Consider the following 112,726-nt stretch of genomic DNA (forward strand, 5'->3'; position numbering starts at 1 on the left):
GTTGAGCGATGGCGTCAAGGCCTGCATCGACGCCGACACCGACCTTGTCGCGCTCCGGCGCCAGGCGTGCAGGGAAGGCATGCGCAGCCTGCGCCTGAGCGGTGCACGGCAGATCGCCGCCGGCCTGACCACGCTCGAGGAGGTGCTGCGCGTCACCCCGCGCAGCGAGTCGATGTGACGCCACGGCGATAGCCAAGCCGTTGGCCTTGGGGAACTTGGACGTGGTTGGCCGTATCCAACGTGCGAACGACAACTGCCCCGGATTACATTCGTACCGGATCACACTGTGGAGTCTCGATCATGCGCCTCAAAACCGCCGTTGCTACCCTCGCGTTGCTGTCCCTGCCCGTAAGCTCGGCAATGGCCGACCCCTTCTGGCGCAACGTGCTCTCTTCCGGCGCCACCACCGGCTCCTCCTACCTGACCTTCAAGGATCACAAGCTGATCATTGCCGCCCAAGACGATGCCGGCAGCTTCGTCGCCAGCGAAGGCGGTATCCGTGGTCCGTATCTGGAAGCCGCGATCCACAAGGTGCGCGCCGAGAATCCTGGCCTGCAGGCTTCCGACATGGATCTGGCCAACGCCATCCTGGCCAGGAACGCCGTCGCCGACAACTGATAGCTCAGCCATGAAAAAACCCTCGCACCCAGGTGCGAGGGTTTTTTTGTGTGCAGGTTTTTTGCACAGGTGCAGGCGAGGGGCCGTGGGCCCCCTGCCGCTGTCAGCGCACCAGGTGCAGGAACTGCATGTGCCGTTCGTACTGGTCGAGGATATCGTTGATGATCTGCTCCTTGCTGTAGCCGACCAGGTCGTAGTCCTGGCTGCCTTCGGCCAGATGCACCTCGGCGCGGTAGTAGCGTCGGTTCTTCAGTTCCTGGTTGCCCATGCCGCCACGGGCGAAGGAGGGCGTGAAGTAACCGCGCATCTGCACCTGATAGATGAACGGACGTTCTTCACCATGACCGATCTCGAAGATCACGTTGTCGTGAGGGGTGTCCTCTTGCGCAACGGCATCCAGGCCCTTCTCGGCGAACGATGCGGTGACTTCGGCCACGGCCGGCCGTACGTGGGTGTCCATGAACCGGTACACCTCGTCACGCGAAGGGAAGCTCACAGCCTGGCTCAACCGCTGTCGCCAGCCACCTCGCCCTGGCCGCGAGCTGGCAACCGGCGCCAGCGAATACAGCTGGGCAATCTTGCGCTGGCTTTCCATGTGGAACGCCTTATGCAGCCCCCACATCATCGCCAGCAGAATGATCGAGAACGGCAGCGAGGTCAGCACCACCGCCGATTTCAGCGAGTCGATGCTGCCGGCGAACAGCAGGCCACTGGTGACCAGCGCGGTCATTGCGCCCCAGAACACCCGCAGCCATTTCGGTCCATCTTCGTCAGGGTTGCCGCCACGTGCCGACAGGGTGGAGAGCACGACGGTGCCCGAGTCGGCCGAGGTGACGAAGAACACGAAACTGATGAACACCGTAACGGCGATCACCGTCCTCGCCCATGGGTAGGTTTCGAGCAGCAGGTAGAGGGTCATCGACGGGTCATCGATGGCCGACTGGCCGATGGCAGCCATGCCATGGTTGATCACCTGGTCGATGGCGCTGTTGCCGAAGATCGACATCCAGGCCAGGGTGAAGCCCAGTGGAATCAGCAGCACGCCGAAGACGAACTCGCGAATGGTGCGTCCGCGCGAGATGCGCGCAATGAACAGCCCCACGAAAGGCGACCAGGCAATCCACCAGGCCCAATAGAACACCGTCCAGTTACCCAGCCAGTCGCTGGGTTTGTCGTAGGCGTAGACGTCGAAGCTCTTGCTGGGCAGTGCACCCAGATAATCGCCGACGTTCTGCACCAGAGTGCTGAGCAAGTGCTGGGTCGGCCCGGCGAACAGCACGAAGAGCAACAGCGCACAGGCCAGCAGCATGTTGATGTCGGACATCACCCGCACGCCCTTGTCGACACCAGAGACCGCCACCAGAATGGCTGCACCCATCATCAGGGTGATCAGGATCACCTGCACCCACTGGGTGTGGGCCACCCCGAACAGGTAGTCCAGGCCGGAATTGAGGTGCAGCACGCCGAACCCCATGTCGGCACCCAGGCCGAAGATGGTGGCGATGATGCCGAAGCCGTCCACCGCGTAGCCGATCGGCCCGTTGATGCGTTTGCCGATCAGCGGGTAGAGCGCCGAACGCAGCGCCAGTGGCAGGTTGTGGCGATAGGCGAAATAGGCCAGGGCCATGCCGACGAAGGCGAACACGCCCCACCCGTGCAGGCCCCAGTGCAGGAACAGCAACTGCATGGCTTGGCGCGCAGCTTCCTGGGTGCCCGGCTCGCCCTGCGGCGGTTGCAGCATATGGGTCAGCGGTTCGGAGACGCAGAAGAAGAACAGCGTGATGCTGATGCCGGCGGCAAACAACATGCCGGCCCAGGACAAATAGCTGAACTCGGGCTCGTCGTGATCGGCCCCCAGCTTGATCTTGCCGTAGCCCGACAATGCCGTGACCACGACGAATACCAGGTACAGGGTCATGGCCAGCATGTAGTACCAGCCCACCGTATTGGCGGCCCAGCTTTGCGCTGCCATCAGCCACTGACCAGCGGCCTGCGGAAAGGAAATGACGACGATGCCGAAAATCAGGATGAAGCTGGCGGCGAAGTAGAACACCGGAGGGTTCATGCGCACGTTGCCGCTTGGCGCTGATGAAGATGCACTCATGCGCGGTGCACTCCACACGTTCGTAAATGGAAGAAACTGGGCGTTTTCAGCAAGGGATGGCCTCCTGTTGAACGCGAATCGCGATCCATGGTTTTATTGAACGAGCGTTCAATTAAAACACGACTGATGGGTAGATGGCCAATTGATAGGCCGAACGGTCCTGCCTGGCAGGCCGTTCGCGGCGTCCTGCGCGGCCTATTTCTGACTGCCGTCGTCGTGCACCAGGTTGGCTTGGGTGAGGTTGCTGCCCGCCGGCACGGTGCGCGTGAGCCAGACGTTGCCGCCGATGGTCGAGCCCTGGCCGATGGTGATGCGACCCAGGATGGTCGCGCCAGCGTAGATGACCACATCGTCCTCGACGATCGGGTGGCGCGGATGACCTTTCTGCAGTTGCCCGGACTCGTCCGCCGGAAAACGCTTGGCGCCCAGGGTGACCTGCTGGTAGATACGCACCCGCTCGCCGATGACGGCGGTTTCGCCGATCACTACGCCCGTGCCATGGTCGATGAAGAAGCTTGGGCCGATCCGCGCGCCGGGGTGGATGTCGATGCCGGTCGCCGAATGCGCCAGTTCCGAGCTGATACGCGCCAGCAACGGTAGGCCGGCGAGATACAGATGGTGAGCGAGGCGATGATGGATCACCGCGAGCACGCCTGGATAGCACAGCAATACCTCATCGACACTGCGCGCCGCGGGATCGCCGTGATAGGCGGCCAGCACGTCGGTGTCGAGCAGGCGCCGCAGGCCCGGCAGCGCCGCCGCGAAATCCTGGATCAGTTCCAGGGCCCTGGCGTCGACGGCGGGCAAGTCGCAGTCGCCATTGCGCGCGGCGTAGCGCAGTTCCAGGCGGGCCTGGGTCAAGAGTTCGTTGAGCGCGGCGTCCAAGGTATGGCCTACATAGAAGTCTTCGCTTTCTTCGCGCAGGTCCACCGGCCCCAGGCGCATCGGGAACAACGCGCCGCACAACTGCTCGAGCACCTTGGCCATGGCCTCGCGCGACGGCAGCTCGCGGCCTCCCTGCATGCCGCAACTGCGTCCGTTCTGCCGGCGCCAATCGGAGCGCGCCTCATGCAACTGGCCGACGATGGACTGCAACTGCCAGTGGCCTTTGCGTGCCTGAGGGATGTCGTTCACGGTTATACCCTGCCTTGTGTGGAAACAGCGATGGCCGCCAATTGGCGCCCACCATACGGGAAAAATCCAGGCGGCAAAAAGAACGCTTTGGACGTGTCGTGGAGCATCTGAACATAAGCCGTGGTCATACGTTCCGTGGGCGCCGAGGGGGCTTGTGGGCCAGCGTGGCGGTGCCTATAGTCCTGCTTTCCAATTGCGCCTTCGCGTCGACGGCCGGTAACCGCACAGGTGGCCGCCAGCGCTGCGAAACCCTCCCTCATCTCAAGGATTCGCCATGAATTTTCCCGCGTTGCGCAAACACCTGCTGATCGCCGGCCTGGTTCTGGGCAGCTCGCTGCTGGGCCAGGCAGTGGCTGGCGAACAGCTGCAGAAAATCAAGGACGCTGGCGTCATCAATATCGGCCTGGAGGGTACCTACCCGCCGTTCAGCTTCGTCGATGAAAACGGCAAGCTGACCGGTTTCGAAGTGCAACTCTCCGAAGCGCTGGCCAAGGAACTGGGCGTCAAGGTCAAGCTGCAACCGACCCCGTGGGCCGGTATCCTGGCAGCGCTGGAGTCCAAGCGCCTCGACGTCGTGGTCAATCAGGTGACCATCTCCGAGGAGCGCAGGAAGAAGTACGACTTCTCCAAGCCCTACACCGTGTCCGGTATCCAGGCCGTGGTCGCGAAGAAGAATGCCGACAGCATCAAACAGCCGTCGGACCTGGCCGGCAAGAAAGTCGGCATGGGCCTGGGCACCAACTACGAGCAGTGGCTCAAGGACAACGTGCCGAGCGCCGTGGTGAAAACCTATGACGACGATCCGACCAAGTACCAGGACCTTCGCGTAGGCCGCATCGATGCGATTCTGGTTGACCGTCTGGCCGCATTCGACCTGATCAACAAGACCAACGAAACCCTCGCCCTGGCAGGCGACGCGTTCTCGCGCCAGGAAGCCGGGATCGCCGTGCGCAAGGGCGAACCGGAACTGCTCAAGGCGCTCGACGACGCCCTCGACAAGCTGCGCGCCGATGGCACCCTGGCCAAGCTGTCCAAGCAATGGTTCAGCGCTGACGTCACGCAATGATCGAGAGCAGCCTGCAGCTGATGCTCGATTCGGCACCCTTTCTGCTCAAGGGTGCCTACTACACGGTCTTCCTCAGCCTGGGCGGCATGTTCTTCGGCCTGCTGCTGGGGTTTGGCCTGGCGCTGATGCGGTTGTCCAGAAGCCGCCTGCTGAGCTGGCCGGCCAGGGTCTACGTGTCGTTCTTTCGCGGCACGCCGTTGCTGGTGCAGCTGTTCGTCATCTACTACGGCCTGCCGCAGATCGGTATCGAACTGGACCCGTTGCCGGCTGCCCTCATCGGTTTTTCGCTGAACATGGCCGCCTACGCGTGTGAAATCCTGCGGGCGGCGATCGCGTCCATCGAGCGCGGCCAGTGGGAGGCAGCTGCCAGCATCGGCATGACCCGCGCGCAGATCCTGCGTCGGGCCATCCTGCCGCAGGCCATGCGCACCGCCCTGCCGCCACTGGGCAACAGTTTCATTTCGCTGGTCAAGGACACGGCGCTGGCAGCGACCATTCAGGTACCGGAACTGTTCCGCCAGGCGCAGTTGATCACCGCGCGCACGTTCGAGATCTTCACCATGTACCTGGCGGCCGCATTGATCTACTGGCTGTTGGCAAGCGTTCTGGCGCACCTGCAGAATCATCTGGAACGGCGGGTCAACCGCCACGACCAAGAGGCATGAAGCAATGATCGTGGTAAAGGGCCTGACCAAGCAGTTCAATGGCCACAGCGTGCTCAAGGGCATCGACCTGGAGATCGCCGCCGGTGAAGTGGTGGCCATCATCGGCCCCAGTGGCTCGGGCAAGACGACCTTCCTGCGCTGCCTGAACCTGCTGGAAACGCCTACCAGTGGCCAGATCCGCGTGGGCGACATCGAAATCGACGGCGCCCGCGTAGCGCAGCAACAAGGCCTGATTCGCGAATTACGCCAGCAGGTGGGTTTCGTTTTTCAGAACTTCAACCTGTTTCCCCACCGCACGGCGTTGGCGAACGTCATCGAAGGGCCGCTGGTGGTCAAGAAGATGGCCATTGCCGAAGCGACCGAACTGGGCCGCAAGCTGTTGGCCAAGGTGGGCCTGGCCGGCAAGGAAGAGGCCTACCCCAGGCGGCTCTCGGGCGGTCAGCAGCAGCGCGTGGCGATTGCTCGTGCGCTGGCCATGCAGCCGCAAGTGATCCTCTTCGACGAGCCGACCTCGGCGCTGGACCCGGAGCTGGTGGGCGAAGTGCTGGCGACCATCCGGGGGCTGGCGCAGGAAAAGCGCACCATGGTCATCGTCACCCACGAAATGCAGTTCGCTCGTGACGTGGCCAATCGCGTGGTGTTCTTCGACCAGGGGGTGATCGTGGAACAGGGACCGGCCCGCGAGCTGTTCGCCAACCCGCAGCAGGCACGGACCCGGCAGTTTCTCGACAAGTTCCTGCACCCCGAGGGCTAGCGCCGCTCAGCGCTTGCGGAACACGTAGAACAGGTTGGGTTCGCTGACCATGTACAGGTTGCCATCGTCGTCCATGGCAATGCCTTCGGGCTGCGGCACGCTCTTGCTGAGGCCCTGGCGACCCTTGCGCAGCGACATGGTGCTCAGGGGGCGGCCCTGCACGTCCAGTTCCAGTACCAGCAGCGATTCGTCCGAGAGTGCCAGCAGATGGCCGCTGCGCTCGTCGTACTGCAGGCTGGAAAGATCACGCACGAACAGTCCGGCATCGCGTCGGCGGTCCTGGGTGACCTGCACGTCCAGCGGTTTGTCGCTGACCCCGCGCGGGAAGCCCTGCACCTCGTAGATCAGCATGGGATCGCGCTCACGCGCCACGAACAGGCGCTTGCCGGTCGAGTCGTAGGCCAACCCCTCGAAACCCTTGTTGCTGCGGCCACCGAAGTTGAGGCTCAACTGCTCGGCCTGCTGGGCGTCGATGATCTGCGTGTCGTCGGTGACGTTGACCTTGATCAGACGCTGCTGGCGCTCGTCGGTGATCACGTAGACGCCGGGGCTGATGTACTCGACCGCCTCCGGGTCGCCGAACCCGACCAGCGCGATACGTCGCAGGATGGTGCCCTGCAGCGACAGCTCGATCAGTTCGGAACGCTGGTTGGTAACGGTGAACAGGGTCTTGCGCGATGGATCGAAGGTCAGTGCCGAAATATCGTCGTCCAGGCCTTCGACCACCTGCGCCTCGATATCCACCTGATAGCTGTCCAGGTCGATCGCGCCTGGCAGCGGTCCGCCGAGCCAGCGCTCGACGTTGAAACTGGCCCGCTCGATCCAGCGAAAGTGATGCAGTGCGGCGAAAGCGCAGATCAGTGCGAGCAGCGCCGCGATCAACAGCAGGTGAATCGGTCGAACGAAGAAACGCATCGCGTCGGGCTCTGAAATGAAGTGTGCGCATCAAACCATTAAATGATGAAGCCAAGCTTAAGTTTATACGGATTGATTTGTAGGAAATGTCCAAGAAATTACAGCGCCAAATGACACTGCCGAGCGGTTCAGCGCTTGCGCAATACGTAGAACAGATTCGGCTCGCTGACCAGGTAGATCGTGCCCTCGTCATCCATGGTCACACCTTCGGCGCGGGGAATCGTGTCCTTGAGGCCGTTCATGCCGCCCAGCAGGGTCATGAAGCTCCACTGCTTGCCGGTTTCGTCGTATTCCATGAGCAGGTGAGAGTCGGCCGACAGCAGCAGGCGGTGACCGGTGCGCGGATCCACTGCCAGCGCCGAGAGGTTGCGCATGTCCAGGTCGGGCGCATCGAGGCGTTGCTTCTCGCCACTGGGCTGGCCATCGCTGCCCAGCTTCAGCGAGAACAGCGCCGGTGGTCTTTCTTCGCCGAGCAGCAGGCGCTGGTTGCGCGGATCCCAGGCCAGCGCTTCGAAGGCCTTGTTCTGGTCCGCCGAAGGGCCGAGGTCGAACGGCGTGAAGTCGGCGATGTTCAGCTCGCGGGTGTCGGCGTCGACCTTGACCACGGTCAGTTGATGCTGGCGCTCGTCGATGATCGCCAGGCGCCCGTCGGCCAGTGTGGTGACGGCCTCCGGATTGCTCCAGCCGGTCAGGGGCATCTTGCGCAGCACGTCGCCCTGCAGGCTCAGCTCGACCAGATAGGGATTCTTGCCCATGACCGCGAACAAGGTCCGGGTGCCGGGGTGATAGGTGATGTCAGAGGCTTCGTCGCCTTCCATCCCCGGCAGGGCCTTGGCGTCGATCACTGCTGCATAGTCGGGCAACCAGACGCTGGCCTTGCGCTCGGTGCTGTTGTGCGTCCACTCCTGCACCCACAGCTCGGCGCGGTCGTCCCAGTGCAAGATCACCGCGACGATGTAGCCGAGCAGCAGCACCAGCAAGGTCCACAGGTACCAACGTTTGTGCAGGGGGCGGGATGAATGCAGCGCGGCGCGGACCATGAAGTACCCTTGCTGGAGACGGATTCATACGGGCACATCCGAACAATGCACCCACTTGGGTGGGGGCATTATCCAGATCGAATGTAAAAAAAAGGTGAGGCGCGGGGCGACTACTGGACGCGGCTGGTGAAGCTGCAGACACCTGGCAGTTCCAGCACGATCTCGCCGCCGATTTCGAGCGGGCCTACCCCGGCCGGCGTGCCGGTGAGGATGACATCGCCAGCCTGCAGCGAAAAACACCCGGCCATGTACTGGATCATCGGCACGATGGGGTTGAGCATCAGGTTGCTGTTGCCGTCCTGGCGCACGTTGCCGTCGATGGTCAGACGTATCGGGATGTCGGTGAGGTCGGGAAAGCTGTCGGCCGACACGAACGGTGCGATCACCGCCGCGCCGTCGAACGACTTGGCGATTTCCCACGGCAGGCCTTTCTCGCGCAGGCGCGCCTGGACGTCGCGCAGGGTCAGGTCCAGCGCCGGGGCGAAGCCGGAGATGGCATCGATGACCTCTTCGGCACTGGGCCGGGTGCTCAGGGATTTGCCCAGCAGCACTGCGATTTCGGCCTCATAGTGCACCGCACCGCGATCGGTCGGAATGGTGAAGGTTTCCTGCAACGGCACCACGCAGCTGCTCGGCTTGATGAACAACAGCGGCTCGGTCGGAATCGGGTTGTCCAGCTCCTTGGCATGCTCGGCGTAGTTGCGGCCGATGCACACCACTTTGCCCAGCGGGAAGTGGATACGGGTACCGTCGATGTACTGGTGCTGGTAGCTCATTGCTCGAACCTCTGCTCAGATGAACGTATCAAATGGAAAAGATCTTGCCCGGGTTCATGACCCCATTGGGGTCGAACACGGCCTTCATGGCTTTCATGTACTGGATTTCGACCGGCGAGCGGCTGTACTGCAGATAATCGCGCTTGACCATGCCCACCCCATGTTCGGCGGAGATGGAGCCGTTGTACCTGCGCACGGTTTCGAAGACTTCGGTATTGACCAGCGCGCACTCGGCGAAGAATGCATCCTTGTCCATGTGCTCGGGCTTGAGGATGTTCAGGTGCAGATTGCCGTCGCCGATGTGGCCGTACCAGAGTACGTCGAATGCCGGATAGCGTTCGCTGACGATGGCGTCGATCTCGCGCAGGAATGCCGGCACCTTGGAAATGGTCACCGAGATGTCGTTCTTGTACGGCACCCAATGGGAGATGGTTTCGGAGATGTACTCGCGCAGCTTCCACAGGTTGCGCAGTTGCTGTTCGCTCTGGCTCATCACGCCATCGAGTACCCAGCCCTGCTCCACGCAGTGTTCGAAGGTGGCCAGCGCGGTGTCGGCGATGTCGTCGGTGGTGGCTTCGAATTCCAGCAGGGCGTAGAACGGGCAGGCCGTTTCGAACGGCGCCGGCACGTCGCCGCGACCCAGCACCTTGGCCAGCGCCTTGTCGGAGAAGAACTCGAACGCCGTGAGGTCGAGCTTGCCCTGGAACGCATGCAGCACCGGCATGATCGCATCGAAGTCGGCGGTGCCGAGCACCATCGCGGTGAGGTTCTTCGGCGCACGGTCCAGGCGCATGGTGGCCTCGACGATGAAGCCGAGGGTACCTTCGGCGCCGATGAACAACTGACGCAGGTCGTAGCCGGTGGCGTTCTTGACCAGGTCCTTGTTGAGCTCCAGTACATCGCCCTGGCCGGTAACCACTTTGAGGCCCGCTACCCAGTTGCGCGTCATGCCGTAGCGGATGACCTTGATGCCACCAGCATTGGTGCCGATGTTGCCGCCGATCTGGCTGGAACCCGAAGAGGCGAAATCCACCGGGTAGTACAGGCCGTTTTCCTCGGCCAGATTCTGCAGTTGCTTGGTGATGACGCCTGGCTGGCACACCACGGTGCGGTCGGTCGCGTTGAACTCGAGCACCTTGTTCATGTAGTCGAACGACACCACCACCTCGCCGTTGGCCGCTACCGCCGCAGCGGACAGCCCGGTGCGCCCGCCCGAAGGGACCAGCGCCACCTTGCGCTCATTGGCCCAGCGCACGATGGCCTGAACCTGCTCGGTGGTCTTGGGAAAGGCGATGGCGCTGGGTGCCGGGGCGTACTGTTTGGTCCAGTCCCGGCCGTAGGTGTCGAGGGAAGCGGCATCGGTGAGGACCTTGCCAGGCTCGAGCAGGGTCTTGAGTTCATCGATCAGGGCATGGCTGTTCATGGACGCGACTCTGCAAGTGAAGGATTCACGAATCGAGCGATTCGCGGCCCGTTGAACCTCGAACCATTCATAGTCACCCTGAGAACGGCTCATGACCCAGGATGGGCGTACGACAGGGAGGCTATGCTAGCATACGCACCCCGCCAATCGAGCCCTGGCCCGGTGCGCGCCGCTTCACTTCCTGCCATTTTTTTCGGGACACAGGTTTACGCAGATGAGCAAGACTTCCCTCGACAAGAGCAAGATCAAGTTCCTTCTTCTCGAAGGCGTCCACCAATCCGCTGTGGACGTCCTCAAGGCTGCCGGCTACACCAGCATCGAGTACCACACCAAGTCGCTGCCCGAAGCCGAGCTCAAGGAAAAGATCGCCGACGCCCACTTCATCGGCATTCGCTCGCGCACCCAGCTGACCGAAGAGCTGTTCGACTGCGCGAAGAAACTGGTCGCCGTGGGCTGCTTCTGCATCGGCACCAACCAGGTCGACTTGGCCGCTGCGCGCGAACGCGGTATCGCGGTGTTCAACGCCCCGTATTCCAACACCCGCTCGGTGGCCGAACTGGTGCTGGCCGAAGCCATTCTGCTGTTGCGCGGCATCCCCGAGAAGAATGCTTCCTGCCACCGTGGCGGCTGGATCAAGAGCGCGGCGAACTCCTTCGAGATCCGTGGCAAGAAACTGGGCATCGTCGGCTATGGCTCGATCGGCACCCAGCTCTCGGTCCTGGCCGAAGGCCTGGGCATGCAGGTGTATTTCTACGACACCGTGACCAAGCTGCCACTGGGCAACGCCACTCAGGTCGGCAGCCTGACCGACCTGCTGGGCATGAGCGACATTGTCACCCTGCACGTGCCTGAAACCGCTGCCACCCAGTGGATGATCGGCGAGAAGGAAATCCGCGCCATCAAGAAGGGCGGCATCCTCATCAACGCCGCGCGCGGCACCGTGGTCGAGCTCGACGCACTGGCCCAGGCGATCAAGGACAAGCACCTGATCGGCGCGGCCATCGACGTGTTCCCGGTCGAGCCACGCTCCAACGACGACATCTTCGAAAGCCCGCTGCGTGGCCTGGACAACGTCATCCTGACCCCGCACATCGGTGGCTCCACTGCCGAGGCGCAGGCCAACATCGGCCTGGAAGTGGCCGAGAAACTGGTCAAGTACAGCGACAACGGTACGTCGGTGTCGTCGGTCAACTTCCCGGAAGTGGCTTTGCCGGCGCACCCTGGCAAGCACCGTCTGCTGCACATCCACGAGAACGTGCCGGGCGTGATGATGGAGATCAACAAGGTCTTTGCCGAGAACGCCATCAACATCTCCGGCCAGTTCCTGCAGACCAACGAAAAGGTCGGCTATGTGGTGATCGACGTCGACGCCGAATACTCGGATCTGGCGCAGGAAAAGCTGCAACAGGTCACCGGAACCATTCGCTGCCGCGTATTGTTCTGATAGCGGCCGGATTGCGGTGTGCCTGGCACACCGCGTCGCCTGGTTCGCGGCTGCTAGCCGCTCCTACAGTCAACCCAGATCCCCTGTAGGAGCGGCTAGTAGCCGCGAACCAGGCGACGCGGTGTATCAGAACGGCTCGTTGCCCCGACGGCGGAACCAGCCGGTCAGCGACAGCCGATTGCGCTGCGCCGGCATCACTTCGTGCGGCACCTCTCCGGAAAGAAACACCACCAGCGTGCCACCGATCGGCTGCACGTCCAACGCCGTGTCGCGGCGCAGGTACATGCGCAGCTGCCCCCCATCCTCTTCGCTCCAGTCGGCATCGTTCAGATACAGCACCGCCGACACCATGCGCCGGTCATCGTCGCGAAAGCGGTCCAGGTGACGCAGGTACACACTCCCCGGCGGGTACAGGGCAAAGTGGCACTCGAAGTCTTCCAGGCCCAGAAACAGACCTCTATTAAGCGCCTCGCGCAGGCTGTCCATGATCTGCATGTAGGCGTCGCACGGCACGGCTTCGCCCGGCTCGATCCACTGGATGCGGTCACCGCGAATGCCTTCGCGGATCTCCTGGGATGGACCACGGCCGACAGCCGCCGGCGCCAGTTCGCCTTGGGCATGGCGGGTACGGCACTCGGCCGCCAGCGCCACGGTCAAAGACTGGGGTACGAAGAGTTCCTGCTGCGACCAGCCGTGTTCGGCCAGGTCGTCGACGATGCGCAGCAACAGCGGGTGATCAGAAGGTATTTGCATGCCCGGCATAGTATCCATACGCCTGCAAAACCGACAGGGGCTTGCACGGCGTCGATGCACACAGACGCAGCGTGCATGGCACTTCTCGACAAAGCCAGGCAATGCCACGGACAATGCCCCCTTGCCGACAGGAGTCCCTATGCGCCGCGTCCTTGTGTTCTTGATGATGTTCAGTACGACGCCCGCCTGGGCCGACGACCACGACCTGCTGTACAAGGCCGCTGGCTGGCCTGAACAAAGGGCGCATTTCAGCGACGCCCTCAAGGCGGCCCAGCAGCGCTACCAGAGCAGCTTGCCTCCGGCGGTTTTCCGGGCGCTGGTGAGCAACAGCGACCAACGCTTCGCGGCGCAGGCCATGGACCAGCGCGCCGAAGCGCGACTGCGCCAGGGGTTGGCCGATCCCAAACCTGCCCTCGCCTTCTTCGAGTCGGCCCTGGGCCGCAAGATCGTCGCCGCCGAGCTGCTGGCCACCCGCAGCGATCAGCTGGCCAAGAACGCCCAGGGCCTGCCGAAACTGCAGGTCGAGTCCACCCGTGCGCTGTTGATCGGCCATCTGGCGCAGGCACTGCCGGCGCGCCAGGCTGGCGCAGAGGTGAGCCTGGCCATCGCCGGGGTGGCCGCCGACAGTCTCAGCTCGATGATTCCCGGTCTGTTGGGGGGCGGCCAGGCTGCGGGGCTGCTCGATGGCCAGCGTGAGCGGCTGCAGCAGCAGATCGCCATCGACCTGAACAATACGCTGCTGTACGTGTACCGCGAATTGTCCGATCCGGAACTGGAGGAGTTCGTCGGCTTCGCCGAGTCTGCCGCGGGCCAGGCTTATTATCAGGCGGCTCTGCAAGCCGTACGCGCTGGCCTGGCGGTTGGGCAGACACCGGGCAAGCCAGGAAACTGAGGGGCGCCGTTCGCGGCCGCTGACCGCTCCCACAGAGGCCTGCACCATCCCGTAGCAGCGGCCAGCGGCCGCGAAAAGAACACCGCAACCCATCTGACCCACCGCAACATCACCCCTCTCCCGTAGGAGCGGTCAGCGGCCGCGAAGCAGACGACCCGGTTACAGATTCTGCTCGAAAAACCCGAAACACTTCGCCCGAATCGCTGGCAGCTCATTGACCAGATGATGCCGGGCCCCCGCCACCTGCAATACCCGCACTTCGGCGAACTTTGCGCGCAGTACCTTGAGGTTGTGCCGCCAATCCACGGTGTCGTCATCCTCGCCCTGCACGACCACCACCGTCCGCGGACTGCACGGCGCGGCCTCGATGTGCTGTACCCACTGCACCAACGCCCCCACCCACGCTGTCGGCAGACGCAAGGGCTGCAGCGGATCCGCCTGCAGGAACGGCATGAAGTCCGGGTCGTTGGTATTGGCGCTGAAACGCCTGGCAATGCCGTTGACGAACGGCTTGAGCACGCGGTAGCTGAGTTTGGACAACCCCCATGCGCTGGGTCGTACCAGCGGCGCCATCAGCAGCACCTGCCCCTGGGCCGCAGACTGCGCGCCCTGGTGCAGCAGATGGTCGACGATGATCGCGCCACCGGTGCTCTGCCCCAGCAGGTGCCAGGGCTGCGGTAGCTGCAGGGTGCGTGCCTCGGCGAACAGGCCATCGAGCGTGGCCTGATAATCGGCAAAGCTGTGAATGCTGGCTCGCTCGCCGCTGGACAGGCCATGGCCCGGCAGGTCGCAGGAAATGACCGCGAAACCACGCGCCAAGGCCCACTGCACAGCGTGCCGGTACAACCCCATGTGATCGTAGAAACCGTGCATGACGAAGAGCGTGGCAACAGGCCGTTGCGGTATCCACACCTGAGCGACGAGGTCGAAGCCTGCTGCCTTGAAACGACCCAGCCAGCTTTGTACCGGCAGGTCTAGCTTATAGAAGCGCTGGTAGGCCTGAGCCTCATTGGACAGCGGCTGTCGGGTGCTCAAGGGTGGCAGGGAATTACGCAGGGAGTCGGGATGGAATGCAGAGGGCATGGATGATTGTTCCAAGGCAATACGTGTGTTGACCAGGCCGGCCTCTTCGCGGGCAGAGACCCGCAAGGGCGCTGGAGATCCAGCGCCCTGCCCTCATCAAACCGACACTGCCGGCCGCTGAGTCTTGGGCTGTTGCCAGGAGTTTGCGGCGCTTTCCTCGATAGCTTGTTGGATCGCCTTGCGACGACGCTCTTCGGCCCGACGGCCGAAATACCACACCAGAAACGTCACCAACGAAACAGCCAGCAGAATCAGGCTGGCCACGGCGTTGATCTCAGGCTTCACGCCCAGGCGAACCGCCGAAAACACTTCCATCGGCAGGGTCGTGGAACCCGGCCCGGAGACGAAGCTGGCCAGCACCAGATCATCCAGCGACAGCGCGAAGGACATCATCCCACCGGCCGCCAGCGATGGCGCGATCATGGGAATGGTGATCAGGAAGAACACCTTCCAGGGCCGCGCGCCCAAATCCATGGCGGCTTCTTCGATCGACAGGTCCAGCTCGCGCAATCGCGATGACACCACCACCGCCACGTACGAGGCGCAGAAGGTGGTGTGGGCGATCCAGATCGTGGCGATGCCACGCTCCTGCGGCCAGCCGATCACCTGGGCCATGGCCACGAACAGCAGCAGCAGCGACAGGCCGGTGATCACTTCGGGCATCACCAGTGGCGCTGTCACCAGGCCGCCGAACATGGTGCGCCCCTTGAAGCGACTGATGCGCGTCAGCACGAACGCCGCCATGGTCCCCAGGGCTACGGCCGTCACTGCCGTGTAGCAGGCGATTTCCAGCGAGCGCATCACCGCGCCCATCAGCTGGGAGTTGTCCAGCAGGCCCACGTACCACTGCACCGACCAGCCGCCCCACACCGTCACCAGCCGCGAAGCATTGAAGGAGTAGATCACCAGGATCAGCATCGGCGCGTAGATGAACACCAGCCCCAGCACCAGGATCAGTTTGGAGAACCCGAAACGCTTCATGCCTTGCCCTCCAGTTCTTTGGCCTGGCTGCGGTTGAACAGCACGATGGGCACGATCAGAATCGCCAGCATCAACACGGCCAATGCCGAGGCAACGGGCCAGTCACGGTTGTTGAAGAATTCCTGCCACAACACGCGGCCGATCATCAGGGTTTCCGGGCCACCCAGCAGCTCGGGAATCACGAACTCGCCGACCACTGGAATGAACACCAGCATGCAGCCGGCGATGATGCCGTTCTTCGACAGCGGCACGGTGATCTTCCAGAAACTGTTGAAGGTGCTCGAGCCCAGGTCGGAGGCGGCCTCCAGCAAGCTGTTGTCATGCTTCACCAGATTGGCGAACAGCGGCAGGATCATGAACGGCAGGTACGCATAGACCACGCCGATGTACACCGCCAGGTTGGTGTTGAGAATCTGCAGCGGTTGGTCGATCAGCCCCAGCCACATCAGGAAGGCATTGAGCAGGCCGTTGTTGCTCAGGATGCCCATCCAGGCATACACGCGGATCAGGATCGCCGTCCAGGTCGGCATCATGATCAGCAGCAGGAGCACGGTCTGCAGGTCCTTGCGTGCCTTGCTGATGGCATAGGCCATGGGATAGCCGAGCAGCAGGCAGATCAGGGTGCTGAAGAAGGCCATCTTCAACGAGCCCAGGTAGGCAGAGATGTACAGGTCGTCTTCGGTGAGCAGCGCGTAGTTGGCGAAATTGAGGATCAACTCGAACTTCTGTTCGGCGTAGCTCCAGATTTCGGTGTACGGCGGGATCGCCACGTCGGCTTCTGCGAAGCTGATCTTGAGCACGATGAAGAACGGCAGCATGAAGAACAGGAACAGCCAGAGGAACGGTACGCCGATGACCATCTGGCGACCGTTGGGGATGATCCTCTTGAGCTTGCGTTTGATCTTGCGCAGCTTCATGAGCGCAGTACCACGCCGCTGTCGTCTTCCCACCAGACGAACACTTCGTCGTCCCAGGTCGGTCGGGCACCACGGCGCTCGGCGTTGGCCACAAACGACTGCACCAGCTTGCCGCACGGCAACTGCACGTGGAACACCGAATGGCCGCCCAGGTAGGCGATGTCATGGACCTTGCCGCGCGACCAGTTGTGTTCGCTGTCGGGCTGCTGGGTGGTCACCAGCATCTTTTCCGGGCGAATGGCGTAGGTCACGTTCTTGTCTTCGGCGGCGGTACTCACGCCATGCCCGACGTAGATGCTGCGCTCCAGCTCCGGGCTGCTGATCAGTGCGTAGCCTTCCATGTCCTCGACCACCTGGCCTTCGAACAGGTTGACGTTGCCGATGAACTCGCACACCAGGCGGCTGGTGGGGGTTTCATAGATGTCGATCGGGCTGCCGATCTGCGCGATCCAGCCCAGGTGCATGATGGCGATGCGCTGGGCCATGGTCATGGCCTCTTCCTGGTCGTGGGTCACCATCACGCAGGTCACGCCGACCCGCTCGATGATCTCCACCAGTTCCAGTTGCATCTGCGAGCGCAGCTTCTTGTCCAGCGCGCCCATCGGCTCGTCGAGCAGCAACAGCTTGGGCTTTTTCGCCAACGAGCGTGCGAGCGCGACGCGCTGACGCTGGCCACCGGACAACTGGTGCGGCTTGCGCTTGCCGTACTGGGTCATCTGCACCAGCTTGAGCATTTCCGCCACCCGCGCGTCGATCTCGGCCGCCGGCAGTTTGTCCTGCTTGAGGCCGAAGGCGATGTTCTGCGCCACCGTCATGTGCGGAAACAACGCGTAGGACTGGAACATCATGTTGATCGGCCGCTCGTAGGGCGGCATATCGGTGATGTCCACGCCGTCGAGAAAGATGCGTCCCTCGGTCGGCCGTTCGAAGCCGGCCAGCATGCGCAGCAGGGTGGACTTGCCGGAACCGGACCCGCCCAGCAGGGCGAAGATCTCACCCTGGTTGATTTCCAGCGACACGTCGTCCACGGCCACCGTTTCGTCGAATTTCTTCGTTACCTTTTCGATCCGGACCAGCACCTTTTTCGGTTGCTGGCTGCCTTCGAGGGCTTTTTTGTAGGCGCTGGAGGCAACAGCCATTCACGAAACTCCCAAACTTGAGTGGGGGCGGCTCTGGATCGGGCCGCCCCGAGTATTTATTTGCCCGACTTGACCTTGGTCCAGCTGCGGGTCATCAAACGCTGTACCTTGGGCGGCAGCTCGACGTTGACGTAGAGCTTGTCCTGGATGGCCTGTGGCGGATAGACCGCCTCGTCGTTGCGTACGTCCTGATCCATGAAGTCGCCGGACTTGAGATTGGGGTTGGCATAGCCGACATAGTCGCTGACCTTGGCAATCACTTCAGGTTTCAACAGGTAGTCGATGAATGCCAGGCCCTGCTTGGCATCCGGCGCATCGGCGGGGATGGCCAGCATGTCGAACCACAGGTTGCCGCCTTCCTTGGGAATCGAGTAGGCCAGCTTGATGCCCTTGCCGGCTTCCTCGGCGCGTGCCTTGGCCTGGAATATGTCGCCGGAATAACCCACGGCCACACAGATGTTGCCATTGGCCAGGTCGCTGATGTACTTGGAGGAATGGAAGTAGGTCACGTACGGCCGGACCTTGAGCAGCTTGGCCTCGGCCTGCTTGTAGAGCTTCTCGTCGGTGGTGTTGGGGTCCAGGCCCATGTAGTTGAGCACGGCCGGGAACATCTCGTCGGGCGAGTCGAGGAAGGCGACGCCGCACTTGGACAGTTTCTTGATGTTTTCGGGCTCGAACACCATGGCCCAGGAGTCGATCTTGTCGACGCCCAGCACGGCCTTGATCTTTTCCACGTTGTAACCGATGCCGTTGGTGCCCCACAGATAGGGCACGGCGTACTGGTTACCCGGATCGTTCTTTTCCAGGCGCTTGAGCAGCACCGGATCGAGGTTGGAATAGTTGCTCAGCTGGGCCTTGTCCAGTTTCTGGAAAGCCCCGGCCTTGATCTGTTTGCCCAGGAAGTGGTTTGACGGCACCACCACGTCATAGCCGGTATGGCCGGCCAGCAACTTGCCTTCCAGGGTTTCATTGGAGTCGAAGACGTCGTAGATCGGCTTGATCCCGGTGGCGGCTTCGAAATCCGCCAGAGTGCTTTCGCCGATGTAGTCGGACCAGTTGTAGATGTGCACGGTGCCTGCCGCATGGGCGTTGAGCGCCAGGGTCAGACCCGCACCGATCAGCATGGCCTTGCGAAACAAAGAGTGTGACAAGTGGAGGTCCTCTCAAGCGTTTGTTCTATAAGACAAACCGGCGCGCAACTTACAGCCCATGCGCGCGCGCCGCAATTGCTGATTCACCTGGCCCGAGATCGCGGTGCGCCCTTCGCGGCCACGGACCGCTCCCACGGGGTATTTGTGGGAGCGGTCATCGGCCGCGAAGGACGCATCGCAGTCCACCGCCTGGCTTACTTGCCCGACTTAATCTTGGTCCAGCTGCGCGTCATGATGCGCTGCGTCGCCGCCGGCAGGTCGGCAATGGCATACAGCTTGGCCTGCACGTCGGCCGGCGGGTAGATGCCCGGATCGCCGCTGATGGCTTTATCCACCAATGCTGTTGCAGCCTGGTTACCGTTGGGGAACTGCACGCTGTTGGTGATCTCGGCCATGACTTCCGGTTTCATCAGGAAGGTCATGAACTTGTACGCACCCTCGACGTTCTCGGCATCCTTGGGAATGGCGACCATGTCGAAGAAGCTGCCAGCGCCTTCCTTGGGAATGTTGTAGCTGACCTTGACCTTGCCACCGGCCTCTTCGGCGCGCGACTTGGCCTGGTAGATGTCACCCGAATAACCCACGGCTACGCAGATGTTGCCGTTGGCCAGGTCGGAGATGTACTTGGAGGAATGGAAGTAACCGATCGATGGACGCACCTTGAGGAACAGCGCTTCGGCCTCGGCCAGCTGCTTCTTGTCCTGGGAATCGGTAGGGTAGCCCAGGTAATGCAGCGCGATCGGCAGCATTTCGGTTGGCGAGTCGAGGAAGCTGATACCGCACGACTTCAGCTTGGCCGCGTTTTCCGGCTTGAACAGCAGGTCCCAGCTGTTGGTCGGTGCGTCGGCGCCCAGCGCAGCCTTGACCTTGTCGGCGTTGAAGCCGATGCCGATCGAGCCCCACATGTACGGGAAAGCATGCTTGTTGTCAGGGTCGCTCACCGAGACCGCCTTGAGCAGCGATTCGTTGAGGTTGTTCCAGTTCGGCAGTTTCGAGCGGTCCAGTTCCTGGTACACGCCGGCCTTGATCTGCTTCGCCAGGAAGTTGTTGGAAGGCACGACGATATCGTAGCCGGACTTGCCGGCCAGCAGTTTGGCTTCCAGGGTTTCGTTGCTGTCGAATACGTCGTAGACGACCTTGATCCCCGACTCCGCCTCGAATTGCTTGATCGTGTCAGGCGCGATGTAGTCCGACCAGTTGTACACGTGCAGAACCTTGTCGTCCGCCTGCGCAGCACCGGCCATCGCCCCCATCAGGGCCACGGCGAGGAGGGTCTTGCCAAATATCTTCATGCGTTGTGCTCCTAAATGTTCTTGGTCTTAACCTGATGCCAATATGGGTCGTGCGCCGCTTCTTGCGGGTTCGTGGGAGCGGTCATCGGCCGCGAAGAAATCACTGCGGTATCGGTTTGAACCGCGTCGCGGCTTTCGCGGCCGATGACTGCTCCCACAGGGCCCATGAGTCGGCCCGTAAAGCCTAGCATCTAGCCCCCGAGTGCTTCGAGTGTCAGGTCCAGGCAAAGCCGTGCCTTGCTCACCAGCTCGTCGATCTCGGCGTGGCTGATGACCAGCGGCGGTGCAATGATCATGGTGTCACCGACGGCCCGCATGATCAGCCCATTGTCGAAGCAGAATTGCCGACAGATCATACCGGCGCCACGCCCTTCGTGACGGCTGCGGGTGGCCTTGTCCTTGACCAGCTCGATCGCGCCGAGCATGCCCAGACCACGGACCTCACCCACCAGCGGATGGTCCTGCAGTTCGCGCAGACGCTTTTGCAAATACGGTGCCGCATCGCTCCGGACCGTGTCGACGATGTGCTCGTCGCGCAGGATGCGCAGGTTTTCCAGTGCCACCGCCGCGGCAACCGGATGCCCGGAATAGGTGAAGCCGTGGTTGAAGTCGCCACCCTGGTTGATCACCTGCACCACCTCGTCGCGCACGATCACGCCGCCCATGGGGATGTAGCCGCTGGTGAGGCCCTTGGCGATGGTCATCAGGTCGGGCGCCAGATCATAGTAGTCGCTGCCGAACCAGTGGCCGGTACGGCCGAAGCCGCAGATCACTTCATCGGCCACGAACAGGATGTCGTAGCGCGCCAGCACTTGCTTGATCTTCGGCCAGTAAGTCTCGGGCGGAATGATCACACCGCCGGCGCCCTGGATCGGCTCGGCGATGAACGCCGCGACGTTGTCTTCGCCCACTTCCAGAATCTTCTTTTCCAACTGCTCGGCTGCCCAGATGCCGAACTCGTCCGGGGTCATGTCACCGCCCTCGCCGAACCAGTACGGCTGGGCGATGTGCACGATGCCCGGGATCGGCAGATCGCCCTGCTCGTGCATGCCCGCCATGCCGCCCAGGCTGGCGCCGGCGACTGTGGAGCCGTGGTAGCCATTGATGCGGCTGATGATCACCTTCTTCTCGGGCTTGCCCTTGAGCGCCCAGTAATGGCGCACCAGACGCATCACGGTGTCGTTGCCCTCGGAACCGGAACCGGTGAAGAACACATGGTTCATGCCCTCGGGCGCCAGGTCGGCGATGGCCTTGGCCAGCTCGAGTGCGGGCGGGTGGGCGGTCTGGAAAAACAGGTTGTAGTACGGCAGCTCGCGCATCTGCTTGCTGGCGGCCTGCACCAGTTCCTCGCGGCCGTAACCGATCGCCACGCACCACAGGCCCGCCATGCCGTCGAGGATCTTGTGCCCTTCGCTGTCCCACAGGTAAACGCCGTCGGCTTTGGTGATGATCCGCGGCCCCTTCTGCGCCAGCTGTGTGTAGTCGCTGAACGGCGCCAGGTGGTGGGCGCTGCTCAGGTCTTGCCAATGCTGGGTCTGGGGGTTGTTGTTGCTCATCTGTCGCTCCTTTTTCTCACACCGCGAACAGCAGGAACTCACGTTCCCACGAGCTGATCACGCGCTTGAAGTTTTCGTGTTCGGCGCGCTTGACCGCGACATAGCCAACGACGAATTTCTTGCCCAGGTACTTCTCTACCGTCTTGCAGTTTTCCATGCGCTCCAGCGCATCTTCGATGGTCAACGGCAGGCGCAGGTTGCGCCGCTCGTAACCGCGGCCCTGCACCGGCGCGCTCGGGTTCAGGCCCTCGACCATGCCGATGTAGCCGCACAACAGGCTGGCGGCGATGGCCAGGTAGGGGTTGGCATCGGCGCCCGGCAAGCGGTTCTCGACCCGCCGGTTCTGCGGCGTGGCGTCGGGCACGCGCAGGCCCACGGTGCGGTTTTCCTCGCCCCATTCGACGTTGACCGGCGCCGAGGTGTCGGGCAGGAAGCGACGGAACGAATTGACGTTGGGCGCGAACAGCGGCAGCAGTTCGGGAATGAATTTCTGCAAGCCGCCGACGTGGTGCAGGAACAGCTGGCTCATCGAGCCGTCTTCGTTGGCGAAGATATTCTTGCCGGTGGCCGAATCGACGATGCTCTGGTGCAGGTGCATGGCACTGCCCGGCTCGCCGGTCATGGGCTTGGCCATGAAAGTGGCGGCCACGTTGTGCTTGAGCGCAGCCTCGCGCATGGTGCGCTTGAACACCAGGATCTGGTCGGCCAGGTGCAGGGCATTGCCGTGACGGAAGTTGATTTCCATCTGCGCGGTGCCGTCTTCGTGGATCAGGGTGTCGAGGTCAAGGTTCTGCGCCTCGCACCAGTCGTAGACGTCTTCGAACAATGGGTCGAACTCGTTCGCCGCTTCGATGGAAAACGATTGCCGACCGGTTTCCGGACGTCCCGAGCGGCCGATCGGCGGCTGCAGCGGGAAGTCCGGGTCTTCGCAGCGCTTGGTCAGGTAGAACTCCATTTCCGGCGCCACGATCGGCTGCCAGTTTCGATCCGCATACAGCTTCAAGACCTTCTTGAGCACGTTGCGCGGCGACAGCTCGATGGGGTTGCCCTGCTTGTCGTACGTGTCGTGGATGACCTGCGCCGTGGGCTCTATGGCCCAGGGAACGAGAAACACCGCGTTCTCGTCGGGGCGGCAGATCATGTCGATGTCGGCGGGGTCGAGCAACTCGTAGTAGATGTCGTCTTCTACATAGTCGCCGGTCACGGTTTGCAATAAAACACTTTCCGGCAAGCGCATGCCTTTTTCGGCGATGAACTTGTTGGTCGGGGAAATCTTGCCGCGGGTGATCCCGGTGAGGTCGGCGATCAGGCATTCGACTTCGGTGATCTTGTGATCTTTCAACCAATCGGTGAGCTGGTCGAGGTTGGGACTCATAAATACCTCAGGAGGCCATTGACCTGGCTCGCGGCGAGCCGGGCACGTGTTGACGCGTGGGCGTCGTTGGGAAAGCGGTCAAGCGAGGGCTGCACACTGCCCACCCGGCCTCTCGATACCCGGCCGGAACGTGAAGCTCAGGGTAGCGGTTTCGGGGCTCAGGCAGTACAGGAGGGACAAAAAAACAGAGACGCAACGCCGTGGGCTGTCAATTATTCTGGTCGCTGGCAATCGGTGGCTGCAGCGATCTCCATCAGAGAATGGCGGGCGTGCCATGACTCACCCTCGGTATTGTTGAAATGGCGGGTTGAAAACGAGCTTAGCCTTGTTCATTTTTTTCCACAACTATCACGCTGCAAACTTCGGCAGGCACTTTTCAAGCAGTTGCAAGGCACTGTAATTGCCGCTTGCAGGCGCCCCGATATGCAGCAAAAGAGGCTCAACAGCGCTCTTTCAGGGCAAAACCCGGCTCGCTTGACTTAGTGTTGGCTTTCGGATTGACTGAAACCTGCTCGACCCAATGATTGATATTTTTAACAACAAAGGTGTTGCATCATGTCGGTACCCCCGCGTGCCGTTCAGCTTAACGAAGCGAACGCATTCCTTAAGGAACATCCTGAGGTTCTGTACGTCGACCTTCTGATTGCAGATATGAATGGTGTGGTGCGTGGCAAGCGCATCGAGCGCACCAGCCTCCACAAGGTTTACGAGAAAGGCATCAACCTGCCCGCCTCGCTGTTTGCCCTGGACATCAACGGTTCCACCGTGGAAAGCACTGGCCTTGGCCTGGACATCGGCGATGCCGATCGTATCTGCTACCCCATCCCCGACACCCTGTGCAACGAGCCTTGGCAGAAGCGCCCTACCGCGCAATTGCTGATGACCATGCACGAACTCGAAGGCGAGCCGTTCTTCGCCGACCCGCGTGAAGTGCTGCGCCAGGTCGTCGAGAAGTTCGACGCCATGGGCCTGACCATCTGCGCTGCCTTCGAGCTGGAGTTCTACCTGATCGACCAGGAAAACGTGAACGGTCGACCGCAACCGCCGCGCTCGCCGATCTCCGGCAAGCGGCCGCACTCGACCCAGGTGTATCTGATCGACGACCTGGACGAGTACGTGGACTGCCTGCAGGACATCCTCGAAGGGGCGAAGGAACAGGGCATCCCGGCCGACGCCATCGTCAAGGAAAGTGCGCCGGCGCAGTTCGAGGTCAACCTGCACCACGTCCCGGATGCCATGAAGGCCTGCGACTATGCAGTGCTGCTCAAGCGCCTGATCAAGAACATCGCCTACGACCACGAGATGGACACCACGTTCATGGCCAAGCCCTATCCGGGCCAGGCGGGCAACGGTCTGCACGTGCATATCTCGATCCTGGACAAGGACGGCAAGAACATCTTCACCAGTGAGGATCCCGAGCAGAACGCCGCATTGCGTCACGCGATCGGCGGTGTGCTCGAGACCCTGCCCGCGTCGATGGCGTTCCTGTGCCCGAACGTCAATTCGTACCGCCGCTTCGGTGCTCAGTTCTACGTGCCCAACTCGCCGTGCTGGGGCCTGGACAACCGTACCGTTGCCTTGCGCGTGCCTACCGGAACACCGGATGCCGTGCGCCTGGAACACCGGGTTGCCGGCGCCGATGCCAACCCCTACCTGCTGATGGCGGCGGTATTGGCCGGCGTGCATCACGGCCTGACCAATCAGGTCGAGCCCAACGAGCCGGTGACGGGCAACTCCTACGAGCAGAACGAGCAGAGCCTGCCGACCAACCTGCGCGATGCACTGCGCCTGCTGGACGACAGCGAGGTGCTGGCGAAGTACATCGATCCCAAGTACATCGACATCTTCGTGGCCTGCAAGGAAAGCGAGCTGGAAGAATTCGAGCACTCCATCTCGGACCTCGAATACAACTGGTACCTGCATACCGTGTGACCGCCCGGACGCGGCTCGCGCCGCTGCTACAGGGTTGCATCGTGTCATCTGAATGCGATGTGTCTTGTGGCTTGCGGTGTGGCGGGTACACCGCACCGCACCCGGACGCGTCTTCTGGCCTGCGGTGCGAACGACATGACGCGGCTGGCACAATCCCTGTAGCAGCGGCGCGAGCCGCGTCGGCGGTACGTGCGGTTTACCTGACGTACTGCATCCGGATCAACGTGCCCAGCGCAGTTGGGTCGGCAACGGTGAAGGCGGTTCGGGCTCCGGTGGATTGCCCGGCAGCGCCAATACTCGATTAAGCACTTCGGTTTCCAGCGCCGCCAGGCGATGCGAACCGCGAGCCCGTGGCCGCGGCAACTCGACGGCCAAATCCAGACCGATACGCCCCTCTTCGATCAGAATCACCCGGTCGGCAATCGCCACCGCCTCGGCCACATCGTGGGTTACCAGCAACACGGTGAAACCGTGCTTGCGCCATAGGCTCTCGATCAACTGCTGCATCTCGATGCGCGTGAGCGCATCCAGCGCCCCCAACGGTTCATCCAGCAGCAACAGCCTCGGTTTGTGGATCAGAGCCCGCGCCAGCGCCACGCGCTGTTTCTGCCCCCCGGACAATCCCGCTGGCCACTCGTCGGCGCGCTCGGCCAGGCCCACCGCTTCGAGCGCCTGCAAGGCCTGTTCACGCCAGTTGCCGGACAGCCCCAGCCCGACGTTGTCGATGACCCGTTTCCAAGGCAGCAGGCGGGCTTCCTGGAACATCAGCCGGGTATCGTTGCGCGCATCGGCGAGCGGGCCGGAACCTGCCAGCAGTTGTCCGCTGGTGGGCTGGTCGAGTGCTGCCAGCAGGCGCAGCAAGGTGCTCTTGCCGCACCCGCTGCGGCCGACGATGGCCACGAACTGTCCTGCCGGAATGTTCAGGTCGATCTCGCGCAGTACCTCGCGCTCGCCAAAGGTCTTGCGCAGCTGGCGAACCGCCAGGGGAATCCCGCGCCGCAGGTTCTGTGGCTGCTCCTTGAAGACGGTCATGCTGCACCTCCCTTGGTTTGATAGGCCGGGTGCCAGCGCAGCCACATCCGTTCCAGCCCACGTGCCGCCAAGTCGGCCAGCTTGCCGAGAATCGCATACAACACGATGGCCAGGACCACCACGTCGGTCTGCAGGAATTCGCGCGCGTTCATGGCCAGGTAGCCGATGCCGGAGCTGGCGGAAATGGTCTCCGCGACGATCAGCGTCAGCCACATCAGGCCGAGGGCGAAACGCACGCCGACCAGAATGGAAGGCAATGCCCCAGGCAGGATCACCTGCCAGAACAAACGGAATCCGGACAGGCCATAGCTGCGTGCCATTTCCACCAACGCGGGGTCGGCGTTCTTGATGCCGTGGTAGGTGTTCAGGTAGATCGGGAACAATGTGCCCAGAGCGACCAGAAAGATCTTCGCCGACTCATCGATACCGAACCACAGGATCACCAGCGGAATCAGCGCCAGGTGCGGGACGTTGCGGATCATCTGCACCGAGGTATCGAGCAAGCGCTCGCCCCAGCGCGACAGACCGCTGATCAGCCCCAGTACCAGACCGATGCCGCCACCGATGGCGAAGCCGATGCCCGCGCGCCATCCGCTGATGGCCAGGTGCGTCCAGATCTCTCCGGACTTGAACAGCGCAACCCCGGCCGCGAGCACCGCGCTGGGCGCTGGCAGGATCCGCGTCGACAGCCAGCCGACGCTGACCGCCAGCTGCCAGATCAACAGCAGGCCCACCGGCAGCGCCCAGGGCGCCAGCCGGTGGATGATTTTGCTCGTTGTACTCATGGCAGTTTCTCAGCGCTGGGCGGCGGCCTTGGGCAAAATGTCGTTGGCCACCATCTCACCGAACGGGCTGACGTAATTGGCGCCGGTCGGCGCCTCGGGGCGCTGCACGTCCAGGTGCGGGAACAGCAACTCGGCCACGCGGTACGACTCTTCCAGATGCGGATAGCCAGAGAAGATAAAGGTATCGATGCCCAGCGCAGCGTATTCCTTGACCCGCTCGGCCACGGTCGGGCCATCACCGACCAGCGCGGTACCGGCGCCACCGCGGACCAGGCCAACGCCGGCCCACAGGTTGGGGCTCACCTCCAGCTTGTCCTTGCTGCCGCCGTGCAACGCGGCCATGCGCTGCTGGCCCACCGAATCGAAACGGGCCAGCGAAGCCTGGGCGCGGGCAATGGTATCGTCGTCGACATGGGCGATCAGCCGCTCGGCCGCCTGCCAGGCTTCTTCGTTGGTTTCCCGCACGATCACATGCAGGCGAATCCCGAAGCGCACGGTGCGGCCGAGCTTGGCGGCCTTCTCGCGCACCTGGGCGATCTTCTCGGCCACGGCCGCTGGCGGCTCGCCCCAAGTGAGGTACATCTCCACCTGTTCGGCGGCAAGGTCTTGAGCAGCATCGGAAGACCCGCCGAAGTACAGCGGCGGACGTGGCTGCTGCACCGGCGGATAGAGCAGCTTGGCGCCTTTGACGGTGAGGTGCTTGCCATCGTAGTCGACCGTCTCGCCTTCCAGCACGCGGCGCCAGATGCGGGTGAATTCCACCGACGCCTCGTAGCGCTCCTCGTGGGTGAGGAACAGCCCGTCGCCCGACAACTCGTCAGGGTCGCCGCCGGTGACCAGGTTGAACAGCGCGCGGCCGTTGGACAAGCGGTCCAGGGTGGCTGCCTGACGGGCCGCCACGGTGGGTGAAATGATGCCCGGGCGCAGGGCAACCAGGAACTTCAGGCGCTGGGTGACCGGAATCAACGAGGCCGCCACCAGCCAGGAGTCTTCGCAGGAGCGTCCGGTAGGGATCAGTACACCGCCGTAGCCCAGGCGATCGGCCGCCTGCGCGATCTGTTGCAGGTAACCGTGGTCGACCGCCCGCGCACCTTCGGAAGTGCCCAGGTAATGGCCGTCGCCGTGGGTGGGAAGAAACCAGAAAATATTGAGGCTCATGGAGTTGTCTCCTGACGTGGCTCGGAACCGATGCGGGGGCACCGGTGCAGTTGTGCGGTGGCGGGGGCGCAGCGGTTCACGGTGCCTTGGCAACGTTGGCCGGCGGTGTCCAGATCACATCCTGGATGCGCAGCGGCTTGGGAATCAGCTTGAGCTGGTGAAAGCTGTCGGCGATCTTCTGCTGCGCGGCAACGGTCTGCGGGTCGAGAAATTGCGCGCCGTAGCCCTGGCGTTTCACCGAGGTCAAGGTGATGTCTGCCGGCAGGCCGAGCAACGGTGCGACCTGGGCGGTCACTTCTTCGGGGTGCGCCTTGGACCACTCGCCCACGGCGCGCACCTCCTCGACCAGCGCGGTGATCACCTCGGGGTGCTGCGTGGCATAGGGTTTGGTGGCCAGGTAGAACTGCAGATTGTCGACGATGCCCTGGCCGTCACGCAGGGTGCGCGCCTGCAGCTGCTTTTCGGCAGCGGCCTGGTACGGATCCCAGATCACCCACGCATCGACGCTGCCGCGCTCGAAGGCGGCGCGTGCATCGGACGGCGGCAGGTAGACGGTCTGGATGTCGGAGTACTTCAGCCCCGCCTCTTCCAGCGCCCGCACCAGCAGGTAGTGCACGTTGGAACCCTTGTTCAGCGCGACCTTCTTGCCCTTGAGTTCAGCGACCGAGCGGATCGTCGAGTCCTTGGGTACCAGAATCGCTTCGCTGGTCGGTGCGGGCGGCTCATAGGCCACGTACAGCAGATCGGCCCCGGCAGCCTGGGCGAACACCGGCGGGGTTTCACCGGTCACGCCGAAATCGATCGAGCCGACGTTGAGCCCTTCGAGCAACTGCGGGCCGCCGGGAAACTCGGTCCATTTGACGTCCACGCCCTGGGCCGCCAGGCGTTTCTCCAGCGTGCCCTTGGCCTTGAGCAGCACCAGCGTGCCGTATTTCTGGTAACCGATGCGCAGGGTTTCAGCCTGGGCCTGGGTGATGGCGCCGAACGACACAGCCGCAGCAAACAGTGCGACCACGCCACGACGCAAGAACAGGGTGCGCATGGCACTCTCCTTCTGCAGGGGGAATTGGGTTGCACCTGCTTGCCCGTTGGCGGGCCAGTAAGGTGGGTACAGCGAAAAGTGTCGCGGCCGCGTGCGGCGGTTGGAATCAGATGCTCCAGCGGGCACTGCGCAGGCTTTGCGTGAGCAAGGCCGGGTCATGGGTCTGCGGTTTGCGCAGCAGGAAGGCATGAAACTCCTGCAGCGCATTTTCCAGGCGCTGCTCGAGCGCCGGCGCCAACTGGGCTGCATGACTGCCTTCGCCATAGGCGATCTGGCTGTCGTCGGCGAAGATGCCCTGGAGCATTTCCTGAGCCTTGAGCGAGGCCAGCACCGGTTTGAGCGCGTAGTCCACCGCCAGCATGTGGGCGATGCTGCCACCGGTGGCAATGGGCAGCACCACCTTGTTGCTCAGGGCCCGCTCGGGCAGCAGGTCCAGTAGCGTCTTCAGCGCGCCGGAGAACGAGGCCTTGTACACCGGCGTGGCAACCACCAGGCCATCGGCCTTGCCGACCAGTTCGTTGAAATGCTTTACGTGCGGGCTGTCGAAACGAGCGTGCAGCAAGTCTTCGGCCGGGAAGTCCCGTACCTGGAAGGTCACCACTTCGACGCCTTGCCGTTGCAGCCACTGCTTGCTGCGATCCAGCAGTACACCGGAGCGCGAGCGCAGGCTGGGGCTGCCGCCCAGGGATACGACCAGCATGGGGTAAATCCTTGAATAGCGAAATCGGAGCGCTTCTGGAGAAGTCGCCGGAATGGAAGGAACAGTAGCAGGCGGGATTTATATCTTTAAATCATATTTATTCATTTGGTTATTCGATAAAAACATATACCCATGTTTCCCTATCCCTGCTGCGCACACCGCATGGATATCACCGCGATCCCTGTAGCAGCGGCGCAGGCCGCGTCGGCGGGCCATGCGGTGCATTTGATACACCGCGACGTCCGGACGCGGCTTGCGCCGCTGCTACACGAGGGCGAGTTGCATCAGGTTCAGATCAGCGGTTGGGCTGCGGGGTCAGGCGCAGGTACGGCTTCACGGCCGTGTAGCCCTTGGGGAAGCGCTGTTTGATTTCCTCTTCGTCCTTGAGCGAAGGCACAATCACCACATCATCACCGTCCTGCCAGTTGGCCGGGGTGGCGACCTTGTGGCTGTCGGTCAACTGCAGCGAATCGATCACCCGCAGGATCTCGTGGAAATTGCGCCCGGTACTGGCCGGGTACGTGATGGTCAGGCGCACCTTCTTGTTCGGGTCGATGACGAACAGCGAACGCACCGTAAGGGTGTCACTGGCGTTCGGGTGAATCAGATCGTAGAGCTGGGACACCTTGCGGTCGGCATCGGCCAGGATCGGAAAATTCACTGTCGTGCCCTGGGTCTCGTCGATGTCGCCGATCCAGCGCTGATGGGATTCCACCGGGTCCACCGACAGCGCGATGGCCTTGACGTTGCGCCTGGCGAACTCATCGGCGAGCTTGGCGGTAAAACCCAGCTCGGTGGTGCACACCGGCGTGAAGTCGGCCGGGTGCGAGAACAGCACCCCCCATTGGTCGCCCAGCCACTGATGGAAGCTGATGGTGCCCTGGCTCGAGTCCTGCTGGAAATCGGGGGCGATGTCGCCGAGTCGAATGGTCATGGTGTTGCTCCTGGGCTGTTGTGCGCATGACTGTGCACTGACCGGCCAGGAAACAAAAAGAATGGATCGTGCTGGGGCTAGGCGAATCGGGAATAACGCCAGCGCAGAAAAGCAAAAAGCCCGCACAAGGCGGGCTTTTTCCAACGGCACGTATTACTTGAAGGCGTACGTGTAGTTGAAGATCAGACGGGTCTGATCGGTGTTGGTGCCAACGTCGCTGCGGTAGGTACCGTTACGCAGGGTGGCGCCGAAGTTCTTCAGCAGACCGCTCTGGATCACGTAGTCGACGCGCATGTCGCGTTCCCACTCGGAGTTGTTCGAGTCGCCGGTACCGGCCGCGCGGATGTCGTCGCCATGCAGGTAGGCAACCGAGGCTTTCAGGCCAGGAACGCCGATGCGGCTGAAGTCATAGGAGTACTGGGCGAACGTGGTGTTTTCGCCAGCGCGGGTGAACGAGTTGACCATGCTGTCGGTGAACAGATAGACGCTGGAACCGCCGTTACCTTCGTTGCGGTTGTTGCCATCGACAACGCTGCCGTTGTTGATGAACGGCATGCCGCCGTCATCGCCCACTTGCTGGTAACCGGCAAGGAATGCGTGACCGGCGATGCTGTAGGTGAAGATGGCACTCCAGGTCTTGTTGTCGACTTCGCCTGGGTTCTTGGCGTAGCCGCTGTTGTTGTTGAAGCGGTAGCCCACGTCGCCGTTCTTGCCGTCGGAGCTGCTGTCGAAGTAGCGCAGGTCGGTCTTGAACGACTGGTCTTCACCCAGTGGCAGTACGTGCACGGCGCCGAGGAAGGTCTGTTTGTAATAGTCTTCCAGCTGCGCGTGGTAGACCTGCAGGGTCAGGTCCTTGGTGGCTTTCCAGTCGACACCGGCGAACTGGAAGTTGTTCGAGTCCTGAGTACCGCCGTTCAGGCCCAGGCCCGAGTAGTTGCTGGTTGCACGGCCCGCAGACTTGTTCAGTCGGCCAACGGTGAAGGTGAAGTTGTCCAGGTCCTTGGAGGTCAGGATACCGCCCTGGTAAACGGCAGGCAGCAAGCGACCATCGTTGGACACCAGAATCGGCAGGTTGGGCTGCAGCGCGCTACCCACCTTGAGTTCGGTCTTGGCGAACTTGACCTTGCCGTTGGCGCCTACACGCGACCACGACTTCTCGGCCGAGCCGTCGGTGTCGCTTGGGAAGAAGCTGTTGTTGTTCGGGTGGTGACCACGGCCGCCGTCCAGGTGGATGCCGGTCATGCCCTGCACGTCCAGACCGAAGCCGACGGTGCCGGGGGTGTAGCCAGAGATGAAGTTGAAGAGGAAGCCTTGAGCCGATTCTTCCTGGTCGTTCGCCGTGCCTTCACGGGTATCGTTGCGGAAATACATGGTCCGCGAGCTCAGCGTTGCTTTGCTGGCTTCAAGGAAACCCGAGGGTGCCGGATCGGCGGCGTAGACACTGGTGGAGATGCTGGCGAGCGCGATGGCTGCGGCGAGCGACTGCTTGTACATGTGATGCTCCTCTGGTTTCTAATTTTTGTGGTGTCTTTGGTCGGGGGTCTGGCGCCCCTTGTCCGCCGATGCGCGATTAGCGCCAAAGCGTGACCGGTTAGTCAATGTTTACAAGCCGATTCGAGACCTTGGTCTAAGCCAAACTCTGGGTGCCGAGGTTAACGAAATTTTCACAAAACCAAAAAGAATTGTTTCAAGTTTTTTTAGAATTTAAACGCATAACAACCCATATCATCCAAACAAAAAAGTTCAATCCAGTTGCAAAACATAAGCTAATTCCCAAACGGTATTTCAAAGCCATTTCTTATATCGTTTAGATTCGCCCTCATTCGCCCTTCCGACACCAGACGTTTCGTGCTTCGACAGCCCGGTTTCGAAGAGCCTCAGCCACCCGACCCTCGCAAAAGGCAGCCACCATGGCCAAGCAGCATTTCGCACGAAAACTGGTCAGCACCCTGGCCCTGGCCAGCTTGGCCATGGGCATCCAGGCCGCCACGCTGACCGTCGGCTACCAGACCGGCATCGACCCCAGCAAGGTCGCTCAGGCCGATGGCACCTATGAAAAGGCCATTGGCGAGAAGATCGACTGGCGGCGCTTCAATAGTGGCCCGGAAGTGGTCACGGCGATCGCCTCGGGCGATGTACAGATCGGCAACCTCGGGTCGAGTCCGCTGGCTGCCGCCACTTCACGCAAGTTGCCCATCGTCGCCTTCATCGTTTCGGCGCAGATCAATTCCGCCGAAGCCTTGGTGGTGCGCAACGGCAGCGGCATCGACAACCCGCAGCAGTTGGTCGGCAAGACCATTGCCACACCGTTCGTGTCCACTTCCCACTACAGCCTGCTCGGCGCGTTGAAGCATTGGGGTCTGGAAGGCAAGGTCAAGGTGGTCAACCTGCAGCCGGCCGAAATTGCCGCAGCCTGGAAGCGTGGCGACATCGACGGCGCCTTCGTCTGGTCGCCGGCCCTGGGCGAGATCCGCAAGAGCGGCAAGACCCTCACCGATGCCGCACAGGTCGGCGAGTGGGGCGCACCGACTTTCGAGGTCTGGGTTGCGCGCAAGGATTACGCCGAGAAGCACCCCGAGGTGATCGCCCGGTTCGCCAAGGTCACGCTGGATTCGTTCGCCGACTACGCGAAGAACCAGGCGCAGTGGACCGCCGATTCGGAGCCGGTACGCAAGATCGCCAAATTGACGGGAGCCAACGCCGCCGACGTCCCCGACCTGCTCGCCGGCTCCACCTACCCCGATGCCCAGGCCCAGGCCTCCGCCGCGCTGCTGGGTGGCGGCACCGTGCAGGCGGTGGCCAAGACGGCCGAGTTCCTCAAGGAGCAAGGCAAACTGGAAGCGCTGCTGCCTGACTACACGCCTTACGTCAGCGCCCAGTTCGTTCAGTGATCGCGCGCACGCCAACCGGAGTTCGACCGTGGCCCAATTGACTCTCGACCGTATCGGCGCCCACTACCCGGGCGCCGCGCAGCCGGTGCTGCAGGACATCTCCCTGAGCCTGGGGCCACAGCAGCTGTGCGTCGCGCTGGGCCCATCGGGCAGCGGCAAGACTTCGCTGCTCAACCTGATCGCCGGTTTCGTGCCTCCCAGCAGTGGCCGCATCACGCTGGACGGCGTCGCGGTGAACGGCCCGGGGGCCGACCGTGGTGTAGTCTTTCAGGATGACGCCCTGCTGCCCTGGCAGGACGTATTGGCCAATGTCGCCTTCGGCCTGCAACTGGCGGGCATTGGCCGCGCACAGCGTGAAAAGCGCGCGCGTGAAATGCTCGCGCTGGTCGACCTGGCAGGTTTCGCCGAGCGGCAGGTATGGCAACTCTCCGGTGGCCAGCGTCAACGCGTGGGCCTGGCTCGAGCGCTGGCGGCCGACCCGCAGGTGCTGTTGATGGACGAGCCGTTCGGTGCGCTGGATGCGTTCACCCGGGAACAGATGCAGGAGCTGCTGTTGCAGGTCTGGCAACGTACCGCCAAGCCGGTGTTCCTGATTACCCACGACATCGAAGAAGCGGTGTTTCTGGCCACCGACCTGATTCTGCTGGCGCCCGACCCCGGCCACGTCGAGGAGCGCCTGAGCTTGGACTTCGGCCAGCGCTATGCCGCTGGCGAAAGCGCTCGGGCGATCAAGTCCGACCGCCTGTTCATCGAGACCCGCGAGCACGTCCTCGCCCAGGTTTTCGCACAGCGAGTTGCCACCCAGGGCGCCATTGCGCGCAAGGAAACGGCATGAGCCACTACCCGACCCAAGCCTTTGACAGCACTCGCGCACCTGCCACACATCGGCCCTGGCGCCTGAGTACGCGTGCCATCAGCACACTGACCCTGGCAGGCGTGCTGGCACTGTGGTGGGCGGTGACTGCCGCCGAATTGATAGAACCCTTGTTCCTGCCCTCACCCGGCGCGGTGCTGGACAAAGCCTGGCTGCTGGCAACCCAGGGCTATATGGACGCCACCTTGTGGCAGCACCTGGGTGCCAGCCTGAAACGCATCGGCCTGGCCCTGGCCTTCGCCGTGCTGTTCGCCATTCCAGTGGGCATCGCCATCGGCCACAACCGCATAGCGCAAGGCATTCTCGACCCGCTGATCGAGTTCTACCGACCCATTCCACCGCTGGCCTACCTACCGCTCATCGTGATCTGGTGCGGCATCGGCGAGACCTCCAAGGTATTGCTGATCTACCTGGCCATCTTCGCCCCGATCGCCATCGCCACGGCCACCGGGGTGCGCAACGTCGATCCCGCCCGTTTGCGTGCCGCGCAATCGCTGGGCGCCACCCGGGCGCAACTGATCCGCCACGTGATAATACCCAGTGCGCTGCCGGACATCCTCACCGGTGTCCGCATCGGCCTGGGCGTCGGCTGGTCGACCCTGGTCGCCGCCGAGTTGATCGCCGCGACCAGCGGCCTGGGCTTCATGGTGCAGTCGGCCGCGCAATTCCTGGTCACCGATGTAGTGGTGCTGGGCATCCTGGTGATCGCGTTGATCGCCTTCGCTCTGGAAATGGGCCTGCGCGCCCTGCAACGGCGGCTGGTGCCCTGGCACGGCCAAAGCCACTGAAACACCCACTTCGCCAACAGAGCTGACCAACATGACTCTGCACATCACCCCCTTGAGCCCGACTATCGGTGCGGTCATCGAAGGCGTCGATCTCAGTCGGGAACTGACCCCGGCACTGCAACGCGAGATCGATGCCGCGCTACTCGCCCATCTGGTGCTGTTCTGGCGCGACCAGCCGCTGACCCCTTTTCAGCAGGCACGGCTGGCGCAGCAGTTCGGTGACCTGCACGTTCATCCGATCTATCCCAGTGTGCCGGGGCAACCCGACGTGCTGGTGCTCGACACCGCCGTGACCGACGTACGCGACAACGCCATCTGGCACACCGACGTGACCTTTCTGGCAGAGCCTGCGATGGGCGCCATACTGACGGCCCAGCAGGTACCGCCCTTTGGCGGGGACACTTGCTGGGCCAGCGCCATCGCGGCGTTCGAGGCGTTGTCCAGGCCGTTGCAGACCCTGCTCGACGGTTTGACCGCCACGCACGATTTTGCCAAGTCTTTCCCGCTGGAGCGCTTTGGCAGCGATGCCCAGGCACTGGCGCGCTGGGAGCAGACCCGCCGGCAACATCCTCCGCTGTCACACCCGGTGGTGCGGACCCATCCGGTCAGCGGGCGCAAGGCGTTGTTCGTCAGCGATGGTTTCACCACCCACATCAACGAGCTTTCGTCAGCTGAAAGTCGGGCGCTGCTCGACCTGCTGTTCGCCCACGGCACTCGTCCGGAGTTCTGCGTGCGTTGGCAATGGCGTCAAGGGGATGTGGCCTTCTGGGACAACCGCGTGACCCAGCATTACGCCATAGACGACTACCGCCCGCAGCGTCGCGTGATGCATCGAGCGACGATAATGGGGGATCGACCGTATTGAACGCACGGGGGGCGGCGATCGCCGCCCCCGCTGCACATCATTCGCCGATGGCAGCCTTGTAGCCGGCAGCGTCGAGCAGCGTGTCCAGCTCACTGGCAGCGCTTGGCTTGAGCTTGAAGAACCAGGCGCCATAAGGTTCGCCGTTGACACTTTCCGGGCCATCGGCCAACGCTTCGTTGATCTCGATCACCTCGCCCCCCACTGGGGAGTAGATGTCCGAAGCGGCCTTGACCGATTCGACCACACCCGCCTGATCACCGGCGGCGAAGACCTTGCCGACTTCCGGCAGCTCGATGAACACCACGTCACCCAAGGCTTCCTGGGCGTGATCGCTGATGCCCACGGTCACCGTGCCATCAGCTTCCAGGCGTGCCCACTCGTGGCTTTCGGCAAAACGGAGTTCAGCAGGGATATCGCTCATAACATTGTCCTCAACAAGGGTCAGCGGCCAGCCCGCCATACGATTCAGATCAGGGTTCTACCATGCCGGACGAAGGTCGGCTTGACCACCCGTACCGGGTACCATTTGCCACGTATCTCGACTTCCGCACGGTCCGCGGTCGCCATCGGTACACGCGCCAATGCAATCGACTTGCTCAGCGTAGGGGAGAAACTACCACTGGTGATCTCTCCTTCGCCAACTCCAGCGATGCGGACCACCTGATGCGCGCGCAGCACCCCGCGTTCTTCGAGCACCAGACCGACCAGTTTCAGCGCCGGTCCGGCGGCCTGTTCACGCTCCAGCGCCTCACGCCCGATGAAGGCGCGCGCGGTCGGTTGCCACGCCACACTGCCGGCCATGTTGGACACCAGCGGTGAATGCGCCTCGTCCATGTCCTGGCCATACAGATTCATGCCGGCTTCCAGACGCAGCGTATCGCGCGCCCCCAGGCCGATGGGCGAAATGCCCGCACCGATCAACTCGTTGAAGAAATCGACTGCCTGCGCTGCGGGCAAGACGATCTCGATACCGTCCTCGCCGGTATAACCGGTGCGGGCGATGAACCAGTCGCGATGGTGACGGCCTTCGAAAGGGTTCAGCTGCAAAAGCACCTCGCGGCGTTGGCTGCCCAGCAGGTCGGCGACCTTGCGCCGTGCCTGCGGCCCCTGCACGGCCAGCAATGCCAACTCGGGGCGCTCGCGCCATTGCACATCGAAGGTGCCTGCCTGGGCGCTCAGCCAGGCCAGATCCTTGTCACGGGTCGCCGCATTGACCACCAGGCGATAGCCTTCCTCGGTGCGGTAGGCGATCAGATCGTCCACGATCCCGCCCTCGGCGTTGAGCATGGCGCTGTACAAGGCCTGACCTGCGCCAGTCAGGGTGGCCACATCATTGGCCAGCAGGTATTGCAGGAACGCCCGGGCGTCCGGCCCTTGGACATCGATCACGGTCACATGCGACACGTCGAAGACGCCGCAATCGCGACGTACCTGATGATGCTCTTCGACCTGCGAGCCGTAATGCAGGGGCATGTCCCAACCGCCAAAATCGACCAGCTTTGCGCCTAGGGCAAGATGCAAGTCATACAGAGGCGTACGCTGTCCCATGGGTTTCTCCTTCCGGGCGTGGCGAAAGCGCAGGCGAATTGTCCTTGGTGCCTGCGCCGGATGCGGCGCATTGTAGCGACAAGGTCGCGGTGGTGATATCTACAGCGACAAGGTCGCGGTGGTGATATCTGCAGCGACAAGGTCGCGGGGTTGATATCCGCAGCGACAAGCTCGCGCATTCGGTCAGTGGTTTCGACCGACCTGACGTGCCGAACGTCGAATCAACCCGATGACCGGCAGCAGGCCGACCAGCACCAGGGTCAGGGCCGGCAGCGACGCGCGCGCCCATTCGCCTTCGCTGGTCATTTCGAACACCCGCACCGCCAGTGTGTCCCAGCCGAACGGACGCATCAGCAAGGTCGCCGGCATCTCCTTCAGCGTATCGACGAACACCAGCAGCGCCGCGCTGAGCGTGCCTGGCAGCAGCAGGGGCAGGTAGACCTTGAAGAACAGCCGCGGACCGCCTACCCCCAAGCTGCGCGAGGCCTCGGGCAGCGACGGGCGGATCCGCGCCAGGCTGCTTTCCAGCGGCCCATAGGCCACCGCAATGAACCGTACCAGATAGGCCACCAGCAGCGCCGCCACGCTGCCCAGCAGCAAGGGCCGCCCGGCACCGCCCAGCCAGCCGGACAACGGCACGACCAATTCGCGGTCGAGAAAACTGAAAGCCAGCATCAGCGATACCGCCAGCACCGACCCCGGCAAGGCATAGCCCAGGTTCGCCACCGCCACACCCGCGCGAATGCCTCGCGTAGGCGCCTGGCGCCGCGCAAATGCCAGCAGCAGCGCCACCGTTACGGTGATCAGCGCGGCCATGGCGCCCAGGTACAGGGTATGCACGATCAGCTCACGGTACCGTTCGTTGAGGTCGAAGCGCCCGCGCTGCCAGCACCACACGACCAACTGCAGCATGGGCACGACGAAGGCGCAGGCGAACACCAACGCACACCAGCCGCTGGCCAGGCATGCCTTGAACCCGCGCAGCCGATACAGCGCCTGTCCACGCGGGCGTTCGCTGGCCGCATGATCCTGACCGCGCGCACGCCGCTCGCCGTACAGCACCAGCATCACGGCCAGCAACAGCAGGCTGGCCAACTGCGCCGCGCTGGAGAGGCTGAAGAAGCCGTACCAGGTCTTGTAGATGGCCGTGGTGAAGGTGTCGAAATTGAACACCGCCACAGCGCCGAAATCCGCCAGGGTTTCCATCAATGCCAGTGCCACGCCCGCACCGATGGCCGGCCGGGCCACCGGCAGTGCTACACGCCAGAAAGCTTGCCACGGTGATTGGCCGAGCATGCGCGCCGCTTCCATCAAACCCTTGCCCTGGGCCAGGAACGCGGTCCGCGCCAGCAGGTAGACGTACGGGTAGAACACCAGCACCAGAACGATGATGACCCCACCCGTGGAGCGCACCCGCGGCAGGCGCAGGCCACTACCGAACCACTCGCGCAGCAGGCTCTGCACCGGCCCGGCAAAATCCAGCAGGCCGACGAAGACGAACGCCAGCACGTAGGCCGGGATGGCGAACGGCAGCATCAAGGCCCAGTCGAGCCAGCGCCGGCCGGGAAACTCACACAGGCTGGTAAGCCAGGCGAGGCTGACGCCAAGCACCGTCACGCCCGTACCTACGCCGACCACCAGGGTAAGCGTATTGCCCAGCAGGCGCGGCATTTGCGTATCCCACAGGTGGGACCATATCTGCATATCGATGCTTTGCCAGGAAAGCACAAGCACGCTCAACGGCAGCAGCACCAGCCCGACCACGGCCAGGACCAGCGGGTACCAACGGCGTTGGACGGAAGAAGACAATGGGTTCACTCGTGGTTTTCAGGTTGTAGGCTTTCAACGCAACAGCCCGGCGCCTCTGCCTCTGCAGATAGGCGGAAAGACCGCAGCGCACCCTTCGCGGCCACGGACCGTTCCTACAGGGTGTACCGCAGCCAGGCTCCTTGGAGGAGCGCCACCGATATCAGCTCAGTTCCAGCCCGCCCGATCCATCAGCCGGATCGCCTCGGCCTGACGCTTGCCTGCCACTTCCACGGGCAAGGTGTCGGCCTTGAACTCACCCCAACTGGCGACCTCCGCAGATGGAGACACCGCCGGGTTGGCCGGAAACTCCTGGTTCACCCCGGCAAAGATCGCCTGCGCCTGCGGCCCGGTCATCCACTCGACCAGCGCAATGGCCGCCTGCGGGTGCGGCGCATATTTGTTCAGGCCAATGCCCGACAGGTTCACATGGACGCCGCGATCGCCCTGGTTCGGCCAGAACAGCTTCACCCCCAGACCCGGCTGCTGCTTGTGCAGGCGCCCGTAGTAGTAGCTGTTGACGATACCCACGTCGCACTGCCCGGCGTCGATGGCCTGCAGCACCGCAATGTCATCGGAGAACACGTCGGTGGACAGGTTGTTCACCCAGCCCTTGAGAATCTTTTCGGTCTTCTCCGCGCCATGGGTCTCGATCAGCGTGGCGGTCAGCGACTGGTTGTACACCTTCTTCGCCGTACGCAGGCACAACCGCCCTTCCCATTGCTTGTCGGCCAAGGCCTCGTAGGTGCTCAGCTCCTGCGGCTTGACCCGTTCGCTGGCGTAGGCGATGGTCCGCGCGCGCAGGCTCAGGCCGGTCCATTGATGGGAGGCGGCACGGTATTGCGCGGGAATGTTGCCGTCAATGACGGCTGACGTGATGGGTTGCAGGATGCCCATCTGCTCGGCCTGCCACAGGTTGCCGGCGTCGACGGTGAGCAGCAGGTCGGCCGTGGCGTTCTGCCCTTCGGCCTTGATGCGCTGCATCAACGGCGCTTCCTTGTCGGTGATGAACTTGACCTTGACCCCGGTTTTCGCGGTGTAGGCGTCGAACACCGGCTTGATCAACTCGTCGATGCGCGAAGAATAGACGACCACCTCATCGGCAGCGTGGGCGGTGCCACCTAACAGACAGAGCGCCAGTGCAGCGAGAAGACGTTTACGCGCCATCATGAGGGAACCCTTGCCATTCGAGTGAGGGCGAAATGGTAGTGAATCACATTTAGCTTCTCAACCGAACTCGGGACCCAGGCGTTACCAAATGTTACCGGCCTCCGACGACGTCCTGTGCCTGGAGGCGTGCCAGGGCAGGCAGATCCCCCGTGAGGCCAAGCGCCTGGCGGACGAACAACGCCTTGGCTTCCGGCAGTTGCTCCACCCATTTCAAGCCCGTGTTGCGCAGCCAGCGCAGCGGCAGCTGATCGGCCTGGAACAGACGCTCGAAGCCTTCCATCGCTGCCATCAAGGCCAAGTTGTGCGGCATGCGCCGTCGCTCATAGCGAGTCAGGACCGGCAGGCCGGCCAGCCGTTCGCCGCGCTGCCGGGCATGCATCAGCTCTTCGGCCAGCACGGCGGCGTCGAGCAGGCCCAGGTTGACCCCTTGTCCGGCCAACGGATGGATGGTGTGCGCGGCATCGCCGATCAGTGCCAGGCCGGTTTCCACGTAGCGCTTGGCATGCCGCTGACGCAGCGGCACGCACAGGCGGGCATCGGCAGCGATCAACTCGCCCAGACGGCCCTCGAAAGCCTGCCCCAAGGCTTTGCAGAACGCGGCGTCATCCAGCGCCATCAAGCGCTCGGCCTGCTCCGGCGTGGCTGACCAGACGATCGAACACCAATGCTTGCCATCACCGCGCTGCAGAGGCAGGAACGCCAGCGGGCCGTCGTCGGTGAAACGTTGCCAGGCCGTATCGCGATGCCCCTCACTGCACTGCACGCTGGTCACGATGGCGTGGTGCAGGTAATCCCACTCGCGCGTCTCGCAACCTGCCAGGCCACGGACCGCCGAATGCGCGCCATCCGCGGCGATCACCAGCGGGGTACGCACGGTCTGGCCACCAGCCAGGGTCAACAGCCGGTCATCGCCCGAATAGCGCAGCTGCTCCAGCCGGGCATTGGCCAGCAAACGGATCCCGCTGTCCTGCAACTGCTCGAGCAGGGCATCTTGAACCACGCGATTCTCGACGATGTGCCCCAGGGTCTCGGCATGCACACTGGCCGCGGAAAAGTTGATCTGCCCGGTGCCGCTGCCGTCCCATACGCACATGTGGCCGTAGGGGTTGGCACGCCGCGCCTGGATACCGTCCCAAGCGCCCAGGCGTTGAAGAATGCGCTGGCTGGCCACGGACAGCGCACTGACCCTCGCCTCGAACGGCGCCAGGGCATCGAAAGGCTTGCCGGTCAACGGCCCGCCGTCGATCAGCAGGATGTCCAGGCCGCTGTCGCGCAGGGCGAGTGCCAGCGCACTGCCGACCATGCCCGCGCCGACGATGACCAGGTCGGCGCGCAGTTCGTTCGTATGGGTCACGGTATTCATTGCCCTTTGATCTCCGACCGAGTGCCCAGGCCCATGGCCTGGCGTGCGAACCAGCGTTTGGCCGGCGGCAGCAGATCGAGCCCCAGCAGGCCCAGGTTACGGCTTACTGCGACCCAGGGATCGGGCGTTGCGAACAGCCGCGTCAACTGGTCCGAAAAGCCCACGGTCAGCCGCTGGTCCAGGCGCTGGCGTTGCGCATAGCCACGCAGCAGCGACAATTGCCCCAAATGACCGGTGCTGGCAAGCAGGGCCTCGGCCAGCGCCTGCACATCGCGCATCGACAGGTTGAAACCCTGCCCGGCGATGGGGTGCAAGGCATGCGCCGCGTTGCCCAGCACCACCAGATTGGAACGCACCTGCTCCTCGGCCTGCACCAGCGACAGCGGGTAGACGTGCCGGGCGCCGACGCGCTGCAGCGTGCCCAGGCGATAGCCGAACACCGCCTGCAGCTCTTGCAGAAAGGCCTGGTCGGGCAAGCCCTGCAAGCGTCGAATGTCGGCGGGCGTACGTGTCCAGATGAGTGCGCAGCGGTTGTCGGGCAACGGCAACAGGGCCATCGGCCCGTCATCGGTGAAGCGCTCGAACGCCTGGCCCTGGTGCGCATTGCCTGGGGTGACATTGGCAATCAGGGCGTCCTGATCGTAGCGCGTCTGTTGCACGGCGATGCCCAGCTGCTCGCGCAACTCGGAGCGACCGCCGTCGGCCAGCACGGCCAGGTCGCACTGCAGCTGGGTGCCGTCGTCCAGGGTCAACTCATGGCCGTCAGCCAGCGCCTGCATCCGAGTCACTTCCGCTGGGCACCGCCAGCTCACGACCTCTTGGTCCAGCGCCTGCCACAGGCACTGCCCCAGCCAGGCGTTCTCCACCACATAGCCCAGGGCCGGCACGCCCTCGTCATCGGCACGAAGCCGCGCGGTACCGAAGCGACCGCGGTCGGACACGTGGATCTGGCGAATGGCTTCGGCGCGCTGGCTGATCGCCGGCCACAAGCCCAGGCGTTCGTAGATCTGTCGGGTGCCGAAGGACAGCGCCGAGGAGCGCGCATCATAGCTGGGCTGGTAGGCATCGCCCGGCGCGAAACGCTCGATCAGCACGATCTTCCAGCCGCGCGCCCTGGCCCCGGCCTGCAATGCCAGGGCCAGGCTCGCGCCGACCAGCCCGCCGCCGATGATGGCCAGGTTGAAGCGGCTCATGCGCCAGCCCGTGCGGCGGCCATCAGCGCCTCGATCTCGGCGACCGACTTGGGCACCGCCCCGGTGAGAATCTCGCAGCCTTTCTTGGTCACCACTACATCGTCCTCGATTCGTACGCCAATGCCGCGCCACTTCTTCGCAACGCTGAGGTTGTCGGGCGCTATGTAGATGCCAGGTTCGACGGTCAAGGTCATGCCGGGTTCGAGCACCCGCCACTCGCCGCCGACCTTGTACTCGCCGACATCGTGCACATCCAGCCCCAGCCAGTGTCCGGCGCGGTGCATGTAGAACGCGCGGTGCGCGTCGCGGGCGATCAGTTCATCGACCTCGCCCTTGAGCAGCCCCAGCCGCACCAGCCCACGGGTAATGACCTGGACCGTGGCTTCATGGGCCTGGTTCCAGTGCTTGTCGGGGCCGATGGCGGCGAAGGCCGCCTGCTGCGCCTCGAGCACCAGCTCATAGATGGCTTTCTGTTCGGGTGAAAAGCGGCCGCTTACCGGGAAGGTCCGGGTGATGTCGCTGGCATAGCAGTCGATTTCGCAGCCGGCGTCGATCAACACCAGGTCGCCATCGCGCAGCAGTGCATCGTTGTGCTGGTAATGCAGGATGCAGGCATTGCGACCCGCCGCGACGATCGAGCCATAGGCCGGCATCTTCGCCCCGCCCTTGCGAAACTCGTAGTCCAGCTCGGCCTCCAGGCTGTACTCGTGCAGCCCGGCGCGGCACGCCTGCATGGCGCGCACATGGGCGCGCGCAGAGATATCGGCGGCGCGGCGCATGACCTTGACCTCGGCGGCCGACTTGTACAGGCGCATGTCGTGCAGCAGGTGGTCGAGCGCCTCGAACTCATTGGGAGGCTGAGCCCCCAGGCGCGCCTTGGAACGGATGCTGTTGATCCACTCCATCAGATGCCGGTCGAACTCGGGGTGGCTGCCGATCGACGAGTAGACGCGGTCGCGCCCTTCGATCAGACCGGGCAGGATGTCGTCGATATCGCTGATGGGGAAGGCATCGTCGGCGCCAAACTCGCGGACCGCGCCCTCCTGCCCGGCCCGCAGGCCGTCCCACAGTTCGCGCTCGGGATTGCGCTCACGGCAGAACAGCACGTACTCGCCATGCTCGCGCCCCGGAATCAGAGCAATTACTGCTTCGGGTTCGGCAAAGCCGCTCAGGTACTGGAAGTCGCTGTCCTGGCGGTAGACGTGCTCCACGTCGCGATTGCGGATGGCCACGGCGGCGGCAGGCAGGATGGCGATGCTGTTGGGCACCATCTGCGCCATCAGTGCCTTGCGGCGGCGGGCAAATTCCGATTTCGGGATGTGGCTCATGGGCAGAAACAGGCTCCGGTCAATGCAGCGACGGCTTGGCGCTGGCCGCGGTCGGTTGCTTGGCCGATTCGGTGTAGAGCAGCAGCGGTGCAACCCGCAGGTATTCCATGACTTCCATGTAGTCGGTTTCGCCGTCCTCGGACTCTTCCAGCGCATCCTGCACCTGAGCGATGGCGGCCAGGTCCTGCAGCACTTCCATGGCTTCGGTGCTCAGCGCCGTGTCGCGCGCGGTCAGGCCGAACCCGGCGAGGAAACCCTGGCACCACTCGCCCAGTGCGGCAGCGCGCTCGGGCAACGGCGACTCGTCGCTGGGGACCAGCAGCACCACGGTCATGTCGTCGCTGGTGAGTTCGCCCTTGACCATTTCCTGCAGGCCGATGAGCGCCTGGCGAACGTTGTCTGCGGCCGGTGTACCCAGCAGATCGGCGGCATCCACCAGCCATGGCTCGATCTCGAAGCCGGCACCGGCGCAACTGCGACCCAGCAACAGCCCGTGCAGTTCGGCGGGCGAGACGGTATGGCCGCTGCTGGTGAGCAGGGCGGCGAAGGCGTGATAGGGAGAATTCTGAATAGGCATGGGCAACTAGGCGCCAGACGGCGCAATGACTAGAATGAAGGCCTTGTATCCTAGCACCGGCAACCGCGCCAGACTATCGACGCGGCCAACTACGTGTTCATCTTCACCGGGCCTGCCAGTTCATCGGCGGGCAACATTTCCCAACCGTACCTACCGGGACTCCATGGAACACAACGACCTGCAAGCGCTGATGAGCCGACTCGAATCACTGATCGGACGAGTCGAGCAACTAAAACGACAAAACGGACTCCTATTAGCGCAGGAAAAAACCTGGCGCGAGGAACGCGCAAATCTCATCGAAAAGAATGAAATCGCCCGGCGTAAGGTCGAGTCCATGATTTCGCGCCTCAAGGCCCTGGAGCAAGACTCATGAGTTCAAGCAATAGCGTCACCGTTCAGATCCTGGACAAGGAATACTCGATCATCTGCCCGCCGCAGGAGCGCAGCAATCTGGTCAACGCTGCGCGCTACCTGGACGGCAAGATGCGCGAAATCCGCAGCAGCGGCAAAGTGATCGGTGCCGACCGCATTGCCGTCATGGCCGCGCTGAACATCACTCACGATCTGCTGCATCGCCAGGACACACCGGAGCTGTCGGTCAACGGCACCACTCGCGAACAGGTTCGCGACCTGCTCGAACGCGTGGACCTGGTGCTTGCCACCGATCCGGAAACGCCCAAGGGCTGAAATCCGCAAAGCTTTTCTGTATACTGGCATCACTCCCTGGAGTGCTTGCCAGTCGGTCATGTCCCTGAGCCGATACGCACAACCACGGGGGTTGCACGTGGGGTTGGTGTGCATGTCCGCTCGACGGAAAGCCTTAAAACCTCCTGTGATCTCCACCTTGAACTTTCGGGTTCAAGGGCTACACCGACAGCGGTTCGTCGGGGAGTACCTGAATTTCCAGCCCATGCCCGCAGTACTTGGCGTGGGCTTTTTCATTCGTCGCCGGGCAACACTGTCCAACGGCACCTTTGATCAGGATCGACCGCGCCCATGACCGTACCCGCGCCGCAGCCTAGTCAATCACCGCCTCGTCAATCACTGCGCCGCCAGCTACGGGCCGCACGTCGCGCCCTCACCCCTGCACAGCAACGTCTGGCCGCTCGCGATCTCTACCGCCAACTTGCCCAGCATCCGCTGTTTCGCCGTGCCCGGAATATTGCCCTGTACCTGCCCAACGACGGCGAGATAGATCCGCAGCCCCTGTTGCGCGAAGCTCAGCGGCGCGGCAAGCGTACCTACCTGCCGGTGCTCAGCGATTGGCCACGGACCAAGATGGTATTTCAGCGGGTGGGCCGTGGCGAAAAGCTTCGACCCAACCGCTTCGGGATTCCAGAACCGCGCATCGATCGGGCGCGGCAACGCACTATCTGGGCACTGGACCTGATCTTGCTGCCACTGGTGGGGTTCGACGACGAAGGTGGGCGCCTGGGCATGGGCGGCGGCTTCTACGACCGCAGCCTGGCCTACCGCAATCGCCGCACGGCCTGGCAAGCCCCGGTGCTGCTGGGGCTGGCCCATGAATGTCAGAAGGTGGAGCGCCTGGCCCAGGCCAGTTGGGATATACCGCTGCAGGGAACGGTGACGGACAAGGGTTGGTATCTGACGTAAGCCTTGCGCCGCGGCTTTAACCTGTAGGAGCGGTCAGCAGCCGCGAACGGGCGCTACCGTTACCGCGGACTAACCATCGAACTTTGCACCATCGAAGTCTGCACCACGATCAGCTCTGCACCGGTATCCGCCTTGCTCGCCCACAGACTCTGCGCGTATCCAGTGGTGACGATACCCAAGCCCAACAAAATCACCAATGTCCACAACAAGTCCGGCTTACGGCGCATCGACGTTGCCCCCCTACAGGCAATTAAAGAATCGACAGAACGGTATTCTGGCGTGCCGAGCAGCAGCGTCGGGCTTAAATTTGCGCGCATTCTGGGGCAAGCTTGGTAGACAAGCAAACGTTGTTCACGACCAATTGTCGGGTGCGCTTGAATCCCACAAAAGCTGGCCATTTCACATTATTGAGGAACACTCGCCATGGCCTATTGGCTGATGAAATCCGAGCCTGACGAATTGTCCATCCAGGGCCTAGCCACGCTTGGCCAGACGCGCTGGGACGGCGTACGCAACTATCAGGCACGCAACTTCATGCGCACCATGGCCGTTGGCGACCAGTTCTTCTTCTATCATTCCAGCTGCCCCGAGCCAGGCATCGCCGGCATTGGTCGCATCGTCGCGAGCGACTATCCCGACCCCACTGCCCTGGATCCGGACAGTCATTACTTCGATCCCAAGGCCAGCACCGAGAAGAACCCCTGGACTTCGGTGGATGTAGCCCACGTAGAAACCTTCGACCCCGTGCTCGGGTTGGGCTTGTTGAAGCAGCAGAGCGGGCTTGCCGAACTTGCGCTGGTACAAAAAGGCAGCCGGCTTTCGGTGATGCCGGTAACGGCACAGCAGTGGGAAATTGTGCTGGGATTGCGATAGAAGGCTACGTCGAACTGGCCATGACGTGACGCTTCTGGCCCTGGCTCCACATAGCCGCAGTGCGCCATGCGTACCTGCATAGCGCGTTGTGTGCACAAGACTTAACCTTTTCAGCGTCTAACGATGCAGCCCCGTCTGCGCCAAAGAAAACACCCACTCCCGCCCATCCTTGCGTTTGTGAAACAAGCCTAAATCCACAAGACCATTGAGTACCGAAGCTGCCGTATTGTACGAGCAGCCCAAGCTCTCTTTCAGGTTCACAGCCGTGAACTCCATCCCCTTCTCGTTGCTAGCCACCTGCAGTACGGTTTTCTGCTTGTCGCTCAGCTGTGCATACAAACCACTGTCGAACAGGAAGCGATTGAATGAGTTCATATCGGCCAGCGTTTTTTCGTAGGCTTCTTTGAAATCCGCGATGCCGCGAATGATCGTGCGACTTTGGTAGTCGACGAAATACGTCAGGTCCATATCGTCGGTTTCGGTATAGAGATAACTCTTGCCGTACTGCACAGGGGCGGCCTTGAGCAATTTGCTGATAGCTATGTAACGAAAGGCAGCGAAGTCATGCTTGAACATGAACCAGTAGAACAATGACCGGGCCACCCGGCCATTGCCGTCGTGAAAAGGGTGCTCATAGCCAATGGCAAAGTGCAGGACGATCGCCTTGATCAGCGGATGCAGGTAACGATTGGTCCTGAACTCACCATGGTTGCTGTTGGCCCATTCGGCCAAGGCTTCCAGCCGCGACTCCAGGCCGCGTGCTGGCGGTGGTGTATGCACCACATTGCCATCGCCGTCCTGGACCACTACCTCATCGTTAACGCGGAACACACCCGGGTAATAATGCTCGTCGTCGATGTTTTCCACACCCACTTGGTGGATCTCGGCGATCAAGTCAGCACTCAGCGGTCGTGTGCGATGCTCCCACACGAACTGCATCATCCGATAATTGCCCAGAATCATCTTTTCATCTGGAGTGCGCGGACCTCGCTGACGCTTGAGCAAGTCCTTGGCCACTTGGGTCGTGGTCGATGCACCCTCCAACTGGCTACTGCTGATGGCCTCGTCTTCTATGAGGTCGTTAAGCAGGTACGTTACGTGTTTCTGCTCACCGATCTTGTTGCTCATCCACTCCAATGCAGCACCCGTAGTGTGCCGGTCAGTCTCGGAGGTCGCGGCATGGATCGCTGGCGTCAGTAGCAGTTGGCATTGATGTGCAGGCTGCCCCAGTACAACGACGTCGCTCAGTTGCCGTTCACGCGCCAACTTCACCAGCGACCACACCAGTTCATGGTTCAGCCCTTCAGGAATGCGGAAACGAAGCTTGTCGAAATGCTGATACCGGCCCTTGCCATCCAAGGGCGCGTTGAGGGCCAGGTACTCAGCTATGCGCTCCGGACAATCCCGAGCAATGCGTTGAAGCGGATCGCGGATAACGGCGGGAGGGATCTTGAACATCGCTGTCTCAAAACTCAGTGGTTTTGAGACAGCCTACGCCAATGGCAATCCTCTGTCCGCCTTGCTGCACAACAATCAGTTCACTGCACGATCAGGTTATTGAACAGCAGGTCTTCGACGATGGGTTTGCCCTCTTCGTCGTTCATCACCTGCTGCAATTGCTTGAGGGCTTCCTGACGCAGTTTCTCCTTGGCTTCGACGTTGCCCATCGATTCGGAGGTCTGCTGTGCGAACAGTGCTACCAATTGATTGCGCAGCAGCGGGTCCTGGCGCTTCACGGCAGCTTCCGCTTCCGCGCCGGTGACCTTCAAGGCGATGTCCGCCTTGTACACGTGCAGCTTGGGGCCGCCGTCCAAGGCGTAGTTGCCCACGAACGGTGGGGTCATGCCGATATAGGCAACCTTGGGCGCTGCGTTCTCGCCCTCTTTGGCCGCCTCGTTGGCCATAACGGTGGTTGGCAGGGCCAACGCCAGCCCAATCAATACCCAGGCTTTCATCACATATGTCTCCGCAAGAACGTGTCCTGACTGTATCGGCCAGCACGGGTGATTCAATAGCTCGTTCGAATCCAATGGGCTGAAACGATTCTTCGGAAGCGCAAAGCAGACTGGCGAACAGAACTGAACCGCTTAAGTTCGCATTGCAACATTTTCGCAAACTCCGCTGGGCGGTAAATCGTTTTATTTTCGGTAACGAAACTGTAACATTCGAAAACGCAGCAAATAACAATAAATGGAGCTTGTGAATGTTCGCCTTCTTCCGCCCCGCCCCGCATCGTGCAGCCCTGCCCGATGAAAAGATAGACAGCACCTACCGTCGCCTTCGCTGGCAGATCTTCGCCGGGATATTCATCGGTTACGCCGGTTACTACCTGCTGCGCAAGAACTTCTCGCTGGCCATGCCCTACCTGATCGAAGAACAGGGCTACACCCGGGGCCAACTGGGCTTGGCGATGTCGGCCATCGCCATCTCCTATGGCCTGTCCAAATTCCTCATGGGGATCGTGTCCGACCGCTCCAACCCGCGCTACTTCCTGCCGTTCGGGTTGCTGGTTTCCGCCGGCGTGATGTTCGTCTTCGGCTTTGCGCCGTGGGCAACGTCAAGCGTCACCATGATGTTCATCCTGCTGTTCATCAACGGCTGGGCGCAAGGCATGGGCTGGCCGCCAAGCGGCCGGACCATGGTGCACTGGTGGTCGCAGAAGGAACGCGGCGGCGTGGTGTCGGTGTGGAACGTGGCGCACAACGTCGGCGGTGGCTTGATCGGCCCGCTGTTCCTGCTCGGCATGGGCTTGTTCAACGACTGGCACGCGGCTTTCTATGTGCCGGCCGCAGTGGCCCTGCTGGTCGCCCTGTTCGCCTTTGCAACCATGCGCGACACACCGCAGTCGGTAGGCCTGCCGCCCATCGAGCAATACAAGAACGATTACCCGGAAGGCTACGATTCCAGCCACGAAGAAGAATTCAGCGCCAAGGAAATCTTCGTCAAGTACGTGCTGCGCAACAAGATGCTCTGGTACATCGCCTTGGCCAACGTGTTCGTCTATCTGCTGCGCTATGGCGTACTGGACTGGGCGCCGACCTACCTCAAGGAAGCCAAACACTTCACCGTCGACACCACCTCATGGGCCTATTTCTTCTATGAGTGGGCCGGTATTCCCGGCACGTTGCTGTGTGGCTGGATGTCGGACAAGATCTTTCGTGGCAACCGCGGGCTGACCGGCGTGGTGTTCATGGCGCTGGTGACCGTGGCGACCCTGGTGTACTGGCTCAACCCGCCCGGCAACCCGACCGTGGACATGATCGCACTGGTCTCGATCGGCTTCCTGATCTACGGCCCGGTCATGCTGATCGGCCTGCAGGCGCTGGAACTGGCACCGAAGAAAGCGGCCGGCACCGCCGCGGGCTTCACTGGCCTGTTCGGCTACCTGGGTGGGTCGGTCGCCGCCAGCGCGGCGATGGGCTATACCGTGGATCACTTCGGCTGGGACGGTGGTTTCGTCCTGCTGATCGGCGCCTGCCTGTTGGCGATCGTCTTCCTGATCCCCACGCTCTGGCACAAACAGGTGGCCAGCACCCAGCGCAACGCCTGACGTCAGGCGTGCCGCACCGTCAGGGCAGGAATTGCTGCGAGGCTTGAGTGCAGCTGCCCTGATGGCAACGCTTGAGCCTGGCTTCCAGGTTCTTGTCCGGCATTGCGTGATTGCGCAGGGCACTGATGGTTTGCTCGACGTAATCGCGGGTGCTGCCAAATCGCCCGCTGGCACTGTCGAGAATCTGCGTAAGCAGGTTATCCGGCAGGTTGCCTGCATAGCTGGGCAAATGCCGCTCCAATACGAATCCCAACGCCTGCACCTTGGTGCCGTCTTCCAGACGGCAGTTGAGCCAATGCGGGCGGTACGAGGGATAGGGCATCTCGCGCTTCCACAGCGCCAGCAGCGAGTGTTCGAGATCTTCCTGAGGCAAGCGATAGGCGAACCCGGCGCATGAGCCGCCTCGGTCCAGACCGAACACCAGGCCAGGTCGCTCGGGTGTGCCACGGTGTTCGTGGGACCACAGGTACAGGCCCCGGTGATAGCCATGCACACGCGCCCGGCGACGCTCCGCGGCGCTGCATTCGGGCCGCCAGATGAGCGAACCGTAGGCGAACAGCCAGACCGGCCCGCCACGATGGCGCCGCATCGTCGTGTCCAATGAATGAAGAAGTTGCTCGTGGGTCAATTGCGGCCCGAGATCGAGCGACGGCGGATAGACCACATTCAAGTGCGCAGTTTCGAGTACCGACATAAGCAGTCGCCTGTTATCCCCGTAAGATGGCAATGAAGCCTAACTCTAACGCATTGCAACTCCCGCGTTCCTACCGTATGGCAGATAGATCAATAAATACAAGCGCTTATAATCAACTTCAAATAAATAAGTTATAAGCACCAAGCCGGCTCGGGGACAAATCGGCGTGCACGATTTTACCGCAATGCCACTGCGTCAGATTCGACGCAGGCATCACGACAGCAGAAGCAGGCAACGAAATGACGCAGGGCAGTGGAAATCAGGCTGGCCGCGGCGCGTAGGCGAAGACGTCCGCACGCATCTGGTGCGCATCCATCCCGGCATTCACCAGGGCATCAAGCGTGGCGTAGATCATCGCCGGTGAACCGCTGCCATAGACATGCACGGCGCTCAGGTCGGCTATGTCCTCGCAGACCGCTTCATGCAGCATGCCGCAGCGTCCTTCCCAGCCACACAGATCGCTCACCACCTTGTTCAGGAACAGGTTGGGCAACTGCTTCCATTGCTCCCAATGTTCCAGCGCGTAGAAATCCTCGGGGCGACGCACACCCCAGTACAGGTGCACCCGATGCTTGAAACCTTCGCGTCGGCAATGCTCGATCAGGCTGTTCATCTGCGCCATGCCGGTACCTGCAGCAATCAGCACCAGTGGTCCGTCCGGCAGCTCGGCCAGGTGGGTATCGCCATAGGGCATGTGTACACGGGCCATGCCGTTGCGCTGCAACTGCTCGATCAAACTCTGCGCACTGGCCTCGCGGACCAGCACGTGCAGCTCCAGGTCGCGCCCGCTGTGGGGTGCCGAGGCCAGCGAGAAGGCAGACTTTTCGCCATTTTCGCGCTCGATCATCAGGTATTGCCCGGCATGGTAGCGCGGCGGCTTGCCGGCCGGCGCACGCAGGCGCACGCGCCAGACATCGCCGCCGATATCGACGCAGTCGATCAGCTGGCAGGCCAGGCTGCGCACCGGCAGCTCGCCCTTGGCCAGCACGCCGTCCCAGAGGATCACGCAGTCTTCCAGCGGCTCGGCGATGCAGGTATGAAACTCGCCGCGGTCGATCACCGCGTCTTCCTCGCGAACACTGCCTTCCACCAGCACCGCGCTGCACACATGGCAGTTGCCATTGCGGCAGCTCTGCGGGCAGTCATAGCCCAGGCGCTGCGCGGCCGCCAGAATCCGCTCGGCGGGCAGGGTTTCAAGCACCACGCCCGAAGGTTGCAAGGTCACACGCATCAATCTATTCCCAACTGATTCCAGAGTTCATCGATGCGGCGGGTCACGGCCTCGTCCTTGACGATGACCCGACCCCATTCGCGCGTAGTTTCGCCCGGCCACTTGTGCGTGGCATCCAGGCCCATCTTTGAACCCAGGCCGGACACCGGCGAGGCGAAATCCAGGTAGTCGATCGGCGTGTTGTCGATCAGCACGGTATCGCGCTTGGGGTCCATGCGCGTGGTGATGGCCCAGATCACGTCGTTCCAGTCGCGGGCATTGATGTCGTCGTCGGTGACGATGACGAACTTGGTGTACATGAACTGGCGCAGGAACGACCAGACCCCGAGCATCACCCGCTTGGCATGCCCCGGGTACTGCTTCTTCATGGTCACCACCGCCATGCGGTACGAGCAGCCTTCGGGCGGCAGGTAGAAGTCGGTGATTTCCGGAAACTGCTTCTGCAGGATGGGCACGAACACTTCGTTCAGCGCCACGCCCAGGATCGCTGGCTCATCGGGTGGCCGGCCGGTGTAGGTGCTGTGGTAGATCGGCTTGATCCGGTGAGTGATGCGCTGCACCGTGAACACTGGAAACTTGTCGACTTCGTTGTAGTAGCCGGTGTGGTCGCCATACGGCCCTTCGTCGGCCATCTCGCCCGGATGAATCACCCCTTCCAGGATGATCTCGGCAGTGGCCGGCACCTGCAGGTCGTTGCCGCGGCATTTCACCAGCTCGGTGCGGTTGCCGCGCAGCAGCCCGGCGAACGCGTACTCGGAGAGGCTGTCGGGTACCGGCGTCACCGCGCCCAGAATGGTCGCAGGGTCGGCCCCCAGGGCCACGGCCACGGGAAACGGCTGGCCAGGGTGCTTGTCGCACCACTCGCGGTAATCCAGGGCGCCACCGCGATGGCTCAGCCAGCGCATGATCACCTTGTTGCGGCCGATCACCTGCTGGCGGTAGATACCCAGATTCTGGCGTTCCTTGTTCGGCCCCCTGGTGACCGTCAGGCCCCAGGTGATCAGGGGTGCCACGTCGCCCGGCCAGCAGTGCTGCACTGGCAGCATGCCGAGGTCGACGTCATCGCCTTCCAGGACGATCTCCTGGCAGGGCGCGTCCTTGACCACCTTCGGGGCCATGGCGATGATCTTCTTGAAGATCGGCAGCTTCGACCAGGCATCGCGCAGGCCCTTGGGCGGCTCGGGCTCCTTGAGGAACGCCAGCAGCTTGCCGATCTCGCGCAGCTCGCTCACCGATTCGGCGCCCATCCCCATGGCCACCCGCTCCGGCGTGCCGAACAGGTTGCCCAGCACCGGGATATCGAAGCCGGTGGGCTTCTCGAAGAGCAGCGCCGGACCCTTGGCACGCAGGGTGCGGTCGCACACCTCGGTCATTTCGAGCACCGGCGAGATAGGCACCTGAATGCGTTTCAACTCTCCGCGCTGCTCAAGCTGCTGCACGAAATCCCGAAGATCCTTGAATTTCATCGACCATGCCAGTTAGAAAATAAGCGTACATCCTACCTGCTCTGGCGGCCGCTGGCAGCCGCCGGCTGGGCTTTAATGGGAATTGCCAGGCTGCGATGCCTCTACCGGCGCGAACAACGGCGCCACGAACCCTGCCGCGTCGTCGCCCAAGTGGTTGTCGTCCATGTACAGCGAGCGCCCCGCCGACTCGGCCACGCAGGTTATGCCGTCGGCGCAGAACAGCTGGGTCGTGTCGAGGATGCGCACCTGGGGATCACTGGCAACCAGTTCGGCGAACAACGCATGCATGAATGCCTGGCGCTGTCGGTGCTCGAGCAGCGGGCGCCCGATGCCGTCAGTCGGTCGTTGGAGCATGGCCAGGCGGCTCAGCCGATAGGGTGCGTTGGCGTTCTGCAAAGGGACTTCGTCGAGCAGCCAGACCCGGCTGCCCGCCTGGCGCAAGGCCCGAACTTCGCGCTTGAGCGCCTCGGCCAGCTGCACCGGCGCATCGGCACCGGGCAAGCGATAGGTCATGTCGCCATGCTCGTCGCCATACAGGTACAACGTCCAGCGCGCGACCAGCACCACGTCGCGCTGCGGCGCCTGCGCGATCACGCTGCGGACCTGCGCATTGAACTGTCGGCACAGGTCGTTGCGCTCCAGCCCCGCGACCGGCACGCAGCCGGCCGAACTGGCCAGATCGAGTGCCTGCCCGGTGCGCTCGCTGTGCACGCGCAGTGCCGGCATCAGGGCGGCTGCATGGCTGTCGCCCCAGATCAGCGGTGGCAGCACGTCTTTGCTTTGGCGCCCGAGGTGACAGATGAGGCGTTCGGGCGCAGTGGTTTTCTCGAACATGCAGTCGCGCTGCCCGGCATGCCATTCGCCGGCCTCGGCGTAGGCCAATGCCTGCGCCGACAGCCGCGACGGTACGCCATCGCTCCAGCGCAGGGATTGCCCCGCCAGGCCCACCACCACCATGGCCAGCAATGCAGCCAACAGCGCCTGACGCGGCTCGGCCAGCCAGCGCCGACCGCGCAGGGGCGTTTCCACCCAGCGCCAGGACAGGTAGCCGAGCAGCAGACTGCCCAGGATCAGCGCAAGGTTTTCGTGCGCAGCGATACCGTCCACGGCGGCATAGTCGGCGAATACATGCACCGGCCAATGCCACAGGTACCAGGAATAGGAAATCAAGCCCACCGCCACCATCGGCCGCGTGCCCAACAGCCGTGACAGCCAGGTCGGCTGGCCGGCGCCGGACCAGATGATCGCCAGCGTGCCCAACACCGGCAGCAGTGCTGCCATGCCGGGAAACGCGGTACGCCAGTCATAGCAGGCAATGGCCACGCCCACGGCAGCGATCCCGGCGGTGGCCACGGCCTGACGCACGGCCACTTTCAGCGGGCGCTGGAACACCGGCGCCACCGCCAGCAGGCTGCCGGCCAACAGTTCCCACGCGCGCGCCGGCAATAGAAAGAATGCTTGCGCCGGAGCTTGCTGAACCTGCCAGACGCTCACTGCAAACGATGCCAGGGCAATGCCGAGCAAACCTCTGCGCCACGCCTTCACATAGCGGCCGAGCACGGCCAGCAGTAACGGCAAGAGAATGTAGAACTGCTCTTCCACCGCCAGCGACCAGGTGTGCAGCAGTGGCTTGAGCTCCGAATCGGTATCGAAATAGCCGTCCTGGCGGGCGAACAGCACGTTGGACATGAACATGGCCTGGTAGCGCGCCGAGCGCCCCAGCTCCTCATAGTCACGCGGCACCAGCAGGAACCAGCCAACGATCAGGCAGGCCACCACCATCACCACCAGGGCGGGCAGGATCCGCCGCGCACGGCGCACCCAGAACTCCACGAAACTGAAGTGGCCCGAGGAACGCTCGCGGTGGATGATCGAGGTGATCAGATAACCCGAGATCACGAAGAACACGTCAACGCCGACGAACCCGCCGGCAAAACCTGGAATACCAAAGTGGAACAACACCACGGCAATGACCGCCACGGCGCGCAAGCCGTCGATGTCACGTCGATAGGCTGGGTGAGTCATAACAATCCTTGTCGGCCGAACGGGTCTGGCATGGCTATGGTGCGTTGAAAATGCGAATGGCGCCGCAAGGGCGCCATTCGGATCAAGCAGCGGGTGGGCTTACTTGCGTTTCATCGACAGGAAGAACTCGTCGTTGGTCTTGGTCTGCTTGAGCTTGTCGATCAGGAATTCGATGGCCGCCACTTCGTCCATCGGGTGCAGCAGCTTGCGCAGGATCCACATGCGCTGCAGTTCGTCGTCGGCGGTCAGCAGCTCTTCGCGACGGGTACCGGAACGGTTGATGTTGATGGCCGGGAAAACGCGCTTCTCGGCGATCTTGCGGTCCAGGGGCAGTTCCATGTTGCCGGTACCCTTGAACTCTTCGTAGATCACTTCATCCATCTTCGAACCGGTTTCGACCAGCGCGGTGGCGATGATGGTCAGCGAACCGCCTTCCTCGATGTTACGCGCGGCACCGAAGAAACGCTTGGGCTTCTCCAGGGCATGGGCGTCGACACCACCGGTCAGGACCTTGCCGGAGCTCGGGATCACGGTGTTGTAGGCACGCGCCAGGCGAGTGATGGAGTCGAGCAGGATGACCACATCCTTCTTGTGCTCGACCAGGCGCTTGGCCTTCTCGATCACCATCTCGGCCACTTGCACGTGGCGGGTTGGCGGCTCGTCGAAGGTCGAAGCGACCACTTCGCCGCGCACGGTGCGCTGCATCTCGGTGACTTCTTCCGGACGCTCGTCGATCAGCAGGACGATCAGGTGGCATTCAGGGTTGTTGCGCGTGATGTTCGACGCGATGTTCTGCAGCATGATGGTCTTGCCCGCTTTCGGCGGAGCGACGATCAGGCCACGCTGGCCCTTGCCGATCGGTGCGCACAGGTCGATGACACGACCGGTGAGGTCTTCGGTGGAACCGTTGCCGGCTTCCATCTTCATGCGCACCGTAGGGAACAGCGGCGTGAGGTTTTCGAAGAGAATCTTGTTTTTCGCGTTTTCCGGACGGTCGAAGTTGATGGTATCGACTTTCAACAGGGCGAAATAACGCTCGCCTTCCTTGGGCGGGCGGATCTTGCCGACGATGGTGTCGCCGGTACGCAGGTTGAAGCGGCGGATCTGGCTGGGCGAGACGTAGATGTCGTCTGGGCCGGCCAGGTACGAGGCGTCAGCCGAACGCAGGAAGCCGAAGCCGTCCTGGAGAATCTCCAGCACGCCATCACCGGAGATTTCCTCACCGCTTTTGGCGTGCTTCTTCAACAGGGAGAAAATCACATCCTGCTTGCGCGAACGGGCCATATTTTCTATGCCCATCTGTTCGGCCATTTCGAGCAGATCGGTGATCGGCTTTTGCTTGAGTTCAGTCAGGTTCATAAGGGAATGACGTAATCATGTATGGAGGGGAGAAATTAAGCTTTGGGCTTAATGAGGCCGCGCCGCAGAGAAGGCGACAGGATCGCGTACTGATTCGAGTAGGAGTGCGTCGGCGACGGCTTGCAGGGGGCAGAGGAGAAACCAATGCGAGGCCGAATGTAACACCTCGATTTGTAGGCGTCCAGTATCGCGCCCAGAAAAAAGCCCCGACGAATGCGGGGCCTTTCAGGTATCAGATATTGGCGTCCAGGAAGGCTGCCAACTGAGACTTGGACAACGCGCCGACCTTGGTCGCCTCGACGTTGCCGTTCTTGAACAGCATCAGCGTGGGGATGCCGCGCACGCCGTGCTTGGCCGGGGTTTCCTGATTCTCGTCGATGTTGAGCTTGGCGACGGTCAGCTTGCCCTTGTAGGTCTCGGCGATTTCGTCGAGCACCGGGGCGATCATCTTGCACGGGCCACACCATTCGGCCCAGTAGTCGACGAGTACAGCGCCGTCAGCCTTGAGTACATCTGCTTCGAAGCTGGCATCGCTGACGTGCTTGATAAGGTCGCTGCTCATGGAGTGTCTCCGTGGTCATATTCGGAAAGAAAAACGTGGCCCATCATAGCGGCACAGCGCTGCTACAGGAAGCCGATGATCATTGATCATCACTATGAACATCGGTGATACAGGCAATGGAACCCCGCTCGATGCACCAGAAATGATCGCAGGTCCGGGCCAGTGCGCTCCGCAACGGTGCGCGGCCAGTCCGGCACAGAGCACTCGTGGCAGCTCGAACCCCGATCCCACGCGGCGGCACGCGCGCCCTGCCCCATTCTGGCACGCGCTGTGCTACCTCCCTGGCAACCTCGACTCGATCGCAATCGGAGTATCGCCATGATTTCGCGCTGCAGCCTGCTGTTCACCGCCCTGGTCGCCAGTTTCATGCTGGGCCAGGCAGCCCACGCCGATGGCTTGAGCGACATCACCGAGCGCGGCACCTTGCGCGTTGCCGTGCCGCAGGATTTCCCGCCGTTCGGCTCGGTCGGCCCCGACATGCAACCGCGCGGACTGGACATCGACACCGCCAAGCTGATCGCCGATCAACTCAAGGTGAAGCTGCAGCTCACCCCGGTGAACTCCACCAACCGCATTCCCTACCTCACCACCGGCAAGGTCGACCTGGTGATCTCAAGCCTGGGCAAGAATGCCGAGCGTGAACAGGTCATCGATTTCTCCAGCGCCTACGCGCCGTTCTATCTGGCCGTGTTCGGCCCGCCGGAAGCGCCGATCGCCACTTTGGACGACCTCAAGGGCAAGACCATCAGCGTGACCCGTGGCGCCATCGAAGACATCGAGCTGAGCAAGGTCGCGCCCGAAGGCCTCACCATCAAGCGCTTCGAAGACAACAACTCGACCATCGCCGCCTACCTCGCCGGCCAGACCGACCTGATCGCCAGCGGCAACGTGGTGATGGTCGCCATCTCGGAAAAGAACCCCAAGCGCATTCCAGCCCTGAAAATCAAGCTCAAGGACTCGCCGGTGTACGTGGGCATCAACAAGCAACAGCCCGAGCTGCTGGCCAAGGTCAATCAGATCATCGCTGCGGGCAAGAGCGACGGCAGCCTGGAAAAGAATGCGCAGACCTGGCTGAAGCAGCCGCTGCCCGCCGATCTCTGATTGTCGAGCGCACGCAATGGCCTATCAGTTCGCTTTCGCCCCGGTGCTCGCACAGGCCGACCTGCTGCTCAAGGGGGCGCTGTTCACCCTTGAGCTGACCGCCATCGGCGCACTGCTCGGGGTGGCCGTGGGCATCGTCGGCGGTGCCGTGCGGGCCTGGCAGATCAAGCCGTTCGCCGGCCTCTTCGGGGTCTACGTGGAGCTCATCCGCAACACGCCCTTCCTGGTCCAGCTGTTCTTCATTTTCTTCGGCCTGCCCAGCCTGGGCGTGCAGATCAGCGAGTGGCAGGCCGCGGTGCTGGCCATGGTGGTCAACCTGGGGGCGTATTCCACCGAGATCATTCGCGCCGGCATCCAGGCCGTGCCAAAGGGGCAGCTCGAAGCCTCTGCGGCCCTGGCCATGAGCCGCTTCGAGGCGTTTCGCTATGTGGTCCTCCAGCCAGCCCTGGCCAAGGTCTGGCCGGCGCTGAGCAGCCAGATCATCATCGTGATGCTGGGTTCGGCGGTCTGCTCGCAGATCGCCACGCAGGAGCTGAGTTTCTACGCCAACTTCATCCAGTCGCGCAATTTCCGCGCCTTCGAGACGTATCTGCTGACCACGCTGGTGTACCTGATCATGTCGATCCTGATCCGCATGCTGCTGAACTGGCTGGGTCGGCGTTTCATCATGAGGAACAGCTGATGGATTTCACCCTGTGGGACATCGTGCGCAACCTGCTCATCGGCCTGCAATGGACGCTGGCCTTGAGCCTGGTGGCGTTCATTGGCGGTGGCTTGATCGGCTTGCTGGTGATGACCCTGCGCATCTCGCCCGCGCATCCGCTGCGCACGCTGGCACGCTGCTATATCGAAGTGTTCCAGGGTACGCCGTTGCTGATGCAGCTGTTTCTGGTGTTCTTCGGCGTGGCGCTGATGGGCGTGGACATCTCGCCCTGGGTGGCCGCCGCCCTGGCCCTGACGCTGTTCACCAGCGCCTATCTGGCCGAGATCTGGCGCGGCTGCGTGGAGTCCATCGGCAACGGCCAGTGGGAAGCCTCCGCCAGCCTGGCGCTTACCCGCAACGAGCAGCTGCGCCACGTCATCCTGCCCCAGGCCTTGCGCATTGCCGTGGCGCCGACCGTGGGCTTCTCGGTGCAAGTGGTCAAGGGCACCGCGGTGACCTCGATCATCGGCTTCACCGAGCTGACCAAGACCGGCAGCATGCTGGCCAACGCCACCTTCGAACCCTTCATGGTCTACGGCTTCGTCGCCCTGGGCTACTTCGCCCTGTGCTACCCGCTGTCGCTCAGTGCCCGCTATCTGGAAAGGAGGCTGCATGCCGCTGCTTAGGATTTCCGCCCTGCACAAGTACTACGGCGATCATCATGTGCTCAAGGGCATCGACCTGAGTGTGGACGAAGGTCAGGTGGTCGCGATCATCGGTCGCAGCGGTTCGGGCAAGAGCACCTTGCTGCGCACCCTGAACGGCCTGGAATCGATCAACGACGGCGTCATCGAAGTCGATGGCGAATATCTGGATGCGGCGCGCGCCGACTTGCGCAGCCTGCGCCAGAAGGTCGGCATGGTGTTCCAGCAGTTCAACCTGTTTCCGCACCTGAGCGTGGGCGAAAACGTGATGCTGGCCCCTCAGGTGGTGCAGAAAGTGCCCAAGGCTCGTGCCCGCGAGCTGGCCCGCGAGATGCTCGAACGGGTCGGCCTGGGGGAGAAGTTCGATGCGTTCCCCGAACGTCTGTCCGGCGGCCAGCAACAGCGCGTGGCGATCGCCCGCGCGCTGGCCATGTCGCCCAAGGTGCTGCTGTGCGACGAGATCACCTCGGCGCTGGACCCGGAGCTGGTCAACGAAGTGCTCAGCGTGGTGCGCAAGCTGGCCGAAGACGGCATGACCCTGATCATGGTCACCCACGAAATGCGCTTCGCCCGCGAGGTCGGCGACAAGCTGGTGTTCATGCACCATGGTAAGGTGCACGAGGTGGGCGATCCCAAGCAATTGTTCGTCAATCCGCGCACGCCCGAGCTGGCGCAGTTCATCGGCATGCAGCCGGCGTGAATGCCGTTCGCGCTTGCGGGAGCTCGGACCTTGGGGCAAAGATCAGGATGGCGCGTTGGCGCCGTCGCCTGATCGTGGCACGATGCGGGGGTTAACGACCGAGATCCTTTGACCATGCCGCAGACCAAAGCCAAGAACCTGTCCCTGATCGCCGCCATCGACCTGGGCTCGAACAGCTTTCATATGGTGGTGGCCAAGGCCCACGTCAATGAAATCCGCATCCTCGAACGCCTGGGTGAAAAGGTTCAGTTGGCCGCCGGCATCGACGAAGAGCGCAAGCTCAGCGAAGAATCGATGCAGCGCGGCCTGGATTGCCTCAAGCGCTTCGCCCAACTGATCAACGGCTTGCCCCTGGGGGCGGTGCGCATCGTGGGCACCAACGCCCTGCGCGAAGCCCGCAACCGCAATGAATTCATCGTCCGCGCCGAGCAGATCCTCGGTCATCCGGTGGAAGTCATCTCTGGCCGCGAAGAAGCTCGCCTGATCTATCTGGGCGTCTCCCACACCTTGGCCGACACGCCGGGCAAGCGCCTGGTCGCCGATATCGGTGGCGGCAGCACCGAGTTCATCATCGGTCAGCGTTTCGAACCCCTGCTGCGCGAGAGCCTGCAAATGGGCTGCGTGAGCTACACCCAGCGCTACTTCCGCGACGGCAAGATCACCCCGGCCCGCTACGCCCAGGCGTACACGGCAGCGCGCCTGGAGATCATGAGCATCGAGAATGCCCTGCACCGGCTCAGCTGGGACGAAGCCATCGGCTCCTCCGGCACCATCCGCGCCATAGGCCTGGCCCTCAAGGCCGGCGGCCAGGGCAGCGGCGAGGTCAATGCCGAAGGGCTGGCCTGGCTCAAGCGCAAGCTGTTCAAGCTGGGCGATGTCGACAAGATCGATTTCGACGGCATCAAGCCGGACCGTCGGACCATCTTTCCCGCCGGGCTGGCGATTCTCGAAGCGATCTTCGATGCCCTCGCCCTGCAGCGCATGGACCATTGCGATGGCGCCCTGCGCGAAGGCGTGCTGTACGACCTGCTGGGCCGTCATCACCACGAGGACGTACGCGAACGGACCCTGGGTTCGTTGATGACCCGCTATCACGTCGATGTCGAGCAGGCCGAGCGCGTCGAGCGCAAGGCGCTGCATGCCTTCGACCAGGTGGCGGCGGACTGGGAGCTGGAAGACGGGGTCTGGCGCGAGCTGCTGGGCTGGGCGGCGAAGGTTCACGAGATAGGCCTGGACATTGCCCATTACCATTACCACAAGCACGGCGCCTACCTGATCGAACACTCCGACCTGGCCGGGTTCTCGCGCGAAGACCAGCAGATGCTGGCGCTGCTGGTGCGCGGCCACCGCCGCAACATTCCCAAGGACAAGTTCGCCGAGTTCGGCGATGACGGTGTGCAGTTGATCCGTCTGTGCGTGCTGCTGCGCTTCGCCATCCTGTTCCACCACATTCGTGGTACCCAGGAGATGCCGGCGGTGTCCCTGCATGCCAAGGCCAAGAGCCTGGATGTGGTGTTCCCCGATGGCTGGCTGGAGAACAACCAGCTGACCCAGGCCGACTTCGCCCAGGAAGCCGAATGGCTGACCCGCGTAGGCTTTACCCTCACCGTGCGCTGAAGACCGCGCCGCCATCTGCCTGATAGACCGCAGCGCCCATTTCGCGGCCGATGACCGCTCCTACGGTGCAACGCGATCTCTGTAGGAGCGGCCAGTGGCCGCGAAGATCGCGCCGCCATCTGCCTGACAGACCGCAGCGCCCATTTCGCGGCCGATGACCGCTCCTACGGTGCAACGCGATCCCTGTAGGAGCGGCCAGTGGCCGCGAAGATCGCGCCGCCATCTGCCTGATAGACCGCAGCGTCTGTTTCGCGGCCGATGACCGCTCCTACGGTGCAACGCGATCTCTGTAGGAGCGGCCAGTGGCCGCCAAGATCGCGCCGCCATCTGCCTGACAGACCGCAGCGCCCATTTCGCGGCCGATGACCGCTCCTACGGTGCAACGCGATCCCTGTAGGAGCGGCCAGTGGCCGCGAAGATCGCGCCGCCATCTGCCTGATAGACCGCAGCGCCCCCTTCGCGGCCGATGACCGCTCCTACGGTGCAACGCGATCTCTGTAGGAGCGGCCAGTGGCCGCGAAGATCGCGCCGCCGATCTCGCTGGCTGCTAACGCACCGGCAGGATCGGGTTGCTCAGCCGCTCGAGCAGGGTGTCCTGCGCACTGCGGGCGTTCTGGTTGCCGGTCGGCGTGTTGCGCACGTAGCGTCCGTCGGCCTGCAGGATCCAGGAATGGGTGTTGTCGGTCAGGTAGCTCTCCAGCTCCTTCTTGACCCGCACGATCAGCTTCTTGCCTTCCACCGGGAAACAGGTTTCGACGCGCTTGTCGAGGTTGCGCTCCATCCAGTCGGCACTGGACAGGAACATCTGCTCCTCGCCTCCGTTGAGGAAGTAGAACACCCGCGTGTGCTCCAGGAACCGCCCGATGATCGAGCGCACATGGATGTTGTGCGACACCCCGGGAATGCCCGGACGCAGGCAGCACATGCCGCGCACCACCAGATCGATGCGCACCCCTGACTGACTGGCCTTGTACAACGCGCGAATGACCTTCGGGTCGGTCAGCGAATTGAACTTGGCAATGATGTGCGCAGGCTTGCCGTCGATCGCGTACTGCGTCTCCCGAGCGATCATGTCGAGCATGCCCTTCTTCAACGTGAAGGGTGCATGCAACAGCTTTTTCATGCGCAGCGTCTTGCCCATGCCGATCAACTGGCTGAACAACTTGCCGACGTCTTCGCACAGTGCATCGTCCGAGGTCAGCAGACTGTAGTCGGTGTACAGCTTGGCATTGCCGGCGTGGTAGTTACCGGTGCCCAAGTGTGCATAGCGCACGATCTCACCTGCCTCGCGGCGCAGAATGAGCATCATCTTGGCGTGGGTCTTGAACCCCACCACGCCGTAGATCACCACCGCGCCCGCGGCCTGCAGACGGCTGGCCAACTGCAGGTTGGATTCCTCGTCGAAACGCGCGCGCAGCTCGATGACCACGGTGACTTCCTTGCCGTTGCGGGCGGCATCCACCAACGCATCGACGATCTCGGAATTGGCACCGCTGCGGTACAGCGTCTGCCGCACGGCCAGCACATGAGGATCCTTGGCCGCCTGGCGCAACAGATCGACCACGGGCGTGAACGATTCGAAGGGGTGCAGCAACAGGATGTCCTGCTTGCTGACCACGCTGAAAATGTTCTCGCTGTTCTGCAACAGCTTCGGAATCTGCGGCGTGAACGGCAGGTACTGCAGCTCGGGATGGCTGTCCAGACCGGTGATGCTGAACAGACGCGTCAGGTTGACCGGGCCGTTGACCTGATACAGCTCGGTGTCCGACAGGTTGAACTGCTTGAGCAGATAGTCGGACAGAAGCTTGGGACAGGTGTCGGCCACTTCAAGACGCACCGCATCGCCGTAGCGACGCGAGAACAGCTCGCCGCGCAGCGCACGCGCCAGGTCTTCGACGTCCTCGGTATCGACCGACAGGTCGGCGTTGCGGGTCAGGCGAAATTGATAGCAGCCCTTCACTTTCATGCCTTGGAACAGGTCATCGGCATGGGCATGGATCATCGAGGACAGGAACACGAAATTGTCGCCCGGCCCGCCTACGTCCTCGGGCACCTTGATCACCCGCGGCAGCAACCGCGGTGCCGGAATGATCGCCAGGCCAGAGTCGCGACCGAAGGCATCCACGCCTTCGAGCTCGACGATGAAGTTCAGGCTCTTGTTCACCAGCAGCGGGAACGGGTGCGTAGGGTCCAGGCCGATGGGCGTGATGATCGGCGCGATTTCGTCGCGGAAATAGCGACGCACCCAGGTCTTGAGCTTGGTTGTCCAATGCCGCCGACGAATGAAGCGAACCTGGTGTTTCTCCAGCTCCGGCAACAGGATGTCGTTGAGGATGGCGTACTGGCGATCGACATGGCCATGCACCAGCTCGCTGATCCGCGCCAGCGCCTGATGCGGCTGAAGACCGTCGGCGCCGGCCTGTTCGCGGGCAAAGGTGATCTGCTTCTTCAGCCCTGCGACGCGGATCTCGAAGAACTCGTCGAGGTTGCTGGAAAAGATCAGCAGGAACTTGAGCCGCTCGAGCAGCGGATAGGATTCATCCAGCGCCTGCTCCAGCACGCGGATATTGAACTGCAACTGCGACAGTTCGCGATGGATGTACAGGCTGCTGTCGTCCAGCCCCGGCACGACGATGTGCGGCGCCGGCGCAAGGGCCTCGCTCGGGTGCGCGGGTTCGACGATGGCTTCTATGACCAACGGCGCTTCTACCGGGGTTTCGACCACCGGCTGATCTTGGGTGAGAGCGACTTGAGTCTGGGCTTCGTTGTTCATCTGGCGTTCCCGAGGGCGTAACTGCCCTTTGCAATTGAGCGGCACGGATCGCGTAATGCGTCAGGATGCCATTGACGCCTGCACGCTTGGAAGGGGGCGCGACAGTTATAAGCATGGATTATGACGGTTGCATGACATGACCGGCCGCATCCACAAGGTGTCTGCGTTCTCAGGTTGACAAGCATTGTTCACGACAAGACACATTTGGACACTTTCATGTATGTCCATGACGGGTTAGGCTGCGCATTCACTTCGCCAGCATCGATAAAATGCTCCAACAATTCCTGAACGATTTTGGCTATTTCGCCCTGTTCCTCGGCACGTTCTTCGAAGGCGAGACCATTCTGGTCCTGGCCGGGTTTCTGGCGTTCCGTGGCTACATGGATATCAACATGGTTGTGGTGGTGGCCTTTTTCGGCAGCTACGCAGGCGACCAGCTATGGTATTTCATGGGCCGCAAGCATGGACGCAAGCTACTGGCGCGCAAACCTCGTTGGCAGCTGTTGGGCGACCGTGCGTTGGAGCACATCCGCCGGCATCCGGACATCTGGGTGCTGAGCTTTCGTTTCGTCTATGGCCTGCGCACTGTCATGCCAGTGGCGATCGGCCTGTCCGGCTATCCACCACGGCGTTACCTGCTGCTCAACGGCATCGGAGCCGCGGTCTGGGCCACGGCACTGGGCCTGGCGGCCTACCATTTCGGCTCGTTCCTCGAACACATGCTGGGCAACGTCAAGAAATACGAGCTGTGGGTCCTCGGCGCGCTGGTGCTGATCGGCGTCCTGCTGTGGGTGCGGCGCCGCATCAAGGCCGCACGCATCGCCCGCCAGGCGCGCCTGGAAGCTCCCGCGGCAACCCCTGCGCCCGGTGACGAGCAGCCCTGATCGCCTGCTCGAACTGAACACGCGCCGCCGAGCGGGATCCATGCTACTGAACACATGCCAATGAAGCAGTGGCCACAATCGGAGTTCGACATGACCAAGAAAATCGCGGTGATCCTTTCTGGCTGTGGCGTCTATGACGGCAGCGAAATCCAGGAAAGCGTGATCACCTTGCTGCGCCTGGACCAGCGCGGCTGCGAAGTGCAGTGCTTCGCGCCAGACGTTGCCCAGAAGCATGTGATCAACCACCTGAACGGCGAGGAAATGCCCGAGTCGCGCAACGTGCTGGTGGAATCGGCGCGGATCGCCCGTGGCGAGGTCAAGGACATTGCCCTGGCCAACGCCGACGACTTCGATGCCTTGATCGTTCCAGGCGGATTCGGCGCGGCGAAGAATCTGTCTTCCTTCGCCAGCGACGGCGCCGCCTGCTCGGTCAACCTGCAAGTGCAGGCACTGGCCGAGGCCTTCGCCGAAGCGCGCAAGCCGGTTGGCTTGATCTGCATCTCACCGGCGCTGGCGGCAAAAATCTACGGCCCTGGCGTGACCTGCACTATCGGTACCGATGCCGAAACCGCGCAGGCCATCGAGAAGATGGGTGGCACTCACCAGGAATGCGAAGTGACCGAGATCGTCGAGGACACCGCCCGCAAGCTGGTCAGCACCCCCGCCTACATGAGCGCCAAGACCATCAGCGAAGCCGCCGCCGGCATCAACAAGCTGGTGGACCGGGTGATCGAACTCACCCAGGCTTGACCGCCGACCTCAGGCAGGCACCCGCCGCAGCGTAGCGAGCAGGGTCGCCGCCGCCACGAACAAGCCAGCGAAGGTGCGGTTCATGCGCCGCTGCTGACGCGGCGTGCGCAGCAGCCGCAGCACCTTCGCCGCCAGCCCGGTATAGCCGGCCATGACGATCAGGTCCACGGTCACCATGGTCGCTGCAATGGTCAGGTATTGAACCAGCAGTGGCGCATGCGGATTGATGAATTGCGGCAATACCGCCAGCATGAATACCAGCGCCTTGGGGTTGCCGACGTTCACCAGAAAACCACGCAGCACCAGGCTCGATGCCTTGCCAGCCGGCTTTTGCCCCGCTTCCTCACCGATGTCGGCAGGCAGTGCACGCCATTGCTTGAACGCAAGATAGAGCAGATAGAGCACGCCAAACCATTTGATCGCCTGGAACGCCGTGGCCGACGCCGCGAGCACGGCCCCGACGCCAGCCGCAATGATCGCAATTTGCAGAAGCAGGCCCAACTGCAGGCCGATCGCATTCCAGTAGCCGCGCAGGAAACCGTGCTGCAGGCCACTGGACATGGACGCGATAGCTCCGGCCCCCGGCGAAAGACTGATGATCCAGCACGCCACCAAAAAGGCCAACCAGGTTTCCAGCAGCATACGGACCTCGACGCTCGAATAGGGACAGCCTAAGGTAAAACGGCGCAGCGAATTTGGCTATGGGCCCGTGCAGGCAGCTCCGCATCAAGCCCCGGTATCAGGCCAATGCCTCGAGTTGCGCCTGCATGTCTTCGAGCAGTTCCAGCGCTTCCATCCACTGCTCTTCCAGCTCACCCTCGCGCACCTTGAGCTTGGCCTGTTGGGCAAGCTGGTCGCGCAGTTCATCCTTGCGCGCGGCCTCGTAGAGCGCACTGTCGGACAAGGCGGCTTCGATCTTCGCCAGCTTCTCGTGAACCTCGCCAAGGTCGCGTTCCAGCTTGTCGGCCTGGCGCTTGTGCGGTGCCAGTTGCTGACGCAGTGCGGCGGCGGCCTGCCGTTGGGCTTTCTTGTCGGTCTTGTCGAGGTTGACCGGGGTATTGCTGACTGGCGCATGGCGCTGGCGATAATCCACCAGCCAGCGCGCGTAGTCGTCCAGATCGCCATCAAACGGCTCGACCTTGCCATCGGCCACCAACAGGAAATCGTCGGTGGTGCTCTTGAGCAGATGCCGGTCGTGGGACACCACCAGCACCGCGCCACTGAACTCCTGCAGGGCCATGGTCAGGGCCAGGCGCATCTCCAGGTCGAGGTGGTTGGTCGGTTCGTCGAGCAGCAACAGGTTGGGCCGTTCCCAGGCAATCAATGCCAGCGCCAGGCGGGCCTTTTCGCCCCCGGAGAAATTCAGCACCGGTTCATCGATGCGCGCGCCACGGAAATCGAAGCCACCGAGGAAGTCGCGCAGCACCTGCTCACGCTCGCCCGGCGCCAGCCGTTGCAGATGCAGCAACGGGCTGGCCTTGCTGTCCAGGGAATCCAGCTGGTGCTGGGCGAAATAGCCCACCACCAGGTTCTCGCCACGTACCAGACGCCCGCCGATGGGCGTGAGCTCGCCGGCGAGGTTCTTGATCAGGGTCGACTTGCCCGCGCCATTGGGGCCCAACAGGCCAATGCGCGCACCGGGCGCCAGTTGCAGCTTGACCTTCTCCAGCACGGCCGTTTCGCCATAGCCCAGCCGACCTTCGGACAGGTCTAGCAAGGGGCTGGAAATCTTCACCGATTCGCGGAACACGAAGTCGAAGGGCGAATCGACGTGCGCCGCCGACAGCTCTTCCATGCGCTCCAGGGCCTTGATCCGGCTCTGCGCCTGACGCGCCTTGGTGGCCTGGGCCTTGAAGCGCGCAATGTACTTCTCCATGTGCGCACGCTGCACTTGCTGCTTCTCGTACGCTTGCTGCTGCTGCGCCAGGCGTTCGGCACGGGCACGTTCGAAAGCGCTGTAGCCACCACGGTACAAGGTCAGCTTCTGCTGTTCGACGTGGGCCACATGGTCGACGACTTCGTCGAGGAAGTCGCGGTCGTGGGAGATCAACAGCAGGGTGCCGGGATAGCCCTTGAGCCAGTCCTCGAGCCACAGGATGGCGTCGAGATCCAGGTGGTTGGTCGGTTCGTCGAGCAGCAGCAGGTCGGACGGGCACATCAAGGCCTGAGCCAGGCTCAGACGCATCCGCCAGCCACCGGAAAAATCACCGACCTGACGGTCCATCTGCTCGTTGCTGAAACCAAGCCCTGCGAGCAGCTTGCGTGCACGTGCGTCCGCGGTATACCCATCGGCGCTGTCGAGCTCGGCATGCAGACGTGCCTGGGCCGCGCCATCGTGCGTGGCCTCGGCATCCGCCAGTGCCTGCTGCACTTCGCGCAGACGCACATCGCCATCGAGTACGTAGTCGACCGCAATGCGTTCGAGGGTATCGACTTCCTGGCGCATGTGGGCGATACGCCAATCGGCGGGCAGGTAGCAATTGCCGGAGTCGGGCACAAGCTCGCCGCGCAGCAAGGCAAACAGGCTGGATTTGCCGGCACCGTTGGCACCGATGAGGCCGGCTTTCTGACCGGCGTGCAGGGTCAGCTCGGCGTCTTCTAGCAGACGCTGCGGGCCACGCTGTAAAGTGAGGTTCTGAAGTCGGATCATAATGGCGGCGAAGTCTACCAGCTTCCTTGCCCACTGGCGCGAGTAGCACAATGCATGATGAGTTGTGGGAGTTTGCCCTGGACCTGTATGCCCGACCCGGCGTGGAGGACGCGTGCCTGCAGTTGCAGGCGAATGGCGCCAACGTGTGCCTGTTGCTGTGCGGTGCCTGGCTGGAGGCGAGAGGCGTGGCCTGCACATGCGAACGGGTGACGCTGCTGGAGGCGATCGCCAGGCCTTGGCATGAGGACGTGGTGCGGCCCTTGCGCGAATTGCGCCAGCAATGGCGAGCCCAGGCCGTGCAAGACCCTGAGCTGATGCACCTGCGCGAATCGGTCAAGGCGCTGGAACTGAACGCCGAACGCCAGTTGCTGCAGCGCCTGCACGATCAGGCCGCGCCCTGGCCCCTCGCTACGCAGTGCTTGAGCATGACCTGGCTGCCTGCTTTGCTACCGGCAACGGCCGCGCACTCGAGCGCGGCGTTACAAGTGCTGGGCATGGCAGCCAGGCAGACTCAGGCTTCGCTCGAAGATGCGCCGCCTTTGTCGTCCTGAGCACCCGTGGAGGGAGCACCGGACTCGGTCGCACTCGAGTGCACGGCTGCGGCAAGCGACTTGGCGGCCGCAGGCTTTCTGGCCGGCCGCGCAGCCGGCTTGGCGGGTGCCTTGGCTTCAGGCTTGACCGCTGCGCCCGGGGCCGCCAGGGCCTTGCGCGTAGTGCTGCGGGAAACCGCGGGCTTGCTTGCAGTGGCTGCGGCAGCTACACGGGTGGTTTTGCTGGTTGCAGGCTTTGCAGCAGCACGTGCAGTCGACCCGGCTGGGGTGCTCTTGGCAGGCGTACGGACGGCAGGCTTGGCTGCCGGGCTGGCCGACTTGGCCGCGGCCGCAGGGGTTGCCTTGGGTTTGGCCGAACGGGTTTCGATTGCCTTGCTCGCCGCTTCCTGGACGCGCCCGACACCGGCGGCCAGTTTCAGGCTTTCCTGGGCGTCGCGCTTGAGCTCGACGATGTAGGCGCGGGTTTCGGCCTGGCGGTCCTTGAGCTCGTCGAGCAGTTGTTCGAGTTCGCTCACCGAGTCGTGCGCCTTGGCTTGCTTCTTTTTCTTGCCGGCGGCGGCAGCGTCCTGCACTTTGGTGCGCGACTTGTGCAGTTTTTCCTGAGCCTTGCCGCGCTGCTTCTCGAGCTTGGCGAGCAGTTTTTCAGCATCGGCCAAGGCCTGGGAACATGCACTTTCAAGGTGCTCGAGCAAACTGCCGGAAAGCTGTTGAAGCAAATGCAACGGGGTGTTTACGGGCTTCTTGTTAGCCGACATGGGTTACCTCCTGGCCGATGGGTAGAGGCTCATACTAGACCTGTGGCTGTAGAGCCGCCAGAACATGTTGACTGCGTCCGCAAGGCCCGGTTTCCCGGTCGGTGGCATAATCGGTCCATGCTCGCCGTGTCTTGTCCTGGAGAATGTGATGTTGCCTCGCCTGCTGTTGTCGTTGTCCTTGGTGCCGTTATCCCTGGCCCTGCCGCAAGCACATGCCCAGGCGGCGCAAGCGGCGCCGGACGGTGCCCGTGACCTGGCCTACAGTGTGGGCGCCAGCCTGGGGGAACGCCTGCGTCAGGATGCCCCCGGTCTTCAGCTCGACGCCCTGCTCAAGGGCTTGCAGGAAGCGTATCGACAAGAGCCGCTGGCATTGAGCGACGAGCGCATCGGCCAATTGCTGGCTCAGTACCAGGCACAGGCGGACAAGGGGGACAAGCCTGACGAATCAGCCGATACGGAACAGGCGCTGGCTGCCGAACGCCGCTTCATGGCCGGCGAACGCGCCAAGGCCGGGGTGCGGGAGATTGCCGACGGGATTCTGGTAACCGTGCTGGAACCTGGCGCAGGGGCTCCTGCCACAGCCGATGGACGTGTGCAGGTTCAATACGTGGGGAGGCTGCCGGACGGCAGCGTGTTCGACCAAAGCACCCAGGCGCAATGGTTTCGCCTGGACAGCGTCATCGAAGGCTGGCGTACGGTGTTGCCGCAGATGCCGGTCGGCGCGAAGTGGCGTGTGGTCATTGCATCGGCCCACGCCTATGGAGCAGACGGCGCCGGTGCCTTGATTCCACCCAATACACCGCTGACCTTCGACATTCATCTGCTGGCCACGGCCCCTTAGGGCCGCGTCGAGAGAGAGTCACGCCTGGGCGACGGACTCTTCCTTGTGGGCGTTATGCAAAACTTCGATCAGGCAGTCTTCGAGCTCGAAGCGCTCGTGCAATAACCCGCCCAGCTCCTTGAGCTTGTCCAGAATGAAGGCGGCATCGGAACAGTCGCCCTTGTCGCAGTAATCGTTGAAGTCGAGCGCTTTCTGGGTGATTTCGTCGATGCGTGGCCAGATCGTCTCGGCCAGCTCCAGTCCACGCTTGTCATTGAACGCCTTGGCCTCGTCGGTCAATTGCTCATAGATCTCGAAGTGGCCCGCCGACGTGTAGTCGACCAGCAAGCCGCAAAAATCCTGCAGCCTCTTGCGATCCTCGACCAAGGCCTGGGGCGTGTCGCCCAGTGCATCGAATGCCTTGATCAGCTCATTGCGTTCCTGCAACCAGCGATCGATCAGCAGGTGAACTCCGCCCCAGCGTTCCTGGGCATTCTTGCAGCTTTCCAACATGATGAGTGCTTCCCTTGTGGGTCATGCCCGGCTTCGCGATCCTGTACCACAGGAAGCAGGGCTCGGACCGATTCGCAGTCTGTGACGGCGAATGTCGATGTACATGCACGGGGAGATTATGCCCGTGCGCCTATGGCATCAAGGTACGCATCGGATAAAGTTCATACAAGCGTTTAATCGCGGGGGATGTTGCGCCAAGCGCCGGTTTTGCTGGCGCTTGTGTCTGCTCCCGGCGTCGGTACGAGAGCAGAGCGGCAGAGCAGTCGGGTTCTACCCGCCAGAGAAGCTCAGAGCGTGCGCACCGCAGTGGGCAGAGGTGCAGCCAGCAAACGTTCGTCGAGCAGCCCGAGGCCCTCTTGAAACAACTGGTTGCTGCGTTCGGTGTCGCCCAGCTGTGCGAGCAGGCGTGCCAATTCCGCGCAGGTTTCCGGGCTGCGCTGCAGGCGCAGGCTGCTTTCCAGATAGTCGCGAGCCTTGCCCCACAGGCGGTTCTGCAGGCACAGGCGACCCAGGGTCAACAACAAGCCGGCATCGTGGGGATGCTGTTTGAGCCAGCCTTCGGCAGTCTGCAATTGACGCGCAGGGTCAGCGCCGATCACCAGGCCATAGAGGCGAGCCAGGTGTGTGTCGTACTGGCGTTTCTGCGCAGTTCGTAGCACTTCCTCAGCCTGGGCTTGCGCGCCTATCTGGCGTAGTTGCTCGGCATAGGCAAGCACCAATGCAGGTTCCTGGCGTTGTGCCGAGCTGAGTGCCTGCCAGGCGCGCTCCAGCGCAGCCAGGCCTGCCTCGCCCTGCCCCTGCTCCTGAGCGGGCGCGTGCGCCGCCACGCTCAGGTTCTCGCCCCAGGCACGTCGTTCGAGCTCGGCAAGTTCGGCCGCCGGCAGGGCCTTGTCCTTGCGCAATTGAGGCAGCAGTTTGACCACCGCTGGCCAGTCTCCACGCTGCTGATGCACACGCTGCAGTTGACGCAGCACCTGCACGTTGCGCGGATGACGTTCGTGCATGGCCTGCAGGGTCTGCAGGGAGCCGTCGCTGTCGCCGCGATCGCTCTGCAACTGAGCATGGTTCAAGGCGATCGCCAATTCCGCTTGTGGCTGACGCGCCAGCGCCCGTTCGAGCAGGTTGTCGCTTTCTTCATAGCGGCCTTGTTCATTGGCCGCGCGTGCTGCACCGAGGTAATACAGCAATGGCTGACGTTCATTTTCGGCCGCGTGCTGGAGGTGCTTCTGGGCACTGGCCCAGCGCCCTTCGGCGAGGTCTAGTTGGCCCTTCTCGATGGACGTCTGCACGCGGCGATTGCGATTGCGCCCCGACCACGGATTGACCACGCGACCGGAGCTGACCACGACGCTGATCAGCAGGTAGACGACGAACGCCAGCAAGACCAGAACCAGCAAGGCCAGCAGCGTGGTCCACAGGCCCGACTCGTAGCGCATCACATGGGGGTAGTCGATCAATACGTAGCCGGGGTGCTTGGCCACGGCCAGGCCGAGGCCGACCATGGCGGCAATCACCAGAAACAGGATCACGTAGAACCGTTTCATGGTTGGTTCTCCACAGCGGCGGGCGCTGCTTCGTTCGACTTCTGCAGGCCTTCGACCGGTGTATGACGATGCTGCAGGTAGGCCTGGATGGCGTTGAGGCTGGCATCCAGATCAGGAGTGGTGACCGAAACCGGCTGATTCTTGAGTGCGGTCAACTGTTCGATCATGGCCTGGGTGGGGCCATTTTCGCGATTGAAGCCTGCCACCAGAATACTGCGGGCATCGTCCAGCGCTTGTGTATAGACCTTGCCCTGACCATTGAGCGCGGCCCACTGGGCCTGCTCCAGCGCCAGGCTCAAGGCCAGGCGGACCTGGCTCAAACTCTGCCCGGCGAGCAACGGCCGGATGCTGTCATCGGGGCTGAAGTCGACCCGGAAGAAACCGGAAATCTTGTTCCACCACTGGCGCCAGCGTGTCTCGCCTTCTGGCGAGTTGCCTTGCGCAGCTTCTGCGGCTGCCTGGAATTCAGGTGCAAGTGCCGTCAACTGCGTGGCCTGCTCGCGCAAGGCACTCAGCTGCAGGAACAACCCGGTGCGATCGGGCTGGGTTGTTCCTTGCAGCGAGGCCAGGCTGCGGGTCAGTTGTTCGCGTGCGGCGAAGGCCTGCGGGTCGTCCTGCTCGCGCAGGATTTCGTCGGCGCCCTGCACCAGCGCCTTAGCACTGGTGACGTCCTGCAGAGCAGAAAGGCGCAGGCTGGCCAGACGCAGCAGATGCTCCGCTTCGGCCAGCCGCCAGTCTTTGCGGCTGGCGCCCAGCACGGTTTCCAGACGCTGGCTCAGGCGCTGCTGATCGCCCTGAACTTGGGCAAGCAGGCGATGGCGGTCTTCGAGTTCGTTGGCGTCGGGCAACTGCGCCAGATCGGCACTGAGTTGCCGTTCGTTGTGTTCCAGCGTCAGCGTTTGCGTGGCCAGCCCTTCGATCACCCGCGATTGCTGCTGATGGCCGGCAGTCAGCGTGCGCACCTGCCACACGCCCCAGCCTGCGGCGGCCAGACCAGCGGCGGCAAGCACCAGCGCGATGATCGCCAAGCCGTTGCCATTGGCCGAGCGCTGTGGGGGCACGGCGGCTGGCTGTTCGAAAGGCGTCTTGGGGACGCTCTGCGGTTCGTCTTTGGGCAAGGCTGTTTCGCTCACGTGTCCATCCTTTGCATAGGGGCGCGCTCGCCTCGCTGGCGGTCGCGCTTACGATCTGGGTGCGGCCTGCGTACGCAGCGCCGCCAGCAACGCCGAAGTACTGGCACCTCGGCAATCCACAACATTCACGGCACCGGCTTCACGCGCCAGCGCAGCTACCCGCGGGCTGGGCACGAACAACGGCAGGGCACGGATCACCGACCACTGCTCGCCTGCCAATTGGTGCAAGTGTTGAAAACCCTGCCCACTGCTGACCACCAAGGCGTTCAAGCGTTCCGATGCGATACGTGACGCCAGCGCACCCGGCGGGTAGACCGGAACGCTGCGTCGATACAGTTGCAGATACTCCACCGTCGCGCCCTGCTCACGCAAGTGCTCGGCCAGAGCCTCCCGTCCGCCTTCGCCACGGATGATCAGCACCCGCGGATCGGGGCTGGCCAACGCGGCGCGCAATTGGGCCAGATTCAGCAAGGCTTCGCTATCGTCTCCTGTTTCAGGATACGTCACGTGCAGCCCACGCTCTTCGAGAATGGCCGCCGTGCCGGCCCCGACGCTGAACCACAAGGTCTGCCCGAGGTTGGCAGGTGCGCGGTCCAGGGCCAGGCGCGCGGCGGGCTTGCTGACCACGATCACGGCATCGTATCGACGCAGTTCGGCCAGTACCTGTCGCTGACTGTCGCTGTCCGGTAGCGGCTCGATCGCCAGCAATGGCAAGCTCGCCGCGAACACACCCTGTTCCAGCAGCGCCTGGGCTTGCAGGACGCACTCGTCGCAGGGTCGGGTCAGCAACACTCGCCAGGGGTTCAAGGATGACCGGCCTCGCCGTAAACCGCGCGCAGAATGTCGTCGGCGCCCTGCTCCAGCAAGGCTTCGGCCACCTGTACGCCCAGCTGTTGCGCATCGGCCAGCGGCGCGCGTGCCTGAGCATGCAGCAAGCGCTGACCAGCCGGGTCGCCCACCAAGCCACGCAGCCAGATCTGCTCGCCTTCGAGCACGGCGTAGCAGGCGATGGGCACCTGGCAGCCACCGTTGAGGTGTTTGTTCAGGGCGCGCTCGGCGCTGACGCGGAATTCGGTGTCGCGATGGTGCAACGGCCCGAGCAAGGCATGGATTTCGCTGTCGCCGGTCCTGCACTCGATGCCAACCGCGCCTTGGCCGCCAGCGGGCAGGCTGTCCTCGACGCTGATGCTGGTAGTGATGCGCGCTTCGAAGCCCAGGCGGATCAGGCCTGCAGCGGCCAGAATGATCGCATCGTATTCACCGGCATCGAGCTTGGCCAGGCGGGTGTTGACGTTGCCGCGCAGGAAGCGGATCTGCAGGTCGGGACGACGCGCCAGCAGCTGGGTCTGGCGGCGCAGGCTGGAAGTGCCGACGATGCTGCCGGGCGGCAGCGCCTCCAGGCTGTCCCAGGCGTTGGAAACGAAAGCGTCGCGAGGGTCTTCGCGCTCGCAGATACAATACAGCCCCAGCCCTTCGGGGAAGTCCATCGGCACGTCTTTCATCGAGTGCACGGCGATGTCCGCCGTGCCTTCGAGCAGGGCGTTTTCCAGTTCCTTGACGAACAACCCCTTGCCGCCGATCTTCGACAAGGGTGAGTCGAGCAGCTTGTCGCCACGACTGACCATCGGCACCAGGGTGACCTGCAGATCAGGATGGGCCTGCTCCAGGCGGGCCTTGACGTATTCGGCCTGCCACAGAGCGAGCGCGCTTTTACGGGTGGCGATGCGGATTTCGCGAATGGGCATGAATCGATCCGTATGAAGATTAGCGGACGATGATACCAGCTGTGCGGCAGGCCGCGCCCAACCCGGCGGGCTGGGCAGGCCTGATGAAGGCTAGAGGTGCTGCATCATCTTGCGCACGCCGGCCACATGGCGCCTGCTGACGATCAATGCGTCGCCGTTGAGCCCCTTCAGATAGAGCTGAAAGTGACCCAGGGGCGTGCGCTGCAAGCGCTCGATGCGTTCGCGAGCCACCAAGGCGTTGCGATGGATACGCACGAAGCGGTCGCCGAACTCGTCTTCCAACGCCTTGAGCGGTTCATCGAGCAAGACCTCCCCACCCTCATGGCGCAAGGTCACGTACTTGTGGTCGGCAATGAAATAGATCACCTGATCGAGCGGGATCAACTCGATGCCTTTGCGGGTTCGCGCGCTGATATGGCTGCGCGGACCGGTCCCGGCTTCGGCCGCCGGACGTGTCAGAGCGGCCAGTTGCACTCGGTTGGGTTTTTCCGCTTTCTTCAACGCTTCGAGCAGATGCTCGGAACGCACCGGCTTGACCAGGTAACCCACGGCGCTGACCTGAAAGGCATCCAGGGCAAACTCGTCATGAGCAGTGCAAAACACCACTGCTGGCGGCGTGTCACGCTCGCACAGCCTGGCGGCGACTTGCAGGCCATCCAGGCCGGGCATGCGAATGTCGAGCAGGACTACGTCCGGCTTCTGCGCCTCGATCATGCTCAAGGCTTCTTCGCCATTGCTGGCGCCGGGTTCGAGCACATGGTAGCCCTCGAGCTCGCCAACCAGTCGGCTCAAACGTTCGCGGGCAAGGGGTTCGTCATCAACGATCAGGACATTCATAGAGCGCTGGATTCCTGCGTGAGTCTCGCACATGGATAACGTAGACAAGTGAAGTGACGACCGTCACGGCGATTCACGCTAAGACTTGCGCGCGGACCGAAAAGTGCCGCAAGTCGAGCGCCAATGTTTGCCAGCGCCTGCTGGGTTCCGCCCGACACCTGCGCCGTGGCGGCCTCTTGGTAGGGATTGCTGATGGTCAATATGAACTCTCCCCCTTTGTAGTCGGCCTCCACGCTGACCACCCCGCCCGAAATCAATGGGGCGATGCCATGTACCAGCGCATTCTCCAACAATGGTTGCAAAGTAAGTTGGGGGATCGGCAGATCATCCGGGATTGTTTCGATCCTCCAGTGCAACTGTAGACGCTCGCCGAGACGATATTGCTCAATCGATAAATAACGTTTGGCCAACTCCACCTCATCGCGCCACATCACCAGGCTGTTGGGCTGGGCCAGACTGGCACGAAACAGGTCGGACAGATTGAGCACCGCCTGCTCGGCCTTGACCGGATCGCTGACCACCAGGCTGGCGATGCTGTTCAAGCTGTTGAACAGGAAGTGCGGGCGAATGCGCGCCTGCAAGGCCTGGATACGCGACTGCAATTCGGCCTGTTGCTGGCGCCGCCACTGGCTTTGCAGGTAGAAGTAGCGCAGCAGCAGGGCCGACATGATCAGCCCGATCAGGGCGTGGCGCAGGTATCGGTTGACCTCCACGGTGGGCGTGTCGAGCCCGCCCAGCTGGAAGTAGTCGATCACCGCCGTGCCCGCCAGGGTCAGGCCCACCACCAGGGCGCAGCACAAACCACCCGCCATACCTGGGCGCAGGCGCGCCAGCCAGGGTCGCAGGGCGCAGAGCAAGGCAGCCGAGAGCAGCACGATCCATTGCACGAACAGCGAAGTGAGGGCAAGGCGCACCCAGTTGAAGCCTGGGTTCATGGGTTCGGCCAGCACCAGTACGAACACCAGCAACTGCGCCAGCACGATCAGCATCAACAATGCCTGGGGCAGGCAAAGCTCGGGCAGGAAGAAATCCGGTTCGGAAGTGTTCGACGGCTTGCTGAACATGGGGTGGTTCCTGGCTCTGGCGAAGGTATCAAGCCTGTTCGCGGCCGCTGACCGCTCCCACAGGAATCCGTGCAGATCGTGTGCAGGAGCGGCCAGCGGCCACGAAGGGATCAACGCAGACAATAGACCCCTGCACTATGCCGCCAACAGACCCGGGCCGCATTTGTTATTATTGCGGCAATTTCCCGTTCACGCCTTGCACGAGCCAATTCATGAGCACTGACAAGACCAACCAGTCCTGGGGCGGCCGCTTCAGTGAACCCGTCGACGCCTTCGTCGCCCGCTTCACCGCGTCGGTCGACTTCGACCAGCGCCTGTACCGCCATGACATCATGGGCTCGATCGCCCACGCCACCATGCTGGCCAAGGTCGGTGTGCTGACCGATGCGGAGCGCGACACCATCATCGACGGCCTGCGCACCATCGAGCAGGAAATCCAGGCGGGCCAGTTCGACTGGCGCACGGATCTGGAAGACGTGCACATGAACATCGAAGCGCGCCTGACCGATCGCATCGGTGTCACCGGCAAGAAGCTGCACACCGGGCGCAGCCGCAACGACCAGGTGGCCACCGACATTCGCCTGTGGCTGCGTGACGAGATCGACCTCATCCTCAGCGAAATCACCCGCCTGCAGCAGGGCTTGCTGGAGCAGGCCGAGCGCGAGGCCGACACCATCATGCCGGGCTTCACCCACCTGCAGACGGCGCAGCCGGTAACCTTCGGGCATCACCTGCTGGCGTGGTTCGAAATGCTCAGCCGCGACCATGAACGCCTGGTCGATTGCCGCAAGCGCACCAACCGCATGCCGCTGGGCAGCGCCGCGCTGGCCGGCACCACCTACCCCATCGACCGCGAGCTGACCTGCCGGCTGCTGGGCTTCGAAGCCGTCGGTGGCAACTCGCTGGATGGCGTTTCGGACCGCGACTTCGCCATCGAATTCTGCGCTGCGGCCAGTATCGCGATGATGCACCTGTCACGCTTCTCCGAGGAGCTGGTGCTGTGGACCAGCGCGCAATTCCAGTTCATCGACCTGCCCGACCGCTTCTGCACCGGCAGCTCGATCATGCCGCAGAAGAAGAACCCCGACGTACCAGAGCTGGTGCGCGGCAAGAGCGGCCGGGTGTTCGGTGCACTGATGGGCCTGCTGACCCTGATGAAGGGCCAGCCGCTGGCCTACAACAAGGACAACCAGGAAGACAAGGAACCGCTGTTCGACGCCGCCGACACGCTGCGCGACTCACTGCGGGCCTTTGCCGACATGATCCCGGCCATCAAGCCCAAGCACGCCATCATGCGCGAAGCCGCGTTGCGCGGTTTCTCCACCGCTACCGATCTGGCCGATTACCTGGTGCGCCGTGGCCTGCCGTTCCGCGATTGCCACGAGATCGTCGGGCATGCGGTCAAGCATGGCGTTGACACCGGCAAGGACCTGGCGGAAATGAGCCTGGAAGAGCTGCGCCGATTCAGCGACCAGATCGATGCGGACGTGTTCGAAGTGTTGACCCTGGAAGGCTCGGTCAATGCCCGCGACCACATCGGCGGCACGGCACCGGCTCAGGTACGTGCGGCAGTCGCTCGCGGCCGCGATTTGCTGACGGCTCGCTAGGCGCCTGGCAGGTTCGGCCTCTGCCCGCGAAGGGCGCCCCACAGAATCCGACATTGACCCGATAGAGAACATCCCATGAGCGACAACCTGCCAGACGAAGACGAAGCATTTGCCGAAGCCACCCTCACCCAGGCCATCGAGAATCAGATCGAAAGCGACAACCCGCCCGCGGCCAAGGCCACGTTCAACAAGCTGACGCTGGTGGGGTATGAGCGCGAGGACATCCTCAACATGATGGCTCATGTGCTGGCGATCGAGATCGATGCGATTCTGGAGCAGGATCGCGCGTTCGACACCGCCTGGTACGAAGCCGCCCTGCGCGCCCTGCCCGAGCTACCACCGGAAAAAGTCTGACACCGCGCAGGCGCGTTCGCCCGCAGCTGACTACACTGGAAAAACCCCGCTGCCACAGTGTCGGGGTACAGCGTTCAGCGCCACTCGGCGCTGTCGTTCATTCCATAAGAAAAGTCGGGAGCGCCTATGTCGTCCTACACCCCGGAACTGGTTGCCGAGCTAGAAATCCTTGCCCTGTTCAACCTCGGCAACACCATGGAAGGTCTGAAAATCCACCACACTGCATCACCTGCGGCCATTGCCGCCGCCACTCGCCTGCATGAAAAGGAATTGATCACCAAGCCCGATGGCGGCTACCTGACCAGCCTGGGCCATGAGGCTGCCGGGCACGCGCAGTCATTGCTCACCATCCTGACGGTGGCCGAGCCTGCCTGAGCATTGGGGCTTGATGAAAGCAGGTGCTGTCAGTCGCCAGCAGGCGCCGACAGCGCCTGCGAGCGGCGCTGATCAGCCACAGCGATGATCTTGCGCCGCGTATCGTCATCGGCCGAGCGCCAGGCGCGGATATCCTCGACATGGCGGAAACACCCCTGGCAAACGCGTTCTTCGTCCAGCCGGCACAGGCTCACGCAAGGTGACTGTACCGACGGACTGACGTTGCTGTAGAGAGGCTTGGGGGCGCGTACGGGCTTGCTCACCATCAGATCTCTTCGAAATCCAGCTCGACGCTGGCCTGTTCCTCGGTCGCTCGGGCCAGTACCTCGCCCAGCAATTCCTCGGATTTCTCGCAGCGCCACTTGCCCGACTCTTCGTCGTAATCGAAGTGATAGCCACCGGAGCGCGCGGCCAGCCACAACTGGCGCAGCGGCTCCTGGCGGCTGATGATCAGCTGGCTGCCGTTGTCGAACTTGATGGTCATCATGCCGGCGGAAATTTCGATGTCGTCGGCGTGGTCTTCGAGCAACTCCTCCAGCGCCTGCTGGGTGGCATCGACCAGGTCGTGGAAACGGGCTTCGGTCAAACTCATTGCAGGAACCTCGGAAAGTGTCTGTTCGCGCTACGGGCGGCAAGATACGAGCAGCCAGCGGTTTATGCAAAGCATAATGCACCCGTCTGGATCGGTGGCAACGCTCGCGGCCCACCTGCATAGCCACCATGCCGGGCGCTGGGTATACTCGGGCGCAATTACTGCTTATACAAAGGATTTCGCCATGAAGCGCCTGATCTCTTCCCTGGCCGCGCTCGTCGCCGTTGCCTGCCTGGTGTCCGCCTGTGGTCAAAAGGGCCCGCTGTACCTGCCCGATGACAGCAAATCTCCCGAGGACCAAGCCAAGTCGTCGCAACCGCACAAGCACTACTAAGGGAACACCATGGACGCTTTTCAACGCCGCGACGGTGAACTGTTTGCCGAAGGCGTAGCCCTGTCGGCCGTGGCCCAGCGCTTCGGCACGCCGACGTACGTCTACTCGCGCGCCCACATCGAGGCGCAGTACAACGCCTACGCCGATGCCCTGCAGGGCACCCCGTCGCTGGTCTGCTTTGCCGTTAAGGCCAACTCCAACCTGGCCGTGCTCAATGTCCTGGCGCGTTTGGGCGCCGGTTTCGACATCGTCTCGGGCGGCGAACTGGAGCGCGTGCTGGCCGCGGGCGGGCGCGCCGAACGCGTGGTGTTTTCCGGCGTCGGCAAGACCCGCGCCGACATGCGCCGCGCCCTCGAAGTCGGCGTGCACTGCTTCAACGTCGAATCCACCGACGAGCTGGAACGCCTGCAGGAAGTCGCCGCCGAGCTGGGCGTGCGTGCGCCTGTGTCGCTACGGGTCAATCCGGACGTCGACGCGGGCACCCACCCGTACATTTCCACGGGCTTGAAAGAGAACAAGTTCGGCATCGACATCGCTGCAGCCGAAGACGTCTACGTGCGTGCCGCGCAGTTGCCCAACCTCGACGTGATCGGCGTGGATTGCCACATCGGCTCGCAGCTGACCACCCTGGCACCGTTCCTCGACGCCCTGGATCGCTTGCTCGACCTGGTCGATCGCCTGGGCGAGTGCGGCATCTACCTGCGCCACATCGACCTGGGCGGTGGCCTGGGCGTGCGCTACAGCGAAGAGCAGCCACCGCTGGCCGCCGATTACATCCAGGCCGTGCGCGAGCGCCTGGACGGTCGCGAGCTGACTCTGGTGTTCGAGCCAGGGCGTTTCATCGTGGCCAACGCCGGAATCCTGCTGACCCAGGTGGAATACCTCAAACATACCGAGCACAAGGATTTCGCCATCGTCGACGCGGCGATGAACGACCTGATTCGCCCGGCCCTGTACCAGGCATGGATGAATGTCAGCCCGGTCACGCCGCGCGAAGGTCAGGCGCGTGCCTACGACATCGTCGGGCCGATCTGCGAAACCGGTGATTTCCTCGCCAAGGAGCGTGAACTGGTGCTGGCCGAAGGCGACTTGCTGGCCGTGCATTCGGCCGGCGCCTACGGCTTCGTCATGAGCTCGAACTACAACACGCGCGGCCGCTGTGCCGAAGTACTGGTCGATGGTGACCAGGCATTCGAAGTACGCCGCCGCGAGACCGTGGCCGAGCTTTTCGCCGGCGAAAGCCTGTTGCCGGAGTAATCCCATGCTACTGCGTTTTACCAAGATGCATGGCCTGGGCAACGACTTCATGGTGCTGGACCTGGTCAGCCAGCATGCCCATATCCTGCCCAAGCATGCCAAGCAGTGGGGCGATCGCCACACCGGCATCGGCTTCGATCAATTGCTGCTGGTCGAAGCGCCGAACAATCCCGATGTCGACTTCCGCTATCGCATCTTCAATTCCGACGGTTCGGAGGTGGAGCAATGCGGCAACGGCGCGCGCTGCTTCGCCCGCTTCGTGCTGGACAAGCGCCTCACGGCCAAGAAGACCATTCGCGTGGAAACCAAGGGCGGCATCATCACCCTGGACGTGCGCAGCGATGGTCAGATCAGTGTCGACATGGGCCCGCCGCGCCTGGTGCCGGCCGAGATCCCGTTCCAGGCCGACGCCCAGGCGCGCAGCTACGCGCTGAGCGTCGATGGCCAGAACGTCGAAATCGCCGCCCTGTCCATGGGCAACCCTCATGCAGTGCTGCGTGTCGACGACATCAACAATGCGCCGGTGCACGCGCTGGGCCCAAAGATCGAACACCATCCGCGCTTTCCGGCGCGGGTGAACGTGGGCTTCCTGCATGTAGTCGACCGCACCCGCGCGCAGCTGCGTGTCTGGGAGCGTGGCGCCGGGGAAACCCAGGCTTGTGGCACCGGCGCCTGCGCCGCTGCGGTCGCGGCCATCAGCCAGGGCTGGATGGACTCGCCGCTGCTGCTCGACCTGCCGGGCGGCCGCCTGTCCATCGAATGGGCCGGGCCGGGCCATTCGGTGATCATGACCGGTCCCGCAACGCGGGTCTTCGAAGGACAAGTGCGTTTATGAGCGAGTACAGCCAATGACCGATCAGCCTCAAGTACCCGCGCCTGCGGAGCTCCTGGAGGCTTCGGCCGTGGCCGAGTTTCTCGCCGCCAACCCGGCGTTCTTCGAGCAGCATGAAGAGCTGCTTACCCAGCTGCGCCTGCCTCACCAACGTGGCGACACGGTGTCGCTGGTCGAACGGCAGATGACCCTGCTGCGTGACCGCAATGGCGAGATGCGCCAGCGCCTTTCGCACTTGATGGAGGTTGCGCGCGACAATGACCGCCTGTTCGAGAAGACCCGCCGCCTGATCCTGGCCATGCTCGATGCCACGTCCCTGGATGAGCTGGTGATCAGCGTCGAAGACAGCCTGCGCGAAGACTTTCAGGTGCCCTTCGTCAGCCTCATCCTGTTCAACGACATTCCCGCCCCGGTAGGCCGCAGCGTGACCAGCGGCGAGGCTCAGCAAGCCATCGGTGGCCTGCTGTCCGAAGGCAAGTCGCTCAGTGGTGCCCTGCGCGAACACGAGCTGGCGTTTCTGTTCGGCAGCGACCAGGCCTCGCAGGTTGGCTCGACCGCGCTGGTGCCGTTGTTGCATCAAGGCCTGCACGGCGTACTGGCCATCGGCAGCCGCGACCCTGCGCACTACAAGAGTTCGGTAGGCACGCTGTTCCTCAACCATATCGGCGAAGTGCTCAGCCGGGTATTGCCACGCTACACCGGCGCCCTGCGCTCGGTACGTTGAGGTGCGCGAACAACTGGATGCCTACTGCACGCACCTGCGCAGTGAGCGCCAGGTGTCGGTGCATACCCTGGATGCCTACCGGCGCGACCTGATCAAGGTCGTCGAGTTCTGCGAGAAGGAAGGCCTGGCGACCTGGCAGGCACTGGACATCCAGCTGCTGCGGCGCCTGATCGCTCGCCAGCATCAGCAGGGGCAGTCGTCGCGCAGCCTGGCGCGCCTGCTTTCAGCAGTCCGTGGCCTGTATCGCTACCTCAATCGCGAAGGCCTCTGCAGCCACGACCCGGCCAATGGCCTGGCGCCGCCCAAGGGTGAGCGTCGCCTGCCCAAGACGCTGGACACCGATCGCGCCCTGCAGCTGCTCGAAGGTGCGGTGGAAGAAGACTTCCTGGCCCATCGCGACCAGGCCATTCTCGAGCTGTTCTATTCTTCGGGTCTGCGCCTGTCGGAGCTGACCAGCCTCGACCTCGGGCAACTCGACCTTGCCGACGGCCTGGTGCAGGTGCATGGCAAAGGCAGCAAGACCCGCGTGCTGCCCGTGGGGCGCAAGGCGCGCGCGGCATTGGAGCAGTGGCTGGCCATGCGCTCGATGAGCAACCCTATCGACGATGCCGTGTTCGTCAGCCAGCAGGGCCGCAGGCTCGGGCCGCGCGCCATCCAGGTACGGGTCAAGGCCGCAGGCGAGCGCGAGCTGGGGCAGAACCTGCACCCGCACATGCTGCGTCATTCGTTTGCCAGCCACCTGCTCGAGTCGTCCCAAGACCTGCGCGCCGTGCAGGAGATGCTGGGCCACGCCGACATCGCCACCACGCAGATCTATACCCACCTGGACTTCCAGCACCTGGCCAGTGTCTACGACAGTGCCCACCCACGGGCCAAACGCAAAGGCGGCGACTCATGAGCATCAAGCTGATCACCTTCGACCTCGACGACACCCTGTGGGACACCGCCCCGGTCATTGTCAGCGCCGAAGCCATCCTGCGCGACTGGCTGGCCGACCAGGCACCGAAACTAGGCCCGGTGCCGGTGGAGCACCTGTTCCAGATTCGCCAGCGTCTGGTCGACGCCGACCCTTCGCTCAAGCATCGCATCAGCGCGCTGCGCCGTCGTGTGCTGCTGCACGCCATGCAGGAAGCTGGCTATGCCGAGGATGAAGCGGCCTCGCTGGCCGACAAGGCCTTCGAAGTATTCCTGCACGCTCGGCATCAAGTGGACATCTTTCCCGAGGCCCAGCCAGCCCTGGAGATCCTTTGCCAGCGTTATACCTTGGGCGTGGTTACCAACGGCAACGCCGATGTGCGTCGGCTGGGCATCGCCGATTTCTTCACGTTCGCGCTGTGTGCCGAAGACCTGGGTGTGGGCAAACCGGATTCGCGACCCTTTCTGGAAGCCATGCGCCTGGGCGCTGCGGGCGCCCACGAATCGGTACACATCGGTGATCACCCGGGCGATGACATCGCCGGCGCGCAGAAGGCGGGCATGAAGGCCATCTGGTACAACCCGCAAGGCAAGCCATGGGCTGCCGATGGCAGACCCGACGCCGAGGTCGCCAGCCTGGCCGAACTGCCTGCGTTGCTAACCCGACTAGCCTAACCACCTCATCCCTGTGGGAGCGGGGCGTGCGGCGAGCCCTTTGCCCGCGAAAAGGCATTACTGCCCACTCGACACCCAAAAAGACACCCACAAAAAAGCCCGCAGCGACCGCGGGCTTTTTCATCAGAGCGCCAAGCGCAGCAGATCGTCAGATAGGACGGCTACCGTACTTGTTGTCCGGCTTCTTGGGTGGATCGGCCACCACATTGGGCTCGACTTCCTGCACCTTGCCTCCACGCGACAGGAACTCTTCCATCGCCCGGGCCAGCGCATCGCGCTCTTTGTTCTTGGCTTCGATACTCGGCAGCTCATCCACCGACACCGCCGCCTTGGCCTTGCCCTTGGCAGCGGGCGCAGGTGCGTCGCTACCGTCGTCCTCCGCAACGTCTTCGGCAGCCGCCTCGAGGGTTTCCTCGGCCTCGTCTTCTTCGCCTACTTCGAGGTCGTCGTTTTCCAGATCATCGTCGCTCATGTTCTACCTCATGACTTGCGAAAGCAGATTATTTATAGCCCAGCTTTACCTTATGTCGACGGTTGCCGGAAAAAATTCACATCCACTGGTAACCAGCGGTCAAGCGTCCTCGCCATACAGCGTGGCAAGGACCCGACGCGCGCCGCCATGATCGCGATGCTCGCCCAAATAAATACCTTGCCAGGTACCTGTTGCCAGCCTTCCCGAGGTCACCGGAACGGTCACCTGGCAGCCCAGCAGGCTGGCCTTGAAGTGCGCTGGCAGGTCGTCGGGCCCTTCGTCGTTGTGTTCGAAGCCGTCTGCGCCTTGTGGCACGAGGCGGTTGAAGAAACGCTCGAAGTCCCTGCGAACGGCCGGATCGGCGTTTTCGTTGACGGTCAACGACGCCGAGGTGTGTTGCAGCCACAAGTGCAGCAGGCCCGTGCGGCATTCGCGCAGGCGCGGCAGTTGTGCGAGCAACTCGTCGGTCACCAGGTGAAACCCGCGAGGCTTGGCTCGCAAGGTGATGAGGGTCTGCTGCCACATACCGTTCTCGTCCGTTCGGGGCGCATTCTAGCGCGCTCTGGGAAAAAGCAAAGAGCCTGTTCGCGACTGTTTTGCACTGAGCTACCGCGCGTGATCGCTGCGGTAACAGACAGCCCCGTCGGCAAACCCGCAGGACCTGAAGCAGATGACAAATCGCAGGCAAAAAAATGCCCGGCAAGCCGGGCATTTTTTTCCGAACGGTTACAAGTTGTAGCCGCGCTCGTTGTGTTGCGCGAGGTCAAGGCCAACGGCCTCTTCTTCCTCGTTGACTCGCAGACCCATCACCGCATCCAGTACCTTAAGGATGATGTAGGTCACGATGCCGGTGTAGACCACGGTGAAGCCGACGCCCTTGAGCTGGATCCAGACCTGCGCGCCGATGTCTTCGACGGTGCCGAAACCCCCCAGGGCGGGCGCTGCGAACACGCCGGTCAGAATCGCGCCGACGATGCCGCCGATGCCGTGTACACCAAAGGCGTCCAGGGAGTCGTCGTAGCCCATCTTGCGCTTGAGCGTAGTGGCGCAGAGGAAGCAGATGACACCGGCCACCAGGCCGATTGCCAGTGCACCCATCGGACCGACAGTACCGGCCGCCGGGGTGATGGCCACCAGGCCAGCAACCACGCCCGAAGCAATACCCAGTGCGCTGGGTTTACCGTGGGTCAGCCACTCGGCGAACATCCAGCCCAACGCCGCAGCGGCGGTGGCGATCTGGGTAACCAGCATCGCCATGCCAGCGGTGCCGTTGGCCGCCGCAGCGGAACCGGCGTTGAAGCCGAACCAGCCGATCCACAGCATGGCCGCGCCGATCAGGGTGTAGCCCAGGTTGTGCGGTGCCATCGGGGTGGTCGGGTAGCCCTTGCGCTTGCCCAGCACGATGCACGCAACCAGACCGGCAACACCGGCGTTGATGTGCACCACGGTGCCGCCCGCGAAGTCCAGCACGCCCCAGTCCCACATCAGGCCGCCGTTGCCGGACCAGACCATGTGCGCGATGGGTGCATAGACCAGGGTGAACCAGATGGCCATGAAGATCAGCATCGCGGAGAACTTCATGCGCTCGGCGAAGGCACCGACGATCAGCGCCGGCGTGATGATGGCGAAGGTCATCTGGAAGGTGATGAACACTGCTTCAGGGAACAGTGCCGCCGGGCCGGTGACGCTGCTAGGCGTCACGCCGCTGAGGAATGCCTTGGACAGCCCGCCGACGAAGGAATTGAAGTTGACGACGCCCTGCTCCATGCCAGTGGTGTCGAAGGCCAGGCTATAGCCGTAGACCATCCACAGGATGCTGATCAGGCCAGTGATGGCGAAACACTGCATCATCACCGAGAGCACGTTCTTGGAGCGCACCATGCCGCCGTAGAACAACGCCAGGCCAGGAATGGTCATGAACAGCACGAGTGCGGTCGCGGTCAACATCCAGGCGGTGTCGCCGGAGTTGAGAACGGGGGCTGCCGCCTCGTCCGCCAGGGCAAGGCCTGGCATTGCGAGGGACAACAGGGCTCCTAGCCCTGCGAATTGACGCAGAGTCATATTGTTTACTCCTGGGGCGTTGGGTTGTGTCGGCTTTTTTTTAGATTGCGTCGGTATCGGTTTCGCCGGTACGAATGCGAATCGCCTGTTCCAGATTGACCACGAAAATCTTGCCGTCGCCGATCTTGCCGGTGTTGGCGGCCTTGGTGATGGCTTCGATGACGCGATCCAGATCCTTGTCGTCGATGGCGACGTCGATCTTGACCTTGGGCAGGAAGTCGACCACGTATTCCGCGCCGCGATACAGCTCGGTATGGCCTTTCTGCCGACCGAAACCCTTGACTTCGGTAACGGTGATGCCTTGCACGCCGATTTCCGACAACGACTCGCGCACGTCGTCCAGCTTGAATGGCTTGATGATGGCAGTGACTAGCTTCATGAAACTCTCTCCCGAATTGGTGGACTTGCCCCAGGAAAACAAACCCGGATCAAGTCTAAGCGCAGTGCCTGGCTTTGTAACGCGTCGTCGACCCCGCAGCCCGGACCGACAACCGATGAACGACTGCTGACGAAACATTTCCCTTGAAGCCGCGCACCGTTCTCGTCACGACGAGTCCATCAGTGCCTGGGTCTCTTGGCTCTAAGCAGAAAGCTTGCCATGTCGTGCAAACCGCGAGATTTGGCCACCCTGCGCGGCTTTTGTGCAGTGGTTTGAGCAGGCCGGGCGGGCAAGCGCACAACAAGGGTGCAGCGCTGGGCACACCCGTGCGCGAAAACCGTGCGCCGCGGCTCGGCTTTCCAGGGCATGGCTGCGTGATACACTGCGCATCACTTTGCCTCAGGAAATTTCCCATGCTCCCGCCCAAAGCGTTCCTCGACACCCTGAGCGATCACGCCTCGCGCCTGTTCAGCGGTGACACCGCGCAGCCGCGCGCAGAGCTCGAAGGTCAGTTCAAGGCGCTGCTGCAATCGGGCTTCAGCAAGCTCGATCTGGTCAGCCGCGAGGAATTCGACAGCCAGATGGTCGTGCTGGCGCGTACCCGTGCGCGTTTGGAGAGCCTGGAGGCCAAAGTCGCCGAGATGGAAGCCAAGGCAGCACCCAAGGCCGAGTAACCTGGACCGCAGCTTGATTGCCGATCGGCTGCACCGCTTTGTGCCACGCTCGGCATTGCCATTGAACAGCAGGGACGTGCTTCGATGAACCGCAACGAGCTGCGCAAGGCCGATATCAACCTGATGGTGGTGTTCGAAGCGCTCATGCTCGAACGCAACGTCACCCGCGTCGCGGAAAAGCTGTTCCTCGGTCAGCCCACGGTCAGTTCAGCCCTGAACAGGCTGCGCGCCCTGTTCAACGATCCCTTGTTCATTCGCATCGGCCATCGCATGGAGCCCACCGCGCGCGCCGAGGAAATCATTCGGCACCTGTCCCCGGCGCTCGATGCAATGTCGGTAGCGCTGAGCCTGACCCACGACTTCGAACCGGCCGTGAGCACCATGACTTTCCGCATCGGCTTGTCCGACGACGTCGAATTCGGCCTGCTGCCCCAGGTGCTGCGCGCCTTGCGCACCGAGGCGCCGAAAGTGGTGATCGTGGTCCAGCACGTGGATTACTGGCGCATTCCCGATCTGCTCGCCTCCGGCGACATCACCGTGGGCATCAGCCAGACCCGCGGCCTGCCGGCCAACGCCAAGCGTAAATTGCTGCGCCGCATGCGCCCGCGCGTGCTGCGCGCCGACAAGTCGGCCACTCCGCTGACCCTGGACGAATACTGCGCCCGCCCCCACGTACTGGTGTCGCCGACTGCGCACACCAGCGGCATCGCCGATGAGTGGCTGCAGGAAATTGGCCGCACTCGCCAAGTGGTGCTGTCGGTGCCCCAATTCAGCTCGCTGCCCGCTCTGCTCGCCGGCACCGACATGCTCGCCGGCCTGCCCGACTACGCCGCCACCGCGATGGCCGCCCACGGCAACCTGTTCGACGAACCGCTGCCGTTCGATGCGCCGACGCTGGATTTGTCGATGGTGTGGTTGAGCATCACCGACACGGATCCGGCGGAGCGCTGGTTGCGGTCACGGTTGGAAGCGTTCATGGGGGATCGCGGTGGGGTGGTGTAGGGTCGCAACAAAGTGTCATCCATCTCACAAACACGCCTTGGTCGTGGGCACGTCGCTGAATAGCAGTGTCTGGAAACCATGACCTGCCTGCTGCTGCCACCCGTAGCACCGTGAATCATTTCCGCACTGGCGCCCCCTTCCCCATCTACTACCCTCGCACCACCACCGCAGGAAGCGGTTCCTCTTTCAACGCATGGAGCACGCATGTCTCTCGCTATCGTTCACAGCCGGGCCCAGGTGGGCGTGGGTGCGCCTGCGGTCACGGTCGAGGCGCATCTGGCCAATGGGCTGCCGGCGCTGACGCTGGTGGGGCTGCCGGAGGCCTCGGTCAAGGAGAGCAAGGATCGCGTGCGCAGCGCGATTCTCAATTCGGGGCTGGAGTTTCCGGCGCGGCGGATCACCCTGAACCTGGCGCCGGCGGATCTGCCGAAGGACGGCGGGCGGTTCGACCTGGCCATTGCGCTGGGCATCCTGGCGGGCAGCGGGCAGATTCCGGCCATTACCCTGGATGACGTGGAATGCCTGGGCGAGCTGGCGCTGTCGGGCGCCGTGCGGCCGGTGCAGGGTGTCTTGCCCGCTGCCCTCGCCGCTCGCGATGCAGGGCGAACGCTGATCGTGCCCAGGGATAACGCCGAAGAGGCAGCGCTGGCCTCGAACCTGACGGTGATTGCCGCGGATGATCTGATGCAGCTGGTCAGTCACTTCAATGGCCGCAACCCGATCAGTCCCTTCAATGCCAATGGGCTGCTGCTGTTGAGCAAGCCCTACCCGGACCTGAGCGAAGTGCAAGGCCAGGTTGCGGCCAAGCGTGCGCTGCTGGTGGCCGCCGCTGGCGCGCACAATCTGCTGTTCAGCGGCCCGCCGGGTACCGGCAAGACCTTGCTTGCCAGCCGCTTGCCTGGCCTGTTGCCGCCGTTGGACGAGCGCGAAGCGCTGGAGGTGGCCGCCATCCAGTCGGTGGCCAGCCATGTGCCGCTGAAGAACTGGCCGCAGCGGCCCTTTCGGCATCCCCATCATTCGGCCTCGGGCGCTGCGCTGGTGGGCGGTGGCAGTCGGCCACAGCCCGGGGAAATCACCCTGGCGCACCATGGCGTGCTGTTTCTCGATGAGCTTCCGGAGTTCGACAGGAAGGTGCTGGAAGTCTTGCGCGAGCCCTTGGAGAGCGGCGAAATCGTGATTGCGCGGGCGCGGGACAAGATCCGTTTTCCGGCGCGGTTTCAGTTGGTGGCGGCGATGAACCCGTGTCCCTGCGGGTATCTGGGTGACCCCAGCGGTAAATGCCAATGCGGCAGCGACCAGATCCAGCGGTACCGCAACAAGCTGTCCGGGCCGTTGCTCGACCGGATCGATCTGCATCTCACGGTGGCGCGCGAGGCGACGGCGCTGAGCCATGTGCCACAGGCGGGTGAGAATACGGCCAGTGCTGCCATCAAGGTGGCCGAGGCGCGTGAATTGCAGAATCGACGTCAGGGTTGTGCCAATGCCTTTCTCGATCTGCCGGGGTTGCGCGAGCATTGCAGGTTGTCGGCCGAGGATGAGCGCTGGCTGGAAACCGCCTGTGAACGGCTGACGCTGTCGCTGCGGGCGGCGCACCGGTTGTTGAAGGTGGCTCGCACCTTGGCGGATCTGGAGCAGGTGAAAGACATCGAGCGGGCGCATGTGGCGGAGGCGTTGCAGTATCGGCCGTCGGCGCAGTGAGCAATGAAGCAGAAGCGACAAGCGTCATTGCGTTTCAGCAGGCCAATCGTGGATACCGCCGACGCGGCTTGCGCCGCTGCTACAGGGGATTGGGTATTCATACATTCCCGCGTCGGTCGTGGATGCGGTGTTCGTGCATCACCGTGTCGGCCAGAGATGAGGTGGCCGTGCAGCACCACGTCGGCCATGGATGATGTGGCCGTGCATCACCGTGTCGGTCGTAAATGCGGTGGCCGTGCATCACCGCGTCGGTCGTGAATGCGGTGGCCGTGCATCACCGCGTCGGCCATGGATGCGGTGGTCGTGCATCACCACGTCGGTCGTGGATGCGGTGTTCGTGCATCACCGCGTCGGTCGTGGATGCGGTGGTCGTGGCTCACCACGCCGGCGGGGGATTGCGATACTCCTGTAGCAGCGGCGCGAGCCGCGTCGGCGGTGGGTGCGGTCTGGCTGTCGGAACGCGATCGGGGCCGACGCGGCTTGCGCCGCTGCTACAGGGCTTGAGGCTACAAAACGACGCGCAGGACTTGGCCGGCGTGGTAGAGCGAGAACCCGGTTTCATAGACGCCGGTGCGCAGGCTCGGTACCGACACCGGTTTGTCCGTACAGAATGGCAGCGGCAGCTTGTCGGCCTGGCCATGCAGCAGAAACTGCGCCAGGGCCTTGCCCACGACGGTGCCGGTGGTGTTGCCGCGGCCGTTGTAGCCGGTGACCGAGACCAGCCCCGGGGCGGGTTCGAACAGGCGCATGAGGTGGTCGGGGGTGAAGTCGATGCAGCCGGTCCAGTGCATCTCCCATTCGACCTTGCCCAACTGGGGAAAGTAATGGGTCTGGATGCGGTCGGCCCAGCGGCGGATGAACCAAGCCGGCTTGTTGTCCACGCGGCCCATGCTGCCGAGCAACAAACGGCCATCGTCGTCACGGCGAATGCTGCTCAGTACCAGGCGGGTGTCCCAGGAACCCTGTCCGTGTTTGAGCACAGCGTCTGCCGCGGCCGAGTGCAGAGGCTTGGAGGCCACCTGGTAGTAGTAGCCACGGAAGAACTGACCGCGCAGGTTGCACCACTCCCCTTCGGTGTAGGCGCCGGTAGAGATCAGTACCTTGTCGGCGTTGACTTCGCCTTTGGCAGTCTTGACCAGCCAGCCACCACCCTGCTGTTCCAGGCCCAACACCGGCGAGTGCTGGAACACCTGCCCGCCCAGGCGCTCGACGGCCGCGCCCAGGCCACGGGTATAGGCCATGGGATTGATGGTACCGGCACGCCGGTCGAGCAAGGCGGCCTCGATCTTTTCGGTGCCGCAGTAGTCGACGCATTGCGCCCCGGTGAGCAGCTCGACGTCGGCGCCCCGCCGTTGCCATTGCTCGCAGCGCGATTTCAGGTCGGCCACGCCATTGGCGTTGTGGGCCATGTGCAGGGTGCCGTCGTTGTGCGCCTGGCAGTCGATGCCATAGCGCTTGATCAGCGCGAACACTTCAGCCGGCGCGCCGCCGAGCACGCTGTTGAGACGACCGCCCACGGCACTGCCCAAGGTCTGCTCGACTTCGTCGGGCGGAATCCAGGTGCCAGCGTTGACCAGTCCGACGTTGCGGCCCGAACCACCGGTACCGATCTCGCTGGCATCGAGCAACACCACCCGCTTGCCCTGCTCCAGCAACTCGATGGCAGCGCACAACCCGGTGATGCCGCCGCCGATCACGCAGACATCCGCCTTTACCGCACTGGCCAGAGCCGCCGTGTGAGGGGGCCTGGCGGTGATGTGTTCCCAAAGACATTGTTGCCGTAGTTCGCTCATGACTCATTCCAAGCCAGGGAAATCGGGTTCGGACCGCGCCGTCGTCATCGCGGGCAGAGCCCGCTCCCACAGGGATATCCATTGCAGCAAAGATCCCTGTGGGAGCGGGTTCCACCCACGATAGCGCCAGCCCCGCCACCACATCACTCAACCATCAATCAATCGAACACGATGCCCTGAGCCAGCGGCAGTTCGCGCGAGTAGTTGACGGTGTTGGTCTGGCGGCGCATGTAGGCTTTCCAGGCATCGGAGCCGGATTCGCGTCCGCCACCGGTTTCCTTCTCGCCGCCGAAGGCACCGCCGATTTCCGCGCCGCTGGTGCCGATGTTGACGTTGGCGATGCCGCAGTCGCTGCCCGCTGCGCTCTGGAAGCGCTCGGCTTCACGCAGGTCGGTGGTGAAGATGCACGAGGACAGGCCTTGGGGTACTTCGTTGTTCAGGCGCAGCGCCTCGTCGAAGTCCTCGTAGCTCAATACATACAGGATCGGCGCGAAGGTTTCGTGGCGCACCACGTCCGATTGCCCCGGCATTTCGGCGATAGCTGGGGCCACGTAATAGGCATTAGGGTACTGATCGGCCAACTGACGCTCGCCACCGAACACTTCACCGCCTTCGTCGCGAGCCTTGGCCAGGGCACCCTGCATGGCGTCGAAGGATTGCTTGTCGATCAGCGGGCCGACCAGATTGTCCTTGCGCGGATCGCCGATACGTACCTTGGCGTAAGCCGCCTTGACCCGAGCGACCACTTCGTCCTTGATCGAGCTGTGCACGATCACCCGGCGCAAGGTGGTGCAGCGCTGGCCAGCGGTGCCCACGGCGCTGAAGAGAATGCCGCGCACGGCTAGGTCGAGGTCGGCGCTGGGGGCCAGGATCATGGCGTTGTTGCCGCCCAGTTCGAGGATCGTGCGGCCGAAGCGCGCAGCGACCCGTGGACCGACTTCGCGACCCATGCGGGTGCTGCCGGTAGCGCTGACCAAGGCGACGCGCGGGTCATCGACCAGCGCCTCGCCCGCTTCGCGGTCACCGATGATCAATTGCGCCAGGCCTTCGGGCGCATCGCCGAACTGCTGCAGGGCCTTGTCGAACAGCGCCTGGCAGGCCAGCGCGGTCAGCGGGGTCTTTTCCGATGGTTTCCAGATCACCGAATCGCCGGCAACCAGGGCCAGGGCAGTGTTCCATGCCCACACCGCCACCGGAAAGTTGAAGGCGCTGATCACACCGACCACGCCCAGCGGCTGCCAGGTTTCACGCATGTGGTGGCCTGGGCGCTCGGAAGCGATGGTCAAGCCGTACAGCTGGCGAGACAGGCCGACGGCGAAATCGCAGATGTCGATCATTTCCTGCACTTCACCCAGACCTTCCTGGGTGATCTTGCCGGCTTCGACCGAGACCAGCTCACCGAGCTGGGCCTTGTGTGCGCGCAGGACTTCGCCGAACAGGCGCACCAGCTCGCCGCGACGCGGTGCCGGCACGGTGCGCCAGGCCAGGAAGGCGCTATGCCCCAGCTCAATCTTGGCCACGACCTGCGCCTTGGATTCCAGGCTCACCGAGGCGATCTGGCTGCCGTCGATTGGGGTGTGAACAGGATGGTTGCCATCCTTGAATGCACTCGCCGCAACACCCAGGCTTTCGAGCAGGCCATCGACCATTGTTTTCTCCTCACAAGGCTTTAACGATAAGAACGAATTGAGATCAGTATTAATCCGCAGGCCAGACCACCACAACGGAGCAATATTCCATATATCATTCCCTCACCTCATGACCTCGCGGCGATGCCTCCATGTCAAAACGACTTGTTCCTTCGATGACGGCCTTGCAGTGCTTCGAAGCGGCCGCCCGCCACCTGAGCTTTACCCGCGCGGCGGAAGAACTGCACCTGACCCAGAGCGCGGTCAGCAAGCAGGTCGCGCAGCTCGAAGACATGCTGCGTCACCACCTGTTCCTGCGCATTCGTCGGCGCCTGCAACTGACGCCGGCTGGCTCGCTGTACCTGGCCGAGGTGAACAAGATTCTCACCCAGGTGGATATTTCCAGCCGCTACATCCTGTCCTACGGCGACGAAACCGAAGTGCTCACCGTCGCAACCCAGCCCAGCTTCGGCGTGGGCTGGCTGATCCCCAAGCTCAAGGGTTTCGGCAAGGCGCACCCGAATATCCATCTGGACATCCGCAACGAACTCGAGCCCTTCGCCTTGCTGCAGGCCAAGGCCGACGTAGGGTTTTTCTTCGGCCAGGGCACCTGGCCTGGGGCGACCTGTATCGAGCTGTTCGACGATCAGGTGGTGCCGGTGTGCGCGCCCGACCTGCTCGATCAGCCGCTGACCCACGCCGAACAGTTGGCCGAGCTGGTATTGATGCAATGCACGTCGCGCCCCGAGGCGTGGCACGAGTGGTTTCTGGAACAGGGCCTGAGCGCCCAGAACAGCTACCACGGTCCGCGCTTCGATACCTTCTACATGTGCCTGAGCGCTGCCTTGTCCGGTTGCGGCGTGGCCCTGGTGCCGCGCTATTTAGCAGAGAACCACCTGGCCAACGGCGATCTGGTCATGCCCTGGCCGCACACCATGAGCAGCCAGGGCGCGCATTTCGTCGCCTTTGCCGAACATGCCGCAGAAGTGCCGAAGGTGCGCGCGCTGGTCGACTGGATCCTGCAGCAGGTCGCCCACTAGCGGCGCAGCATGAGCAATGGCGAAGCCGACCTGCAGGAATGACCCCCGCACTTTTTTTCGCTTGATCGTGCAGGTCATTCCCCGCTTTCATACTGCAGCCCTTTGCGCAGGAGTCAGCCATGCCTTTCGTCAGCCCCGACCAGACCCGTGCCGCGTTTTCCCGCGCCATGTCCGAGATGTACAAGAACGAAGTGCCGTTGTATGGCGACTTGATGAGCCTGGTCGGCGAGGTCAATCGCCAGGGTCTGGAACAACAGCCGGATCTGGCCGCGTCCCTGGCGCGCACCGGAGAGATCGAGCGCCTGGATGCCGAGCGTCATGGCGCCATTCGGGTCGGCACCGCCGCAGAGCTGGCGACCATCGCTCGGCTGTTCGCGGTGATGGGCATGCAACCGGTGGGATATTACGACCTGACCTCGGCTGGCGTGCCGGTGCACTCCACAGCGTTTCGCGCGGTGCACGAACAGTCTTTGCAGGTGAGCCCGTTTCGCGTGTTTACCTCTTTGCTGCGCCTGGAATTGATCGAGGATGCCGCATTGCGCGAACAGGCCGCGCACCTGCTGGCGCAGCGGCAGATATTCACCTCGCCGTGCCTGGCCCTGATCGAGCGATTCGAGCGCGACGGCGGCCTCGACCAGGCCGACGCCGATGCGTTCGTCGAGCAGGCCCTGGAAACCTTCCGCTGGCACCACGATGCCACGGTGACGGCGGACCAGTATCAACGCCTGCACGACGCCCATCGACTGATCGCCGATGTGGTGGCGTTCAAGGGTCCGCACATCAATCACCTGACCCCGCGCACGCTGGACATCGACAAGGTGCAGGCGCTGATGCCGACGCGCGGGATCACACCCAAGGCCGTCATCGAAGGGCCGCCGCCGCGTCGCCATGCCATCCTGTTGCGGCAGACCAGCTTCAAGGCACTGCAGGAAAAGGTCGCCTTCACCGATCGAACCGCAGTCGCCGAAGGCAGCCACACCGCGCGCTTCGGCGAGATCGAGCAACGCGGCGCGGCGCTGACGCCCAAGGGGCGCGCGCTGTACGATCGCTTGCTGAACGCCTCGCGCAGCGCGCTTGCCGGGTTTCCCAGCGAGACCAACGCCACTGAGTACATGCGTCTGCTGGGCGAGCAATTCAGTGAGTTTCCGGATGATCTGGCGCAGATGCGCGAGCAGGACCTGGCGTTCTTCCGCTATTTCCCCAGCGGCCAGCCCAGTGCGGGCCAGACGACCCTGCAGGGTCTACTGGACAATGGCGCGATTCGCTGCGAGCCCCTGGTCTACGAAGATTTCCTGCCGGTCAGCGCTGCAGGCATCTTCCAGTCCAACCTGGGCGACGATGCCCAGGCCGACTATGGTTTGGGGTCGAGCCAAGAGGCTTTTCACCAGGCCCTGGGCCGGACGGTGCTCGACGAACTGGCGCTGTACGCCCAGACCCAGCAGCGCTCGCTGGACGACTGCGCCCGCGCACTGGGCCTTGCCGCGCTGAACTGATCTGCGCCGCTAGCGCGCGCCGCCCACACGAAAACGGTTCACTTCCTGGCGCAGCTCTGCGGCCAGGCCTTCGAGCTCGCGGGCGGTCTGGGCCAGATTGGACACCACCTCGCGCTGCTCGCCGTTGGTCATGGCAATGCTCTGCAGGTTGCTGCTGAGCATGGTGGCCGTGCTGCTCTGCTCCTGGGTGGCGGTGCTGATGGCATCGAACTGATGCCCGGCCGAACGGCTCTGCTCGTCGATCTGCGCCAGCGCCTGGGCGACCTTGGCGTTGCGCGTCAGGCCTTCACGCATCAGCACGTTGCCTTGGTCCATGGTACTGATGGCGTTGGCGGTTTCCTTCTGGATGCTGCTGATCATGCCGGAGATTTCATCGGTGGCCTGACGGGTGCGCGAGGCCAGGCTGCGCACTTCGTCGGCGACCACGGCAAAGCCCCGGCCCTGCTCGCCGGCGCGGGCCGCTTCGATGGCGGCGTTGAGGGCCAGCAGGTTGGTCTGCTCGGCAATCGAGGTGATCACGCCGACGATACCGCCGATTTCCTGCGAGCGCTGCCCCAGCGTATTGATGACCCCCGCGGTGCTGTTCAGCGCGCCGGCGATCTGCTCGAGAGAATTGGACGCCTCATCCATAGAGGTCCGTCCGATGCGGGTCTGCTGGGCGTTGTCCTGGGCCATGCGCTGGGTGTGGCCCATGTTGTCGGCGATATCCAGGGACGTCGCACTGAATTCCTCGACCGCGCCGGCCATGCTGGAAATCTCCCCGGACTGGTGCTCCATGCCTTCGTAGGCCCCTGCCGAGAGACTCGACAACGTTTGCGCGCGGCCGCTGACTTCATGGGCGGCATTGCGGATGTGCACGACCATGTTCGACAAGGCTTCGCCCATGTGGTTGAAGCTGCTGGCCAACTGGCCTATTTCGTCGTGGCTGGACACCTTCAGGCGTGCATCGAGGTCACCCGCGCCCAGGGCTTCGGCCTGGCGCACCAGTTCACCCAGAGGCCGCAGCTTGCTGCGCAGCAGCCAGATAGCGGCGCCCACGGCGATCAGCATCGCCAGCAGGCTGCCGATCGCCAGTTGCGTACCGACGCTCCAGGTCACGGCATTGATTTCCGCCTTGGGCATGCTCGCCACGACGCTCCAGGGCCCGCCCGGGAATGTCACCGCTTCGGAGAAGATGTCCTGCTTGCCATCGTTCCACAACCGGCCCTTGCCATCCAGCAGGGCCAGGTCGGCCAATGCCTTGGCGGCGGCGTCCGGGTCGTTGACGTTGGCTGGCGCTACCAGCCAGCGATTCTGCTCGTCGAGCAAGGCCAGCGAGCCGGTCTGGCCGATGCGGAAGCGCTGCAGGTTGGCGAACTGGGTGTTCTGCGCGTCGGTGTAGTCGAAGCCGACGAACAACACGGCGATCACTTGGCCCGAGCCGTCGCGCACCGGTGTGTACTGGGTCATGTACGAGCGTTCGAACAACACCGCACGGCCGATGTAATTCTGGCCGTCGAGCAAACGCTGGTAGGCGGGATGGGCATGGTCGAGCGCGGTACCGATCGCGCGGCTGCCATCCTGCTTGGTCAGGGAAGTACTGATGCGCACGAACTCGGCGCCGCTGCGCACGAATACCGTGGCGACGCCCGCTGTCAGCTGCTTGAAATCGTCGACTTCCTTGAAGTCGTTGTTCAGGGTCTGGCTGCCCAGGCGCAGGCTCGGTGTCTGCTGGTTGGCCACGGTGACCGGGCTGCTGGCGTCCACGCTGAGGCCGCCGGCGAAGCGCTTCTCGAACAGCCCGCTCAGACGCTGGGTGCTGTCGCGCAGGGTGCTGTGGAACGTGCTGAGCTGGTCGGCCAGCAGCCGCGCCTCGCTGGCCATGTGCTGTTCGCGGATGGCCAGGTTGGCGATGTCCAGCGAACGCAGGGCGAACGCTGTACTGCCGGTGATGACGACCGCCAGGATCACAGCCAGGGCGATGCCCAGTTGCGTGGCGATACGAGCGCGAGGTTGAGACATTGGAAACTCCTGGGAATCGTGTGCTTGGCAGCAGTGCCAGGGATGTCCAGAGCCGTCGAGCACCTGTCATCCTTGATCTTATTGGTACTGCTACATCGGCGATTCGAACGAATACTTGAGCGCCCTGCTGTGGCATGAACGCTACACAGCGATTTGCGTTGCGCTGCCACAAGGTCGAGAATCCTGCGTCCCACCCCTGAGCCGACCGAGCCGGATTCATCATGCAGCCCACCGTACGTATCGAACTTCAGGCCCTGCTTCGGCTGGCGGGGCCGCTGATCGCCTCGCAGCTGGCACACATGCTGATGGTTCTGACCGACACCCTGATGATGGCCCGCCTGAGCCCCGAGGCACTGGCCGGCGGCGGCCTGGGGGCGGCCAGCTACTCCTTCGTCTCGATTTTCTGCATCGGCGTGATCGCTGCAGTCGGCACCCTGGTGTCGATCCGCAAGGGTGCCAACGACCAGCAAGGCGTGGCGCGCCTGACCCAGGCCGGGTTATGGCTGGCATGGGGGATGGCAGCGGTGGCGGCGGTACTGTTGTGGAACCTGGGGCCGGTCCTGGCCATGCTCGGGCAGACTCCGGCCAACGTCGCTTTCGCCACCCAGTTCCTCTTGCTGCTGCCCTTCGCGCTGCCAGGCTTCCTGAGCTTCATGGCGCTGCGCGGCTTCACTGCCGCGCTGGGCCGGGCCACGCCGGTGATGGTCATCAGCATCATTGCCACCGTGGCCAACTATCTGCTCAACCATGCGTTCATCGAGGGCCTGTTCGGCTTGCCCAAACTGGGCCTGGTGGGCATCGGCATGGTCACCGCGATCGTCAGCAACCTGATGGCAATCGCGCTGGCGCTGTACATCCGCTATCACCGTGCCTACACGCCCTACCCGCTGCTCAAGGGCCTGGCCCGACCGAACCTGTCGGCCCTGCGCGAGTTGTGGCGATTGGGGCTGCCGATCGGTGGCACCTACGCCGTGGAAGTCGGCCTGTTCGCCTTCGCCGCGCTGTGCATCGGCACCATGGGCAGCACGCCGCTGGCGGCGCACCAGATTGCCCTGCAGATCATCTCGGTGGCTTTCATGGTGCCTGCCGGCATGTCCTACGCGGTGACCATGCGCATCGGCCAGCACTACGGCGCCGGGCACTTGCTGGCTGCGCGCCTGGCCGGGCGGGTCGGCATCGGTTTCGGGGCAGTGGTGATGCTCGCCTTCGCCCTGCTGTTCTGGCTCGCGCCAGGCCCTCTGGTCGGCGTCTTTCTGGACCGGGCCGATCCGACTTTCCACGGTGTCATCGAGCTGGCAATCAGCCTGTTGGCGGTCGCGGCCTGGTTCGAGATGTTCGACGGCATCCAGACCATTGCCATGGGCGCCATTCGCGGCCTCAAGGACGCCAAGACCACGTTTCTGGTAGGGCTTTTCTGCTATTGGGCCATCGGTGCGCCAGCGGCCTGGAGCCTGGCGTTTCACTTCCAGCTGGGTGCGGTGGGCGTGTGGTGGGGGTTGGCGCTGGGCCTGCTGTGCTCGGCCTGTACCTTGACCTGGGCGTTCGAGTGGCGCATGCGCCGACTGCGCCGCCTGGCCGGGCCTACGGCGCTGGCGACCTGATGGCCTGGGCCTGGCCGAAACGCAGGAATGCCTGCAGCTGCTCCAATGGCAGGGGCCGGCTGATCAGGTAGCCCTGCACCTGATCGCAGCCGAAATCACGCAGCAACGCAAGCTGCTCGGGGGTTTCGACGCCCTCGGCAACGACCTTGAGGTCGAGGTTGTGCGCCAGGTTGATCATGGCGTGGACCAACTTGCTGTTTTCCGGACGCTGTTCCATGCCACTGACGAAGCTCTTGTCGATCTTGAGCAAAGCGATCGGCAGGCTGCTCAGGTGGACAAACGAAGAGAACCCGGTGCCGAAATCGTCGAGAGAGAAACGCACGCCCAGGCAGCCCAGGGCGTCCATGGTCCGCTTTACCAGGTCGTTGCGACGCATCACGGCGGTTTCGGTGAGTTCGAATTCCAGCCAGCCGGCGTCGATGCCGCGCTCGGCGATCAAGCGCCCCAGGGTGCTGAGCAGCTGGCTGTCCTGGAACTGCCGGAACGACAGGTTGATTGCCATGTGCAATGGTTCGAAGCCACCTTCGCGCAGGGTCTGCATGTCGCGCAGGGCGCGGGCGATCACCCAGTAACCCATAGGCACGATCAGCCCGCTCTGCTCGGCCAGGGGCACGAACTCGCCGGGGGCAAGCACGCCACGCTCGCGGTGGCGCCAGCGCACCAGGGCCTCGAGACCGACGATGGTATTGCCGCTCAGGTCCAGCCGTGGCTGGTAGTGCAGCTCCAGCTCGTCACGCCGCAGGGCGCGGCGCAGCTCGCTTTCCAGGTCCGCCAGGCTGCGCGCATGACGGTTGATGCGTTCGTTGAACAGATGATAGCTGCAGCCCTGGGTGCTCTTGGCCTGCTGCATGGCGATGTGCGCATGCCACATCAGCGGATCGGCGCCAGCACCGGCGCGGGCATGCGCAATGCCCAGGCTGCAGCCGATCAGCAGGCTCTCGCCGTCCACGTAATACGGCTCGGCCATGGCCTCGATGATGTTGGCGGCCAGGCGCTCGGCCCGTGACGGGTCCCGCCGGGTATCGAGCAACAGGGCGAACTCGTCGCTGCCCAGGCGGGCGACCTGATCGCCCGCCTCGAGCTGCTTCTTCAGGCGCGCCACCACCTGCAGGATCAGCCGGTCGCCGGCCTGGTGCCCAAGCGCATCGTTGGCATGGCGGAAGTTGTCCATGTCCAGGTGGCCCAAAGCTACGCCACGGCCCTCCTGCTCGGCCAGGCGCGCGGCGAGCAGCGTCTGGAAACCGGGGCGGTTGGCAATGCCGGTCAGCGGATCCTGTTCGGCCAGGCGCTGCAGGGTGTCCTGCAGCACGCCCCGCTCGCGCACATGGCGCAGGCAGCGGCGCAGCGTGTCGCTGGTGAGCTCGCCCGCCACCAGCCAGTCGCTGACACCCGGCGGCGGTTCGTCCGGCTCCTGGGTCAGCAACAGCACGATCGGCAGCGCGCAACGGCCCGGCGCCGGCAGCAGGGCGGTGGTGGTCAGCAGCAAGGTGCCGGGCTGGTTGTCGAAGTGCGAGGCCACAGGATCCCAGGCGGACGCCTCGATCAATGTGGCCACATTGCCAAGGGTCGCCAGACACTCGCGCAGCGACGTGGCCCAGGTGCGATCCTGGGCCAGCAGCAACAGCCGCGCGGGTTCGACAGGCGTAGACAAACGAGCTCCTTGGGACAGTTTCACAGTCATTCGATAGCGCTTAAAAACGGCCTCGCCAGCAGCTCGGGGCAGACCCAATCCACAGTACGTGTCAACGTGTAACCACATCCTGCTGCAAAGTCGGCAAACCGGCAAATTTTAATGGATCTGCGGTCGCGGCACAGTTGAACCAGCGGTGCTAAAATGCGCGGCCATTTCGTCAGTGACTCCCGTCATGTCCCGACTCAACCCCCGGCAGCAAGAAGCCGTGAACTACGTCGGCGGCCCTCTTTTGGTGCTCGCCGGTGCAGGCTCCGGCAAGACCAGCGTGATCACGCGCAAGATCGCCCATCTGATCCAGAACTGCGGCATTCGTGCTCAGTACATCGTCGCCATGACCTTCACCAACAAGGCGGCGCGCGAGATGAAGGAGCGCGTCGGCAGCCTGCTGCGCGGCGGCGAGGGCCGCGGCCTGACCGTGTCGACCTTTCACAACCTGGGCCTCAACGTCATCCGCAAGGAACACGCGCGGTTGGGCTTCAAGCCAGGCTTCTCGATCTTCGACGAAGCCGACGTGAAAGCGCTGATGACCGACATCATGCAGAAGGAGTACTCGGGCGAGGACGGCGTCGACGAGATCAAGAACATGATCGGCGCCTGGAAGAACGACCTGGTCCTGCCACCCCAGGCGCTGGAGCAGGCGCGCAACCCCAAGGAGCAGACCGCCGCCATTGTCTACAGCCACTACCAGCGTACGCTGCGCGCGTTCAACGCGGTGGACTTCGACGACCTGATCCTGCTGCCGGTCAAGCTGTTTCAGGACCACCCCGACGTTCTCGAAAAATGGCAGAACAAGGTCCGCTACCTGCTGGTGGACGAATATCAGGACACCAACGCCAGCCAGTACCTGCTGGTGAAGCTGCTGATCGGCACGCGCAACCAGTTCACCGTGGTCGGCGACGACGATCAGTCGATCTACGCCTGGCGTGGCGCGCGTCCGGAAAACCTGATGCTGCTCAAGGAGGACTACCCGTCGCTGAAGGTGGTCATGCTGGAGCAGAACTATCGCTCCACCAGCCGCATCCTGCGCTGCGCCAACGTGCTCATCTCGAACAACCCCCACGCGTTCGAAAAGCAGTTGTGGAGCGAAATGGGTCACGGCGATGAAATCCGCGTGATCCGCTGCCGCAACGAAGATGCCGAGGCCGAGCGGGTGGCCGTCGAGATTCTCAGCCTGCACCTGCGCACCGACCGGCCCTACAGTGACTTCGCCATCCTCTACCGGGGCAACTACCAGGCCAAGCTCATCGAGCTGAAGTTGCAGCACCATCAGATTCCGTATCGCCTGAGCGGCGGCAACAGCTTCTTCGGGCGTCAGGAAGTGAAGGACCTAATGGCCTACTTCCGCCTCATCGTGAACCCGGACGACGATAACGCCTTCCTCCGGGTGATCAACGTGCCACGCCGGGAAATCGGCTCGACGACCCTGGAAAAGCTCGGCAACTATGCCACCGAGCGCAAGATCTCGATGTACGCGGCCACCGACGAGATCGGCCTGGGCGAACATCTGGATGCACGCTTCACCGATCGCCTGGGCCGCTTCAAACGCTACATGGACAAGGTCCGCGAGCAGTGCGCCGGCGAAGACCCGATCGGCACGCTGCGCAGCATGATCATGGACATCGACTACGAGCAGTGGCTGCGCACCAACAGCTCCAGCGAGAAGGCCGCCGACTACCGCATGAGCAACGTGTGGTTTCTGGTCGAGGCCTTGAAGAACACCCTGGAGAAGGACGAAGACGGCGCCATGACGGTCGAGGAAGCGATCGGCAAGCTGGTGCTGCGCGACATGCTCGAACGTCAGCAGGAGGAAGAGGACGGTGCCGAGGGCGTACAGATGATGACCCTGCATGCGTCCAAGGGGCTGGAGTTTCCCTATGTGTTCATCATGGGCATGGAAGAGGAAATCCTGCCGCACCGTTCCAGTATCGAAGCCGACACCATCGAGGAGGAACGCCGTCTGGCCTACGTGGGCATCACCCGCGCGCGGCAGACCCTGGCGTTCACCTTTGCCGCCAAGCGCAAGCAGTACGGTGAGATCATCGATTGCGCGCCCAGCCGCTTCCTCGACGAACTGCCGCCCGACGATCTGGCCTGGGAAGGCAACGACGATACGCCCACGGAAGTCAAAGCCGTGCGCGGCAATACTGCATTGGCCGATATCCGCGCCATGCTCAAACGCTGAATTCAACCCTGCCCGGGCCACAGCCGGCCTGCGCACATTGGTACATCGAGGAACCACCGTGGAAGCTCTGCACAAAAAGATTCGCGAAGAAGGCATCGTGCTTTCCGATCAGGTATTGAAGGTCGATGCCTTTCTCAATCACCAGATCGATCCGCTCTTGATGCAGCAGATCGGCGACGAGTTCGCCCGCCGCTTCGCCGATGCCGGGATCACCAAGATCGTCACCATCGAGGCCTCGGGTATCGCGCCGGCGGTGATGGCCGGGCTGCGCCTGGGCGTGCCGGTGATCTTCGCGCGCAAGCATCAGTCGCTGACGTTGACGGAAAACCTGCTGGTGGCTTCGGTGTATTCGTTCACCAAACAGACCGAAAGCACCGTGGCCATTTCGCCGCGTCATTTGAACAGCAGCGATACCGTGCTGGTGATCGACGATTTCCTGGCCAACGGCAAGGCGTCGCAGGCGTTGATTTCGATCATCAACCAGGCCGGCGCCAAGCTGGCCGGGCTGGGTATCGTCATCGAAAAATCCTTCCAGGGCGGCCGCGCCGAACTCGATGCACAGGGCTATCGCGTAGAGTCCCTGGCGCGCGTGCAGTCACTGGCCAATGGCGTCGTGACCTTCCTGGAGTGACCTGATACACCGCATCCAGCCATTCGCGGCCGATGACCGCTCCTACGGCGAGCATCATCGGCCTGCGTAGGAGCGACCCAGACCGCTATGGCTGGCATCATCGGCCTGCGTAGGAGCGACCCATGACCGCCATGGCTGGCATCATTGGCCTGCGTAGGAGCGACCCAGACCGCTATGGCTGGCATCATCGGCCTGCGTAGGAGTGACCCAGACCGCCATGGCTGGCATCATTGGCCTGCGTAGGAGCGGTCATCGGCCGCGAAGGGAGCCACGCGGTGTAGCGCCTAGAACACCGGGGTCTCGGTCTCCTGCAGCGCGGCCAGTACCAGGCGCTGGTAAAGCTCTTCGCGCAAGCCCTGCGGCTGGTCCAGCGCCATGCGCTGCAGGTGCAGCGGGTAGCGATTGGCCTGCGGAGCTTCGAGCGCCGCCTTGCCCAGTTCGAGCATTTCGCTGAGCTTGAACTTGCTCTTGAGCCAATTCAGCGCCCGCAGCAGGTCCTTTTCCTCTTCGGTAAAGTCACACCCCAGCGGATACTCCGGAAACAGTGGCGCATGCCGCTCGCGAACCGCCTGCAGACGCTCGCTGGTGTTGTTCGCAAAGCGCGGATCGAGCACGAAATCCCTACTCAACTTGCCGGCACGCTGGGCTTCGTCGATCAAGCTGGCCTGAAAGCGCGAATCGCTGATGTTGATCATCGCCTCGATCACCTCGGCGTCGGTACGCCCACGCAAGTCGGCAATGCCGTACTCGGTCACGACGATGTCGCGCAGGTGCCGTGGAATCGTGCAATGGCCGTAGTCCCACAGCACGTTGGAACTGATCACGCCTGCCGACTCGCGCCAGCTGCGCAGGATCAGCACCGAACGCGCGCCTTCCAGGGCATGCCCCTGCACGACGAAATTGTATTGCCCGCCGACCCCGCTGATGACCCGACCGTCTTCGAGCTGGTCCGACACCGCCGCGCCCATGACCGTGGCCGTGAACACGGTATTGATGAAGCGCGCATCGCGCCGCTGCAGACGCTTGAGCTGCTCTTCGCTGTACAACTCGTTGATGTAGCTGATCGCGGTCATGTCGAACTGTGCAAGGCTGGCCGGGGGCAGCTCGCGCAGGCGCTCGTAGAAACTGCTCGGTCCGAGGAAGAAACCGCCGTGCACCACCACCCCGTCCCGGTCCTCGTCGGCGTGCAGCACACCGGCGTTGGCCGCCGCCTGGCGGGCTACGTCGGGATACACCTTGCGGCGTATCACGCCTGCTTCGGCCAGGGCCAGCAGGCCGTTGACGAACATCTCGCTGCAGCCGTACAGGCCGGTAGCAAAAGGCTCCACCCCACCTTCGGCCTGGATCAACGCCTGCCAGGGCGACAGATCGAGTTCAGCGAGCAGCGCCCGGTAGCCGCCGTTGTCCGCCTGACGCGCGAGCAAGGCGGCGCTCAGCGCGTCGCCCATTGCACCGATGCCGATCTGCAGGGTGCCGCCGTCGCGCACCAGGGTGCTGGCGTGCAGACCGATGAAATGATCCTGCAGGCCGACCGGCATGTTCGGCGTCGAGAACAGCGTCGAGCGCTCTGGGATATCGACCAGCAGGTCAAAGGCCTCGCTGTCGATTTCGGCACTGCCCGGCATGAACGGCAGTGCCTCGTGGACCTGGCCCAGCACCAGGATGGTCTCGCCCGCAGCGCGACGCTTTTCGATCATCGGCAGCAGGTCCAGGGTGATGTCCGGATTGCAGCTCAGGCTCAGCCGACCGGCCTGCTCGGGGTGCTGGCTGACCAGTTGCGCCACCAGATTCAGCCCCTTGGCATTGATGTCGCGAGCGGCGTGGCTGTAGTTGCTGCTGATATAGCTCTGCTGCGCCGTCGTGCTGCTCAACAAACTGCCCGGCTGCATGAAGAATTGCTGCACGCTGACGTTTGCAGGCAGCTCGTCACGGCGCAGGTCGGCGAGAAACTCGAACTCGGGATAGTCACCGAAAACGCGCTCCACGAAGGGTTCGAGCAAGCGCTTCTGCAAGCCGTCGCCCAAAGGTGGCCGGCCCAGCACCAGTGCGGTGTAGATCGTCAGGCGTCGCTGGGGAAGGCTTTTGATCCGGGCATACAGCGCGTTGACGAAGCGGTTGGGTTTGCCCAGGCCCAACGGCATGCCCATGTGAATATGGCGGGGGAGTCGCTCCAGGACCTGGTCCACGGCCGCCTCGATTGAACATCGGTGGACCATGGCTGGCTCCTTAGAAATTCGCCGGTGTGGCGGCACTGATCAAACGGGCAGGCGTATCGAACGGATTGCGGAAGCGATGCGGCTTGCTGCTTTCGAAGTAGTAGCTGTCGCCCTCTTCCAGCACGTAGGTGTCCTGGCCAACCACCAGTTCCAGGCGCCCTTCCACCAGGATGCCGGTCTCCTCGCCCTCATGCATGAGCATTTCCATGCCCGTGTCGGCACCCGGCGGATAGACCTCGCTGAGAAAGGCGATGGCCCGGCTTGGATGGGCCTTGCCCACCAGCTTCATGGTCACCGCGCCGTCGGAGATATCGATCAGCTCGCTGGCCTTGTAGACCACCTGGGTTGGCCGTTCGGCCTGCAGCTCTTCGGAAAAGAACTCGACCATGGACATCGGAATCCCGCCCAGCACCTTGCGCAGCGAGCTGATCGAGGGACTCACGCTGTTCTTCTCGATCATGGAAATGGTGCTGTTGGTGACGCCCGCCCGTTTGGCGAGTTCACGCTGGGACAAACCCTTGAGTTTGCGAATGGCTTGCAGTCGTTCGCCGACGTCCAATGCGTAAGCCTCCTGGAATGCTGTGCAGTTCATGATGGCCGGTATCATGGCAACAGCGTTCGGGATTTACAACACATTGGCAGGCGCTGCCGCGGCACATGGGCGCAACGCGCCCCAGCCGTGGCGCCAGAGGTTGCGTCAGATGTACTGCAGAGGCACCCGGCGCAGGTTGCAGAAGATCTGGTAGGCGATGGTCCCGGCAGCATGGGCCACGTCGCTGGCCAGCACCTGCTTGCCCCACAGTTCGACCGTGCTGCCGACGCCGGCATGGGGCACATCGGTCAGGTCGACATTGAGCATGTCCATCGACACCCGCCCTGCCAACCCAGTGCGTACGCCGTCGACCAGCACCGGCGTACCATTGGGTGCCAGGCGCGGGTAGCCATCGGCATAACCCATGGCCACCACGCCGATTCGGCTCGGCCGCTGGGTGACGAAGCGCGCCCCGTAGCCCACGGCCTCCCCGGCAGGCAGCTCACGCACGCTGATGACTTTGGATTGCAGGGTCATCACCGGCTGCAGAGCGGCGCTGGCAGGGGTGGCGGTTTCGAACGGTGTGGCGCCGTAGAGCATGATGCCGGGACGTACCCAGTCGCTGGGGATCTGCGGCCAGCCAAGCACGGCCGGAGAGTTGCGCAGGCTGATTTCGGCGGACAGGCCTTGGCGCGCCGTGTCGAACACCGCCAGTTGCTCGGTACTGCTGGGGCTGTCCAGTTCATCGGCGCGGGCGAAATGACTCATCAGCACGATCTTGGCCACCTTGCCACTGGCCAGCAACCGCTGATAGGCGCTCTGGTAATCCTTGGGATGCAAGCCCACGCGGTGCATGCCCGAGTCGAGCTTGAGCCAGACCTGCAACGGCTGGCTCAAACGCGCCTGCTCGATGGCTTCAAGCTGCCACAGCGAATGCACCACGCACCACAGCCCATGCTCGGTAATGAGGGGCAGTTCGCTGGCTTCGAAAAAACCTTCGAGCAGCAATACCGGGGCCTCGATACCGGCTGCGCGCAGTTGCAGGGCTTCCTCGATGCAGGCCACGGCGAACCCGTCCGCTTCGTCTTCCAACGCTTGCGCGCAGCGCACTGCACCGTGACCGTAGGCGTCGGCCTTGACCACTGCCAGCGCCTTGGCCCCGCTCATTCCACGCGCCAGGCGATAGTTGTGGCGCAAGGCCGAAAGGTCGATCAAGGCGCGAGCTGGACGCATGGCGGGCTTCTTGTGCAAAAGTTGACGAAGTCGCCCGGTTGCATACCGAACCGGGCGAGGAGCATGGGTGAAACTTACGAATGCGCCGGCGCTGACTGGCCTCGGCGAACCGTGTCGTGCGGCTGTCCGTAGCGCGATATGTCGAGACCGGCAGCGCTGATCTGCGGCGTTTTACGCGCGATCAGGTCGGCAAGCAAGCGCCCCGAACCGCACGCCATGGTCCAGCCCAGGGTGCCGTGACCGGTGTTGAGAAACAGGTTCTTGAACGGCGTGGCACCGACGATCGGCGTACCGTCGGGGGTGGTTGGCCGCAGTCCGGTCCAGAAACTGGCCTGGGCCAGATCGCCACCCTGCGGGTACAAGTCATTGACGATCATTTCCAGGGTCTCGCGGCGACGCGGGTTCAGGCTCAGGTCGAAGCCGGCGATTTCGGCCATCCCGCCCACGCGGATACGGTTGTCGAAACGGGTGATCGCGACCTTGTAGCTCTCGTCGAGAATGGTCGAGGTCGGCGCCATCGCCGGGTTGGTGATCGGCACGGTCAGCGAATAGCCCTTGAGCGGGTAGACCGGCGCCTTGATGCCCAGCGGCTTGAGCAATTGCGGCGAATAGCTGCCCAGCGCCAGCACGTAGCGGTCGGCGGTTTCCAGCTTGCCGTCGATCCAGACACCGTTGATGCGGTCGCCGGCGAAATCCAGCCGCTCGATGGCCTGGCCGAAGCGGAACTGCACGCCCAGATCCTTGGCCATCTGCGCCAGGCGGGTGGTGAACATCTGGCAATCGCCGGTCTGGTCGTTAGGCAGGCGCAGGGCGCCAGCCAGGATGCCGGTCACCGATGCCAGGGCCGGCTCGACGCGGGCAATGCCCTCTCGGTCGAGCAATTCGTAGGGCACGCCGGACTGTTCCAGCACGGCGATGTCCTTGGCCGCGTTGTCCAGTTGCGCCTGGGTACGGAACAGCTGGGTAGTGCCCAGGGTCCGGCCTTCGTAGGCGATGCCGGTTTCCGCGCGCAGCTCGTCGAGGCAGTCGCGGCTGTACTCGGACAGGCGCACCATGCGCTCCTTGTTCACCGCATAGCGGCTGGCGGTGCAGTTGCGCAGCATCTGCGCCATCCACAGGTACTGGTCGACATCGCCGGTCAGCTTGATCGCCAGCGGTGAATGGCGTTCCAGCAGCCATTTGATCGCCTTGAGCGGCACACCTGGCGCCGCCCAGGGCGAGGCATAGCCCGGCGACACCTGCCCGGCATTGGCGAAGCTGGTTTCCATGGCGACGGCCGGCTGGCGATCGACCACGGTCACATCCATGCCCTGCCGAGCCAGATAATAGGCACTGACGGTGCCGATCACACCACTACCGAGTACCAGAACGCGCATGTGTGTCGCCCTCATCGCGGAAATCCGCTGACGTAAGATGTTAGGTCCGAAGATGTGGGCAGTATAAAAAGGTCCAGCCAGTGCTTTTCACTGTATGCAAGGCTATATTTGGCGACAATTCTCGGCCATCAGCG

Annotated in this window: 107 protein-coding genes and 1 other RNA gene (1 of these 108 running past the window's edge); 44 read left to right on the top strand and 64 right to left on the bottom strand. The window is 63.1% G+C overall.

What is annotated here, in order from left to right; all coding sequences use genetic code 11:
• Together IFT57_RS20425 and IFT57_RS20430 are read left to right on the top strand one after the other, a co-directional pair.
• Positions 1-178: the 3' portion of a GspE/PulE family protein gene (locus IFT57_RS20425; RefSeq protein ID WP_192152493.1), read on the top strand. Its footprint begins 1,613 nt before the window's first position; only the last 178 of its 1,791 coding nucleotides appear in the window; the start codon falls outside the window, past its left edge; it ends in the stop codon at positions 176-178.
• Between the two features lie 122 nt (positions 179-300).
• Positions 301-618 (top strand): DUF2388 domain-containing protein, encoded by a 318-nt coding sequence (locus IFT57_RS20430; RefSeq protein ID WP_122479854.1) that lies wholly within the window; start codon positions 301-303, stop codon positions 616-618.
• A gap of 103 nt (positions 619-721) precedes the next feature.
• On the opposite strand, the gene betT is transcribed toward IFT57_RS20430, so the two are convergent.
• Together betT and epsC are read right to left on the bottom strand one after the other, a co-directional pair.
• On the bottom strand, positions 722-2,683 hold the full coding sequence (betT, locus tag IFT57_RS20435; RefSeq protein ID WP_192152584.1) for a choline transporter BetT: 1,962 nt from the start codon (positions 2,681-2,683) through the stop codon (positions 722-724).
• 234 nt (positions 2,684-2,917) lie between these two features.
• Positions 2,918-3,856 carry a serine O-acetyltransferase EpsC gene (epsC, locus tag IFT57_RS20440; RefSeq protein ID WP_122796207.1) on the bottom strand — a complete coding sequence of 313 codons (939 nt, stop codon included), beginning with the start codon at positions 3,854-3,856 and terminating at the stop codon, positions 2,918-2,920.
• A gap of 274 nt (positions 3,857-4,130) precedes the next feature.
• On the opposite strand from epsC, the gene tcyJ reads away from it, so the two are divergent.
• The 3 genes from tcyJ to tcyN are packed head-to-tail and all read left to right on the top strand — an operon-like array spanning position 4,131 to position 6,341.
• A complete protein-coding gene (gene tcyJ, locus IFT57_RS20445) occupies positions 4,131-4,922 on the top strand; it encodes a cystine ABC transporter substrate-binding protein (RefSeq protein WP_192152495.1) in 792 nt (263 codons plus the stop codon).
• Positions 4,922-5,587 (top strand): cystine ABC transporter permease, encoded by a 666-nt coding sequence (tcyL, locus tag IFT57_RS20450; protein WP_122716140.1) that lies wholly within the window; start codon positions 4,922-4,924, stop codon positions 5,585-5,587. Before tcyJ ends, tcyL begins: the two co-directional genes overlap by 1 nt.
• Before the next feature lie 4 nt (positions 5,588-5,591).
• Complete coding sequence (gene tcyN / locus IFT57_RS20455) at positions 5,592-6,341, top strand: L-cystine ABC transporter ATP-binding protein TcyN (RefSeq protein ID WP_192152497.1); 750 nt, start codon at positions 5,592-5,594, stop codon at positions 6,339-6,341.
• Positions 6,342-6,347: 6 nt separating this feature from the next.
• Here the strand turns inward: tcyN and IFT57_RS20460 are convergent, their stop codons facing one another.
• From IFT57_RS20460 to IFT57_RS20475, 4 genes are all read right to left on the bottom strand, one after another.
• On the bottom strand, positions 6,348-7,256 hold the full coding sequence (locus IFT57_RS20460; protein ID WP_122796205.1) for an SdiA-regulated domain-containing protein: 909 nt from the start codon (positions 7,254-7,256) through the stop codon (positions 6,348-6,350).
• A gap of 128 nt (positions 7,257-7,384) precedes the next feature.
• Positions 7,385-8,296: an SdiA-regulated domain-containing protein gene (locus tag IFT57_RS20465; protein ID WP_192152498.1), complete on the bottom strand. Its 912-nt coding sequence runs from the start codon at positions 8,294-8,296 to the stop codon at positions 7,385-7,387.
• A 110-nt stretch (positions 8,297-8,406) separates the two neighbouring features.
• Positions 8,407-9,072: a fumarylacetoacetate hydrolase family protein gene (locus tag IFT57_RS20470; protein WP_192152500.1), complete on the bottom strand. Its 666-nt coding sequence runs from the start codon at positions 9,070-9,072 to the stop codon at positions 8,407-8,409.
• 28 nt (positions 9,073-9,100) lie between these two features.
• A complete protein-coding gene (locus IFT57_RS20475; RefSeq protein WP_122796202.1) occupies positions 9,101-10,495 on the bottom strand; it encodes an FAD-binding oxidoreductase in 1,395 nt (464 codons plus the stop codon).
• A 214-nt stretch (positions 10,496-10,709) separates the two neighbouring features.
• On the opposite strand from IFT57_RS20475, the gene serA reads away from it, so the two are divergent.
• Positions 10,710-11,939: a phosphoglycerate dehydrogenase gene (serA, locus tag IFT57_RS20480; protein ID WP_122715955.1), complete on the top strand. Its 1,230-nt coding sequence runs from the start codon at positions 10,710-10,712 to the stop codon at positions 11,937-11,939.
• A 126-nt stretch (positions 11,940-12,065) separates the two neighbouring features.
• Here serA and IFT57_RS20485 read toward each other — a convergent pair whose 3' ends face one another.
• Entirely contained in the window at positions 12,066-12,701 is a 636-nt protein-coding gene (locus IFT57_RS20485) for a 2OG-Fe(II) oxygenase (RefSeq protein ID WP_192152502.1), read from the bottom strand.
• Positions 12,702-12,831: 130 nt separating this feature from the next.
• Between IFT57_RS20485 and IFT57_RS20490 the strand changes: the two genes are divergently transcribed.
• A complete protein-coding gene (locus tag IFT57_RS20490; protein WP_192152503.1) occupies positions 12,832-13,584 on the top strand; it encodes a DUF2059 domain-containing protein in 753 nt (250 codons plus the stop codon).
• Positions 13,585-13,743: 159 nt separating this feature from the next.
• On the opposite strand, the gene IFT57_RS20495 is transcribed toward IFT57_RS20490, so the two are convergent.
• The 8 genes from IFT57_RS20495 to IFT57_RS20530 form a co-directional block, all read right to left on the bottom strand.
• A complete protein-coding gene (locus tag IFT57_RS20495; protein WP_192152505.1) occupies positions 13,744-14,667 on the bottom strand; it encodes an alpha/beta hydrolase in 924 nt (307 codons plus the stop codon).
• A gap of 96 nt (positions 14,668-14,763) precedes the next feature.
• Entirely contained in the window at positions 14,764-15,648 is an 885-nt protein-coding gene (locus IFT57_RS20500; RefSeq protein WP_192050058.1) for an ABC transporter permease subunit, read from the bottom strand.
• On the bottom strand, positions 15,645-16,526 hold the full coding sequence (locus IFT57_RS20505; RefSeq protein WP_185794802.1) for an ABC transporter permease subunit: 882 nt from the start codon (positions 16,524-16,526) through the stop codon (positions 15,645-15,647). Before IFT57_RS20505 ends, IFT57_RS20500 begins: the two co-directional genes overlap by 4 nt.
• Positions 16,527-16,561: 35 nt before the next feature.
• Positions 16,562-17,704, bottom strand: coding sequence for a polyamine ABC transporter ATP-binding protein (potA, locus tag IFT57_RS20510; protein ID WP_122479869.1), 1,143 nt, complete (start codon positions 17,702-17,704; stop codon positions 16,562-16,564).
• 56 nt (positions 17,705-17,760) lie between these two features.
• The gene (locus IFT57_RS20515; protein ID WP_122715962.1) at positions 17,761-18,855 is read right to left on the bottom strand and encodes a polyamine ABC transporter substrate-binding protein; all 1,095 of its coding nucleotides are present in this window, start codon (positions 18,853-18,855) and stop codon (positions 17,761-17,763) included.
• Positions 18,856-19,049: 194 nt separating this feature from the next.
• Positions 19,050-20,147, bottom strand: coding sequence for a polyamine ABC transporter substrate-binding protein (locus IFT57_RS20520; protein WP_122715963.1), 1,098 nt, complete (start codon positions 20,145-20,147; stop codon positions 19,050-19,052).
• Positions 20,148-20,338: 191 nt separating this feature from the next.
• On the bottom strand, positions 20,339-21,703 hold the full coding sequence (locus tag IFT57_RS20525; protein WP_192152506.1) for an aspartate aminotransferase family protein: 1,365 nt from the start codon (positions 21,701-21,703) through the stop codon (positions 20,339-20,341).
• Between the two features lie 16 nt (positions 21,704-21,719).
• Entirely contained in the window at positions 21,720-23,078 is a 1,359-nt protein-coding gene (locus IFT57_RS20530) for a glutamine synthetase family protein (RefSeq protein ID WP_192152507.1), read from the bottom strand.
• A gap of 555 nt (positions 23,079-23,633) precedes the next feature.
• Between IFT57_RS20530 and IFT57_RS20535 the strand changes: the two genes are divergently transcribed.
• On the top strand, positions 23,634-25,010 hold the full coding sequence (locus IFT57_RS20535) for a glutamine synthetase family protein (protein ID WP_122479874.1): 1,377 nt from the start codon (positions 23,634-23,636) through the stop codon (positions 25,008-25,010).
• Positions 25,011-25,229: 219 nt separating this feature from the next.
• Here IFT57_RS20535 and ssuB read toward each other — a convergent pair whose 3' ends face one another.
• From ssuB to IFT57_RS20570, 7 genes are all read right to left on the bottom strand, one after another.
• Positions 25,230-26,042 carry an aliphatic sulfonates ABC transporter ATP-binding protein gene (gene ssuB, locus IFT57_RS20540; protein WP_122715965.1) on the bottom strand — a complete coding sequence of 271 codons (813 nt, stop codon included), beginning with the start codon at positions 26,040-26,042 and terminating at the stop codon, positions 25,230-25,232.
• The gene (gene ssuC, locus IFT57_RS20545; protein ID WP_192152508.1) at positions 26,039-26,827 is read right to left on the bottom strand and encodes an aliphatic sulfonate ABC transporter permease SsuC; all 789 of its coding nucleotides are present in this window, start codon (positions 26,825-26,827) and stop codon (positions 26,039-26,041) included. Before ssuC ends, ssuB begins: the two co-directional genes overlap by 4 nt.
• Before the next feature lie 9 nt (positions 26,828-26,836).
• Positions 26,837-27,985, bottom strand: coding sequence for an FMNH2-dependent alkanesulfonate monooxygenase (ssuD, locus tag IFT57_RS20550; RefSeq protein ID WP_122715967.1), 1,149 nt, complete (start codon positions 27,983-27,985; stop codon positions 26,837-26,839).
• 76 nt (positions 27,986-28,061) lie between these two features.
• Positions 28,062-29,027, bottom strand: coding sequence for a sulfonate ABC transporter substrate-binding protein (locus tag IFT57_RS20555; protein ID WP_122715968.1), 966 nt, complete (start codon positions 29,025-29,027; stop codon positions 28,062-28,064).
• Positions 29,028-29,133: 106 nt separating this feature from the next.
• Complete coding sequence (ssuE, locus tag IFT57_RS20560) at positions 29,134-29,727, bottom strand: NADPH-dependent FMN reductase (protein ID WP_192152509.1); 594 nt, start codon at positions 29,725-29,727, stop codon at positions 29,134-29,136.
• A gap of 295 nt (positions 29,728-30,022) precedes the next feature.
• Positions 30,023-30,661 (bottom strand): peroxiredoxin, encoded by a 639-nt coding sequence (locus IFT57_RS20565; protein ID WP_122796193.1) that lies wholly within the window; start codon positions 30,659-30,661, stop codon positions 30,023-30,025.
• Between the two features lie 153 nt (positions 30,662-30,814).
• Complete coding sequence (locus tag IFT57_RS20570; protein WP_122715971.1) at positions 30,815-32,155, bottom strand: OprD family porin; 1,341 nt, start codon at positions 32,153-32,155, stop codon at positions 30,815-30,817.
• Positions 32,156-32,571: 416 nt separating this feature from the next.
• Here IFT57_RS20570 and tauA point away from each other — a divergent pair, with 416 nt between their 5' ends.
• From tauA to tauD, 4 genes are read left to right on the top strand one after another with little or no spacing between them, the layout of a single operon-like run.
• Positions 32,572-33,552 carry a taurine ABC transporter substrate-binding protein gene (gene tauA / locus IFT57_RS20575; RefSeq protein ID WP_192152513.1) on the top strand — a complete coding sequence of 327 codons (981 nt, stop codon included), beginning with the start codon at positions 32,572-32,574 and terminating at the stop codon, positions 33,550-33,552.
• A gap of 28 nt (positions 33,553-33,580) precedes the next feature.
• Complete coding sequence (gene tauB, locus IFT57_RS20580; protein WP_192152514.1) at positions 33,581-34,387, top strand: taurine ABC transporter ATP-binding subunit; 807 nt, start codon at positions 33,581-33,583, stop codon at positions 34,385-34,387.
• Entirely contained in the window at positions 34,384-35,214 is an 831-nt protein-coding gene (tauC, locus tag IFT57_RS20585; RefSeq protein ID WP_192152515.1) for a taurine ABC transporter permease TauC, read from the top strand. Before tauB ends, tauC begins: the two co-directional genes overlap by 4 nt.
• A gap of 31 nt (positions 35,215-35,245) precedes the next feature.
• Positions 35,246-36,079 carry a taurine dioxygenase gene (gene tauD, locus IFT57_RS20590; protein WP_192152518.1) on the top strand — a complete coding sequence of 278 codons (834 nt, stop codon included), beginning with the start codon at positions 35,246-35,248 and terminating at the stop codon, positions 36,077-36,079.
• Positions 36,080-36,116: 37 nt separating this feature from the next.
• Here tauD and gcvH read toward each other — a convergent pair whose 3' ends face one another.
• The 8 genes from gcvH to IFT57_RS20630 form a co-directional block, all read right to left on the bottom strand.
• Complete coding sequence (gcvH, locus tag IFT57_RS20595) at positions 36,117-36,500, bottom strand: glycine cleavage system protein GcvH (RefSeq protein ID WP_192152520.1); 384 nt, start codon at positions 36,498-36,500, stop codon at positions 36,117-36,119.
• Between the two features lie 44 nt (positions 36,501-36,544).
• Entirely contained in the window at positions 36,545-37,627 is a 1,083-nt protein-coding gene (gene gcvT, locus IFT57_RS20600) for a glycine cleavage system aminomethyltransferase GcvT (RefSeq protein WP_192152522.1), read from the bottom strand.
• A 183-nt stretch (positions 37,628-37,810) separates the two neighbouring features.
• Positions 37,811-39,436, bottom strand: coding sequence for an ABC transporter permease (locus IFT57_RS20605; RefSeq protein ID WP_192152523.1), 1,626 nt, complete (start codon positions 39,434-39,436; stop codon positions 37,811-37,813).
• Between the two features lie 165 nt (positions 39,437-39,601).
• Positions 39,602-40,603, bottom strand: a complete 1,002-nt coding sequence (locus tag IFT57_RS20610; protein WP_192152524.1) for an extracellular solute-binding protein — start codon at positions 40,601-40,603, stop codon at positions 39,602-39,604.
• A 91-nt stretch (positions 40,604-40,694) separates the two neighbouring features.
• Complete coding sequence (locus tag IFT57_RS20615) at positions 40,695-41,939, bottom strand: 2-octaprenyl-3-methyl-6-methoxy-1,4-benzoquinol hydroxylase (RefSeq protein WP_192152585.1); 1,245 nt, start codon at positions 41,937-41,939, stop codon at positions 40,695-40,697.
• Positions 41,940-41,962: 23 nt separating this feature from the next.
• Positions 41,963-43,159 (bottom strand): 2-octaprenyl-6-methoxyphenyl hydroxylase, encoded by a 1,197-nt coding sequence (gene ubiH / locus IFT57_RS20620; RefSeq protein ID WP_122796183.1) that lies wholly within the window; start codon positions 43,157-43,159, stop codon positions 41,963-41,965.
• Positions 43,156-44,487 carry a Xaa-Pro aminopeptidase gene (gene pepP / locus IFT57_RS20625; RefSeq protein WP_192050084.1) on the bottom strand — a complete coding sequence of 444 codons (1,332 nt, stop codon included), beginning with the start codon at positions 44,485-44,487 and terminating at the stop codon, positions 43,156-43,158. The genes ubiH and pepP overlap by 4 nt, the downstream gene beginning before the upstream one ends.
• A gap of 19 nt (positions 44,488-44,506) precedes the next feature.
• The gene (locus tag IFT57_RS20630) at positions 44,507-45,064 is read right to left on the bottom strand and encodes a YecA/YgfB family protein (protein WP_122715981.1); all 558 of its coding nucleotides are present in this window, start codon (positions 45,062-45,064) and stop codon (positions 44,507-44,509) included.
• 163 nt (positions 45,065-45,227) lie between these two features.
• Here IFT57_RS20630 and IFT57_RS20635 point away from each other — a divergent pair, with 163 nt between their 5' ends.
• The 4 genes from IFT57_RS20635 (at position 45,228) to IFT57_RS20650 (ending at position 46,678) form a co-directional block, all read left to right on the top strand.
• Positions 45,228-45,437 carry a TIGR02449 family protein gene (locus tag IFT57_RS20635; RefSeq protein ID WP_122479894.1) on the top strand — a complete coding sequence of 70 codons (210 nt, stop codon included), beginning with the start codon at positions 45,228-45,230 and terminating at the stop codon, positions 45,435-45,437.
• Positions 45,434-45,751, top strand: a complete 318-nt coding sequence (locus IFT57_RS20640) for a cell division protein ZapA (protein ID WP_122479895.1) — start codon at positions 45,434-45,436, stop codon at positions 45,749-45,751. Before IFT57_RS20635 ends, IFT57_RS20640 begins: the two co-directional genes overlap by 4 nt.
• 30 nt (positions 45,752-45,781) lie before the next feature.
• A non-coding RNA gene (gene ssrS / locus IFT57_RS20645) (6S RNA) lies at positions 45,782-45,959 on the top strand.
• A gap of 101 nt (positions 45,960-46,060) precedes the next feature.
• Positions 46,061-46,678, top strand: a complete 618-nt coding sequence (locus tag IFT57_RS20650; protein WP_192152525.1) for a 5-formyltetrahydrofolate cyclo-ligase — start codon at positions 46,061-46,063, stop codon at positions 46,676-46,678.
• A gap of 59 nt (positions 46,679-46,737) precedes the next feature.
• Here IFT57_RS20650 and IFT57_RS20655 read toward each other — a convergent pair whose 3' ends face one another.
• On the bottom strand, positions 46,738-47,076 hold the full coding sequence (locus IFT57_RS20655) for a hypothetical protein (protein WP_192152590.1): 339 nt from the start codon (positions 47,074-47,076) through the stop codon (positions 46,738-46,740).
• Between the two features lie 25 nt (positions 47,077-47,101).
• On the opposite strand from IFT57_RS20655, the gene IFT57_RS20660 reads away from it, so the two are divergent.
• Positions 47,102-47,551, top strand: a complete 450-nt coding sequence (locus IFT57_RS20660) for an EVE domain-containing protein (RefSeq protein ID WP_192152526.1) — start codon at positions 47,102-47,104, stop codon at positions 47,549-47,551.
• Between the two features lie 117 nt (positions 47,552-47,668).
• Here IFT57_RS20660 and IFT57_RS20665 read toward each other — a convergent pair whose 3' ends face one another.
• Together IFT57_RS20665 and IFT57_RS20670 are read right to left on the bottom strand one after the other, a co-directional pair.
• The gene (locus IFT57_RS20665; protein ID WP_192152527.1) at positions 47,669-49,009 is read right to left on the bottom strand and encodes a Fic family protein; all 1,341 of its coding nucleotides are present in this window, start codon (positions 49,007-49,009) and stop codon (positions 47,669-47,671) included.
• Positions 49,010-49,089: 80 nt separating this feature from the next.
• Positions 49,090-49,506, bottom strand: coding sequence for a flagellar basal body-associated protein FliL (locus tag IFT57_RS20670; RefSeq protein ID WP_122715984.1), 417 nt, complete (start codon positions 49,504-49,506; stop codon positions 49,090-49,092).
• Between the two features lie 248 nt (positions 49,507-49,754).
• On the opposite strand from IFT57_RS20670, the gene glpT reads away from it, so the two are divergent.
• Positions 49,755-51,101, top strand: coding sequence for a glycerol-3-phosphate transporter (gene glpT, locus IFT57_RS20675; RefSeq protein ID WP_122479901.1), 1,347 nt, complete (start codon positions 49,755-49,757; stop codon positions 51,099-51,101).
• A gap of 19 nt (positions 51,102-51,120) precedes the next feature.
• Here glpT and IFT57_RS20680 read toward each other — a convergent pair whose 3' ends face one another.
• From IFT57_RS20680 to trxA, 6 genes are all read right to left on the bottom strand, one after another.
• Complete coding sequence (locus tag IFT57_RS20680; protein ID WP_122715985.1) at positions 51,121-51,795, bottom strand: gamma-glutamylcyclotransferase; 675 nt, start codon at positions 51,793-51,795, stop codon at positions 51,121-51,123.
• A gap of 259 nt (positions 51,796-52,054) precedes the next feature.
• A complete protein-coding gene (locus IFT57_RS20685; RefSeq protein WP_192152528.1) occupies positions 52,055-53,026 on the bottom strand; it encodes a CDP-6-deoxy-delta-3,4-glucoseen reductase in 972 nt (323 codons plus the stop codon).
• Complete coding sequence (gene ubiD / locus IFT57_RS20690) at positions 53,026-54,492, bottom strand: 4-hydroxy-3-polyprenylbenzoate decarboxylase (protein WP_122796177.1); 1,467 nt, start codon at positions 54,490-54,492, stop codon at positions 53,026-53,028. Before ubiD ends, IFT57_RS20685 begins: the two co-directional genes overlap by 1 nt.
• A 72-nt stretch (positions 54,493-54,564) precedes the next feature.
• The gene (locus tag IFT57_RS20695; RefSeq protein WP_192152529.1) at positions 54,565-56,517 is read right to left on the bottom strand and encodes an acyltransferase family protein; all 1,953 of its coding nucleotides are present in this window, start codon (positions 56,515-56,517) and stop codon (positions 54,565-54,567) included.
• Between the two features lie 99 nt (positions 56,518-56,616).
• Positions 56,617-57,876 carry a transcription termination factor Rho gene (gene rho, locus IFT57_RS20700; protein WP_043192255.1) on the bottom strand — a complete coding sequence of 420 codons (1,260 nt, stop codon included), beginning with the start codon at positions 57,874-57,876 and terminating at the stop codon, positions 56,617-56,619.
• 232 nt (positions 57,877-58,108) lie between these two features.
• Entirely contained in the window at positions 58,109-58,438 is a 330-nt protein-coding gene (trxA, locus tag IFT57_RS20705) for a thioredoxin TrxA (protein ID WP_043192254.1), read from the bottom strand.
• Positions 58,439-58,756: 318 nt separating this feature from the next.
• Between trxA and IFT57_RS20710 the strand changes: the two genes are divergently transcribed.
• The 5 genes from IFT57_RS20710 (at position 58,757) to ppx (ending at position 63,203) form a co-directional block, all read left to right on the top strand.
• Positions 58,757-59,539: a transporter substrate-binding domain-containing protein gene (locus IFT57_RS20710; protein ID WP_122479906.1), complete on the top strand. Its 783-nt coding sequence runs from the start codon at positions 58,757-58,759 to the stop codon at positions 59,537-59,539.
• A gap of 16 nt (positions 59,540-59,555) precedes the next feature.
• Positions 59,556-60,221, top strand: a complete 666-nt coding sequence (locus IFT57_RS20715) for an amino acid ABC transporter permease (protein WP_192055072.1) — start codon at positions 59,556-59,558, stop codon at positions 60,219-60,221.
• Entirely contained in the window at positions 60,218-60,868 is a 651-nt protein-coding gene (locus tag IFT57_RS20720; RefSeq protein ID WP_192050403.1) for an amino acid ABC transporter permease, read from the top strand. Before IFT57_RS20715 ends, IFT57_RS20720 begins: the two co-directional genes overlap by 4 nt.
• Positions 60,855-61,586, top strand: a complete 732-nt coding sequence (locus tag IFT57_RS20725) for an amino acid ABC transporter ATP-binding protein (protein WP_192152530.1) — start codon at positions 60,855-60,857, stop codon at positions 61,584-61,586. The genes IFT57_RS20720 and IFT57_RS20725 overlap by 14 nt, the downstream gene beginning before the upstream one ends.
• Positions 61,587-61,700: 114 nt before the next feature.
• Positions 61,701-63,203 carry an exopolyphosphatase gene (gene ppx / locus IFT57_RS20730; RefSeq protein WP_122480128.1) on the top strand — a complete coding sequence of 501 codons (1,503 nt, stop codon included), beginning with the start codon at positions 61,701-61,703 and terminating at the stop codon, positions 63,201-63,203.
• 547 nt (positions 63,204-63,750) lie between these two features.
• On the opposite strand, the gene ppk1 is transcribed toward ppx, so the two are convergent.
• Positions 63,751-65,976 (bottom strand): polyphosphate kinase 1, encoded by a 2,226-nt coding sequence (gene ppk1 / locus IFT57_RS20735; protein ID WP_122715990.1) that lies wholly within the window; start codon positions 65,974-65,976, stop codon positions 63,751-63,753.
• Between the two features lie 269 nt (positions 65,977-66,245).
• On the opposite strand from ppk1, the gene IFT57_RS20740 reads away from it, so the two are divergent.
• Positions 66,246-66,860, top strand: a complete 615-nt coding sequence (locus IFT57_RS20740; RefSeq protein ID WP_122479910.1) for a DedA family protein — start codon at positions 66,246-66,248, stop codon at positions 66,858-66,860.
• Positions 66,861-66,950: 90 nt separating this feature from the next.
• The gene (gene elbB / locus IFT57_RS20745) at positions 66,951-67,610 is read left to right on the top strand and encodes an isoprenoid biosynthesis glyoxalase ElbB (protein ID WP_122799748.1); all 660 of its coding nucleotides are present in this window, start codon (positions 66,951-66,953) and stop codon (positions 67,608-67,610) included.
• A 9-nt stretch (positions 67,611-67,619) separates the two neighbouring features.
• On the opposite strand, the gene IFT57_RS20750 is transcribed toward elbB, so the two are convergent.
• Positions 67,620-68,252, bottom strand: a complete 633-nt coding sequence (locus tag IFT57_RS20750) for a LysE family transporter (protein WP_122715994.1) — start codon at positions 68,250-68,252, stop codon at positions 67,620-67,622.
• A gap of 97 nt (positions 68,253-68,349) precedes the next feature.
• Positions 68,350-70,260, bottom strand: coding sequence for an ATP-binding cassette domain-containing protein (locus IFT57_RS20755; RefSeq protein ID WP_192152531.1), 1,911 nt, complete (start codon positions 70,258-70,260; stop codon positions 68,350-68,352).
• A gap of 50 nt (positions 70,261-70,310) precedes the next feature.
• On the opposite strand from IFT57_RS20755, the gene IFT57_RS20760 reads away from it, so the two are divergent.
• Positions 70,311-70,811 (top strand): TIGR02444 family protein, encoded by a 501-nt coding sequence (locus IFT57_RS20760; RefSeq protein WP_192152532.1) that lies wholly within the window; start codon positions 70,311-70,313, stop codon positions 70,809-70,811.
• On the opposite strand, the gene IFT57_RS20765 is transcribed toward IFT57_RS20760, so the two are convergent.
• Entirely contained in the window at positions 70,772-71,566 is a 795-nt protein-coding gene (locus tag IFT57_RS20765) for an AlgP family protein (protein WP_192152533.1), read from the bottom strand. The two genes, IFT57_RS20760 and IFT57_RS20765, sit on opposite strands and share 40 nt — an antisense overlap.
• A 148-nt stretch (positions 71,567-71,714) precedes the next feature.
• Between IFT57_RS20765 and IFT57_RS20770 the strand changes: the two genes are divergently transcribed.
• The gene (locus IFT57_RS20770; RefSeq protein ID WP_192152534.1) at positions 71,715-72,407 is read left to right on the top strand and encodes an FKBP-type peptidyl-prolyl cis-trans isomerase; all 693 of its coding nucleotides are present in this window, start codon (positions 71,715-71,717) and stop codon (positions 72,405-72,407) included.
• A gap of 18 nt (positions 72,408-72,425) precedes the next feature.
• Here IFT57_RS20770 and rsd read toward each other — a convergent pair whose 3' ends face one another.
• The 7 genes from rsd to IFT57_RS20805 form a co-directional block, all read right to left on the bottom strand.
• On the bottom strand, positions 72,426-72,899 hold the full coding sequence (gene rsd, locus IFT57_RS20775; protein WP_192152535.1) for a sigma D regulator: 474 nt from the start codon (positions 72,897-72,899) through the stop codon (positions 72,426-72,428).
• A gap of 287 nt (positions 72,900-73,186) precedes the next feature.
• Positions 73,187-74,443 (bottom strand): heme biosynthesis HemY N-terminal domain-containing protein, encoded by a 1,257-nt coding sequence (locus tag IFT57_RS20780; protein ID WP_192152536.1) that lies wholly within the window; start codon positions 74,441-74,443, stop codon positions 73,187-73,189.
• Complete coding sequence (locus IFT57_RS20785; protein WP_192152537.1) at positions 74,440-75,576, bottom strand: uroporphyrinogen-III C-methyltransferase; 1,137 nt, start codon at positions 75,574-75,576, stop codon at positions 74,440-74,442. The genes IFT57_RS20780 and IFT57_RS20785 overlap by 4 nt, the downstream gene beginning before the upstream one ends.
• A gap of 48 nt (positions 75,577-75,624) precedes the next feature.
• Positions 75,625-76,383, bottom strand: coding sequence for a uroporphyrinogen-III synthase (locus IFT57_RS20790; RefSeq protein WP_192152538.1), 759 nt, complete (start codon positions 76,381-76,383; stop codon positions 75,625-75,627).
• Positions 76,380-77,321, bottom strand: a complete 942-nt coding sequence (hemC, locus tag IFT57_RS20795) for a hydroxymethylbilane synthase (RefSeq protein ID WP_192152539.1) — start codon at positions 77,319-77,321, stop codon at positions 76,380-76,382. Before hemC ends, IFT57_RS20790 begins: the two co-directional genes overlap by 4 nt.
• Before the next feature lie 90 nt (positions 77,322-77,411).
• Positions 77,412-78,158 carry a LytR/AlgR family response regulator transcription factor gene (locus IFT57_RS20800; RefSeq protein ID WP_122479920.1) on the bottom strand — a complete coding sequence of 249 codons (747 nt, stop codon included), beginning with the start codon at positions 78,156-78,158 and terminating at the stop codon, positions 77,412-77,414.
• Positions 78,155-79,222 (bottom strand): sensor histidine kinase, encoded by a 1,068-nt coding sequence (locus tag IFT57_RS20805; protein WP_192152540.1) that lies wholly within the window; start codon positions 79,220-79,222, stop codon positions 78,155-78,157. The genes IFT57_RS20800 and IFT57_RS20805 overlap by 4 nt, the downstream gene beginning before the upstream one ends.
• Positions 79,223-79,434: 212 nt before the next feature.
• Between IFT57_RS20805 and argH the strand changes: the two genes are divergently transcribed.
• From argH to IFT57_RS20820, 3 genes are all read left to right on the top strand, one after another.
• On the top strand, positions 79,435-80,829 hold the full coding sequence (gene argH / locus IFT57_RS20810) for an argininosuccinate lyase (protein ID WP_192152541.1): 1,395 nt from the start codon (positions 79,435-79,437) through the stop codon (positions 80,827-80,829).
• 75 nt (positions 80,830-80,904) lie between these two features.
• A complete protein-coding gene (locus IFT57_RS20815; protein ID WP_192050120.1) occupies positions 80,905-81,183 on the top strand; it encodes a hypothetical protein in 279 nt (92 codons plus the stop codon).
• Between the two features lie 126 nt (positions 81,184-81,309).
• Positions 81,310-81,558: a TIGR02647 family protein gene (locus IFT57_RS20820; RefSeq protein ID WP_122479924.1), complete on the top strand. Its 249-nt coding sequence runs from the start codon at positions 81,310-81,312 to the stop codon at positions 81,556-81,558.
• Positions 81,559-81,587: 29 nt separating this feature from the next.
• Here IFT57_RS20820 and IFT57_RS20825 read toward each other — a convergent pair whose 3' ends face one another.
• Positions 81,588-81,824, bottom strand: coding sequence for a DUF1289 domain-containing protein (locus tag IFT57_RS20825; protein ID WP_122796163.1), 237 nt, complete (start codon positions 81,822-81,824; stop codon positions 81,588-81,590).
• A complete protein-coding gene (gene cyaY, locus IFT57_RS20830; RefSeq protein ID WP_122796162.1) occupies positions 81,824-82,150 on the bottom strand; it encodes an iron donor protein CyaY in 327 nt (108 codons plus the stop codon). Before cyaY ends, IFT57_RS20825 begins: the two co-directional genes overlap by 1 nt.
• Before the next feature lie 184 nt (positions 82,151-82,334).
• Between cyaY and lptM the strand changes: the two genes are divergently transcribed.
• Genes lptM through IFT57_RS20860 form a run of 6 tightly spaced genes read left to right on the top strand, consistent with a single transcriptional unit; the run spans position 82,335 to position 86,887 of the window.
• Complete coding sequence (lptM, locus tag IFT57_RS20835) at positions 82,335-82,484, top strand: LPS translocon maturation chaperone LptM (RefSeq protein ID WP_043192229.1); 150 nt, start codon at positions 82,335-82,337, stop codon at positions 82,482-82,484.
• Between the two features lie 9 nt (positions 82,485-82,493).
• Positions 82,494-83,741, top strand: a complete 1,248-nt coding sequence (gene lysA, locus IFT57_RS20840) for a diaminopimelate decarboxylase (RefSeq protein ID WP_122796161.1) — start codon at positions 82,494-82,496, stop codon at positions 83,739-83,741.
• Between the two features lie 4 nt (positions 83,742-83,745).
• Positions 83,746-84,576 (top strand): diaminopimelate epimerase, encoded by an 831-nt coding sequence (gene dapF / locus IFT57_RS20845; protein WP_192152542.1) that lies wholly within the window; start codon positions 83,746-83,748, stop codon positions 84,574-84,576.
• Positions 84,577-84,589: 13 nt separating this feature from the next.
• The gene (locus tag IFT57_RS20850; RefSeq protein ID WP_122716011.1) at positions 84,590-85,297 is read left to right on the top strand and encodes a DUF484 family protein; all 708 of its coding nucleotides are present in this window, start codon (positions 84,590-84,592) and stop codon (positions 85,295-85,297) included.
• Position 85,298: 1 nt separating this feature from the next.
• A complete protein-coding gene (gene xerC, locus IFT57_RS20855) occupies positions 85,299-86,195 on the top strand; it encodes a tyrosine recombinase XerC (RefSeq protein WP_192152543.1) in 897 nt (298 codons plus the stop codon).
• Complete coding sequence (locus IFT57_RS20860; protein ID WP_192152544.1) at positions 86,192-86,887, top strand: HAD family hydrolase; 696 nt, start codon at positions 86,192-86,194, stop codon at positions 86,885-86,887. Before xerC ends, IFT57_RS20860 begins: the two co-directional genes overlap by 4 nt.
• Before the next feature lie 148 nt (positions 86,888-87,035).
• Here IFT57_RS20860 and sutA read toward each other — a convergent pair whose 3' ends face one another.
• The 4 genes from sutA to glnK form a co-directional block, all read right to left on the bottom strand.
• On the bottom strand, positions 87,036-87,359 hold the full coding sequence (sutA, locus tag IFT57_RS20865; protein ID WP_122716014.1) for a transcriptional regulator SutA: 324 nt from the start codon (positions 87,357-87,359) through the stop codon (positions 87,036-87,038).
• A 99-nt stretch (positions 87,360-87,458) separates the two neighbouring features.
• Positions 87,459-87,884 carry a secondary thiamine-phosphate synthase enzyme YjbQ gene (locus IFT57_RS20870; RefSeq protein ID WP_192050134.1) on the bottom strand — a complete coding sequence of 142 codons (426 nt, stop codon included), beginning with the start codon at positions 87,882-87,884 and terminating at the stop codon, positions 87,459-87,461.
• Between the two features lie 201 nt (positions 87,885-88,085).
• Complete coding sequence (locus IFT57_RS20875; protein ID WP_192152545.1) at positions 88,086-89,420, bottom strand: ammonium transporter; 1,335 nt, start codon at positions 89,418-89,420, stop codon at positions 88,086-88,088.
• A gap of 40 nt (positions 89,421-89,460) precedes the next feature.
• On the bottom strand, positions 89,461-89,799 hold the full coding sequence (gene glnK / locus IFT57_RS20880) for a P-II family nitrogen regulator (RefSeq protein WP_002555808.1): 339 nt from the start codon (positions 89,797-89,799) through the stop codon (positions 89,461-89,463).
• 413 nt (positions 89,800-90,212) lie between these two features.
• Here glnK and IFT57_RS20885 point away from each other — a divergent pair, with 413 nt between their 5' ends.
• The 3 genes from IFT57_RS20885 to IFT57_RS20895 all read left to right on the top strand — a co-directional run bounded on the left by IFT57_RS20885 (position 90,213) and on the right by IFT57_RS20895 (position 93,173).
• The gene (locus IFT57_RS20885; protein ID WP_122479935.1) at positions 90,213-90,473 is read left to right on the top strand and encodes an accessory factor UbiK family protein; all 261 of its coding nucleotides are present in this window, start codon (positions 90,213-90,215) and stop codon (positions 90,471-90,473) included.
• 84 nt (positions 90,474-90,557) lie between these two features.
• A complete protein-coding gene (locus IFT57_RS20890; protein WP_122716017.1) occupies positions 90,558-91,475 on the top strand; it encodes a LysR family transcriptional regulator in 918 nt (305 codons plus the stop codon).
• A gap of 204 nt (positions 91,476-91,679) precedes the next feature.
• Positions 91,680-93,173 (top strand): YifB family Mg chelatase-like AAA ATPase, encoded by a 1,494-nt coding sequence (locus IFT57_RS20895; RefSeq protein ID WP_192152546.1) that lies wholly within the window; start codon positions 91,680-91,682, stop codon positions 93,171-93,173.
• 506 nt (positions 93,174-93,679) lie between these two features.
• Here IFT57_RS20895 and amaA read toward each other — a convergent pair.
• On the bottom strand, positions 93,680-94,966 hold the full coding sequence (amaA, locus tag IFT57_RS20900) for an L-pipecolate oxidase (protein WP_192152547.1): 1,287 nt from the start codon (positions 94,964-94,966) through the stop codon (positions 93,680-93,682).
• A gap of 158 nt (positions 94,967-95,124) precedes the next feature.
• A complete protein-coding gene (gene amaB, locus IFT57_RS20905; protein ID WP_192152548.1) occupies positions 95,125-96,615 on the bottom strand; it encodes an L-piperidine-6-carboxylate dehydrogenase in 1,491 nt (496 codons plus the stop codon).
• 131 nt (positions 96,616-96,746) lie between these two features.
• Here amaB and IFT57_RS20910 point away from each other — a divergent pair, with 131 nt between their 5' ends.
• Complete coding sequence (locus IFT57_RS20910) at positions 96,747-97,634, top strand: LysR substrate-binding domain-containing protein (RefSeq protein ID WP_192152549.1); 888 nt, start codon at positions 96,747-96,749, stop codon at positions 97,632-97,634.
• Between the two features lie 119 nt (positions 97,635-97,753).
• Complete coding sequence (gene hglS, locus IFT57_RS20915) at positions 97,754-99,127, top strand: 2-oxoadipate dioxygenase/decarboxylase HglS (protein ID WP_192152550.1); 1,374 nt, start codon at positions 97,754-97,756, stop codon at positions 99,125-99,127.
• 9 nt (positions 99,128-99,136) lie between these two features.
• On the opposite strand, the gene IFT57_RS20920 is transcribed toward hglS, so the two are convergent.
• Positions 99,137-101,128, bottom strand: coding sequence for a methyl-accepting chemotaxis protein (locus IFT57_RS20920; RefSeq protein ID WP_192152551.1), 1,992 nt, complete (start codon positions 101,126-101,128; stop codon positions 99,137-99,139).
• 221 nt (positions 101,129-101,349) lie between these two features.
• Here IFT57_RS20920 and IFT57_RS20925 point away from each other — a divergent pair, with 221 nt between their 5' ends.
• Positions 101,350-102,729 carry a NorM family multidrug efflux MATE transporter gene (locus IFT57_RS20925; protein ID WP_192152552.1) on the top strand — a complete coding sequence of 460 codons (1,380 nt, stop codon included), beginning with the start codon at positions 101,350-101,352 and terminating at the stop codon, positions 102,727-102,729.
• Here the strand turns inward: IFT57_RS20925 and IFT57_RS20930 are convergent.
• Positions 102,710-104,380 carry a putative bifunctional diguanylate cyclase/phosphodiesterase gene (locus IFT57_RS20930; RefSeq protein ID WP_192152553.1) on the bottom strand — a complete coding sequence of 557 codons (1,671 nt, stop codon included), beginning with the start codon at positions 104,378-104,380 and terminating at the stop codon, positions 102,710-102,712. The genes IFT57_RS20925 and IFT57_RS20930 overlap by 20 nt on opposite strands.
• Before the next feature lie 214 nt (positions 104,381-104,594).
• On the opposite strand from IFT57_RS20930, the gene rep reads away from it, so the two are divergent.
• On the top strand, positions 104,595-106,604 hold the full coding sequence (rep, locus tag IFT57_RS20935; protein WP_192152554.1) for a DNA helicase Rep: 2,010 nt from the start codon (positions 104,595-104,597) through the stop codon (positions 106,602-106,604).
• Positions 106,605-106,662: 58 nt separating this feature from the next.
• Positions 106,663-107,235, top strand: a complete 573-nt coding sequence (locus IFT57_RS20940) for a xanthine phosphoribosyltransferase (RefSeq protein WP_122716026.1) — start codon at positions 106,663-106,665, stop codon at positions 107,233-107,235.
• Positions 107,236-107,519: 284 nt separating this feature from the next.
• Here the strand turns inward: IFT57_RS20940 and IFT57_RS20945 are convergent, their stop codons facing one another.
• The 4 genes from IFT57_RS20945 to dadA all read right to left on the bottom strand — a co-directional run bounded on the left by IFT57_RS20945 (position 107,520) and on the right by dadA (position 112,592).
• On the bottom strand, positions 107,520-109,451 hold the full coding sequence (locus IFT57_RS20945) for an acetyl-CoA hydrolase/transferase family protein (protein ID WP_192152555.1): 1,932 nt from the start codon (positions 109,449-109,451) through the stop codon (positions 107,520-107,522).
• Between the two features lie 10 nt (positions 109,452-109,461).
• Positions 109,462-110,010 (bottom strand): cupin domain-containing protein, encoded by a 549-nt coding sequence (locus IFT57_RS20950; RefSeq protein ID WP_122479948.1) that lies wholly within the window; start codon positions 110,008-110,010, stop codon positions 109,462-109,464.
• A gap of 138 nt (positions 110,011-110,148) precedes the next feature.
• Positions 110,149-111,216, bottom strand: a complete 1,068-nt coding sequence (gene alr, locus IFT57_RS20955) for an alanine racemase (RefSeq protein ID WP_192152556.1) — start codon at positions 111,214-111,216, stop codon at positions 110,149-110,151.
• A gap of 74 nt (positions 111,217-111,290) precedes the next feature.
• On the bottom strand, positions 111,291-112,592 hold the full coding sequence (gene dadA, locus IFT57_RS20960; protein ID WP_122796145.1) for a D-amino acid dehydrogenase: 1,302 nt from the start codon (positions 112,590-112,592) through the stop codon (positions 111,291-111,293).
• Between the last annotated feature and the right edge of the window lie 134 nt (positions 112,593-112,726).

It is taken from the genome of Pseudomonas sp. CFBP 13719 (genome assembly GCF_014842095.1).
GTDB lineage: Bacteria > Pseudomonadota > Gammaproteobacteria > Pseudomonadales > Pseudomonadaceae > Aquipseudomonas.

What these genes read in the sequence shown, in the direction of transcription:
- IFT57_RS20725 (WP_192152530.1), top strand. Translation starts at nt 60,855, where the DNA reads ATGCCGCTGCTTAGGATTTCCGCCCTGCACAAGTACTACGGCGATCAT.
- IFT57_RS20490 (WP_192152503.1), top strand. Translation starts at nt 12,832, where the DNA reads ATGCGCCGCGTCCTTGTGTTCTTGATGATGTTCAGTACGACGCCCGCC.
- IFT57_RS20685 (WP_192152528.1), bottom strand. Translation starts at nt 53,026, where the DNA reads ATGCGTGTGACCTTGCAACCTTCGGGCGTGGTGCTTGAAACCCTGCCC.
- gcvT (WP_192152522.1), bottom strand. Translation starts at nt 37,627, where the DNA reads ATGGGACAGCGTACGCCTCTGTATGACTTGCATCTTGCCCTAGGCGCA.
- IFT57_RS20920 (WP_192152551.1), bottom strand. Translation starts at nt 101,128, where the DNA reads ATGTCTCAACCTCGCGCTCGTATCGCCACGCAACTGGGCATCGCCCTG.
- tauC (WP_192152515.1), top strand. Translation starts at nt 34,384, where the DNA reads ATGAGCCACTACCCGACCCAAGCCTTTGACAGCACTCGCGCACCTGCC.
- betT (WP_192152584.1), bottom strand. Translation starts at nt 2,683, where the DNA reads ATGAACCCTCCGGTGTTCTACTTCGCCGCCAGCTTCATCCTGATTTTC.
- lysA (WP_122796161.1), top strand. Translation starts at nt 82,494, where the DNA reads ATGGACGCTTTTCAACGCCGCGACGGTGAACTGTTTGCCGAAGGCGTA.
- IFT57_RS20805 (WP_192152540.1), bottom strand. Translation starts at nt 79,222, where the DNA reads ATGTTCAGCAAGCCGTCGAACACTTCCGAACCGGATTTCTTCCTGCCC.
- IFT57_RS20495 (WP_192152505.1), bottom strand. Translation starts at nt 14,667, where the DNA reads ATGCCCTCTGCATTCCATCCCGACTCCCTGCGTAATTCCCTGCCACCC.
- rho (WP_043192255.1), bottom strand. Translation starts at nt 57,876, where the DNA reads ATGAACCTGACTGAACTCAAGCAAAAGCCGATCACCGATCTGCTCGAA.
- IFT57_RS20665 (WP_192152527.1), bottom strand. Translation starts at nt 49,009, where the DNA reads ATGTTCAAGATCCCTCCCGCCGTTATCCGCGATCCGCTTCAACGCATT.
- IFT57_RS20875 (WP_192152545.1), bottom strand. Translation starts at nt 89,420, where the DNA reads ATGACTCTGCGTCAATTCGCAGGGCTAGGAGCCCTGTTGTCCCTCGCA.
- IFT57_RS20740 (WP_122479910.1), top strand. Translation starts at nt 66,246, where the DNA reads ATGCTCCAACAATTCCTGAACGATTTTGGCTATTTCGCCCTGTTCCTC.
- amaA (WP_192152547.1), bottom strand. Translation starts at nt 94,966, where the DNA reads ATGAGCGAACTACGGCAACAATGTCTTTGGGAACACATCACCGCCAGG.
- IFT57_RS20860 (WP_192152544.1), top strand. Translation starts at nt 86,192, where the DNA reads ATGAGCATCAAGCTGATCACCTTCGACCTCGACGACACCCTGTGGGAC.
- IFT57_RS20610 (WP_192152524.1), bottom strand. Translation starts at nt 40,603, where the DNA reads ATGATGGCGCGTAAACGTCTTCTCGCTGCACTGGCGCTCTGTCTGTTA.
- IFT57_RS20630 (WP_122715981.1), bottom strand. Translation starts at nt 45,064, where the DNA reads ATGCCTATTCAGAATTCTCCCTATCACGCCTTCGCCGCCCTGCTCACC.
- IFT57_RS20660 (WP_192152526.1), top strand. Translation starts at nt 47,102, where the DNA reads ATGGCCTATTGGCTGATGAAATCCGAGCCTGACGAATTGTCCATCCAG.
- gcvH (WP_192152520.1), bottom strand. Translation starts at nt 36,500, where the DNA reads ATGAGCGATATCCCTGCTGAACTCCGTTTTGCCGAAAGCCACGAGTGG.
- ubiD (WP_122796177.1), bottom strand. Translation starts at nt 54,492, where the DNA reads ATGAAATTCAAGGATCTTCGGGATTTCGTGCAGCAGCTTGAGCAGCGC.
- IFT57_RS20565 (WP_122796193.1), bottom strand. Translation starts at nt 30,661, where the DNA reads ATGACCATTCGACTCGGCGACATCGCCCCCGATTTCCAGCAGGACTCG.
- IFT57_RS20695 (WP_192152529.1), bottom strand. Translation starts at nt 56,517, where the DNA reads ATGACTCACCCAGCCTATCGACGTGACATCGACGGCTTGCGCGCCGTG.
- IFT57_RS20870 (WP_192050134.1), bottom strand. Translation starts at nt 87,884, where the DNA reads ATGTGGCAGCAGACCCTCATCACCTTGCGAGCCAAGCCTCGCGGGTTT.
- sutA (WP_122716014.1), bottom strand. Translation starts at nt 87,359, where the DNA reads ATGAGCGACGATGATCTGGAAAACGACGACCTCGAAGTAGGCGAAGAA.
- IFT57_RS20430 (WP_122479854.1), top strand. Translation starts at nt 301, where the DNA reads ATGCGCCTCAAAACCGCCGTTGCTACCCTCGCGTTGCTGTCCCTGCCC.
- IFT57_RS20485 (WP_192152502.1), bottom strand. Translation starts at nt 12,701, where the DNA reads ATGCCGGGCATGCAAATACCTTCTGATCACCCGCTGTTGCTGCGCATC.
- tcyN (WP_192152497.1), top strand. Translation starts at nt 5,592, where the DNA reads ATGATCGTGGTAAAGGGCCTGACCAAGCAGTTCAATGGCCACAGCGTG.
- IFT57_RS20945 (WP_192152555.1), bottom strand. Translation starts at nt 109,451, where the DNA reads ATGGTCCACCGATGTTCAATCGAGGCGGCCGTGGACCAGGTCCTGGAG.
- IFT57_RS20555 (WP_122715968.1), bottom strand. Translation starts at nt 29,027, where the DNA reads ATGCGCACCCTGTTCTTGCGTCGTGGCGTGGTCGCACTGTTTGCTGCG.
- IFT57_RS20755 (WP_192152531.1), bottom strand. Translation starts at nt 70,260, where the DNA reads ATGATCCGACTTCAGAACCTCACTTTACAGCGTGGCCCGCAGCGTCTG.
- IFT57_RS20760 (WP_192152532.1), top strand. Translation starts at nt 70,311, where the DNA reads ATGCATGATGAGTTGTGGGAGTTTGCCCTGGACCTGTATGCCCGACCC.
- tauA (WP_192152513.1), top strand. Translation starts at nt 32,572, where the DNA reads ATGGCCAAGCAGCATTTCGCACGAAAACTGGTCAGCACCCTGGCCCTG.
- hemC (WP_192152539.1), bottom strand. Translation starts at nt 77,321, where the DNA reads ATGCCCATTCGCGAAATCCGCATCGCCACCCGTAAAAGCGCGCTCGCT.
- tauD (WP_192152518.1), top strand. Translation starts at nt 35,246, where the DNA reads ATGACTCTGCACATCACCCCCTTGAGCCCGACTATCGGTGCGGTCATC.
- IFT57_RS20525 (WP_192152506.1), bottom strand. Translation starts at nt 21,703, where the DNA reads ATGAGCAACAACAACCCCCAGACCCAGCATTGGCAAGACCTGAGCAGC.
- amaB (WP_192152548.1), bottom strand. Translation starts at nt 96,615, where the DNA reads ATGGTCGATGGCCTGCTCGAAAGCCTGGGTGTTGCGGCGAGTGCATTC.
- IFT57_RS20460 (WP_122796205.1), bottom strand. Translation starts at nt 7,256, where the DNA reads ATGCGTTTCTTCGTTCGACCGATTCACCTGCTGTTGATCGCGGCGCTG.
- IFT57_RS20680 (WP_122715985.1), bottom strand. Translation starts at nt 51,795, where the DNA reads ATGTCGGTACTCGAAACTGCGCACTTGAATGTGGTCTATCCGCCGTCG.
- IFT57_RS20650 (WP_192152525.1), top strand. Translation starts at nt 46,061, where the DNA reads ATGACCGTACCCGCGCCGCAGCCTAGTCAATCACCGCCTCGTCAATCA.
- ssuD (WP_122715967.1), bottom strand. Translation starts at nt 27,985, where the DNA reads ATGAGCCTCAATATTTTCTGGTTTCTTCCCACCCACGGCGACGGCCAT.
- IFT57_RS20475 (WP_122796202.1), bottom strand. Translation starts at nt 10,495, where the DNA reads ATGAACAGCCATGCCCTGATCGATGAACTCAAGACCCTGCTCGAGCCT.
- IFT57_RS20530 (WP_192152507.1), bottom strand. Translation starts at nt 23,078, where the DNA reads ATGAGTCCCAACCTCGACCAGCTCACCGATTGGTTGAAAGATCACAAG.
- ppk1 (WP_122715990.1), bottom strand. Translation starts at nt 65,976, where the DNA reads ATGAACAACGAAGCCCAGACTCAAGTCGCTCTCACCCAAGATCAGCCG.
- ubiH (WP_122796183.1), bottom strand. Translation starts at nt 43,159, where the DNA reads ATGAGCCGCTTCAACCTGGCCATCATCGGCGGCGGGCTGGTCGGCGCG.
- IFT57_RS20910 (WP_192152549.1), top strand. Translation starts at nt 96,747, where the DNA reads ATGTCAAAACGACTTGTTCCTTCGATGACGGCCTTGCAGTGCTTCGAA.
- IFT57_RS20825 (WP_122796163.1), bottom strand. Translation starts at nt 81,824, where the DNA reads ATGGTGAGCAAGCCCGTACGCGCCCCCAAGCCTCTCTACAGCAACGTC.
- IFT57_RS20820 (WP_122479924.1), top strand. Translation starts at nt 81,310, where the DNA reads ATGTCGTCCTACACCCCGGAACTGGTTGCCGAGCTAGAAATCCTTGCC.
- IFT57_RS20670 (WP_122715984.1), bottom strand. Translation starts at nt 49,506, where the DNA reads ATGAAAGCCTGGGTATTGATTGGGCTGGCGTTGGCCCTGCCAACCACC.
- IFT57_RS20640 (WP_122479895.1), top strand. Translation starts at nt 45,434, where the DNA reads ATGAGTTCAAGCAATAGCGTCACCGTTCAGATCCTGGACAAGGAATAC.
- rsd (WP_192152535.1), bottom strand. Translation starts at nt 72,899, where the DNA reads ATGTTGGAAAGCTGCAAGAATGCCCAGGAACGCTGGGGCGGAGTTCAC.
- IFT57_RS20715 (WP_192055072.1), top strand. Translation starts at nt 59,556, where the DNA reads ATGGCCTATCAGTTCGCTTTCGCCCCGGTGCTCGCACAGGCCGACCTG.
- IFT57_RS20520 (WP_122715963.1), bottom strand. Translation starts at nt 20,147, where the DNA reads ATGAAGATATTTGGCAAGACCCTCCTCGCCGTGGCCCTGATGGGGGCG.
- IFT57_RS20815 (WP_192050120.1), top strand. Translation starts at nt 80,905, where the DNA reads ATGAGCGACAACCTGCCAGACGAAGACGAAGCATTTGCCGAAGCCACC.
- trxA (WP_043192254.1), bottom strand. Translation starts at nt 58,438, where the DNA reads ATGAGCAGCGACCTTATCAAGCACGTCAGCGATGCCAGCTTCGAAGCA.
- dadA (WP_122796145.1), bottom strand. Translation starts at nt 112,592, where the DNA reads ATGCGCGTTCTGGTACTCGGTAGTGGTGTGATCGGCACCGTCAGTGCC.
- serA (WP_122715955.1), top strand. Translation starts at nt 10,710, where the DNA reads ATGAGCAAGACTTCCCTCGACAAGAGCAAGATCAAGTTCCTTCTTCTC.
- ssuC (WP_192152508.1), bottom strand. Translation starts at nt 26,827, where the DNA reads ATGAGTACAACGAGCAAAATCATCCACCGGCTGGCGCCCTGGGCGCTG.
- IFT57_RS20850 (WP_122716011.1), top strand. Translation starts at nt 84,590, where the DNA reads ATGACCGATCAGCCTCAAGTACCCGCGCCTGCGGAGCTCCTGGAGGCT.
- pepP (WP_192050084.1), bottom strand. Translation starts at nt 44,487, where the DNA reads ATGAGCCACATCCCGAAATCGGAATTTGCCCGCCGCCGCAAGGCACTG.
- IFT57_RS20895 (WP_192152546.1), top strand. Translation starts at nt 91,680, where the DNA reads ATGTCTCTCGCTATCGTTCACAGCCGGGCCCAGGTGGGCGTGGGTGCG.
- IFT57_RS20655 (WP_192152590.1), bottom strand. Translation starts at nt 47,076, where the DNA reads ATGGCCAGCTTTTGTGGGATTCAAGCGCACCCGACAATTGGTCGTGAA.
- ppx (WP_122480128.1), top strand. Translation starts at nt 61,701, where the DNA reads ATGCCGCAGACCAAAGCCAAGAACCTGTCCCTGATCGCCGCCATCGAC.
- argH (WP_192152541.1), top strand. Translation starts at nt 79,435, where the DNA reads ATGAGCACTGACAAGACCAACCAGTCCTGGGGCGGCCGCTTCAGTGAA.
- IFT57_RS20570 (WP_122715971.1), bottom strand. Translation starts at nt 32,155, where the DNA reads ATGTACAAGCAGTCGCTCGCCGCAGCCATCGCGCTCGCCAGCATCTCC.
- glnK (WP_002555808.1), bottom strand. Translation starts at nt 89,799, where the DNA reads ATGAAGCTAGTCACTGCCATCATCAAGCCATTCAAGCTGGACGACGTG.
- IFT57_RS20885 (WP_122479935.1), top strand. Translation starts at nt 90,213, where the DNA reads ATGCTCCCGCCCAAAGCGTTCCTCGACACCCTGAGCGATCACGCCTCG.
- ssuE (WP_192152509.1), bottom strand. Translation starts at nt 29,727, where the DNA reads ATGCTGGTCGTATCCCTGGGCGGCAGCCCCAGCCTGCGCTCGCGCTCC.
- IFT57_RS20500 (WP_192050058.1), bottom strand. Translation starts at nt 15,648, where the DNA reads ATGAAGCGTTTCGGGTTCTCCAAACTGATCCTGGTGCTGGGGCTGGTG.
- lptM (WP_043192229.1), top strand. Translation starts at nt 82,335, where the DNA reads ATGAAGCGCCTGATCTCTTCCCTGGCCGCGCTCGTCGCCGTTGCCTGC.
- rep (WP_192152554.1), top strand. Translation starts at nt 104,595, where the DNA reads ATGTCCCGACTCAACCCCCGGCAGCAAGAAGCCGTGAACTACGTCGGC.
- ssuB (WP_122715965.1), bottom strand. Translation starts at nt 26,042, where the DNA reads ATGACCGTCTTCAAGGAGCAGCCACAGAACCTGCGGCGCGGGATTCCC.
- tcyJ (WP_192152495.1), top strand. Translation starts at nt 4,131, where the DNA reads ATGAATTTTCCCGCGTTGCGCAAACACCTGCTGATCGCCGGCCTGGTT.
- IFT57_RS20710 (WP_122479906.1), top strand. Translation starts at nt 58,757, where the DNA reads ATGATTTCGCGCTGCAGCCTGCTGTTCACCGCCCTGGTCGCCAGTTTC.
- IFT57_RS20890 (WP_122716017.1), top strand. Translation starts at nt 90,558, where the DNA reads ATGAACCGCAACGAGCTGCGCAAGGCCGATATCAACCTGATGGTGGTG.
- dapF (WP_192152542.1), top strand. Translation starts at nt 83,746, where the DNA reads ATGCTACTGCGTTTTACCAAGATGCATGGCCTGGGCAACGACTTCATG.
- glpT (WP_122479901.1), top strand. Translation starts at nt 49,755, where the DNA reads ATGTTCGCCTTCTTCCGCCCCGCCCCGCATCGTGCAGCCCTGCCCGAT.
- IFT57_RS20470 (WP_192152500.1), bottom strand. Translation starts at nt 9,072, where the DNA reads ATGAGCTACCAGCACCAGTACATCGACGGTACCCGTATCCACTTCCCG.
- hglS (WP_192152550.1), top strand. Translation starts at nt 97,754, where the DNA reads ATGCCTTTCGTCAGCCCCGACCAGACCCGTGCCGCGTTTTCCCGCGCC.
- IFT57_RS20925 (WP_192152552.1), top strand. Translation starts at nt 101,350, where the DNA reads ATGCAGCCCACCGTACGTATCGAACTTCAGGCCCTGCTTCGGCTGGCG.
- IFT57_RS20800 (WP_122479920.1), bottom strand. Translation starts at nt 78,158, where the DNA reads ATGAATGTCCTGATCGTTGATGACGAACCCCTTGCCCGCGAACGTTTG.
- elbB (WP_122799748.1), top strand. Translation starts at nt 66,951, where the DNA reads ATGACCAAGAAAATCGCGGTGATCCTTTCTGGCTGTGGCGTCTATGAC.
- IFT57_RS20535 (WP_122479874.1), top strand. Translation starts at nt 23,634, where the DNA reads ATGTCGGTACCCCCGCGTGCCGTTCAGCTTAACGAAGCGAACGCATTC.
- IFT57_RS20770 (WP_192152534.1), top strand. Translation starts at nt 71,715, where the DNA reads ATGTTGCCTCGCCTGCTGTTGTCGTTGTCCTTGGTGCCGTTATCCCTG.
- IFT57_RS20765 (WP_192152533.1), bottom strand. Translation starts at nt 71,566, where the DNA reads ATGTCGGCTAACAAGAAGCCCGTAAACACCCCGTTGCATTTGCTTCAA.
- IFT57_RS20635 (WP_122479894.1), top strand. Translation starts at nt 45,228, where the DNA reads ATGGAACACAACGACCTGCAAGCGCTGATGAGCCGACTCGAATCACTG.
- potA (WP_122479869.1), bottom strand. Translation starts at nt 17,704, where the DNA reads ATGGCTGTTGCCTCCAGCGCCTACAAAAAAGCCCTCGAAGGCAGCCAG.
- cyaY (WP_122796162.1), bottom strand. Translation starts at nt 82,150, where the DNA reads ATGAGTTTGACCGAAGCCCGTTTCCACGACCTGGTCGATGCCACCCAG.
- IFT57_RS20750 (WP_122715994.1), bottom strand. Translation starts at nt 68,252, where the DNA reads ATGCTGCTGGAAACCTGGTTGGCCTTTTTGGTGGCGTGCTGGATCATC.
- IFT57_RS20780 (WP_192152536.1), bottom strand. Translation starts at nt 74,443, where the DNA reads ATGAAACGGTTCTACGTGATCCTGTTTCTGGTGATTGCCGCCATGGTC.
- IFT57_RS20465 (WP_192152498.1), bottom strand. Translation starts at nt 8,296, where the DNA reads ATGGTCCGCGCCGCGCTGCATTCATCCCGCCCCCTGCACAAACGTTGG.
- alr (WP_192152556.1), bottom strand. Translation starts at nt 111,216, where the DNA reads ATGCGTCCAGCTCGCGCCTTGATCGACCTTTCGGCCTTGCGCCACAAC.